100 protein-coding genes, 2 tRNA genes and 1 pseudogene (2 of these 103 running past the window's edge) are annotated in these 113796 nt (G+C 72.3%); 55 read left to right on the top strand and 48 right to left on the bottom strand.

The annotated features are described in order from the left end of the window. The 6 genes from ACLQ26_RS00730 to ACLQ26_RS00755 all read left to right on the top strand — a co-directional run. On the top strand, window positions 1-332 hold the 3' portion of the coding sequence (locus ACLQ26_RS00730) for an alkaline phosphatase family protein (RefSeq protein ID WP_425742607.1). It extends 1090 nt beyond the left edge of the window; only the last 332 of its 1422 coding nucleotides appear in the window; its start codon lies off the left edge, out of view; the stop codon is at window positions 330-332. Further along, the gene (locus ACLQ26_RS00735) at window positions 329-1396 is read left to right on the top strand and encodes a polyprenyl synthetase family protein (protein WP_425742608.1); all 1068 of its coding nucleotides are present in this window, start codon (window positions 329-331) and stop codon (window positions 1394-1396) included. Before ACLQ26_RS00730 ends, ACLQ26_RS00735 begins: the two co-directional genes overlap by 4 nt. A 215-nt stretch (window positions 1397-1611) precedes the next feature. Further along, complete coding sequence (locus ACLQ26_RS00740) at window positions 1612-4467, top strand: PQQ-dependent sugar dehydrogenase (RefSeq protein ID WP_425742609.1); 2856 nt, start codon at window positions 1612-1614, stop codon at window positions 4465-4467. Window positions 4468-4542: 75 nt separating this feature from the next. Continuing rightward, window positions 4543-6648 carry a ThuA domain-containing protein gene (locus ACLQ26_RS00745; protein ID WP_425742610.1) on the top strand — a complete coding sequence of 702 codons (2106 nt, stop codon included), beginning with the start codon at window positions 4543-4545 and terminating at the stop codon, window positions 6646-6648. Between the two features lie 359 nt (window positions 6649-7007). After that, entirely contained in the window at window positions 7008-7511 is a 504-nt protein-coding gene (locus tag ACLQ26_RS00750) for a sensor histidine kinase (protein ID WP_425742611.1), read from the top strand. 213 nt (window positions 7512-7724) lie between these two features. Next, a complete protein-coding gene (locus ACLQ26_RS00755) occupies window positions 7725-8732 on the top strand; it encodes a sugar phosphate isomerase/epimerase family protein (protein ID WP_363683546.1) in 1008 nt (335 codons plus the stop codon). A 64-nt stretch (window positions 8733-8796) separates the two neighbouring features. Here ACLQ26_RS00755 and ACLQ26_RS00760 read toward each other — a convergent pair whose 3' ends face one another. Continuing rightward, window positions 8797-9210 (bottom strand): hypothetical protein, encoded by a 414-nt coding sequence (locus ACLQ26_RS00760; RefSeq protein ID WP_007463781.1) that lies wholly within the window; start codon window positions 9208-9210, stop codon window positions 8797-8799. Window positions 9211-9502: 292 nt separating this feature from the next. On the opposite strand from ACLQ26_RS00760, the gene ACLQ26_RS00765 reads away from it, so the two are divergent. From ACLQ26_RS00765 to ACLQ26_RS00790, 6 genes are all read left to right on the top strand, one after another. Next, a tRNA-Asn gene (locus ACLQ26_RS00765) sits at window positions 9503-9575 on the top strand. 158 nt (window positions 9576-9733) lie between these two features. Next, window positions 9734-11857, top strand: coding sequence for an MMPL family transporter (locus ACLQ26_RS00770; RefSeq protein WP_425742612.1), 2124 nt, complete (start codon window positions 9734-9736; stop codon window positions 11855-11857). Then, window positions 11847-13085 (top strand): FAD-dependent oxidoreductase, encoded by a 1239-nt coding sequence (locus tag ACLQ26_RS00775; protein WP_425742613.1) that lies wholly within the window; start codon window positions 11847-11849, stop codon window positions 13083-13085. Before ACLQ26_RS00770 ends, ACLQ26_RS00775 begins: the two co-directional genes overlap by 11 nt. A 54-nt stretch (window positions 13086-13139) precedes the next feature. Then, on the top strand, window positions 13140-14087 hold the full coding sequence (locus ACLQ26_RS00780) for a hypothetical protein (protein WP_425742614.1): 948 nt from the start codon (window positions 13140-13142) through the stop codon (window positions 14085-14087). Continuing rightward, entirely contained in the window at window positions 14084-15772 is a 1689-nt protein-coding gene (locus ACLQ26_RS00785; RefSeq protein WP_425742615.1) for an insulinase family protein, read from the top strand. The genes ACLQ26_RS00780 and ACLQ26_RS00785 overlap by 4 nt, the downstream gene beginning before the upstream one ends. Before the next feature lie 61 nt (window positions 15773-15833). Continuing rightward, window positions 15834-15910 (top strand) — tRNA-Ile (locus ACLQ26_RS00790). A gap of 142 nt (window positions 15911-16052) precedes the next feature. Here ACLQ26_RS00790 and ACLQ26_RS00795 read toward each other — a convergent pair. Continuing rightward, window positions 16053-17156: a hypothetical protein gene (locus tag ACLQ26_RS00795; protein WP_425742616.1), complete on the bottom strand. Its 1104-nt coding sequence runs from the start codon at window positions 17154-17156 to the stop codon at window positions 16053-16055. Beyond that, on the bottom strand, window positions 17153-17671 hold the full coding sequence (locus tag ACLQ26_RS00800; RefSeq protein WP_425742617.1) for a SigE family RNA polymerase sigma factor: 519 nt from the start codon (window positions 17669-17671) through the stop codon (window positions 17153-17155). The genes ACLQ26_RS00795 and ACLQ26_RS00800 overlap by 4 nt, the downstream gene beginning before the upstream one ends. 546 nt (window positions 17672-18217) lie before the next feature. Here ACLQ26_RS00800 and ACLQ26_RS00805 point away from each other — a divergent pair. Next, window positions 18218-19108, top strand: coding sequence for a DUF1963 domain-containing protein (locus tag ACLQ26_RS00805; RefSeq protein WP_425742618.1), 891 nt, complete (start codon window positions 18218-18220; stop codon window positions 19106-19108). A gap of 1122 nt (window positions 19109-20230) precedes the next feature. Further along, a complete protein-coding gene (locus ACLQ26_RS00810) occupies window positions 20231-20665 on the top strand; it encodes a DUF6228 family protein (RefSeq protein WP_425742619.1) in 435 nt (144 codons plus the stop codon). Between the two features lie 84 nt (window positions 20666-20749). Here ACLQ26_RS00810 and pip read toward each other — a convergent pair whose 3' ends face one another. Both pip and ACLQ26_RS00820 read right to left on the bottom strand, forming a co-directional pair. Beyond that, entirely contained in the window at window positions 20750-21727 is a 978-nt protein-coding gene (pip, locus tag ACLQ26_RS00815) for a prolyl aminopeptidase (protein ID WP_425742620.1), read from the bottom strand. An 87-nt stretch (window positions 21728-21814) separates the two neighbouring features. Further along, complete coding sequence (locus ACLQ26_RS00820; protein ID WP_425742621.1) at window positions 21815-22117, bottom strand: hypothetical protein; 303 nt, start codon at window positions 22115-22117, stop codon at window positions 21815-21817. Window positions 22118-22388: 271 nt separating this feature from the next. Between ACLQ26_RS00820 and ACLQ26_RS00825 the strand changes: the two genes are divergently transcribed. After that, a complete protein-coding gene (locus ACLQ26_RS00825) occupies window positions 22389-23282 on the top strand; it encodes an endonuclease/exonuclease/phosphatase family protein (RefSeq protein WP_425742622.1) in 894 nt (297 codons plus the stop codon). Window positions 23283-23342: 60 nt separating this feature from the next. Here ACLQ26_RS00825 and ACLQ26_RS00830 read toward each other — a convergent pair whose 3' ends face one another. The 7 genes from ACLQ26_RS00830 to ACLQ26_RS00860 all read right to left on the bottom strand — a co-directional run bounded on the left by ACLQ26_RS00830 (window position 23343) and on the right by ACLQ26_RS00860 (window position 26318). Beyond that, window positions 23343-23687 carry a hypothetical protein gene (locus tag ACLQ26_RS00830; RefSeq protein WP_425742623.1) on the bottom strand — a complete coding sequence of 115 codons (345 nt, stop codon included), beginning with the start codon at window positions 23685-23687 and terminating at the stop codon, window positions 23343-23345. A gap of 55 nt (window positions 23688-23742) precedes the next feature. Next, on the bottom strand, window positions 23743-24195 hold the full coding sequence (locus ACLQ26_RS00835; protein WP_425742624.1) for an SUKH-3 domain-containing protein: 453 nt from the start codon (window positions 24193-24195) through the stop codon (window positions 23743-23745). Continuing rightward, window positions 24195-24713, bottom strand: coding sequence for a hypothetical protein (locus ACLQ26_RS00840; RefSeq protein ID WP_425742625.1), 519 nt, complete (start codon window positions 24711-24713; stop codon window positions 24195-24197). Before ACLQ26_RS00840 ends, ACLQ26_RS00835 begins: the two co-directional genes overlap by 1 nt. Next, on the bottom strand, window positions 24706-25200 hold the full coding sequence (locus tag ACLQ26_RS00845; protein ID WP_425742626.1) for a hypothetical protein: 495 nt from the start codon (window positions 25198-25200) through the stop codon (window positions 24706-24708). Before ACLQ26_RS00845 ends, ACLQ26_RS00840 begins: the two co-directional genes overlap by 8 nt. Window positions 25201-25203: 3 nt before the next feature. Continuing rightward, the gene (locus ACLQ26_RS00850) at window positions 25204-25521 is read right to left on the bottom strand and encodes a hypothetical protein (RefSeq protein WP_425742627.1); all 318 of its coding nucleotides are present in this window, start codon (window positions 25519-25521) and stop codon (window positions 25204-25206) included. 7 nt (window positions 25522-25528) lie between these two features. Next, window positions 25529-25948, bottom strand: a complete 420-nt coding sequence (locus tag ACLQ26_RS00855) for a YbaB/EbfC family nucleoid-associated protein (protein ID WP_425742628.1) — start codon at window positions 25946-25948, stop codon at window positions 25529-25531. A gap of 208 nt (window positions 25949-26156) precedes the next feature. Beyond that, window positions 26157-26318, bottom strand: a complete 162-nt coding sequence (locus ACLQ26_RS00860) for a hypothetical protein (RefSeq protein WP_425742629.1) — start codon at window positions 26316-26318, stop codon at window positions 26157-26159. Window positions 26319-26496: 178 nt separating this feature from the next. Between ACLQ26_RS00860 and ACLQ26_RS00865 the strand changes: the two genes are divergently transcribed. Next, window positions 26497-26931 carry a hypothetical protein gene (locus ACLQ26_RS00865; RefSeq protein WP_425742630.1) on the top strand — a complete coding sequence of 145 codons (435 nt, stop codon included), beginning with the start codon at window positions 26497-26499 and terminating at the stop codon, window positions 26929-26931. 166 nt (window positions 26932-27097) lie between these two features. On the opposite strand, the gene ACLQ26_RS00870 is transcribed toward ACLQ26_RS00865, so the two are convergent. From ACLQ26_RS00870 to ACLQ26_RS00880, 3 genes are all read right to left on the bottom strand, one after another. Then, complete coding sequence (locus ACLQ26_RS00870) at window positions 27098-27979, bottom strand: PhzF family phenazine biosynthesis protein (RefSeq protein WP_425742632.1); 882 nt, start codon at window positions 27977-27979, stop codon at window positions 27098-27100. 384 nt (window positions 27980-28363) lie between these two features. Next, a complete protein-coding gene (locus ACLQ26_RS00875; RefSeq protein WP_425742633.1) occupies window positions 28364-29344 on the bottom strand; it encodes an AraC family transcriptional regulator in 981 nt (326 codons plus the stop codon). Between the two features lie 160 nt (window positions 29345-29504). Next, window positions 29505-30488 (bottom strand): AraC family transcriptional regulator, encoded by a 984-nt coding sequence (locus tag ACLQ26_RS00880; protein ID WP_425742634.1) that lies wholly within the window; start codon window positions 30486-30488, stop codon window positions 29505-29507. Window positions 30489-30841: 353 nt separating this feature from the next. Between ACLQ26_RS00880 and ACLQ26_RS00885 the strand changes: the two genes are divergently transcribed. Next, the gene (locus tag ACLQ26_RS00885; protein ID WP_425742635.1) at window positions 30842-31270 is read left to right on the top strand and encodes a lasso peptide biosynthesis protein; all 429 of its coding nucleotides are present in this window, start codon (window positions 30842-30844) and stop codon (window positions 31268-31270) included. 35 nt (window positions 31271-31305) lie between these two features. On the opposite strand, the gene ACLQ26_RS00890 is transcribed toward ACLQ26_RS00885, so the two are convergent. Then, a complete protein-coding gene (locus ACLQ26_RS00890) occupies window positions 31306-31587 on the bottom strand; it encodes a PqqD family protein (RefSeq protein ID WP_425742636.1) in 282 nt (93 codons plus the stop codon). A 645-nt stretch (window positions 31588-32232) separates the two neighbouring features. On the opposite strand from ACLQ26_RS00890, the gene ACLQ26_RS00895 reads away from it, so the two are divergent. Continuing rightward, complete coding sequence (locus ACLQ26_RS00895; protein WP_425742637.1) at window positions 32233-33192, top strand: AraC family transcriptional regulator; 960 nt, start codon at window positions 32233-32235, stop codon at window positions 33190-33192. Window positions 33193-33201: 9 nt separating this feature from the next. Here ACLQ26_RS00895 and ACLQ26_RS00900 read toward each other — a convergent pair whose 3' ends face one another. Beyond that, entirely contained in the window at window positions 33202-36243 is a 3042-nt protein-coding gene (locus ACLQ26_RS00900) for a BTAD domain-containing putative transcriptional regulator (protein WP_425742638.1), read from the bottom strand. A gap of 242 nt (window positions 36244-36485) precedes the next feature. Between ACLQ26_RS00900 and ACLQ26_RS00905 the strand changes: the two genes are divergently transcribed. The 6 genes from ACLQ26_RS00905 to ACLQ26_RS00930 all read left to right on the top strand — a co-directional run bounded on the left by ACLQ26_RS00905 (window position 36486) and on the right by ACLQ26_RS00930 (window position 43881). Beyond that, on the top strand, window positions 36486-37280 hold the full coding sequence (locus ACLQ26_RS00905) for a hypothetical protein (RefSeq protein ID WP_425742639.1): 795 nt from the start codon (window positions 36486-36488) through the stop codon (window positions 37278-37280). 83 nt (window positions 37281-37363) lie between these two features. Beyond that, the gene (locus tag ACLQ26_RS00910) at window positions 37364-40144 is read left to right on the top strand and encodes a BTAD domain-containing putative transcriptional regulator (RefSeq protein ID WP_425743121.1); all 2781 of its coding nucleotides are present in this window, start codon (window positions 37364-37366) and stop codon (window positions 40142-40144) included. Between the two features lie 92 nt (window positions 40145-40236). After that, window positions 40237-40956 carry a hypothetical protein gene (locus ACLQ26_RS00915; RefSeq protein ID WP_425742640.1) on the top strand — a complete coding sequence of 240 codons (720 nt, stop codon included), beginning with the start codon at window positions 40237-40239 and terminating at the stop codon, window positions 40954-40956. 43 nt (window positions 40957-40999) lie between these two features. After that, complete coding sequence (locus tag ACLQ26_RS00920; RefSeq protein WP_425742641.1) at window positions 41000-41884, top strand: hypothetical protein; 885 nt, start codon at window positions 41000-41002, stop codon at window positions 41882-41884. A 186-nt stretch (window positions 41885-42070) separates the two neighbouring features. Continuing rightward, a complete protein-coding gene (pyrE, locus tag ACLQ26_RS00925) occupies window positions 42071-42595 on the top strand; it encodes an orotate phosphoribosyltransferase (protein WP_425742642.1) in 525 nt (174 codons plus the stop codon). A 116-nt stretch (window positions 42596-42711) separates the two neighbouring features. Then, on the top strand, window positions 42712-43881 hold the full coding sequence (locus ACLQ26_RS00930; protein ID WP_425742643.1) for a serine hydrolase domain-containing protein: 1170 nt from the start codon (window positions 42712-42714) through the stop codon (window positions 43879-43881). A gap of 99 nt (window positions 43882-43980) precedes the next feature. Here ACLQ26_RS00930 and ACLQ26_RS00935 read toward each other — a convergent pair whose 3' ends face one another. Next, a complete protein-coding gene (locus ACLQ26_RS00935) occupies window positions 43981-45051 on the bottom strand; it encodes a helix-turn-helix domain-containing protein (RefSeq protein WP_425743122.1) in 1071 nt (356 codons plus the stop codon). Between the two features lie 409 nt (window positions 45052-45460). Here ACLQ26_RS00935 and ACLQ26_RS00940 point away from each other — a divergent pair, with 409 nt between their 5' ends. Both ACLQ26_RS00940 and ACLQ26_RS00945 read left to right on the top strand, forming a co-directional pair. Then, window positions 45461-46309, top strand: a complete 849-nt coding sequence (locus tag ACLQ26_RS00940; protein ID WP_425742645.1) for a helix-turn-helix domain-containing protein — start codon at window positions 45461-45463, stop codon at window positions 46307-46309. Beyond that, the gene (locus ACLQ26_RS00945; protein WP_425742646.1) at window positions 46299-46478 is read left to right on the top strand and encodes a DUF397 domain-containing protein; all 180 of its coding nucleotides are present in this window, start codon (window positions 46299-46301) and stop codon (window positions 46476-46478) included. The genes ACLQ26_RS00940 and ACLQ26_RS00945 overlap by 11 nt, the downstream gene beginning before the upstream one ends. A gap of 92 nt (window positions 46479-46570) precedes the next feature. Here ACLQ26_RS00945 and ACLQ26_RS00950 read toward each other — a convergent pair whose 3' ends face one another. The 7 genes from ACLQ26_RS00950 to ACLQ26_RS00980 form a co-directional block, all read right to left on the bottom strand. Further along, on the bottom strand, window positions 46571-46999 hold the full coding sequence (locus ACLQ26_RS00950; protein ID WP_425742647.1) for a hypothetical protein: 429 nt from the start codon (window positions 46997-46999) through the stop codon (window positions 46571-46573). Next, entirely contained in the window at window positions 46989-47654 is a 666-nt protein-coding gene (locus tag ACLQ26_RS00955; protein WP_425742648.1) for a hypothetical protein, read from the bottom strand. Before ACLQ26_RS00955 ends, ACLQ26_RS00950 begins: the two co-directional genes overlap by 11 nt. Continuing rightward, window positions 47651-47911: a hypothetical protein gene (locus tag ACLQ26_RS00960; RefSeq protein WP_425742649.1), complete on the bottom strand. Its 261-nt coding sequence runs from the start codon at window positions 47909-47911 to the stop codon at window positions 47651-47653. The genes ACLQ26_RS00955 and ACLQ26_RS00960 overlap by 4 nt, the downstream gene beginning before the upstream one ends. 2 nt (window positions 47912-47913) lie before the next feature. After that, window positions 47914-48177 (bottom strand): hypothetical protein, encoded by a 264-nt coding sequence (locus ACLQ26_RS00965; RefSeq protein ID WP_425742650.1) that lies wholly within the window; start codon window positions 48175-48177, stop codon window positions 47914-47916. A gap of 201 nt (window positions 48178-48378) precedes the next feature. Beyond that, entirely contained in the window at window positions 48379-48885 is a 507-nt protein-coding gene (locus ACLQ26_RS00970) for a DivIVA domain-containing protein (protein WP_425742651.1), read from the bottom strand. Between the two features lie 67 nt (window positions 48886-48952). Further along, window positions 48953-50140 carry an NAD(P)/FAD-dependent oxidoreductase gene (locus ACLQ26_RS00975; RefSeq protein ID WP_425742652.1) on the bottom strand — a complete coding sequence of 396 codons (1188 nt, stop codon included), beginning with the start codon at window positions 50138-50140 and terminating at the stop codon, window positions 48953-48955. Window positions 50141-50222: 82 nt separating this feature from the next. Next, window positions 50223-51167: an RNA polymerase sigma-70 factor gene (locus ACLQ26_RS00980; protein WP_425742653.1), complete on the bottom strand. Its 945-nt coding sequence runs from the start codon at window positions 51165-51167 to the stop codon at window positions 50223-50225. Window positions 51168-51276: 109 nt separating this feature from the next. Here ACLQ26_RS00980 and ACLQ26_RS00985 point away from each other — a divergent pair, with 109 nt between their 5' ends. Then, on the top strand, window positions 51277-51831 hold the full coding sequence (locus ACLQ26_RS00985; protein ID WP_425742654.1) for a Uma2 family endonuclease: 555 nt from the start codon (window positions 51277-51279) through the stop codon (window positions 51829-51831). 44 nt (window positions 51832-51875) lie between these two features. Next, complete coding sequence (locus ACLQ26_RS00990) at window positions 51876-52667, top strand: class I SAM-dependent methyltransferase (RefSeq protein WP_425742655.1); 792 nt, start codon at window positions 51876-51878, stop codon at window positions 52665-52667. A gap of 9 nt (window positions 52668-52676) precedes the next feature. On the opposite strand, the gene ACLQ26_RS00995 is transcribed toward ACLQ26_RS00990, so the two are convergent. After that, on the bottom strand, window positions 52677-53342 hold the full coding sequence (locus tag ACLQ26_RS00995; RefSeq protein ID WP_425742656.1) for a LuxR C-terminal-related transcriptional regulator: 666 nt from the start codon (window positions 53340-53342) through the stop codon (window positions 52677-52679). A 213-nt stretch (window positions 53343-53555) separates the two neighbouring features. Here ACLQ26_RS00995 and lysW point away from each other — a divergent pair, with 213 nt between their 5' ends. The 8 genes and pseudogenes from lysW to ACLQ26_RS01035 all read left to right on the top strand — a co-directional run. Beyond that, entirely contained in the window at window positions 53556-53741 is a 186-nt protein-coding gene (gene lysW, locus ACLQ26_RS01000) for a lysine biosynthesis protein LysW (protein WP_425742657.1), read from the top strand. Next, window positions 53734-54591 (top strand): RimK family alpha-L-glutamate ligase, encoded by an 858-nt coding sequence (locus ACLQ26_RS01005; RefSeq protein ID WP_425742658.1) that lies wholly within the window; start codon window positions 53734-53736, stop codon window positions 54589-54591. The genes lysW and ACLQ26_RS01005 overlap by 8 nt, the downstream gene beginning before the upstream one ends. Beyond that, window positions 54588-55634 carry an N-acetyl-gamma-glutamyl-phosphate reductase gene (gene argC / locus ACLQ26_RS01010; RefSeq protein WP_425742659.1) on the top strand — a complete coding sequence of 349 codons (1047 nt, stop codon included), beginning with the start codon at window positions 54588-54590 and terminating at the stop codon, window positions 55632-55634. Before ACLQ26_RS01005 ends, argC begins: the two co-directional genes overlap by 4 nt. Continuing rightward, entirely contained in the window at window positions 55631-56479 is an 849-nt protein-coding gene (locus tag ACLQ26_RS01015) for a [LysW]-aminoadipate kinase (RefSeq protein WP_425742660.1), read from the top strand. The genes argC and ACLQ26_RS01015 overlap by 4 nt, the downstream gene beginning before the upstream one ends. Further along, entirely contained in the window at window positions 56472-57674 is a 1203-nt protein-coding gene (locus tag ACLQ26_RS01020) for a [LysW]-lysine hydrolase (protein ID WP_425742661.1), read from the top strand. The genes ACLQ26_RS01015 and ACLQ26_RS01020 overlap by 8 nt, the downstream gene beginning before the upstream one ends. A gap of 1 nt (window position 57675) precedes the next feature. Then, entirely contained in the window at window positions 57676-58521 is an 846-nt protein-coding gene (locus tag ACLQ26_RS01025; RefSeq protein WP_425742662.1) for a transketolase, read from the top strand. Continuing rightward, complete coding sequence (locus tag ACLQ26_RS01030; protein ID WP_425742663.1) at window positions 58518-59516, top strand: transketolase family protein; 999 nt, start codon at window positions 58518-58520, stop codon at window positions 59514-59516. Before ACLQ26_RS01025 ends, ACLQ26_RS01030 begins: the two co-directional genes overlap by 4 nt. Beyond that, window positions 59513-60694 (top strand): annotated as a pseudogene (locus ACLQ26_RS01035) (MFS transporter); the annotation flags it as partial. The gene ACLQ26_RS01030 and the pseudogene ACLQ26_RS01035, both read left to right, overlap by 4 nt. Before the next feature lie 45 nt (window positions 60695-60739). On the opposite strand, the gene ACLQ26_RS01040 reads toward ACLQ26_RS01035, so the two are convergent. The 4 genes from ACLQ26_RS01040 to ACLQ26_RS01055 are packed head-to-tail and all read right to left on the bottom strand — an operon-like array spanning window position 60740 to window position 64236. Next, complete coding sequence (locus tag ACLQ26_RS01040; protein WP_425742664.1) at window positions 60740-61510, bottom strand: SDR family NAD(P)-dependent oxidoreductase; 771 nt, start codon at window positions 61508-61510, stop codon at window positions 60740-60742. Window positions 61511-61523: 13 nt separating this feature from the next. Then, window positions 61524-62432: a sulfotransferase gene (locus ACLQ26_RS01045; protein ID WP_425742665.1), complete on the bottom strand. Its 909-nt coding sequence runs from the start codon at window positions 62430-62432 to the stop codon at window positions 61524-61526. A gap of 13 nt (window positions 62433-62445) precedes the next feature. Further along, the gene (locus ACLQ26_RS01050) at window positions 62446-63300 is read right to left on the bottom strand and encodes a family 3 encapsulin nanocompartment shell protein (RefSeq protein ID WP_425742666.1); all 855 of its coding nucleotides are present in this window, start codon (window positions 63298-63300) and stop codon (window positions 62446-62448) included. Between the two features lie 48 nt (window positions 63301-63348). Next, window positions 63349-64236: an ATP-grasp domain-containing protein gene (locus tag ACLQ26_RS01055; RefSeq protein WP_425742667.1), complete on the bottom strand. Its 888-nt coding sequence runs from the start codon at window positions 64234-64236 to the stop codon at window positions 63349-63351. A gap of 237 nt (window positions 64237-64473) precedes the next feature. Between ACLQ26_RS01055 and ACLQ26_RS01060 the strand changes: the two genes are divergently transcribed. Together ACLQ26_RS01060 and ACLQ26_RS01065 are read left to right on the top strand one after the other, a co-directional pair. Then, window positions 64474-66123 (top strand): AMP-binding protein, encoded by a 1650-nt coding sequence (locus ACLQ26_RS01060; RefSeq protein WP_425742668.1) that lies wholly within the window; start codon window positions 64474-64476, stop codon window positions 66121-66123. 4 nt (window positions 66124-66127) lie between these two features. Continuing rightward, entirely contained in the window at window positions 66128-67918 is a 1791-nt protein-coding gene (locus ACLQ26_RS01065) for a BTAD domain-containing putative transcriptional regulator (protein ID WP_425742669.1), read from the top strand. Between the two features lie 11 nt (window positions 67919-67929). Here ACLQ26_RS01065 and ACLQ26_RS01070 read toward each other — a convergent pair whose 3' ends face one another. The 6 genes from ACLQ26_RS01070 to ACLQ26_RS01095 form a co-directional block, all read right to left on the bottom strand. Further along, window positions 67930-68871 (bottom strand): GNAT family N-acetyltransferase, encoded by a 942-nt coding sequence (locus tag ACLQ26_RS01070; RefSeq protein ID WP_425742670.1) that lies wholly within the window; start codon window positions 68869-68871, stop codon window positions 67930-67932. A 10-nt stretch (window positions 68872-68881) separates the two neighbouring features. Next, window positions 68882-69451, bottom strand: a complete 570-nt coding sequence (locus tag ACLQ26_RS01075; protein ID WP_425742671.1) for a dihydrofolate reductase family protein — start codon at window positions 69449-69451, stop codon at window positions 68882-68884. Between the two features lie 91 nt (window positions 69452-69542). Continuing rightward, window positions 69543-70244 carry an aspartate/glutamate racemase family protein gene (locus ACLQ26_RS01080; protein WP_425742672.1) on the bottom strand — a complete coding sequence of 234 codons (702 nt, stop codon included), beginning with the start codon at window positions 70242-70244 and terminating at the stop codon, window positions 69543-69545. Continuing rightward, window positions 70226-77536: an amino acid adenylation domain-containing protein gene (locus tag ACLQ26_RS01085; protein ID WP_425742673.1), complete on the bottom strand. Its 7311-nt coding sequence runs from the start codon at window positions 77534-77536 to the stop codon at window positions 70226-70228. Before ACLQ26_RS01085 ends, ACLQ26_RS01080 begins: the two co-directional genes overlap by 19 nt. Window position 77537: 1 nt before the next feature. After that, window positions 77538-77759, bottom strand: coding sequence for an MbtH family protein (locus ACLQ26_RS01090; protein ID WP_425742674.1), 222 nt, complete (start codon window positions 77757-77759; stop codon window positions 77538-77540). Beyond that, on the bottom strand, window positions 77756-79540 hold the full coding sequence (locus ACLQ26_RS01095) for a non-ribosomal peptide synthetase (RefSeq protein ID WP_425742675.1): 1785 nt from the start codon (window positions 79538-79540) through the stop codon (window positions 77756-77758). The genes ACLQ26_RS01090 and ACLQ26_RS01095 overlap by 4 nt, the downstream gene beginning before the upstream one ends. Before the next feature lie 152 nt (window positions 79541-79692). On the opposite strand from ACLQ26_RS01095, the gene ACLQ26_RS01100 reads away from it, so the two are divergent. From ACLQ26_RS01100 to ACLQ26_RS01115, 4 genes are read left to right on the top strand one after another with little or no spacing between them, the layout of a single operon-like run. Beyond that, the gene (locus ACLQ26_RS01100) at window positions 79693-81216 is read left to right on the top strand and encodes an argininosuccinate lyase (RefSeq protein WP_425742676.1); all 1524 of its coding nucleotides are present in this window, start codon (window positions 79693-79695) and stop codon (window positions 81214-81216) included. A gap of 4 nt (window positions 81217-81220) precedes the next feature. Further along, the gene (locus ACLQ26_RS01105) at window positions 81221-82156 is read left to right on the top strand and encodes a kinase (RefSeq protein WP_425742677.1); all 936 of its coding nucleotides are present in this window, start codon (window positions 81221-81223) and stop codon (window positions 82154-82156) included. Beyond that, complete coding sequence (locus tag ACLQ26_RS01110; protein WP_425742678.1) at window positions 82156-84429, top strand: pyridoxal-phosphate dependent enzyme; 2274 nt, start codon at window positions 82156-82158, stop codon at window positions 84427-84429. The genes ACLQ26_RS01105 and ACLQ26_RS01110 overlap by 1 nt, the downstream gene beginning before the upstream one ends. Beyond that, complete coding sequence (locus ACLQ26_RS01115; protein WP_425742679.1) at window positions 84426-85463, top strand: GntG family PLP-dependent aldolase; 1038 nt, start codon at window positions 84426-84428, stop codon at window positions 85461-85463. The genes ACLQ26_RS01110 and ACLQ26_RS01115 overlap by 4 nt, the downstream gene beginning before the upstream one ends. On the opposite strand, the gene ACLQ26_RS01120 is transcribed toward ACLQ26_RS01115, so the two are convergent. Beyond that, window positions 85450-88575, bottom strand: coding sequence for an amino acid adenylation domain-containing protein (locus ACLQ26_RS01120; protein ID WP_425742680.1), 3126 nt, complete (start codon window positions 88573-88575; stop codon window positions 85450-85452). The two genes, ACLQ26_RS01115 and ACLQ26_RS01120, sit on opposite strands and share 14 nt — an antisense overlap. Before the next feature lie 94 nt (window positions 88576-88669). Next, complete coding sequence (locus ACLQ26_RS01125) at window positions 88670-89872, bottom strand: hypothetical protein (RefSeq protein WP_425742681.1); 1203 nt, start codon at window positions 89870-89872, stop codon at window positions 88670-88672. Window positions 89873-90474: 602 nt separating this feature from the next. Between ACLQ26_RS01125 and ACLQ26_RS01130 the strand changes: the two genes are divergently transcribed. From ACLQ26_RS01130 to ACLQ26_RS01140, 3 genes are all read left to right on the top strand, one after another. Beyond that, a complete protein-coding gene (locus tag ACLQ26_RS01130; RefSeq protein ID WP_425742682.1) occupies window positions 90475-90744 on the top strand; it encodes a hypothetical protein in 270 nt (89 codons plus the stop codon). Beyond that, a complete protein-coding gene (locus ACLQ26_RS01135; RefSeq protein ID WP_425742683.1) occupies window positions 90744-91778 on the top strand; it encodes a hypothetical protein in 1035 nt (344 codons plus the stop codon). Before ACLQ26_RS01130 ends, ACLQ26_RS01135 begins: the two co-directional genes overlap by 1 nt. Before the next feature lie 176 nt (window positions 91779-91954). Further along, on the top strand, window positions 91955-92884 hold the full coding sequence (locus ACLQ26_RS01140) for an LLM class F420-dependent oxidoreductase (protein ID WP_425742684.1): 930 nt from the start codon (window positions 91955-91957) through the stop codon (window positions 92882-92884). 21 nt (window positions 92885-92905) lie between these two features. Here the strand turns inward: ACLQ26_RS01140 and ACLQ26_RS01145 are convergent, their stop codons facing one another. After that, on the bottom strand, window positions 92906-93328 hold the full coding sequence (locus ACLQ26_RS01145; protein ID WP_425742685.1) for a hypothetical protein: 423 nt from the start codon (window positions 93326-93328) through the stop codon (window positions 92906-92908). A gap of 101 nt (window positions 93329-93429) precedes the next feature. Between ACLQ26_RS01145 and ACLQ26_RS01150 the strand changes: the two genes are divergently transcribed. Both ACLQ26_RS01150 and ACLQ26_RS01155 read left to right on the top strand, forming a co-directional pair. Beyond that, the gene (locus ACLQ26_RS01150) at window positions 93430-94200 is read left to right on the top strand and encodes a hypothetical protein (protein WP_425742686.1); all 771 of its coding nucleotides are present in this window, start codon (window positions 93430-93432) and stop codon (window positions 94198-94200) included. Then, window positions 94197-95474, top strand: a complete 1278-nt coding sequence (locus ACLQ26_RS01155; RefSeq protein WP_425742688.1) for an FAD-binding protein — start codon at window positions 94197-94199, stop codon at window positions 95472-95474. Before ACLQ26_RS01150 ends, ACLQ26_RS01155 begins: the two co-directional genes overlap by 4 nt. A 114-nt stretch (window positions 95475-95588) precedes the next feature. Here the strand turns inward: ACLQ26_RS01155 and ACLQ26_RS01160 are convergent, their stop codons facing one another. Both ACLQ26_RS01160 and ACLQ26_RS01165 read right to left on the bottom strand, forming a co-directional pair. Further along, on the bottom strand, window positions 95589-96734 hold the full coding sequence (locus ACLQ26_RS01160) for a site-2 protease family protein (RefSeq protein ID WP_425742689.1): 1146 nt from the start codon (window positions 96732-96734) through the stop codon (window positions 95589-95591). 150 nt (window positions 96735-96884) lie between these two features. Next, window positions 96885-97739, bottom strand: coding sequence for an alpha/beta hydrolase (locus tag ACLQ26_RS01165; RefSeq protein WP_425742690.1), 855 nt, complete (start codon window positions 97737-97739; stop codon window positions 96885-96887). Between the two features lie 189 nt (window positions 97740-97928). Between ACLQ26_RS01165 and ACLQ26_RS01170 the strand changes: the two genes are divergently transcribed. From ACLQ26_RS01170 to ACLQ26_RS01185, 4 genes are read left to right on the top strand one after another with little or no spacing between them, the layout of a single operon-like run. Continuing rightward, the gene (locus ACLQ26_RS01170; protein WP_425742691.1) at window positions 97929-98828 is read left to right on the top strand and encodes an ABC transporter ATP-binding protein; all 900 of its coding nucleotides are present in this window, start codon (window positions 97929-97931) and stop codon (window positions 98826-98828) included. 1 nt (window position 98829) lies between these two features. Next, window positions 98830-99645 (top strand): ABC transporter permease, encoded by an 816-nt coding sequence (locus tag ACLQ26_RS01175; RefSeq protein ID WP_425742692.1) that lies wholly within the window; start codon window positions 98830-98832, stop codon window positions 99643-99645. A gap of 26 nt (window positions 99646-99671) precedes the next feature. Further along, window positions 99672-100811: a sensor histidine kinase gene (locus ACLQ26_RS01180; RefSeq protein WP_425742693.1), complete on the top strand. Its 1140-nt coding sequence runs from the start codon at window positions 99672-99674 to the stop codon at window positions 100809-100811. Beyond that, window positions 100808-101440, top strand: coding sequence for a response regulator (locus ACLQ26_RS01185; protein WP_425742694.1), 633 nt, complete (start codon window positions 100808-100810; stop codon window positions 101438-101440). The genes ACLQ26_RS01180 and ACLQ26_RS01185 overlap by 4 nt, the downstream gene beginning before the upstream one ends. Window positions 101441-101450: 10 nt before the next feature. Here the strand turns inward: ACLQ26_RS01185 and ACLQ26_RS01190 are convergent, their stop codons facing one another. Both ACLQ26_RS01190 and ACLQ26_RS01195 read right to left on the bottom strand, forming a co-directional pair. Beyond that, on the bottom strand, window positions 101451-102356 hold the full coding sequence (locus ACLQ26_RS01190) for a L,D-transpeptidase (RefSeq protein ID WP_425742695.1): 906 nt from the start codon (window positions 102354-102356) through the stop codon (window positions 101451-101453). Between the two features lie 66 nt (window positions 102357-102422). After that, entirely contained in the window at window positions 102423-103868 is a 1446-nt protein-coding gene (locus ACLQ26_RS01195) for an alpha-amylase (protein WP_425742696.1), read from the bottom strand. A 283-nt stretch (window positions 103869-104151) separates the two neighbouring features. Between ACLQ26_RS01195 and ACLQ26_RS01200 the strand changes: the two genes are divergently transcribed. The 4 genes from ACLQ26_RS01200 to ACLQ26_RS01215 are packed head-to-tail and all read left to right on the top strand — an operon-like array spanning window position 104152 to window position 108762. Continuing rightward, the gene (locus tag ACLQ26_RS01200; RefSeq protein WP_425742697.1) at window positions 104152-105756 is read left to right on the top strand and encodes a hypothetical protein; all 1605 of its coding nucleotides are present in this window, start codon (window positions 104152-104154) and stop codon (window positions 105754-105756) included. After that, complete coding sequence (locus tag ACLQ26_RS01205; RefSeq protein WP_425742698.1) at window positions 105753-107219, top strand: NADH-ubiquinone oxidoreductase-F iron-sulfur binding region domain-containing protein; 1467 nt, start codon at window positions 105753-105755, stop codon at window positions 107217-107219. The genes ACLQ26_RS01200 and ACLQ26_RS01205 overlap by 4 nt, the downstream gene beginning before the upstream one ends. Window positions 107220-107260: 41 nt before the next feature. After that, window positions 107261-107878 (top strand): TlpA family protein disulfide reductase, encoded by a 618-nt coding sequence (locus ACLQ26_RS01210; protein ID WP_425742699.1) that lies wholly within the window; start codon window positions 107261-107263, stop codon window positions 107876-107878. Continuing rightward, on the top strand, window positions 107875-108762 hold the full coding sequence (locus ACLQ26_RS01215) for a cytochrome c biogenesis CcdA family protein (protein ID WP_425742700.1): 888 nt from the start codon (window positions 107875-107877) through the stop codon (window positions 108760-108762). The genes ACLQ26_RS01210 and ACLQ26_RS01215 overlap by 4 nt, the downstream gene beginning before the upstream one ends. Before the next feature lie 20 nt (window positions 108763-108782). On the opposite strand, the gene serS is transcribed toward ACLQ26_RS01215, so the two are convergent. The 5 genes from serS to ACLQ26_RS01240 all read right to left on the bottom strand — a co-directional run. Then, window positions 108783-110066, bottom strand: coding sequence for a serine--tRNA ligase (gene serS / locus ACLQ26_RS01220; protein WP_425743123.1), 1284 nt, complete (start codon window positions 110064-110066; stop codon window positions 108783-108785). Window positions 110067-110159: 93 nt separating this feature from the next. Continuing rightward, a complete protein-coding gene (locus ACLQ26_RS01225) occupies window positions 110160-111296 on the bottom strand; it encodes a MerR family transcriptional regulator (RefSeq protein WP_425742701.1) in 1137 nt (378 codons plus the stop codon). Window positions 111297-111321: 25 nt separating this feature from the next. After that, window positions 111322-112569, bottom strand: a complete 1248-nt coding sequence (locus ACLQ26_RS01230) for a saccharopine dehydrogenase family protein (protein ID WP_425742702.1) — start codon at window positions 112567-112569, stop codon at window positions 111322-111324. Between the two features lie 49 nt (window positions 112570-112618). Further along, complete coding sequence (locus tag ACLQ26_RS01235) at window positions 112619-113767, bottom strand: zinc-binding dehydrogenase (RefSeq protein WP_425742703.1); 1149 nt, start codon at window positions 113765-113767, stop codon at window positions 112619-112621. Then, on the bottom strand, window positions 113764-113796 hold the end of the coding sequence (locus ACLQ26_RS01240; protein WP_425742704.1) for a hypothetical protein. It continues 411 nt past the right edge of the window; only the last 33 of its 444 coding nucleotides appear in the window; its start codon lies off the right edge, out of view; the stop codon is at window positions 113764-113766. Before ACLQ26_RS01240 ends, ACLQ26_RS01235 begins: the two co-directional genes overlap by 4 nt.

A 113796-nucleotide genomic window follows, 5' to 3' on the forward strand; every position in this document is an offset into this window, starting at 1 on the left:
ACCGCAAGCCGGGGTACGACCCCGCCGAGCTGTTCTTCGATCCGGCCAACCCCGGTGCCGCGAAGGCCCGCGCCGGGGTGGCTCTGGCCCGCAAGAAGCTCGGCATGCGCTACCTGATGAGCGCCGTCGGTCTGGACGCCGGCGCCCAGGCGGTACGCGGCTCGCACGGGCGGCTGCCCAGCGACCCGGCGGACGCCCCGGTGCTGCTCTGCTCCGACCCGTCCGCCGCCCGGGAGAAGGTCGCGGCCACCGAGGTCAAGGCGCTGCTGCTGGAACTCGCCGGGCTGAGCTCCGGTGACGGGAAAGCGGAGCGGCCGGGGGAGGGGGCGTGACGGTCACGGTGACCCCGACCGACACGAGCGGGCTGCGGGCGCGCTTCGACGCCGAGTTGGCAGCCTTCCTCGACCGGCAGGGCCCGGACTGGCCCGACGGTGCGCCGCGCGGCGTGTTCACCGCGCTGCAACGATTCGTGCTTGCCGGCGGCAAGAGGCTGCGCCCGCTGTTCTGCTACTGGGGCTGGCGCGGCGCCGGGGCGGCCGACGGCAGCCCGATAGTGGTGGCCGCGGCGGCGCTGGAACTGTTCCACGCGTTCGCGCTGATCCACGACGACATCCTGGACGGCAGCGACCGTCGGCGGGGCGAGCCGTCGGTGCACCGCCTCTTCGCCGACCTGCACGCCCGCTCGTCGTGGCGTGGCGATCCCGAGGCGTACGGACGCAACACCGCCCTGCTCTGCGGGGACCTCTGCGCGGCCTGGTCGGATCAGATGTTCCACGAGTGCGGGCTGGGCACCGATCAGGTGCACCGGGGCTACGCCGTGTTCGCGCTGATGCGTACCGAGGTGATCGCGGGGGAGTACCTCGACCTGGTCTCCGGCGTGGGGGACGGCTCGGTGGCCAGCGCGCTCACCGTGATCCGGATGAAGGCCGCCCGGTACACGGTCACCCGACCGCTGCAGATCGGCGCGGCCCTGGCCGGAGCGGGTTCGGAGCTGCTCGCCGCCCTCGGCGAGTTCGGTGACCCGTTGGGCGACGCGTTCCAGCTCCGCGACGACGTGCTGGGCGTCTTCGGTGATCCGGCGGTCACCGGCAAGTCGGTCCTGGACGACCTGCGCGAGGGCAAGCCCACGGTGATGATGGCGCTGGCCCGCAGCGCCGCCGACAGGTCACAGACCGCGCGGCTGAAGGAGCTGTTCGGCAATCCCACGCTGGACGCCGAGGGCGCGGCCGACCTGCGCGAGATCATCGAGGCCACCGGCGCCCGGGACCGGATCGAGCAGATGATCCGGGTCCGGACCGAGGCGGCGCTCACCGCTCTGCGCAGCGCGGTGGTGGCCGAGGAGGCGCGATCCGCCCTCGTCGCGTTGGCGGGACAGGCCATCGATCGGCGCGCCTGACCCATCAACTTTCGATCAAATCAACGAAAGTTGATGCTGAATCGCCGGAAGGTGTGGACACATCGACAGGCGCGACTTAGTGTCGGGGCCAACACGACAATGTTTCGTCGAGGTGAACCGGCGGCGCGGTAACCCATCGACCCACCACCGCTACGGCATCCGGCGCGACGGCGCGCGCCCGGCCTGGCCTCACTCGTCAGGAAGGGACAGCACAGATGTCCAACAAGGACGCACCCCCTCGTCGACCTCGGCGATTGTTCTCCGCCGGCTCGGCCCTGCTCCTCGTGGTCGCGGCCGGCACCGTCACACTGAGCGCCAGCTCGACACCGGCGCAGGCGCACACGATCACCGCCAGCGACTTCCAGCAGGTCGAACTCGCCCGTGGCGTGTCCGACATGGGTGAGCCGATGTCGCTCGCCGTGCTGCCGGACCGCTCGGTCCTGCACACCGCCCGCAACGGCACCCTCCGGCGCACCGACGCCAACGGCACCACGTCGGTGATCGGCACCCTGTCGGTCTACAACCACGACGAGGAGGGGCTGCAGGGCGTCGGCGTCGACCCGAACTTCGCCAGCAACCGGCAGATCTTCCTCTACTACGCGCCGCCGCTGTCCACCCCCGGCGGCGACGCGCCCGCGACCGGCACCGACTTCTCGGCCTTCGACGGGGTGAACCGCCTCTCCCGGTTCACCCTGAACTCCGACTTCACGCTCAACCAGTCGAGCAAGGTCGACGTGCTCGACGTCCCGGCGAGCCGCGGTATCTGCTGCCACGTCGGCGGGGACATCGACTTCGACGCCGCCGGCAACCTCTACCTGTCCACGGGCGACGACACCAACCCCTTCGAGTCCGCCGGCTACTCGCCGCTGGACGAGCGGACCAACCGCAACCCGGCGTACGACGCGCAGCGCAGCGCCGGCAACACCAACGACCTGCGGGGCAAGATCCTGCGGATCAAGGTGAACGCCAACGGGACGTACTCCATCCCGTCGGGCAACCTGTTCGCGCCCGGCACCGCCAGGACGCGGCCGGAGATCTACGCGATGGGGTTCCGCAACCCCTTCCGGATCAGCGTGGACAAGGGCACCGGGGTCGTCTACGTCGGTGACTACGGGCCGGACGCCGGCAGCACCAGCGCCACCCGTGGGCCCTCCGGCCAGGTCGAGTTCAACCGGGTCGCCGCGCCGGGCAACTTCGGCTGGCCGTACTGCACCGGCACCAACACCAGCACCGAGACGTACAACGAGTGGGACTTCGCCACAAACGCCAGCGGCGCGAAGTACAACTGCGCCGGCGGGCCGACGAACAACTCGTTCCGCAACACCGGCCTGACCACCCTGCCGCCCGCCCAGCCGGCCTGGATCCGGTACGCGGGCGACGCCGGCACCCCGACCGAGTTCGGCGGCGGCTCCGAGTCGCCGATGGGCGGCCCGGTCTACCGCTACAACGCCTCGTCGACCTCGACCACGAAGTTCCCGCAGTCGTTCGACGGCCAGTTCTTCGCCACCGAGTTCGGCCGGGGCTGGATCAAGCCCATCCACGTCAACTCCGACGGCTCCCGGGGCACCATCGACACCTTCCCGTGGGTCGGCAAGCAGGTGATGGACTCGGCGTTCGGCCCGGACGGCTCGTACTACGTGCTCGACTACGGCACCGGCTACTTCAACGGTGACGCCAACTCGGCGCTCTACCGCTTCGACTACGTCGCAGGCGGCAACCGGGCGCCCAGCGCCACGGCGAGCGCCAACAAGACCTCCGGCGCGGCGCCGCTGACCGTGGTGTTCTCCTCGGCCGGCTCGTCCGACCCCGAGGGCGGTGCGCTCACCTACTCGTGGAACTTCGGCGACGGCACCACCTCCACGACGGCGAACCCGACGAAGACGTACAGCGCCAACGGCACCTACACCGCGACGCTTACCGTACGGGACCCGCAGGGCGCCACCGGCAGCGCCAGCGTGCAGATCAACGTCGGCAACACCGCGCCCACGGTGACCATCAACAACCCCGGCAACGGGCAGTTGTTCAGCTTCGGCGACACCGTTGCCTACAGCATCACGGTGACCGACCCGGAGGACGGCACGATCGACTGCACGAAGGTCAAGATGACCTACGTGCTCGGGCACGACCAGCACGGGCACCAGATCACCTCGAAGACCGGCTGCTCGGGCTCGATCACCATTCCGGTCGACGGTGAGCACGACGACGCGGCGAACATCTTCGCCATCTTCGACGCCGAGTACACCGACGCCGGTGGGCTGACCACGCACACCCAGCACACCCTGCCGCCGCGCCACCGCCAGGCCGAGTTCTTCGGCAGCTCGTCCGGGATCAACGTGTTCAGCAAGACCCCGGCCGAGGGCGGCAAGACCGTCGGCGACATCAACAACGGCGACTGGATCGCGTTCCAGCCGTACCGGCTGGGCAACGTCACCTCGTTCAGCGCCCGGGTCTCCTCGGCGGGCGCCGGTGGCACCCTCCAGATCCGGGCCGGCTCGGCCACCGGCACGGTGCTCGGCTCGGCGACCGTTCCGGTCACCGGCGGCTGGGAAACCTTCACCAACGTGACCGGTGCGATCACCAACCCGCCGACCGGCACCACCACGCTCTACCTGACGTTCGCGGGTACGGGCACCGGCGCGCTCTACGACCTGGACGCGTTCACCTTGACCACCGGCTCGGCCCCCACCGGCGGGACCGGCCCGATCAAGGGTCTGGGTGGCAAGTGCCTGGACGTCCGCAGCGCCGCGACCGCCGACGGCACGCAGATCCAGATCTACACCTGCAACGCCAGCGCGGCGCAGACCTGGGCGATCACGCCGAACTCCACGATCAAGTCGTTGGGTAAGTGCCTGGACGTCTCCGGTGCCGGCACCGCCGACGGCACCAAGATCCAGCTCTACACCTGCAACGGGACCGCCGCGCAGAACTGGGCCGCGCAGGCCGACGGCACGATACGCAACGCCGGGTCCAGCAAGTGCCTCGACGTCACGGGCAGCAGCTCCGCCGACAGCACGGTGGTCCAACTGTGGACCTGCACCGCCGCCGCCAACCAAAAGTGGATCCTGCCCTGAGCTGAGTGGTGGGGCCCCCTGTCACCGCCTACGGTTGGGCAGGGGGCCCTTCCTAACCACAGTTAGGAGAGCGATATGCGCAGACGCCTGCGACCCGTCCTCGGTGCGGCCATGGCGGCACTCGCCGTCATCGCCTGCACCACCCCGGCGAGCCCGGCGAGCGCCGCCGACGCTCCGTACGACGTGCTGGTCTTCTCCAAGACCGCCGGTTTCCGGCACGACGCGATCCCGGTCGGCATCCAGACCATCCGTGACCTGGGCGCGGCGAACAACTTCACCGTGACCGCCACCGAGGACGCCGCCGCGTTCACCACCGCCAACCTCGCCCAGTACGAGGCGGTCGTCTTCCTCAACACCACAGGTGACGTGCTCAACGCCAGCCAGCAGACCGCCTTCGAGTCGTACATCGGCTCCGGTCGTGGTTACGTGGGCGTGCACGCGGCCTCCGACACCGAGTACGACTGGCCGTTCTACGGCAACCTGGTCGGCGCGTGGTTCGCCTCGCACCCGGCGATCCAGCAGGCCAACGTCAAGGTGGAGGACCGGGGGCACGCCGCGACCGGGCACCTGCCGCAGACCTGGACCCGCACCGACGAGTGGTACAACTACCGCACCAACGCCCGGTCGACCGCCCACGTGCTGGCCACGCTTGACGAGTCGTCGTACTCCGGTGGCGGCATGGGCGCCGACCACCCGCTGAGCTGGTGCAAGAGCTACAGCGGCGGCCGATCCTTCTACACCGGGGCCGGGCACACCCAGGCGTCGTACGCCGAGCCGGCCTTCCGGACCCACCTGCTCGGCGGCATCCGGTACGCCTCCGGCCGGAGCAAGGCCGACTGCCGGCCCGAGACCGGCTACACCCCGCTCTACAACGGCTCCACGAGCGGCTGGTCGCAGGCCGGCCCGGGCAACTTCACCAACTCCGACGCCACCCTGACCTCGGTGGGCGGCATGGGGTTGTTCTGGTACAACGCCAAGCAGTTCACCAACTACTCGTTGAAGCTGGACTGGAAGATGGCCGGGGACGACAACTCCGGCATCTTCCTCGGCTTCCCGCCGTCGAGTGACCCGCAGTCGGCGATCAACAACGGCTACGAGGTCCAGATCGACGCCACCGACGCGGTCGACCGCACCACCGGCTCGGTCTACACGTACAAGGCCGCCGACACCGCGGCCCGGGACGCGGCGCTGAACGCGCCCGGGGAGTGGAACACCTACGAACTGCTGGTCGAGGGCGAGCGGCTACAGGTCTTCCTCAACGGGGTGAAGATCAACGACTTCACCAACACCGACCCGGTCCGTTCGCTCGCCGGCCACATCGGCATCCAGAACCACGGCACCGGTGACGACGTCGCGTTCCGCAACATCCGGATCAAGGAGCTGGGCACCACCCCGACGCCCACCGGCACGATCCAGGCCGAGGCGTTCACCTCGGCCAACGGCGTCTCCGCGTTCACCAAGGAGGGCGCCAACGGTGGGCAGACCCTCGGCTACATCGAACCGGGTGACTGGGCCGCGTACAACGGCGTGGACCTGACCGGGATCACCTCGTTCACGGCCCGCGTCGTCTCCGGTGGCGCGGGCGGCACCATCCAGGTGCGCACCGGCTCGGCCACCGGCCCGGTGCTCGGCTCGGTCGTGGTACCGAACACCGGCAGCTGGAGCACGTACGCCAACGTCACCACCGCGCTCGCCAACGTCCCGTCCGGCACCCAGAACCTCTATCTCACCTTCACGGGTAGCGGCACCGGGCTCTTCGACCTGGACGACTTCACCCTGGTCAAGGGCGGCGGCGGCACCCCCGGGGTCGGCCCGATCAAGGGCCTGGCGGGCAAGTGCCTGGACGTGCGCGGCGGCGGCACTGCCGACGGCACGCAGATCCAGCTCTACACCTGCAACGGCGGCACGGCGCAGACCTGGACTGTGTCCGGCTCGACGATCAAGGCGCTGGGCAAGTGTCTGGACATCTCCGGTGGTGGCTCCGCCAACGGCACCAAGATCCAGCTCTGGACCTGCAACGGCACGGGCGCGCAGAACTGGGCGGCCCAGTCCGACGGCAGCCTGCGCGGCACGGCGTCGGGCAAGTGCCTGGACGTCTCCGGCAACAACTCGGCGGACAGCACCGTCGTTCACCTCTGGAGCTGCAACGGCGCGGCCAACCAGAAGTGGACCCTGCCCTGATCCGCCGAACGCACCGGGCCCACCGGGCTCACTGAGCCCGCAGGGGCCGCCGGTCACGGCCGACGGCCCCTGCGGGCCACCCGCTCCTGGCGTCAACCGCGGCGACGCGCTCCGCCTCACCGGGCGCGTCCCTTGCCGAGGCCACTGTCACCGAAGAGGCATATACCTGTGAGTCATAACTATGACTCACAGGTATATGCCTCTCGACCATTCATGGCCGGAGCGGCCCGAGCCGAGGGGGCCGCGGGGCCGGCGAGGGCGACCGGTGCCGACGGGGCGGCCGGAGCGGCCGGAGTCGTGGGGCGCATTGTGTGGACACCGGCTGCCCACTCTCAGGCGCCTGCCGTACCTTGACCGGCATGGGGCGTTTCGCGCGATGGCGCCGAACGGTGCGGACGCAGGGGCACCGGCTGCGCGCAGCGCTGCACCGGGTCGATGAGCCCGATCCGTTGACCGGGCCGGCGCCCAGCCTGAACCGCCTCGACGCGCTGATGGAGGGTTTCGCCGCAGGCCAGCCCGTGCGCTGGAGCCTCGGCGGGGCACCCCGGCCGTTGCCCGGGGCGGTCGACGTGGCGGCGTACCGGATCATCGAGGAGGCGCTGGCCGACGCGCGCCGGCACGCCCCGGGCGCGGCGGTCGCGGTCCGCCTGCGCTACGACGCCCAGGGCGTCACCATCGAGGTACGCGACGACGGCGCCGATGCCGCTACGCCGGGCGGGGAGATCCGGGCCGCCGGGCGCGGGCTGGCCGCGGTGCGGGGTCGCGCCGAGCGGGTTGGCGGCACCTTCTCCGCCGGCCCGAATCCCGGCGGCGGGTTCACCGTCCGGGCGGTCCTTCCCGCGCCCGAAGAAGCGGTCGAGTGACGATCCGGGGCTTCCGCGAGAGGGCCTGGCGGAAATAGGGTGGGGGCGGCGACCGTGACGGTGGCCGGTGACCCGGTGGGAGGCGCAACCCGCCGGGCTCAGGTGCGCTCGGCACCCACCGGTGTTCCGCCTCGGTGCCGCGTACCGGTCTGACCGGTCACCCTCGCCCCGGTCCGCACAACGGAATCCCCATCACATCAGGGGAGAAGGACAATGGCGCGACCCATCACGCTCTTCACCGGCCAGTGGGCCGACCTTCCGTTCGAGGAGGTCTGCCGGCTCGCCTCCGAGTGGGGCTACGACGGTCTGGAGATCGCCTGCTGGGGCGACCACTTCGAGGTCGACAAGGCGCTCGCCGACGACTCGTACGTCGACCGCAAGCGGGAGACGCTCGCGAAGCACAACCTCGAGGTCTTCACGATCTCCAACCACCTCGTCGGTCAGGCGGTCTGCGACCATCCGATCGACGAGCGGCACCAGGACATCCTGCCCGGCCGCATCTGGGGCGACGGGGAGCCCGAGGGGGTGCGCCAGCGGGCCGCCGAGGAGATCAAGGACACCGCGCGGGCGGCGGCGAAGCTCGGGGTCAAGACCGTCGTCGGGTTCACCGGGTCGTCGATCTGGCACACCCTGGCGATGTTCCCGCCGGTGCCGCCGTCGATGATCGAGCGCGGCTACCAGGACTTCGCCGACCGGTGGAACCCGATCCTCGACGTGTTCGACGAGGTCGGGGTGCGATTCGCGCACGAGGTGCACCCCAGTGAGATCGCGTACGACTACTGGACGACGAAGCGGACGCTCGAGGCGATCGGCAACCGGCCCGCGTTCGGGCTGAACTGGGACCCGTCGCACTTCGTCTGGCAGGAGCTGGACCCGGTGAACTTCATCTTCGACTTCGCCGACCGGATCTACCACGTGGACTGCAAGGACGCGAAGGTGCGTACCGGCGACGGCCGACGCGGCCGGCTCGCCTCGCACCTGCCCTGGGCCGACCTGCGCCGCGGCTGGGACTTCGTCTCGACCGGGCACGGCGACGTGCCCTGGGAGGACTGCTTCCGGGCGTTGAACGCGATCGGCTACACCGGTCCGATCTCCGTGGAGTGGGAGGACGCCGGGATGGATCGACTGCTCGGTGCCCCGGAGGCGCTGCAGTTCGTCCGCCGGCTCGCCTTCGATGCTCCGACCGCCGCCTTCGACGCGGCGTTCAGCAGCAAGGACTGACCACAACCCGGACAGACCACGGGCCGGTCGCCTCTCGGCGACCGGCCCGTCGACGTGCGTTGGGTCAGAGCGTGCTGCCGTTGGTGCCCGAGCCGGACGGCTTGGTGCGGGGGGTGGTGGCCGACGGCGACCCGGAGGTCGTGCCGACCGTGCTGCTGCCCGTCGAGCCGGAGCCCGCCTTGGCACCCACCGTGGCGGGCGTGCCGGCGAACGCGTCGTCGGCGGCGGTCAGCTCCTGCTTGCCGGTGCTGCCGTTGCCCAGCTTCTCGCCCAGCTTGGTCTGGCCGAGCTTGTCCTTGCCCTCGCTGTAGAGCTTGTTGGCCTGGGCCTGCGCGACCCCGGCCGCCTCCTGGACGGTCGGGTGGTCGAGCACCTTGCGGCCCCGAACCACGAGCTCTTCGTACTTCTCCCGGCCGGCACGGGCGCCCAGGACGAATCCCGCAGCCAGCCCGCCAAGAAACATGATCTTTCCGCGCATGGCGGCTCCTTCCGTACCTGACGCGCCGTCGCGCCGGCGGGTTGCCCCGTCGGGCGCGACCAATTCGCGCCTGCGTCCTCTGTCCGCAGCTAACTACCCATCCTGCTCCCCGCTCAAGCCTGCTTGTGCCGGGATCGCGATTTGCCCCGATTGCGATCGGGTCGCGGCGGTGACCTGCGAATCTGGATCAAGGCGGATGCGTGTGGAACCCACTGGACCATCACCGGGGGATGTCCTGTACTCTTGTCCCGTCGCAGGGCACCGGCGAGATCCGGTTCCAGGCGGTGCACGATCCCCTGTAGCTCAATTGGCAGAGCAGCCGGCTGTTAACCGGCAGGTTATTGGTTCGAGTCCAATCGGGGGAGCTCCTCCACCCAGCGCCCGTCGGCAGTACGCCGACGGGCGTTTTCGTCTGCGCCCACCCGGTTTCGCCCTCGCTCGACGAGCTCGCCCGGCAGGATGGTCGATGTCGACTTAGACTCCCGCTGCGTCGATTGATGCGTCGATCCTTGGGGTGAGCGCCATGTCCGGACGAGGTGGCTTCGGCCGGGCCACACTGATCGCGGTGGCGGTCGTACTGGCCTGGCTGGTGATCGGCGGTGTGGCCGGCCCGTACGCCGGGCGCCTCAGCGAGGTCGCCACCAACGACAACGCCGCCTTCCTGCCCACCGACGCCGAGGCGACCCGCGCCCAGGACCTCGCCGGTGGCTTCGTCGACAGGCAGACCGTGCCCGCTCTGGTCGTCTACGAGCGGTCGTCGGGGATCACCGACGCCGACCGGCAGCGGGTCGCCGCCGACGCCGCCCGGTTCGCCCAGATACCCGGCGTGGTCACCCCGCTGTCCCCGCCGATCCCCAGCGCGGACGGTCAGGCACTTCAGGTCGTCGTGCCGGTGGACGACGCCGAGGGCGAGGAGATCGGCGCGGTCGTCAAACAAATGCGCGACCTCGCCGGCGGCGACCGGGACGGGCTCACCGTGGACGTCGCCGGCCCGGCCGGCCTGCTCGCCGACCTGATCGAGGTCTTCTCCGCCATCGACGGGCCACTGCTGCTCGTCACCCTCGTGGTGGTGCTCGTCATCCTGCTGATCGTCTACCGCAGCCCGGTCCTGTGGATCTTTCCGCTGCTGGCCGCCGGAATGTCGTACGCGCTGGCCTCGGTCTTCGTCTACCTGCTCGCCGATGCCGACATCATCAAGCTCAACGGCCAGGCACAGGGCATTCTCACCGTGCTGGTCTTCGGCGCCGGCACCGACTACGCGCTGCTGATGATCGCCCGCTACCGGGAGGAGCTGCACCGGCACGACCGCCCGTGGGACGCCATGCGCGCCGCCTGGAGGGGCGCCGCGCCGGCCATCATCGCGTCCGGCGGCACCGTCATCGTCAGCCTGCTCTGCCTGCTGTTGTCCAGCCTCAACTCCAACCGGGCGCTCGGCCCGGTCGCCGCCATCGGCATCGCCGCCACGCTGCTGGTGATGCTCACCTTCCTGCCCGCGCTGCTGGTCCTCGGCGGCAGGTGGGCGTTCTGGCCCCGGCGGCCGCAGGTCGACCAGGCCGACCCACGGGTCGAGCACGGCATCTGGAACCGCGTCGCCGGTTTCGTGGCCCGGCACGCCCGACCGATCTGGCTGAGCACCGCAGTCGTCCTGGCGCTCCTCACGCTCGGCCTGACGCAGCTCGGCGCCACCACCCTCGGCCAGTCCGACCTGTTCACCCAGCGCACCGACTCGGTGGACGGTCAGGACGTGATCGCCCGGCACTACCCGGCCGGCACCGGCAGCCCGGCGACCATCTTCACCACCGAGCAGACCGCGCGGCAGGTGGCACAGGCGGCCCAGGGCGTACGCGGCGTCGCCGACGTCCGTCCGCTCTCCACCGGCCCGCAGACCGGCCCGCCCGAGGAGAGCGCGGCACCGAAGGTCGTCGACGGGCGGGTGCAGTTGGAGGCGACACTCGCCGACCCGCCCGACAGCGACGGCGCCGAGCGGACGATCCGCGAGCTGCGGGTGGCCGTACACCGGGTGCCCGGCGCGGACGCCGTGGTCGGCGGCTTCACCGCGATCAACGTGGACACCTCCGACGCCGCGAAGCGCGACCAGAACGTCATCATCCCGGTGGTGCTTGTGGTCATCGCGGTCATCCTGGCCCTGCTGCTGCGCGCTCTCCTCGCACCAGTGCTGCTCATCGGCACGGTCCTGCTCAGCTTCGCGGCCACCCTCGGTCTGTGCGCGCTGCTGTTCCGCCACGTCTTCGACTTCCCCGGCGTGGACTCGTCGTTCCCGCTGTTCGCGTTCGTCTTCCTGGTCGCCCTCGGCATCGACTACAACATCTTCCTGATGAGCCGGGTCCGGGAGGAGTCGACCAAACGGGGCACCCGCGCCGGCGTGCTCGGCGGCCTCGCCGTCACCGGCGGGGTGATCACCTCCGCCGGCATCGTGCTCGCCGCGACCTTCTCCGCACTTGCCGTCCTGCCGCTTGTGATACTCGTCGAGTTGGGTACGGCCGTCGCGATCGGGGTACTGATCGACACGATCATCGTCCGGTCGTTGCTGGTGCCCGCGCTCGCGTACGACATCGGGCCGAAGGTCTGGTGGCCGGGCCGGTTGTCCCGGGCGAACGGTGAGCGGGAGACGCGCGATGCTGTCTGAGACCGACGTGGTCGTCGTCGGCGGTGGCCTGGCCGGCCTCGCCGCCGCACGCCGGCTGCACCGCGCCGGCGTGCCCTGGCGGCTGCTGGAGGGCAGCGGCCGGCTCGGCGGTCGCGTCGCCACCGACGTCGTGGACGGCTATCTGATCGATCGCGGTTTCCAGGTGCTCAACACGGCGTACCCGCGGCTCGGCACGCTGCTCGACACCGACCGGCTCGACCTCGGCTACTTCACGTCCGGGGTGCTGGTGCGTCGGGGCGACGACCTGCTCCGGCTGGTCAACCCCCTGCGGGAGCCGACCGGCGCCCCCGGTACCGCGCTGGCCGGCGTGGGCTCGCTGCTCGACCGGCTGCGCTTCGCCGCGCTCGCCACCGGCTGCGCCACGCTCCCGGTGTCCCGGCTGCTCTCCGCGCCGGAGACCACCGCCGAGACGGCGCTGCGTCGCGCCGGTCTCTCCGACGCCATCATCGAGGAACTGCTGCGGCCGTTCCTGTCCGGCGTGCTCATCGACCGGGAGCTGGCCACCTCCAGCCACGTGCTCGCCGTGGTGCTGCGCTCGTTCGCCCGTGGCCGGATCGGTCTGCCCGCCGAGGGGATGGCCGCGCTGCCCCGGGCCATCGCCGACCCCCTGCCCGCCGACCTGCTCGACCTGGACACCCCTGTCGCGCAGGTCGCACCCGGTCTGGTCCGCACGCAGGCCGGCGACATCCGCTGCCGGGCCGTCGTGGTCGCCGTCGACCCGCCCGCCGCGGCCGCGCTGCTGCCGGCCCTGGCGACGGTACGCATGCACAGCTACACCACCTACTACCACAGTGCGCCCGAGCCGCCGCTCGCCGAGCCGATCCTGGTCGTCGACGGCGACCGCCGGGAGATCGTGGCGAACACCGTGGTGCTCAGCAACGCCGTCCCGACCTACGCGCCGGCCGGACGGCACCTCGTGGCCACGTCGGTGGTGGGTCCGACGGCCCCGCCCGAGTCGACCATCCGGGCCGAGTTGACCCGGCTGTACGGCCGATCCACAGCCGACTGGACCCACCTCACCACTGTGGCCGTTCCGGACGCGCTGCCCGCCGCGCCGCCGCCGCAGGGCCGGCTGCGCAAGCCCGTCTCCCTGGGGGAGGGGCTGTTCGTGGCCGGTGACCACCGCGACAGTCCATCGATCCAGGGCGCTCTCGCCAGCGGCTGGCGTGCTGCCGGGGCGGTGCTGGAGGAGCTGCGCGCCGGCTGAGCCCGCCTCGAAAGAGGCCCCCGCCGTTGTAATTGATCACCTATGATCGCCGCCATGCCCGCCCCCCTCCCGGCACCCACCTTCGATGTCGCTGCCGCGTACCCCGAGGTCAACGACCTGCGTAAGGCGCTCGACGCCGCCGACTGGCCCGCCGTCCAGGCCGTCTTCGCCGACCGGGACGCGGACGGCCGCACCCTGCTCGTCGGCGCGGCGGGCGACCAGGTCGGGACCGGGCCGTTCCTGCGCCGGGTGTACGACGCCGACCCCACCGACCAGCTCGCCGGGACGCTGCTCGGCAACCAGCTCATCCGCGACGGCTGGCGCATCCGCAGCGCCTACCGGGCGAAGTACGTCAGCCAGGCGCAGTTCGAACAGTTCCACGATCACCTGCGTCGTGCCGAGCAGGTGCTCATCGACGTCACCGCCCGGTACCCCGACGACGCGGCCGCCTGGACCCAACGGATCACCATCGCCCGAGGGCTGCAACTGGGCCAGAACGAGGCACGCCGCCGCTACGACCAGCTCGCCCGCAAGCACCCCCACCACGCGCCCGCGCAGGCGGCCCTGCTCCAGCAGCTCTGCCCGAAGTGGAGCGGCGACTGGGACCGGGCCTTCGCGTTCGCCCGTGAGTGCGCGCAGGCCGCGCCCGCCGGGGCGCCCAACGCCGTGCTGGTCGCCGAGGCGCACCTGGAACGCTGGCTGGACTTTGACACCCAACGGGAGCGCACCACGTACCTGCGCAGCACCCCCGTCGTGGACGAGGTCATGCAGGCCGGGCAGCGATCCGTGCTGCACCCGGACTTCGTCGACCGGCCGGGCTGGGTGTGGGTCCGCTCGACGTTCGCGCTGATGTTCAGCCTCACCGAGCAGTGGCCCGCCGCCGCCAGCCAGTTCACCGCGCTGGGCAACCTGGGCACCGAATACCCCTGGGCCTACGTGGACGACGCCGAGGGCTACACGAAGTACCGCGCCAAGGCGTACGCGAAGGGTGGCCAGTCATGATCCAGCACCTGGACGTGGACGGGGTGCCCACGCTGCTCGCCCCCACCGGCGGGCCGATGCGCGCCGGACTGACCTTCCGGGTCGGCACCGCCGACGAGACGCTCAGCCGCGCCGGCATCACCCACCTCATCGAGCACCTCGCGCTCGCACCGCTCGGTCTGGCCGACTACCACGTCAACGGCGTGACCGCCCCCGCGTTCACCATGTTCCACACCCAGGGCTCCGAGGCGGACATCGCGGCGTTCCTGACCGCCGTCTGCGAGCACCTGTCGGACCTGCCGGTGGCGCGGCTGGACGTCGAGAAGGACATCCTGCGTACCGAGTGGAGCAGCCGGGGCGCCGCCGCTGTCGACGACATCCCGCTGTGGCGACACGGCGCGCGGGACTTCGGCCTGAGCAGCTACCCCGAGTGGGGCCTCAGCGCGCTCACCGCGGACCACCTGCGCGAGTGGGCGGCCCGCTCGTTTACCAGGGAGAACGCGGTGCTCTGGATCGCCGGCGACCGGGTGCCCGCCGGGCTGCGCCTCGCGCTGCCCAGCGGGGTCCGGCAGCCGGTGCCGGCCGTCTCGTCGGCGCTGCCGCAGACCCCGGCGTACTTCGTCAGCGGCGCCCGCGCCGTGGTGCTCGACTCGGTGGTGCGGCGCAGCGCCGCCGCGGCCGTCTTCTCCGGCGTGCTGGAACGGGAGCTGTACCGGTCACTGCGCCAGGAGTCGGGCCTCTCCTACACCACCACGACCGGGTACGAGCCGCGCGGCGACGGGTACGCCACGCTGCGGGCGCTGGCCGACGCGCTCGCCGAGAAGCAGGACGCGGTGCTCGGCGGCTTCGTCGACGTGCTGGCGAAGCTGCGGGTCGGGCGGATCGAGCAGGCCGACCTGGACGCCACAGTCGCCAAGCGGGAGGACGTGCTCGGCACCGCCGAGGTCGACGCCGCGCGACTGCCCGGGTACGCCCTCAACGTGCTGACCGGCGAGCCGAACCTCAGCATCGACGAGCACCGGGCCGAGTTGAAGACGGTCGGCCTCGCCGACCTGCACGAGGTGGCCGGTGAGGTGATGTCGTCCGCGCTGCTCCTGGTGCCGCGCGGGCTCACCGCCGACTGGGCCGGTTTCGTCGCCGCACCCACCCACTCCACCGACACAGTCGAGGGCACCACGTACTCGGCGAAGCAGGGCGCCGGCGCGCTGCGCATCGGCGTGGACGGGGTGACCTACCTGGGCACCGACGGCCCGCTGACCGTCCGGTACGCCGACTGCTCCGCCATGCTCGCCTGGCCCGACGGCGCGCGGCAACTGATCGGCTCGGACGCCATCGTGTTGCACGTCGAGCCGACCATGTTCAACCTGCATCCGGCGGCGCTTCCGGTCATCGACGCCAAGGTGCCGGCCGATCGGCACATCGCCATGCCGGCCCGCACACCGGACGCCATCCCGCAGCCGTCGGTCGCCGACCAGCCGGCCCGTACTCCCGCCGATCGCCCGTGGTGGGAGATCGCGGCGATCGTGATCAGCGGCGTGGCCGTCCTGTTGGTGGGCGCGGTGAGCCTGCTGGTGACGTACGTGATGGTCGCCGCCGGCACCGAGCCGGGCGAGGAATGGCTCTGGGGCGTCGTCGTCGCGGGCTGGCTGCTCACTGTTATCCTCGCGTTGCCCATCGTGCTGCTGTGGCGACGGCGGCGGGGATGAGGCGGGGCCACACCGGCGCTGGCCCGTGATCCGCCGAGCGGGATAAGATCCGCGCGGTGTCGGGGCGGTAGCTCAGCCGGTTAGAGCAGGGGACTCATAATCCCTCGGTCGCGGGTTCGAGTCCCGCCCGCCCCACCAGCAGTTTTCCCTGGTCAGGTCGGCCCTTGGTTCCTCGGTCGTTCTGGTTACAGTCGGTGACATCTGCGTGCCTGCGGCCGCACTCACATGCAGAAATGAGTGCGTTTGGTCGATGGATCTGGGGATTGCGAGCGGGCAGCTGTCATCCGATTTTCATGGTGTAGCCGCTGTGTAGCGGTGTCATCAACAGTTCGACGATTTCCCGGCTGACGTGCGCCTGCCGGGTTCCGTTGTCCAGGCCGCGCCGGGTGCACGAGCTGAACGTGACCCAGAGTCGGCTGGGCGTCCCGTTGGCGCCGTCGGCCCCGCTGAACTGGAGCACCACGTCCGGTGCGACCTCGACGCTGTCCCGGCACCGCGATGCTGGCAGGTCCGGGTTGCGGCCCTCCGGCGCGGCGTTGGCCGCTTCAACAAGCCGCCGAATCTCGGTGTCGCCGAGATTCGCCGACGCCTGCAACCGCTCGTCGGTCCCCCCGGCGTAGTAGCACACCGCGACATAGTCCGGATCCACTGGAATCATGGATGGCGCGGCGCTGCCTGCGCCACTGGCCGGGCGGGTCGTGGCACAGCCGGCATGGTCGACGTCGACAAGGTGTGCGCTGTTCAGGATCTTGCGCCGCTCCGGCTCGTCGGTCGTGCGTACGTCCAGGTAGACCTTTCGGGAGGGTACGGCGAGCTGGCCGGCGTAGCGGCCGTCGGGTAGCCGTCCCTCAGCCAGGGTGGCCGGTACACCACCGATCAGCACCTGGCGGGTGGTCATGCCCTCGTGCGAGTTGTGGGCGGTCGCGCCGATTAGGGCCACATTCTTCGTGGTCGGCTCCGGCGTGTGGCAAGCTGGGGTCACCCCCTGGGCGCGCACGACGCTGGGCCGATCGGTCATGTTGCAGCCGTAGTCATTGACCTCCCAGCCGCCCGGCACCGCGATCTGCAGGCCAAGCGAGCTGTACCAGACCCAGTCGTGCGGCAGGGCGGGCGTCTGTCCGAGCGCCGCCGGCATTTCTCCGGATGCCGTCGGCGAATCCGCGACCGAGCCTGCCCCACCATCCGGCACCCCAAACTCGATGGCGAGGCCGCCGACCATGATCGCGGCCGCAGTGACGAACGCGACTCCTGCCACGCGTACCTGGCGTCGCCGGTTGGCGCGCCGCCTAGCCTGGGGAAGCAGGCCAGGCTGGCCACCCGCCACCACGTGCTCCCGGCTGCGGAACACGTCCCGCAGCACATCCTCGATGTCGCGGTCACTCACGGCAACGTCTCCTTCCGCATCGTTGGCAGCGCCGCCCGCAGCGAGGCGAGCGCTCGTGTGGCCTGTGATCGCACGGTCCCGGTTCGGCAGCCGAGGATGGCGGCGATCTCCGCGTCGGCAAGGTCCTCGTAGTAGCGCAGTACCAGCACCGCCCGCTGTTTTCTGGGCAGGCGCCCCAGCAGCTCCCATGCCGCTTCGCGATTGGCGTACGAATCCTCGCTGCTGGCAACCACGTCGCACGCACGGCTGCCGAGCCGCGCCTCGCCCGGCGTCGCCACCGGGATCTCGCCGCGCCAGAGCCGCCGGCGCCAACGCAGGTGTTCGTTGACGATCATTCTCTTCAGGTACGCGTCCGGCTGCTCCAGGTTCGAGATCCGCAGCCAGCGCGGGTACGCCTTGGCCAACACGGACTGCGTAAGATCCTCGGCCGAATGGCGGTCCCCGCACAGCATCAGCGCGAAGCGCATCAGCGCCTCGCCGCGTGCGGCCACGAATTCCTCGAGTGTCGGCGCCACCACACCTCCTGTCTCTGTCACCTAATAAAGGCCCCGGGAGGCGCGATCCGCTGCACGCCGCGGCCTCCTCGGATTCGAAGCGGGTACGCAGGCCGGTCGAACCGCACGGTAGGGGTGGATCCTCCAGCACGCTCGATGGCGACAACGGCCAGTGACCCGTCGTGGGGAACGACTCTCTGCTCAGGGGCTGGACCTTGGGCGCGATGTCGGGGCTGGGGTGTGCCGGTTGAACGAGGTCGAGGCCCCGCGCTGGGGTGGGGAGTCAGCGCGACCGTGTAGGACGACGATGTCGCGCCGATGGCTCCCGCAATAGCCACTCCGGGTCCGCTGACCGTGCCCTCATCTGCCGCGATCCGATTGCTACGGGGCGGCGGCCCATGGCTGGCGGTTCGGCCATGCCGCGATGCGCGCCCGTGTCGCGGACCGTGAAGGCTTCGCGGCGCCCTCTGAGGATCATGTCGGGCATCAGGTGGGACGTGAGGACAGCGCGTGCGGGCCGTGGGGCACCCGGTCGCCGGGCTCGCCCTCGTGGCACCATGTTGCGCTATGGATCATCAGGGGCAGCTTCGTCGTGCAGCGCTCGCGGTGGGCATCCCGGACGACGAGGTCCGCCGGTTCACCCAGCACCTCCGTTTGTCGATCCGGTTGAGCGAAGGATCCAGCGGTGTTCCGGTGGGGCAGTTCGGTGGGTTGCCCCGGCTGCCGGTGGGCGTGGACTGGCCGTCCGACGGGGTCAGTCCGTTGCCGTTCATCTTCTCGGTCGACTGTGCGCTGCTGCCAAGAGTCGACGGCTTCGGCCTGCCGGCAGACGGCTCGCTGCTGTTCTTCCTGAACCACGAGCAGGCCGCTGCCACGGGGGAGCGAAGGTACGGGCGGGTCGTGTATGTGCCGGCCGGTTCCGATACCGAGGTGGCGGCAGGATCCACCGACGATGCGTTCGTCGAGCCGTACGACGTCGGTGCCACGCTGCGCGCGGAGTTCCCCGATTGGTTCGGGGCGGACGACGAGGATGAGGACGACGACGAGGACGACGACGACCTGTCGCCCTTCCAGCAGCAGTTGGCCCGGGACCTCGAGCGTGACCTGCCGCACCTTGACGAACTCTGTGCTCTGGCCAACGATCTCTGGCCGCCTGACAACGGGTACGCCCGCGCCTATATCGGCGGGTATGCCGACGAGGAGATAGTCAAGAGTTTTGCGGAGCAGACCCTCGCGTGGCGCGAGAAGACCGGCGAGATCGTCATCCCGGTCGCGAAATGGTATTCCCATGTGGAGAAGGAAACGCACCGGCTGACGAGTGAGTGGGTGTCGCTCGCCCACTTTCCCGTAGACAACGAGCTCTATTACCGGAGTGACGGGAGTTTCGTGATCCGTCACGACGACCTGGCCGCTGGTCGGCTGGACGAAGCACTTTCCGTGGCTGAGTTGATCCCGTAGAACACCGGCGGCGCCGGATACGGCCACGATCTGTACCGCAACCGCGTCCCAGGCCCGGACGATCACTGACTGGTCGACAAGCTGGCCGGGGAGTACGAGGCGATGGACCCCTCTGACGAGCGTTTCGCTGGTCTCGCAAACGCGGTCCGGCTGCTGGCGCAGTCCCCCTACGAGCACCCGGACTACCGGCAGGAGTGGCGCCTGTAGCTGGCTTCGCACAGTGCTGTCAGTCGGGCCAACCGCAGGACAAGTGGGAACGCGTCGACCATGAACACTGTTTATCGATGATGGTCCGAGGGCGACGGTGGGCGACGCGGCGAGCAGGTCAGCGACCGCTACCAACGCCGGCCGACAGCGGTCTTGATCTTTGCGCGGTGAGAGACCGGGGCGCGATCTCGTACCCGCCTGCTACGGTGCGCCGCAGTTGGCCGGTCAGAGCAACCCCATGTGGGACAGCGCGGCTACGGGGGGGGCGGGCACTGGTAGGTCCCCGGAGTGATCCCGGGACTGAATATGGGACACCGCGACCCGCCCCCCGCCAGGCAGCACGAGCCCGAGGCAAGCGGTCCGCATCTAGTCCGCAAGAGGTCGACGGACGGCGGGGAGTGGTGTGAGATCGGGGGCATTGTTTCCTGAAGCGGTTGTACGACGAGACCCGGAGTTCCTGACCGGCCATCCGTGGTCCTGAGCAAGGGCGGAAGTCCCTCGGCACCCTCGCCCGTCCACAATGGTCAAGGGTCGGGGCCTTCATGCTGCTCCGGCTGCCCGGTCCCGTGAAAAGTGCGAAAATCTCCCACATGAAGCCAACCAGGAACGCGTGGTGGCAGACAACGATGACGCCGAAGCAGGGTTTCATCAGGGGAGGCGTCTGGCTTCTCCTGGCGGTCGGGTGGGTGGTTGTGGCCGTCGGAGACCCCACACCGTGGCATTGGGCATTTGCCGCACTGTGGGCCGTCGTCAGTGTGGGCTATCTGGTGTCAGCCGTGTTGCTGCGGCGACGGCAGCGCGCAGCTCAGGAGAAGCCAGGACCAGAAGCCGCAGTACGGGCCGATTGAGCCCGGTCGCCGGCAAGGCCAAGATAATCGCTCGGTATGAACGTGCCTGCCGACCATCATGGTGACCGTGGAGCCCTTCGTGCTGCAACCGCTCGGAACGAGCTGCCGTTGGGCGCTACACCCTCCCACCGACCCGTACGGCGATGGCTACGTCTGGGCCGTGCGGTCAGAGATCTCGGACATTGGCATGACGGCGGAGACGAGCGCCATGTTGGCGGGCCGGTGGGCACCTGAGAACGAATCTCTCGGATGGTTCTTTCAGTCTCTGGCGGATGACTGGCGCGGCTGGGAAGGCAGGCGGGAGTGGCGCTCGCTCGAAGGTGAGATGGAGGTCGACGCGCACCACGACGGGCGAGGTCACGTAGCCATCGGCGTGACGTTGCGGCGTACCCGGCAGGCGTATGCCGACGATGCGTGGTCGGCCCGGACGGTCTTTCTGCTCGAGGCGGGCGAGGAGATGACCAGGCTGGCGGCCGACGTTCGTGATGTCCTCAGCCGGTAAGCCTCATCCGGCCGCAGGCACCTGACCAGCTGCGGGTCACTTCCGCTGACCCCCGTGCCGCCGCTTGGGTGCTACGAAAGCCGCTTATTGATCCTGCCGGTCGAGGTAGGAGGCCCCGAAGCGGTCCAAGGCGTCGATGACCACGTCGCCGACGCCGCGTCCGGAGCCGTGGCCAGCCTCGTCGATCAGCTCCAGCCGTGCCTCGGGCCACACCTTGGACAGCTGCCAGGGGATGTCGACCGGGCTCCCGAGGTCGAGCCGGCCGTGTACGAGCACACCAGGAATGCCGGCGAGCCGATGTGCGCCAGCCATCAACTCACCGTCGGCGAACCAACCGTCGTGCGCCCAGTAGTGGGTGACGAGACGCGCGAAGGTCATCCGGAACGCCGGGTCCTCGTATCGAGGGTCAGGTCGACTGTCGGGCAGGTTCGAGACGAGTGCGTCCTCCCAGGCACACCAGTTGCGTGCGGCCCGGTCCCGTACCCCCTCGTCGGGATCGGCCAGCAACCGGGCGTAGGCGGCGGGCAGATTGCCGTCGCGTTCGGCGTCCGGCACCGCGTCCCGGAACCTCTCCCATTGTTCGGGGAAGACCCGTCCGAGGTCGCGGGTGAGCCACCGGTGCTCCGCCGGTGTGCTGGTGACGACGCTGAACAGCACGATCTCGGTGACCCGGTCGGGGTGCCGCTCGGCGTAGCCGAGGCCGAGGGCGCTGCCCCACGATCCGCCGAGCAGCAACCACCGGTCGATGCTCAGGTGCGTGCGCAGCTTCTCGATGTCGGCCAGAAGATGCGGCATGGTGTTTGTCGACAGGTCTGTTCGCACGTCGCCCGCGTCCGGTGTGCTGCGTCCGCATCCCCGCTGATCGAACAGGACCACCCGATAGACGGCCGGGTCGAAGAACCGCCGCCAGAATGCCCCGGCTCCAGAGCCGGGGCCACCGTGCAACACCAGGGCTGGTTTTCCGAGTGGGTTGCCGCAGCTCTCCCAGTAGACGAGGTGGCCGTCACCGACGTCGAGCATGCCGTGTGCGAAGGGTTCGATCTCGGGATACAGGCGGGTCACGCCAGCGATCCAACCATCGAGCTCGTTTCCGCGCACTCGTGTTCTGGCGGTGGTGGAGGTCCGTCCGAACGGTGTGGTTGTTGGTGGTTACGCGCGGTCGCCATCCCCACCGTCACGGGGCCGGTACCTGACGAGACCGAGTGCGAGAAACCCGAGCGCCAGGACCACTAGCGTCAACGCTGTCGCGGGTCCGAACGCGCCGATGAGCCGTCCGAGGTACCCCACTGCAAGTAACAGGAAGAAGAGCCCGCCGCAGAGGAACCACATCCCCGCATCGACTGGCCGCCTCCACCTTCGCCGGGCAAAGGGCGGCATGCGGCCAGTCAGCAGGAGACGAACACCGTAGCCGGCAAAGACCACACCGACGACGCCCAACAGGATCTGGAACACGTCTCGGGGGTCCATACAGCTGCCTCTACCCCGGGGGTCTGGTCGGCAACCAGGTGGATCACTGCCTAGCCGGGGCTTCTTCGCCTTCGAGCAGTCGAGCCAGGCCGGTCAGGCCGGTCAGGCCGGGGCCGGTCGAACGCGTTGCGCAACTCCCTACAACTGTTGCAGCACGGGTTGTGCGCGCCATCGCCGGTGTCGATGCCACATCGGCGGCTGCGGCGTGGTCACCGCTCCGGTTGCCGGCACGTGCCATCGGTCACAGGATGGCGAGATGTCCGAGAAGCGCGCGAACCTGCGGGTGGTCACCCTGAACACTCTTGCGCCGTTCTTCGCCGACTGGCCACGCCGTAGGGCGGTGCTCGTCGACGGGCTGCGCGAGCTGCGGCCGGACGTGGTGGCCCTGCAGGAGGTGGCTGGCGGCGGGGATCTGGACGAGGCCGGTGGCCTACTCGGGCCGGACTATCACCTGACACCGCATCCGGGGCGCTCGGCCGACGGGGTCGGAGCCGTGCTGGGCAGCCGCTGGCCTGTGCGTACCGTCGGGGTTGTCGATCTGCATGTCACCCCGCGCACGGCGGCGCTGCCGTGGAGCGCCGCAGTTGTCGTGGAGATCGCGGTGCCGCCGCCGCTGGGGCCGGTACTCGTCGCACACCACAAGCCGACCTGGCAGTACGACGCCGAGTACGAGCGGGAACTGCAGGCGGTACGGACGGCCCGGTACATCGAGGAACTGGTCGCCGAGCAGCGGTCCGAGCCGCTCGACCCGGATGGTCCGGACACCGAGCCGCACGTGGTGCTGCTGGGCGACTTCGACGCGGCACCCGATGCGTCGAGCGTCAGGTTCTGGACCGGGCGGCAGTCGCTGGCGGACATCAGCGTCTGCTACCAGGACTGCTGGACGGCGGTTCGGGCTGAGGCGCAGGGACATACCTTCACGCCGGGCAACCCACTGGTCCGGGACGGGCTGATGCCGCTGGACCGGGGGCGGCGGATCGACTACGTCCTGGTCCGGTGCGGTCCGCACGGGCCGACCCTCGACGTGGTTGACTGCCGACGGGTGTTCGCCGAACCGGTTGGTGGGGTGTGGGCGAGCGACCACTTCGGGGTGCTCGCCGATCTGCGCCTTCCGCCGCATCCGCCAGGCACCTGGATGGGGGACCGCTAGCGGTCCGAGTGGCGAACGGCGGTTGCTTCTCGGGTCGATTCAGTACGGAGCCGCGTGGGGTCAGGACCAGTCGAACATCCGCACCGGCAGGAGTACAAGAACGACGGTCGCGGCGACGGCGAGCAGAACACGCACGGGGCGAAGACCTCGCCACCACGGGATGATCCAGAGCAGCAACCACATGGCGCCCGAGATCGCCACGTGCACGCCGATCACCCCGAGGGTCGTCTCCTCGCACATGTTGTCGGCCACGGCCTTCTCACACACCGCTGGCGGGCCGTTGTGGTCGCCGAGGTTTCCCAACAATCCGACGATGCCGGTCAACACAGGAGCCGCCACGAGGGTGAACAGTGGCGTCACCAACCATCCGGCGAGGTCACGGCGCCGGTCCGTCAGCCGTTCCACAGGCGGAACGGTACAGCCGGGCATCGACACTTCCAACCTGGGCGGTGTCGGCTCGTCACTGCCCGGCCGGGGCCTCTTCGCCTTCGAGTAGTCGGGCCAGGCCGGTGAGGCCGGGGCCGATCCTCTTGATCTGATCGTTGAAGAGCAGATGGATCGTGCCGTCGGCGTCCATGGCCACGCTGGCGTGCCCGTCGTGCTCCTCGCCGAGCGGGTAGAGCTGACCGGCCGTCGGCCCGGAGAGGCTGTCGAACCACACCTTCTGGCCGAGGCACAGCAGTGGATCGAGCCGGACGCCGAGCCGGGCGGAGTCGCGGCCGGGACCGCTCACCGGCACCACCAGGCCACCGAACTCGGTCAGGAAGGCACGGGCGGGGGCGTGCATGGCAAAGCCCTCGGGGGCGAGCGCCGACTCCCACTCGTCGACGTCCACCCTGCGGCGTGGCGTCCAACCTGCCATCTTGAGTGCCTGTGCCGCACGGTCCGGCAGTGCGCGGTCGTCTGCCCGCATCACAGCACCTCCCTCAGGTCGAACTCGTTGCGCAACGCCTTACAACTGTTGCAGCACGGATTGTGTGCGCCGTGGCCGGGGTTACCCGGAGCGCGAATCCGCGCGGCGCCGATCGCGCCGCCGCGCGGGTCGACGCCGCGGTCCAGCAGCTTCGACAACGACTGCGGGAGCGCACAGTTGCCGTGCCACGGTGCACGAAGATTCTGCGGCACTCGGTCGAGCGCACCTGCCACCTCGCGGTGGTGCGGATAGATCTTGTCAGGGCCGTCGCTCACCGACACGGCGGTGTGCCGCCCGTCCGCAGTGGTCACGGCCTCGGCGGTGCCATTGACCCGGCCGTTGCGCTGCTGGCGGTCGGCCTCTTGGCGGGCCCGATAGGACGCCTGGCGTGCCGGAGAGGCGTTGCGGGTAGGCCGCGCGCCCGGGTCCCCGCGGCGCCGACGCTTGACCTTCCTGAGGTCCCTGACCCATTCCCTGGCGAACCTCGCGGCCATCTTTCCGGTGCGGTTCTTACCCATCGGCCAACCGCCAGAGGGCCTCCTGCATCAGGTTGCCGACGATGGTGCGTGTCAGCGTCTGAAACACCGGAATCTCCAGCAGCGACGCTCCGAACGTCGGACCGGCGGTAGCGATCGCCTGTGCGATCTGGATCGCCAGCAGGGTCAGTTGAACGATGACCGCGATCTTCAGGGCCAGCACGATCGCGGCGCAGATCATGAGCCCGGCGCCGCCGACCACTGCTCCGGTCCCGTTGCTCTGCAGGCTGTCGATCGGGCTCTCCTGTTGGCCCCACCAGGCGCGGAACGCGTCGATGTCGGCACTCTCGTTGCCGGTCAGTGCGTTTCGGGCGGCCGTCTCCGCCTGCTGGACGAACGCGGCTACCTCATTGCTGAAATCGCACCACGCCTGGCCGAGCTCGAAGAGCTTCTGTTCGTCCGAAGCGGGCCAGGTGTAGCCCAGGATGTCGAGGAGGCTGCGCAGCTCGCCCGGAATCTGCAGACCCACGCGTCAGCCATCCATCCGTCTGAGGAGTACGCGAAAGAGATCGCCGTTGTCGGCCTCGTTCGCCTCGTGGGAACGCGCCATGGCCGTGAGGTCGTCGCCAGCGAAACCGAGTTCCTCGAGCGCCTCGACCAGTGACTCGAAGACGAACGACGCTGCTTCGTCGTACGCCACACCGAGCAGTGACCCGGTCTCGTCGTCGCCGAACGCGGGACCTATCGACGCCAGTCGGGCCTGGAAGGCAGTCAGCCGGTCGGCAAAGCCGTCCGCCATCGACCGCATGGTGGTGCCGGCGGCCGCGAGGTTCTCCGGGTCGATCTGCACGACGTCGTCACCCGCCTCGACGGCCCAGCCGGTCCTGCGCGTCGGCGAGCCCGTCGAGAAACGTGGTGAACTGCCGGGCGGCATCCTGCTGGATCTCGGTCAACTGCCGCCCAAGGTCACTCAGGTCGACCGGTCCCGCGGCGGATGCCGTTGCCTGCTGCAGATCTGCCAGGGCGTCGTTGACCGCGCTCATGATGTGCTCGGTCAGGGTCGTGAGGTCGCGCCGCAGGAGGCGTGGGTCAACCTCCAGGGCGGTCAGCCGGCCCGGCGGTGCGGCGGAAACCCGGACCATCCCGTCCGCAGCCTCGCCGCGCCCCACGGGCTGGGGCGCATCCGCGTCCTGCGCTCCGCCCGACTGCTGTGCGGACAGTGCACGCATCGTGTCGCTGAGCACCTTGTCGATCCCGTACGGGTCCGTCGACGCCACCTCAACCCCCGGATCTCCGCTTAGCCCTGCATCACCGAGATCTTAGGAGACTGGGACCACTGTGTGTCGTCCGCGGAGGAGCCCGATGCGATGCGCACCGCGCGGACAATCCTGATGATGGGCCTGGGTATGGGCCTGTGCGTCTCCATCGTGACAATCGTCGTGTTGGTTGATGTTTCGCACGGCATCACCGGCGCTGGCTCCGGTGTCACCAACGCGGGTGCTGCAACTGCTCGTCGCCGTCGCCGTCGCCGTCGCCGTCGCCGTCGCCGTCGCCGTCGGCGTCGGTGTCGTCTTCTTCGTGCTGCTCGAATCGCGGAACTTCCCGGACGCCGCAGAGAGCAGCACGGCGGTGGAACGCGTCAGCCATGGCGCTCCTTCTGGATCCGCTCCATGGTCGGCTACCAACTCTCGCGCCGCGGGTCCTGCCGTGCCGGCTTGGCGTCAACGGAGACGATGTCGTACGTCCGTCCGCAGCCCCGCGGGTCTGTATAGAGCGCACGGTGCCGCTTCTGGGCCGAAGTAACAGTCGTGGGCCAGTCCGGTGGGTGTCGATCGCGTACCTTGCAGGCATGCCACACCGTCGCCTCACAACGATTGCCTTTGTGCTGGCCCTTGTCGCGGCAGGTTTGGTGGGCGGCTTCGGGGCGGCCAAGCTTGCCGACGATCCGCACAGCGCCAGGCCGGAGCTGCTCGTCGGGGTGGTTACCTGGTCGAACGAGCAGAGCAGGTCCATCGTGTTCGAGGAAGACGGGACCACTCGCCGCCCTCTCGACGGCGACACGACCTACTCGGTGATCGCCGAAGGCTGGCAGGACGTCGGCGGGGCACTGCACCACGACGGTACGTACCCAAGCTGCCTGGCCGGCGAGAAGGACGATCCCGTTTCCACGGACCGGCACCGGGTGGGGCTTGAGGTCTTGCGTCGCGACACGGGCGGTCAGCCACAGCACATCGTCGTCCATGTCCGTTGCCTCGACTGATGGCATGAAACACCCGGGATGGAGAAGCAGCCCGCCGAGCCGAGGCGCCTATCCGAGGTGCAGCAACAAGGCCTAATCATGCAGTAGCGCACCAGTGTCAGCCCGGCCAGCGATTGCGGACGATGCAGCCTCCGTCGTACGGCTCACCGTCGGCTCGCCGGGCAGGCTACTGGGCGGGGGTGACACCAGTGCCGGCCTCCGGGTGGTGCACCAGGCCGCCGATCCTGGCCACGATGCCGTCCGGCGTGTGTCTCGCGGTGGCGAAGACGGAGGACGGGCGGCCGAGCGCGTCGCCCTGGTGCACCTCGATCTGACTCGTGTGGGACGTGTCGAGGAGGTGGGCGGCGAGGCAGCCGGCGCTGTTGGCGTTGACGATGTCCTCGTCGACGCCGATCGCGGGGGCGAACATGCGGGCGGTGGCTGGTCCTGCGGATGGTGAGAGCACGTAGGCGAAGCAGCCGAGATAGCCGAGCCGGCGGCACTCGGCTGCCAGCCGGGCGAAGTCCGGCCGCATCGCCGACAGCGTCCGGCGATCCTGGACACGGACGAGAAGCCGGGGCGTGCCGGGCGAGGCGACTCGCAGGTTGTCGGCGACGATGTCGCCGGGCGCCAGACCGAGGGCCGCGATGATGGCGCCGCGGGCTGGTTCGGCGTGGTCCCGCAGCGCGATGACGCCCTGCTCGAACCAGACTTCGATGGTGTCGTGTCGGCGGGTGGCGGTCACGGCGAGGGTTCGGTTACCGGTGCGCTGGTGGCCGTGGTGCTGGGTGCGGCCGGAGCGGTGCAGCAGGACGGCCTGCGCGGCGATGGTGCCGTGACCGCAGTTGCGGAGTTCGCCCTCGGCGGTGAAGAACCGTACGCGGGGCGGGGCCGCGCTGCTGCTGTCGACGAATGCGGTGTGGGAGGTGCCGACCGTCGCGGCGACAGCGCGCCGCTCGTCGTCGGTGCGGGTGGCATCGTCGATCACGACCGCGGTGGGGCTGCCACCTCGCCCATCGCGGGTGCAGGCATCCACCACGACCAGGTGCCGAGCGACGACCCGTGCCACGTCGAGCACCTTGCCACACCGTCGCCACGACCTGCGCGCCCACTTCGCGCACCGCCTCCGGCCTACCGGCTCTGCCGCAGCGCCGGTGCGGCGACCGCTGGCTTGTCGCCGTCCTGGAGATCTCCGCTGGCGTAGCGTCGAATCCGGGGTGAGCCGTTCGTAGTACAGGCAGGAGGCGGTCGGTGGAGGCCGCCCGGGACGAAGGAGTCTGGGAATGCCGTGATGCCCGACCCCGAGACGGACGCGCTGGTCCGTGAGGCCACCGGTCGCGGATGACGGCCCGGGTCTCCGCACAGGCCTGGAGCAGGGCGCGAGGCGGTGACCCCGGGATCGTGCTGACCGAAGCCCGGCCCTCGGGCGGTCCTGCGGCTGGGGAGGCGCGGGTCAGGAGTGCAGGGTGTCGCTGGGGGACCTGCCGTGCGCCGCCCGGTAGTCAGCGGCGAACCGGCCCGCGTGCAGGTAGCCCCAGCGGCGGGCGGTGGCGGCCACGGTGTCGCCTCGGGTGGGGTCGGCGGCGAGGAGGTCCTGGTGGGCCCGGTCGATCCGGGTTCGTCGTAGGTACGCCGTCGGCGTGGTGTTCAGGTGGCGGCGGAACGCCGCCTGGAGGGCGCGGGGTGTGATGCGGGCGGCGTCGGCGATCTGGGTGGTGGTGATCGCTTCGGCGGCGTGCGTCTCGATGAACGACACGGCGCGACGGACCGGGCCGGCGGGCACTGGGCCGGCGCCGGGCCGGTGGGACATCGTCATCGCGGAGTTCGGGAAGGCCGCGAGCGCGGCCGACGCGGCCAGGTCGATGGCGGCTCGGACCACCAGCGGGCTTCGTAGTGGCTCCGGCGGGCCGGTGAAGAGGCGGTAGAGGTGCGTGGCGGTGTTGTACCAGTACCGCCCGAGTTCCTTCGTGACCGGCGTCATCGCCTCGAATCGGAAGTCGGCCGGGTCGATCCCAGTCCGCTCGGTCGCCGCCTCGGTCACGATGCGCGGGTCCAGGTTGATGCTGTAGAGATCGAACTGCTGGCAGATGTTGATGATCGGGCGGTTGGGCCGCTGCAGGATCACCTCGCCGGGACCTGTCCACGCTGCCTCCCGGCCATCGCGTGTCTCGACCTGACCGTTCACCAGCGCGATGAGCATCAGGTCGCTCAGGGGTTCGAGATGGATTTCGACGTCCGCGCCGTACTGCATCCTGTTCAGCAGGATCGGCCCGAAGCCGACCGACTCCTCCCGGTAGGTGAACCGCCCGGCCACGCCCCGCATGCGTAGCTGAAGCCCCGCGCACGCCTGACGTATCCCATCGTTGGCCTGCGAGATCTCGGAGGTCGTGTACCTGTGCAGGATGGCCAGATCTGCCGTCCCGACGTCCTGCATCCTGCCTCCTTCGTCACCAAGCGGGGCAGCGTCCGCGGTCGCTCGTGGCGGGCCAGGCGGACGAAACGTGAGAACGCTGCCCTGTTCTCAACGAAGCCGAGCCTCGGCCGATGCGGTCTCCGGCATCCGCGTCGCCTGCCGGCACCTCGCGGCGGCCGGATCAGGAGTGCAGGGTGTCGCTCGGGGAGCGGCCGTACGTGGCCCGGTAGTCGGCCGCGAACCGGTCCACGTGCAGGTAGCCCCAGCGATGGGCGGTGGCGGCCACGGTGTCGCCTCGGGTGGGGTCGGCGGCCAGGAGGTCCTGGTGGGCCCGGTCGATCCGGGTTCGTCGTAGGTACGCCGTCGGCGTGGTGTTCAGGTGGCGGCGGAACGCCGCCAGGAGGGCGCGGGGTGTGATGCGGGCGGCGTCGGCGATCTGGGTGGTGGTGATCGCTTCGGCGGCGTGCGTTTCGATGAACGACACGGCGCGGCGGACCGGGCCGACGGGTACCGGGCTGGCGTCGAGGTGGTGGGAGAACGTCATCGCGGAGTTCGGGAAGCAGGCGAGCGCGGCCGACGCGGCCAGGTCGATGGCGGAACGGATCACCAGCGGGCTTCGTAGCGGCTCCGGCGGGCCGCTCAGGAGACCATAGAGATGAGTCGCCGTGTCGTACCAGAACCGGCCCATCTCGCTCGTCATCGGCGTCATCGCCTCGAATCGGAAGTCGGCCGGGTCGATGCCCGTCCGTTCGACCGCCGCCTCGGTCACCGTGCGCGGGTCCAGACTGATGCTGTAGAGGTCGAGATGCCAGCCGAAGTTGACGAGAGGGCGGCCGGTCCGCTGCAGAACCACCCCGCCGGGACCTGTCCGCGCCTCCTCCCGGCCATCCCGCACTTCCGCCCGCCCACGCACCATCGCGACGAGCATCAGGTCACGAAGTGGCTCGAGATGCATCTCGAATTCCATGCTGCACTGCACCCGGGTTGCCAGGATCCGTCCGACGTCGATCAGGTCTTCCCGATACGTGAATGGCGCGTCGAGGCGCCGCGGCCGAAGCTCGAGTCCCGCGCATCTCCGACCGATCACGTCGTTCGCCTGCGTGACCTCGCGGGTCGTGAACTGGTGCCGAGTGGTGGGATCCGCTGCCTCGGCGTTCTGTTCCATCGGTCCTCCCTCGTCGCGAGCGGGCGGCGACCGTCAGCCGCGTCCGCTCGACGATGTGCGACGCGCCGAGTGGACGAGACATGAGAGCAGCGCCGTGTTTTCAACGAAGGTGGGGCTCTGCCGACGCGGCCGCAGATGCCGCATGGTCGGCAGGTGGTCGCGGCGGGCCGGGGGCCTCGGCCGGGCAGGCGGTGACGACGGCGATGGACGCGCTCTGTCCACAAGCCGCAGCCGGCGGGTCAGATTGCGCCGGCCGGGGTCAGCGAAGAGCCATCGCGCAGAGGATGCGTGGTAGTTCGAAGAGACGCGTTCACGCGCCCACCGTGCCCCGCCGCCCCGGAAAGGTAGGTCCGATGCCACGCTCGTCCCGGCAAGGGGGCGTGCTGACCGCCCGTCCGGGTGCCATGGCCCGGCTGATCCGTGGGTACGGGCTGCGGGGTCTGGCCCTGGTGGCGTGGACGATGCTTGCCTGTCGGCGAGTGCGTCGCCAACTCGCCAGGGGTGGACTGGGCGCGGTGCGCCTCGCCGCGCCCCCGGCCGGCGGCACCGACACGCTGGTCCGCGGAGCACTGCGCCGCAGCGGCGGCAACTGTCTGGAGAGCGCGCTCGTGCGGCAACGCTGGTTCGCCGAGCGAGGGGTGGCTCGGACCGTGGTCATCGGGGTCAGCGACCCGGCTGCCGGCTTCCACGCCCACGCCTGGCTCGACGGCGACCCGGACCCGCACCGGCATGGTTTGGCCGAGATCCTGCGGCGCCCGGCCCCGCAGGCCTGGCTGCGCTGATCAGGCCGGCGGGACCGGCACGCCCCCGCGGCGCGTCACAGGCGTTCGATGAGCTCGATGGCCTCCAGCTCGGCGAGGAACGCGTGCACGTCGGCGACGGCCCGCTCCAGCTCGACCGGCCCCTGTTCGGCAAGCACCTTGGCCAACTCGGTTGCGGTGGCTCCGGCCATCAGGTGCGGCCACAGCATCGCGGCCGAACGGTCCAGAGCCAGGTAGACGGACTGCTGGATGTCGAGCAGCACGGTCTCGTCGCCGGCCGCACGCCAGGCGACCCGGTTACCCCGGACCCGGTACACGGTCGCCGTGTCGGCGTTCACTTCAAACCCTCCACATTGGGTCGTTGCTGCGGCGTCCCGGCGGTGACCGTGGACACCGCCGCCTCGAAGCGCCCCATGGGTTTTCCTCCCCGAGCATGGTCGACGGGTTGCTCGCGCCCGTCGTTCCGGCGGGCGCAAGACCGGCCGACCGGGGTCGCATCGTCGCGTAACCCCGATCGGCCGGCCGACTGGGCCGGGCCAGCATGAGTGGCTCGGTCAGGCAGAGGCTAGGTGCGGTGGACGGACTTCACCGCGTCTGCTGAATAGTCGTGAACCCGACAGTTTCGGGGACAGAAACGCGTAACCGCAATGTCACAAAGACCCTGCTCACGCCCCTGGACGGCCTCGGCGCTGCCGAGGGAGGCAACTGGACGACTTTGATTGTTACCTGGCAGAAAACCGTTCCGCGAGCCGTCATTCGCGAATCGGCCAGCCCGGTACGGGAACCGGCTCGGGTGGCCGACTCGGCGTGTCGTACCAGCGGTGGATGCCGCCGCCGACGTCCCGGAAGTCGTCGCCAGGCCGTTGCGAACCACTGTGTGACACGTTCAACCAGATCGGGCCGGACTGACCGCCCGACGGAGGTGACGGCCCATGCCGTGGACGGGGGACCCTGACGGGCAGGAGCCTGTTACCCGAGACATTGTGGAGACCGATGACCCAGAACGTGCACATCACCTGATCGCACAGCGTTTCGGAGAACACCGCGTCCGGATCTCCGGTCCACCCGCCCGGTTCCACTACCGGCGGGTCACACTGCGCGCCGACGACCTGGAGATCGGTGAGACCCGGTACACCATGCGCAACCGCACCGAGTCGTTGCCCTATCCCGACTTCGCCACGGTGAGCGTGACGCACGGCCGGTACGCCGTCCGCACCGACGGCGAGGAACTGCGCCTCGGGCCCGGCACGACAGGCCGATACCCGGAGGTGGACGCCGTCCATCTCGTCGACGACCTGGCGTCGGTCGTCGTCCGGCTGCCGATGCAACGGGTCGCGGCGGCCGCCTCCCTCCGAACCGGCCTGCCCGCCGCGAACTTCCAGTTCACGACGATGGCGCCGCTGTCCCCGGCGATGGCCCTGCTCTGGCAGTCGGTGACGGCGTTCGCCCGGCGACAACTCGCCGTCAGCGCGGTGGTGGCCAGTCCGCTGGCCCGGGCCGGCCTCGTGGAGATGGTGGCGACAACAGCCGTCGCGGTGTTCCCGAACACCACCATGACCATCAACTATCTGCCCGGCCAGGCAGGCGTCGGCCGGGCGATCGTGCGTCGGGCCGCCGAGTTCATCGAGGCACACGCGGCGGCACCGTTGACCGTGGGCCGGATCGCCGAAGCCTGTGAGGTCAGCCAACGCGCGTTGCAGGCCGCGTTCCAGCGCTACCACGGGCAGACGCCGATGGCGTTCCTGCGCGCCGTCCGACTACGCCAGGCGCACTGGGACCTGCAACACGCCAAACCCGGCCAGACGGTGGCGGAGACGGCCCGTCGCTGGGGGTGGACCCATCCCGGGCGGTTCGCGCAGGCGTATCGCGAGGCGTACGGCTGCCACCCCTACGACACCCTGCGCGGAACGGGAGTGACGGCGCCGAGCGAGCAGGGCCGGTGACGAGCGACGTCACACACGCTCGGCGTCGCACAACGCGCCCCGCGCCCGGGGCGGTACGCCGATGGCGGCCATCGCCTCCACGTAGCGTCGATACCCCTGCGCGGCCTCGCCGTGCCGGCCGGCAGCCGTCAGCGTCCGGATGAACTCGGCGTGCACGCCCTCGTCGTACGGCTCCAGCTCCAGGGCGCGACCGAGGTGCCGGACGGTCTCGTCGGTCTGCTGGGCGTCGCGTGCCAGCGAGGCCAGCGTGCGTACCACCCGCAGGTAGACGCGGCGTGCCTCCTCGCGGGTCGGTCGGGACCAGTCGTCGTACGGCTCGTCCTCCAGGAAGTCGCCCCGGTAGCGCTGTTCGGCTAGCAGAAGCGTGGCGCGCGCGTCCTCGGTGGCACCGCGCTCAGCCAAGCCGAGGCCGTGTGCCGACTCGGCGAGGAACTCCTCGACGTCCAGCTCGACGTGACCGACGTCGAGCGCCAGACTGGGGTGCGCGGCGATGATGAAGTGGTCCGTCGTCGTACGGCGCTCCGGATCCAGGACGCCGCGCAGGGTGGACAGGGCCACGGACAACCGGTGGCTGACCCGACCCGGGTCCTGGGCGGGCCAGAGCATCTCGCCGAGCTGCTCGCGGGGCACCGCGCGACCACGCCGGGCGGCGAGGATCCGGAGCAGATCCCGCGCCTTGCGGGATTGCCAGGCCGCGGCCGACACCTGCGAGCCGTCCACGAAGACCTCGAAGCGGCCGAGGGTGCGGACGGTTACCTGTGTGACGCGGCGCGGGCCCCGCCCGGCGAGCGTCGGCGGCGGCACACCGGCGGCGGTCAGTCGCTCGACGGCAAGCCGGGCGTCGACGCGCTCCTGAGGATCCGCCCCGGGCAGCAGGCTGAGCAGCACCGCGAGTCGGTCCGCCGCGACCGCCGACCGAATGTCGCGCAGGGTCGCCGCCGCCTCCCGCCAGACCTGCCGGGTCTCGTCCGAGTCGGTGGCGGCGGCACCGCGCAGTTCCAACGCCTCGGCGAGCGCCGCGCGGTCACGGTGCAGGCGGGCCACGGTGGACGCCAGCAGCGCCACCTCGGCGGCCCGCCGACGGTCGCCGATCTCCAGCGCGACCCAGCCGAGCGCGAGGCGGGCCATCGCCGAGTCCGGGCCACGTTCCAACTCGACGGCGCGTTGTGCCAGGGCGAACGCCGCGGGACCGTCCTCGGCGGCGAGCACGCGGGCCAGTCCGGCGAGCGCCGGCACCTGGATCTGGTGGTCGTTCACGGGTTCGCTGGCGCGCAGCGCCTCCTCGTACGCCGCGCGGGCCAGGTTGGTGCGGCCCCGCAGCGCGTGGACATCGCCGATCCCCACCAGGGGGTACGCCACCTTGCGGGAGCCCATGCGCTGCAGCAGCGGCACGGCACGCTCGTAACAGGCGGTGGCCTCGGCGAGCTGACCGAGATGGAAGTGGGCCGCGCCCTCGTTGCAGAGCGCCAGCGCCAGCATCGCGGCGTGCCCGTTGGCCTCGGCCAGCTCCAGCGCGGGGCGCACCTCGGCCAGGGCGTCGGAATATCGACCCTCGCCGACCAGGGCCGACGCGCGGTTGGCGCGGATGCGGACCACCTGGACGGTGTCCCGTGCCGCCTCGGCGGCCCGCAACGCTCTCTCGTGGTGCTCGTCGGCCGCCGGGCGATCGCCGCGCAGCTTGGCGTCCAGGGCGAGCGCGGTGTGCGCGGCCGCGAGCGCCGCGTCACCGCCGACGGCCGTCGCCGCCGCGAGGGCGTGTTCGGCGTTCCGCCGGCACGCCTCGGCGTTCCCGGTCGTCCACAGCGCCGCGGCGGTCCAGGCGAGCAGTCGGACGTTGTCGGTGGACGGGTGCGGGTCGAGCCCCCCGCGTTCAAGGACCTCCAGGGCGGCCTGCGGCTCGCCGCGCAGGTAGTGCACGAGGCCGTACCGCCAGGCGAGCCCGGCGTCGAGGGGTTCCTGACGATCAGCCAGCGCGGCGTACACGGCGAGCGCGGCGTCGAAGTCGCCGCGCATCTGCAACGCCTCCCCGTAGAGCAGCCGCTGGCCGTCGGTCCGGGCGGGCTCGGGCAGGGACCCGAAGGCGTCGACGACGGCCTCGGCGTGACCCGAGGCGAGCAACTCCGTGCCGTGGTCGGTGAGGATCCGTGCCGACGCCGCGGGAACACCTGATTTCCCGTACGACCGAAGGGCCGGAACGAGGAGCCGGCGCTCGACGTACCACCCTGCCGCCTTCGCGTGCAGGCGTCGCTGCGCGGCCGGGACCAACGGGAGACGGCGGCGGGCGACGTCGGCGACGACCGGGACCATCCGGTACGCGAGCCCGTCCGCAGCAGTGGCGACGAGGATGCCGGCGCGGGCCAGGTGCTCCAGCCAGTGGCCGGCGTGCCGGTGCCCGAGGAAGCCGCACAGCTCGGCGTGGATCGGGTCGAGGTGCGCCGCGTCGCGCAGCAGCCGGTGGACCTCGGGTGGCAGCTCCGCGAACACCTCCCGCGCCAGATAGGACTCCAGTGGCGTCTCCGGCCCGGTCGGGTCGTCCGAGTCGGTGCCGGCGGCGGCCATCCGCCCGGCCACTGTGACAAGCGCCGGCCAGCCACCTGTCGCGGCGTGGATCCGGCTGGCGAGCGCCGGGTCGGTCAGGCCGTGGCCGGCGGCGAGGACGGACGCCACCTGATCGGGCGAGAGTCGGAGATCCGCTGGGCCGTGCTCGGCGAGCAGCGCCGCCTGCCGCCGGGAGAGCGTGGGCGGGTGGCGGGTCACCAGCACGATCCTGAGCTGCGGAGGAAGCCCCTGCAGGGTGTCGAGCAGTGCCGCCAGTCGGCGGCGGGAGAGGCGCGGCACGTCGTCGAGGACGAGCCAGCCCGGTTCGCCGGCGGGCAGGTCCCGCGCGGATCGGGTGCCCAGGGCGACCAGCCACTCCGGACCGGCCGTTGCCAGCGCGGCCACGTCCGGGCCGTCGCACCAGCGCGCCGGGCGGTCGCCCAGCCAACCGCGTACGGCGGAGGTCTTGCCGTATCCCGCCGCGGCGACCACCAGGGTGCACCGCTGGCTCACCCCCTGATCCGCCGTCGCGTTCATCGGCTGCCCGCACGTCGAAGCTGGTCCATTCCTCAATTGATGGCGTGCCGGCGGCTGCGCGTACGGGAACGTCGCCGTTACGACACCGAAATCCCGGCGCATTTGACGCCACCTTGACGCCGCTCTGAACCCCGCCTCGAAGGATGTCCCCCGAAAGGCACGCAGAGGTGCGGACCGTCCGGGTCGGCATCTCGTGATCGATCGGATGAGGAGTGGTGATGGCAAGAGTGCTGTCGGGACGGGCGCTGCTCGCGGTGCTGGTCGTCCTGCCGACGTTGACCGCGTGGAGCGCCGCGCCGGCCAGCGCCGCCGGCCAGTCGAGCCCGGGGGTGTACGACGACGAGCCCGTGGACCGCGCCATCGAGGTGGCGCGGCTGGGCTACCAGAACGGCGTGCGGGTGGTGTTCTCCCGCGACGAGGAGTCCGGTGACTGGGGTCTGCGCCAGGACGGGGAGATGGGCCGCAACGCGCCCCTGGCGTACGACGAGAAGCAGAGCATGTTGGCGGCGTACCTGACCCTCACGCCCCGGTCCGTGCCGGTCCCGCGGGCTTTGCTGTCGGAGCCGCCGGCCGGCACGCCGACCCCGCCGGAGCTGGCGTACCGGACCATCGCCGCCACGGTGGTCGTCGCCGACAACCTCGCCGTGCCGGCGTCGAGCGCGATGTCGGCCACCGCCACGATGACCTGCTGGGACCTGTACTGGAACTCGTACAACTGGGCCGAGCTGCCCGGATATCCGAATCCGGCGTCGGTGTGGCACCCGACGAAGACGTACTACTCGTCGGACTTCGGTGGGATGAAGATGTACTCCTACAGCTACCTCGCCAACTGCGGCGGGTACGCCCGGCACCGGATCTACTACAAGTCGGGCGGAAACTACCACAAGCACCACGACTACGAGGTGGCGTACGCCCACTGGCAGGCGGTCAAGAAGGGTTCGGTGCACCGCTACCGCAAGGTGCTCTACGACGGCGCGGAGGGCGACACCCGCAACGGCAAGTACACCGGCTGACGACAGCGGACAGGTCCGGCGTCGTGTCCATTGCGCGACGAACAGGTCGAGCCCGCGAGCTGCGGAACTAGCCTGATTCGGTGATGTCGATGGCTGACGCGGGTGTACGCGTCCGGCTGCTCGGCCCGGTGGAGGTGGTCGCCGCCGACGGCCCGCAGGCGGTGAACGGGCTGCGTCGCAAGGCGGTACTGGCGACGTTGGCGCTGCACGCGGGTCGGGTCGTGAGCGTCGACCGGCTCATCGACGTGGTCTGGGGCGAGCGCCTGCCGGCCACCGCGGAGAACACGCTCCAGCGCCACGTCTCCTACCTGCGCGGGGTGCTCGGCGAGCCCGGATCGATCGTGGCGCGTCGGCCCGGTTATCTGCTCAACACCGGGCCGGAGTCCACGGACGTCCAGGTCGCCGAGCACCTCCTGGAACTGGCCCGCCGCGCCACGGATCGGACGGAGCAGGTGACCCATCTGACCGAGGCGCTGGCGCTGTGGCGCGGACCGCCGCTTGCCGACGTGGCCGGGTCGGCCTGGCTTGAGGAGCAGGCGGAGCACCTGGCACGCCTGCGGTTGGAGGCCGAACGGGCGCTCGCCGAGGCCCGGCTGTCGGTAGGCGAGCACGCGCGGCTCGTCCCCGGGTTGGAGCGTCTCGTCCGGCAGCACCCCTTCGACGAGCACCTGCACGCGCAGCTGATGCTCGCCCTGTACCGGGACGGCCGACAGGGCGAGGCGGTCACCACGTACCGGCGGTTGCGCGACGCCCTGCGCGACAACCTCGGCATCGAGCCCAGTCCGCGGCTGCGGGATCTGGAGCGCGCCATCCTGCGCCAGGACACCGCCATCGCCGCGCCCGCCCCGGTGGCGACGGCACGGGTGGTGGCGGTGGCGGCGCAGTTGCCTCCCCCCGTACCGACGTTCACCGGGCGCGACGCGGAACTCGCCGCCCTGGACGCGCTCATCGACCGGGGCGGCGCCGTCGTGGTGTCCGGCACCGCGGGCGTCGGCAAGACCGCCCTCGCCGTGCACTGGGCGCACCGCGCGGCCGGACGCTTCGCCGACGGCCAGCTCTACGTCAACCTGCGCGGCTTCGACCCGGCGGCCACACCCACCGACCCGACGCGAGCGCTGCGCGGATTCCTCGAGGCGCTCGGCGTTCCGGCGGCGCGGATGCCCAGCGAACCGGACCTGATGGTCAGCCTGTACCGCACGGCGGTGGCCGGCAAGCGCCTGCTTGTGGTGTTGGACAACGCCCGCGACGCCGAGCAGGTCCGACCGCTGCTGCCCGGCTCACCCGACTGCCTCGCGATCGTCACCAGCCGGGACCAGCTCACCCCGCTTGTCGTCACCGAGAGCGCCCATCCGGTGATCCTCGACCTGCTGAGCCCCGACGAAGCCCGCGACATGCTGGTCCGCCGGCTCGGGGCGCACCAGGTCGCCGCCGAACCCGCAGCGGCCGACGACATCGCCGACCGCTGCGCACGGCTGCCCCTCGCGCTGGCCATCGTCGCGGCCCGAGCCGCCACCAACAGGCGCCTCTCGTTGGCAGCGGTCGCCGGTGAGCTCGGTGACCTGAACGCCTTCCACGGAGGCGACGAGGCCACCGACGTCCGAGCGGTGTTCTCCTGGTCGTGCCGCACGCTCAGCCCGCCCGCGCTCCGGCTGTTCCGGCTGCTGAGCCTGCATCCCGGCCCGGACGCCGCCACCCCGGCCGTGGCCAGCCTCGCCGGCGTCACCCCGGCGGCGATCGGCCCCCTGCTCACCGAGCTGACCCGGGCGAACCTCCTCACCGAGCACACCTACGGGCGGTACGCGTTCCACGACCTGCTGCGCGCGTACGCCGCCGGCCTGGCCGACGAGGCGGAGTTCCCGGCCGACCGGCAGGACGCCGTACACCGGTTCCTCGACCACTGCCTGCGCGCCGCACACGCCGCGGACCTCGCACTGCACCCGCACTTCAGCGACATCAGCCTTCCGCCGCCCCGGGCCGACGTGACACCGGAAAACCCCAGGAACAAGTCGGCTGCCACGGCGTGGTTCACCGCCGAGGTTCCCGTTCTGCTCGCCGCCGTGCCGCTCGCGGCGCGGTCCGGGTTCGAGGGACACGCCTGGCGGCTCGCCTGGGCCATGGCCGGTTTCCTGCACCGGCAGGGGCACTGGCAGGACTGGCTCGGCACGCAGCGGATCGCTCTCGCCGCCGCGTCGCGCATCGGCGATCAGGCCGGGCAGGGCCACGCCCACCGCAGCCTCGGTCTCGTCTGCTCCCGGCTCCGGCGGTACGACGAGGCGAACGACCACCTGCGACGTGCGCTGGACCTGTTCGCCGACGTCGGCGACGACGCCGGGCGGGCACACACCTGCCTCAACCTCGGTCAGCTCGCCGAGCGGCAGGGGCAGCACCACCAGGCGCTCGGCCACTCCCGGCGGGCGCTGACGCTTTTCCGGCAGGCCGGGAACTGGGCCGGGCAGGGGTACACCCTCAACGCGGTCGGTTGGCAGGAGGGGCTGCTCGGCAACCACCACCGTGCCCTTCAGGCGTGTGGTGAGGCCCTGCGGATGTTGCAGGAGGTGGACGACGTGCAGGGACAGGCCGACACGTGGGACAGCCTCGGTCACGCCCATCACCAGCTCGGCGACGACCGGCGGGCGATCACCTGCTACGAGCACGCCCTCGAACTCTTCGCGCAGGTCCACGACCGGTACGCGGTGGCGAGCACGTACGTCAATCTGGGCGGCAGCCACCGAGCCCTCGCCGACCTGGGCGCCGCCCGTACCGCGTGGCACCGCGCCCTGAGCATCCTCGACGACCTCGGCGACGCCGACGCCGACTCGCTCCGCGCCGACCTCGAACAGCTCGACGTCACCCGGCTGTCCTGACGCTCCGCGCTTTCCGCACGCTTTCCGGGCCGTTTCAGCGCGGGCCGGCACTCTTCGGGCACCAGTTTCCTCAGCTAGGAACGGAGTGTTCGATGAGTCGCTTGGCACGTAACCTCGCGGTGGTCGGGGCGGTCGGCGGGTTGGTGCTCGCCACCTCCTCCGCGGCCGTGGCCCGGACCGACAAGCCGCCGACCAGGGGCACCGACTGTGTGGTGCAGTACGTCGACGAGCGCGGCGGGATCGTCCGCACCGAGACCGAACCCGAGGGTCGGGAGCACGGCCGGTTCCGCTGCGTCGCCGGGCAGTGGACGTACGCCTGGGACCCGTTCGGGGCGGACGACAAAATCGTGGCCGACGAGATCTGGATCGACCCGTCCGGCGCGGTCTCGGTCCGGCGGTTCACCGGTCCCGCGCTCGGCAACGAGCTCACGATGGGCGAGATCGCCGCCATCGCCCAGGCCGTCACCGGCAGCGGCGACGTGCTGATCGACCGCGCGATCGTGGCGGTCGACGACGGCAAGGAACGGACCCCGGAGCAGGTCGAGGCGCTGCTGGCCGGAAAGGACACCACAGGCGTACGCGTGCTGAAGACCATCGAGAGGCCGGATGCCGCCCTGTCGGCGAAGGACATCATCGACGAGGCCGGCGGCCTGCCGGAGACGACTGTCGTCTACTTCAGCCTCTGGGGCGCGATCAAGTCGGTGTTCGCCTGGATCGTGGACACGATCACCGACATCGGTGAGTGGATCGACGACCGCTGCGACTGGGGGTCGCCGAACGATGTGGGCGACGTGATCACGTGTCGCTGGTAGCCCGTCCGACCCCGCCGACACCGATTGCCGAGATGAGGACAACATGACAGCTCTGCGGGACATCACCAGGCGCGTCACCATCGTCACCGCGGCACTGATCGTCGGGCTGACTGCTTCGTACGCGCCGGCCCAGGCCGCCGAGGATGAGGCCCGGACGACGGTCACCGACCAGCCCGGCGCCCCGGGGATCATGCTCCAACAGTTCGAGGACCTGACCGGCCGGCCCGTCGGCGAGCTGGACACGGTGCTGGCCGTCGACACCGGAGGGCGGAACCTCACAGTCGACCAGCTCGACGCGCTCGTCGCCGGCAAAGAGGTCGACGGCGTCAGGGTCCTGGGCGCGATGTCCGGCGGCCGGGACATCCTCGACACGACCATGGCCGACCTCGCCGACGGCGTGTACGACGGCAGGGGTGACAGTGGGACCGCGACGTCCTCCCTGCTCTTCGCCTCGTCCACGCCGGAAGGCAGGGAGTGGTGCCTGACCATGTGCATGGCCTCGGGCAAGTCCTTCTGGGAATGCGTCCTGTCGCGTCGCGGCGACCAGATCCTCACCCTCGAACTCGCCGGCGACACCACACTAGGCGGGATGAAGGCGGCCTTCGCGGAGGCCAACGGCGTCGCCGTCGAAGGGCCGTACGCGGTGGAGACGTTGGCCGGCGACGCCGAGCCCTCGGCGGAGGAGATCGAGATGCTCCTCGACGGCAAGGAGGTCGACTCGCTGCGTCGGATGGCGACAGTGGAGGGACCGGACCCTGGGTGGGCACTGAACGACATCGCCGAGAAGTCGGGCGTTCCCTACGTGAAAAAGTGGACGCACATCGTCAGCTTCGAGGTCCCCATCCTCGGGAAGGTCGTCGTGTTCTGCGTCTCGTACAACAACGGGAAGACCTGGAGATGTAAGTCCTACCAGTGGGGCGGGTTCTAGCTGGTAGGCCGACGATCCCGCTCAGCGTCGGCGGCACCTGCCGACGCGGAGCGGGATTCCACGTTTCCTCGCGCCGAGGCTCGCCTTCCCGGGAGCGACTGTGGACGACCGCCCGAGCCCGAGTCGCCCTTCTTCGCCGACGGGGTCAGGTACTGATCGCGTCGGTAGGGATGCGAGGCTGAGGGCGTGCCGTCCTCGCTTGCGCGTCGTGTGTACGAAGCCTGCCACCTGACCGGGTCGTTCCGACTGCGCTCCGGTCAGGTGAGCCCCGAGTACTTCGACAAGTACCTGTTCGAGGGGCAGCCCGGTCTGTTGCGTGACGTGGCCGAGGCGATGGTCGCCCTGCTGCCGGAGTGCGACGTGCTGGCGGGCATGGAGATGGGCGGCATACCGATCGCCACAGTCATGTCGCAGCTGACCGGGCTGCCCACGGTCTTCGTGCGCAAGCAGGCCAAGGAGTACGGCACCGGCAAGGCTGCCGAGGGTGGCCCGGTGGACGGCCGGCGCGTCGTGGTGATCGAGGACGTGGTCACGACCGGAGGTGCGCTGCTGGCGTCGTGCCGGCTCCTGCGCGCCGGCGGGGCGGTGCTCGAAACGGTGGTGTGCGCGATCGACCGTGAGCAGGGCGGGCGGGAGAACCTGGCCGCCGAGGGGCTGCTGTTGCGGGCCGCCCTCAACCGTCGCGAGCTGGAAGCGTCCGCACGGACCTGATGACTGCGGCGGGGTAGCGCAGGCTGTACCCGAGGAGGGCAGCAGGAGGGATCGTCCCGGTATCGGAATTCTTGAACCATTGATGGCATCAAGCGTTCCGCTACCGAGGAGTCGTCATGACCCTGCAAGCCCCTCCCTCCACCCGCCGTCGTCGGACCATGCGGGTCGCCGCCGGGGCGTTGGCCGCCGTCGCCGTCCTGACCGGCCCTCCGGCGTTCGCCGCCGCCGAGTCCAGTCGGCCCGCCGGCACACGGGACACCGTGCAGCGGCACCTGGGCCGGCTGGTCAGCGAGGACGGCTTCCCCGGCGTGCTCGCCTCCGTGCGGGGCGCCGACGGGCGGGTCCGCGACTACACCGCAGGCCCGGTCCCCCGCGACGGCCAGGTCCGCATCGGCAGCAACACCAAGACCTTCACCGCAGTGGTCGTCCTGCAGTTGGTGGGGGAGGGGCGCATCGACCTGGACGCCACGGTCGAGCACTACCTGCCCGGCGTCGTGCGGGGCAACGGCAACGACGGTGGCAAAATCACCGTACGTCAGTTGTTGCAGCAGACGAGCGGCCTCTCCGACTACGACGACGTGCTGTTCACCAAGCCGCAGGACATCGTCGACAAGAGCCACTCGTACTACCAGCCGCGCCGGCTGGTGGACGCCGCGCTCACGAACGCCCCGCACTTCACGCCCGGTGCGAAGTGGGAGTACAGCAACACCAACTACGTCCTCGCCGGGCTCATCGTCGAGCAGGTCACCGAACGACCCATCGGCGAGGAGATCACCAACCGCGTCATCAGGCCGCTCGGTCTGCGCGACACGTACTGGCCGGGCGTCGGCGAGCAGCGCCTCCGGGGCACGCACCCGCGCGGCTACGTCGCGGTGGCCCCGGGCGCGGAGTGGGTGGACGTCACCGACATGGACCCGTCCCTGGGCTGGGCCGCCGGCCAACTGGTGTCGACCCCGGACGAGCTGCGGACCTTCTTCGAGGCGCTCGTCGGTGGCAGGCTGCTCAAGCCCGCGCAGCAGGCGGCCATGATGACGACAGTGCCCGCGCCCGGCTTCGAGCCGACCGGCGAGTACGCGTACGGGCTGGGCATCGCCCGGCACGAGCTGCCCTGCGGCGGCGACGCCTGGGGCCACGGCGGCGACATCCAGGGCTTCGAGACCCGCAACCTCGTCACCAGGGACGGCCGCAGCGCCGTCGTCGCGGTGACCGCCCTGCCGACCGGTGAGCAGATGCTCGCCGACGTGAACGAAAGCGTCGAAACGGCGCTGTGCGCCACCGACCACTGAGGGGGCACAGGCTGCTCCTCCCGCGCCCCATGGACCGGATCTCACCGGTCTGCGGGGCGCGGCGCGCTGCCCGGAGCAGGTCGCCGAGCAGATCCGGCCTCATCGGGTGAGCCCGACGAACGTGGCCAGTCGCGCCACGTCGGTGGCTGCGGAGCCGCTGTGAGCCATCTCGGCGATGAGGGTACGGGCGGCAGGGCGGCAGCGGACCTCGGCGGGCGCGATGGTGTCGGCGTCGGCGAGGGAGTGTCCGGCGGCAGAGAGGTCGCCGAGATCGAGGTAGGCGCGGGCAGCGTCAATGAGGTGGGCGGCTCGATGTTCCGCGGGCAGTCGAGGCCAGTCGGCGCGGCGGACGGCCTGCTCGTGCTGGTGCACGGCGTGGTCGGTGTCGCCGAGGTGCAGGGCGGTGAGAAAGCGGGCGACCAGCACGGCGCTCGGCCCGAACGCGGTGTGGTGGGGGTCGTCGTCCCCGGTGCTGCGGTCAGCCAGGGCGGTGGCGTGGTCGAGCAGGTCCTCGACGCGGCGGCGCTCGGCACAGGCGGCCGCAGCCATGGCGGCCTGGAGGAGCAGTGTTCCGCGTACCCCAGGGTGGGCCGCGGTGCCGGTGGCAGCGAGCGCCGCGGTGAGGGCGAGTCGGTCGCGGCCGAGTGCGCGTAGCGCCTGGGCGACGCTGATGGTGGCGGCACCGACGCGGACGGGGTCGCCGGCGGCGGCGGTGACGGCCCGGTCGGCGGCCAGCCAGGCGAGGTCGGGCTCGCCGAGTTTGACGAGTATGCAGGCGGTGATCCGGTACGTGGGCAACAGCAGGGTTGGTGTGGTGTGAGCGGCGTCGAGCAGTGCGGGTAGCGCCCTGAGAAGTGGGGCGTAGTGGGCGTGTTGGTAGCTGAGCCAGGCGTGCGCGACGTGGCGTTGGACCTCGCCGGCAGGCAGGGTGCGGGTGGGCCGGTGGTGGTAGTGCGCCAGGGCGGCGCGGACCGCGTCGACGCCGTCCAGGCCGATGGTGGCCGTCGGTGGCGGCGTGCGGGAGGCGAGGAGGACGGCCGGGTCGACGCGTAGCACCTCGGCGATTTCCTGCACGACGGAGTAGCGGTCCAGGCCGCGTACGCCGCGTTCGACCTTGTCGACCCAGCTCTTCGACTTGCCGAGTCGGTCGGCGAGCATCTGCTGGGTCATCCGACGTCGCGCCCGCCACCGGGCCACCCGCCTTCCGACGGGCTCGTCGCGCTCCAACGCTGGCCCGGTCACCTGTCGCGTCCCTCGGGTAGCGGCTGGGTGTGCTGGCCGCAGTGGGGGCACCACCTCGCCTTCACCCGAAACGCCAGCAGCCCGAGCAGAAACCCCGGCACCAGCCCTCCGAACACCATCGCCGCCACTCCGGAAATCACGCATCACCTCGCCTCCTGGCGTGGGTCACGCAACGTGTGACCCTTCACCGACCACGCACCCTGTGGAACCTGTTCATTGCGTGCAGTAGTCAGAGTTGCGCATCAAGTGATGCAAAGCAAGCTTCTCGATGTGATCAACATTGACACGCATCGGGTTGAGGGAAGACAACCGGGTGATGGTGGTGCACGATATGCGCATGCCTCGATTCACTCCTGCAACACCACGCTCCCGCAGGCTCGGCCGGGAGCTGCGCAAGCTACGTGAAGCAAAGGGACTGACCGGTGACGGCGCGGCGGGAGTCGTCCGCTGCTCGCCGTCGCGGATCAGTCGGATCGAGTCCGGCGAGATCAAGCCTCGCGTCGGCGACGTCATGGAGTTGCTGGTCGCCTACGGCGTCAAGATTGACGAGGAGCCCGGCACGTCGGTCCTGGAGCAGGCGCGTGGCCTGCGCGAAGAGGGCTGGTGGCAGCGCCTCGGCGGCAAGTACGCCACCTACATCGCTTACGAGACCGAGGCCGTCGAGCTGAAGAACTTCGAGCCGATGCTGGTGCCGGGTCTACTCCAGACCGAGGCGTACGCCCGCGAGGTCAACCTCATCGGCCGGGAGACCGACCCCGAAGGCGTCAAGGAGCGGGTCGCCGCTCGGATGACGCGGCAGGAGGTGCTGCACCGCAAGCCGACACCGCTGCGGATGCACGCCATCCTCTCCGAGGCGTCGGTGCGGACCGAGGTCGGCGGTCCGGCGGTGCTGCGTGAGCAGCTCGACCACCTGGTCACGCTGAGCCGGCTGCCGAACGTCACGATCCAGGTGCTGCGCTTCGAGGCCGGCGCCCATCTGGCGATCAGCAGCGGCTTCGTCCTGCTCGACTTCGAGCCGGACGATCCGCCGCTGGGCTACATCGAGACTCTGGCCGGCGAGCTGTTCCTGGAGTCGAGCCGCGACCTGGCGCGGCTGTCGGCGGCGTACGACAATCTGAGGACACTGGCGCGGTCACCGGCCGAGTCGATCAGGTTCATCAAGGAGTTGAGCGAGGATGTCACGTAACGCCTGGCGCAAATCGAGCCGGTCCGGCAACAACGGTCAGTGCGTCGAGGTGCGGGATCGCGGCGCTCAGGTGGACGTGCGCGACTCCAAGGCCCCCGACGCCGGCATGCTGAGCTTCGAGCCGGCGGCCTGGGGCATGTTCATCGGCAGCATCAAGGCGTCTCACTGACGTGCTGAGGCTTGCGGGGCGGGGCAGTGGTTGAACCACTGCCCCGCACATTCTTGCGGAAGCCGGTGCTCAGCGTTAGCGATGCCAACTGCCTACAGATACTCGGCTGCGACTTGTTCCGCGTCGTCCACGAAGTCATCAAGCTCGGCCGGCGACATCTTCGCCTCAAGGAGTAGCTGTCCGAGAACGAAAACTTCAGCCGCGATGATGGTCTCGGCGGGAATGTTGTCGGCCAGTTCCTCCTCGCCGAGGGCGGCGCGGATGAGGCCTTCCATCTCGAGGGCTGGCAGGGTGTCTCCTTCCTCGTACTGCGCACGGGTCGCCGAGACCCAGGCAGCCACCTCGGTCGGCGTAGCGTCTGCGTCGAAGCGCCGGTGGACGGCGAGGGCGAACGCAGCCCCAATGACCTGAAGGCCGCCGACCCAGCCGCTCCCGCCGATCTCGCCTACCAAGGCATCGGCGGTATCCCAGTCAGCACGGGCCAACGCCCGAATCAGGTTGCTGAGTGCACTAACGTCCACGTCTCCAAAACCTCGCAATCAATTTGCCGGTCGTCGTTGCCAACCGGCTTGCCGCCACACCTGCCAGCAAGCCAACTACCACGAGATTTCCTGCGGCCTCGGCACCATCGATCCTCGCCCGAGGTGCCGATGCCGGGACCGTGGGGGTGCCAGTGCCCGTTGATTGTGTCCCCGAAGGACCATTGGGGTTGGTGAAAACTTTGATCAACTTTTGAGTCTTGTCGGTGGCGTTGGCCGCGTGCTCCTGGAGATCATCGGCCTTCCGCAGAGAGCGGTTGACCCAACCCCGCGCCTTGGCGCGAGCGATATCACGACGGTCGCTGTCCGCCAGGAGGTCCTCGCCGGACGGTGGCCCGGAGGCGGCTGCCGCCGATTGCGGTGCCGAACCGGGGGCGATGACGTTCAGAAAGTCGGCGACGTTACGGGCGGCGTCGCTGCTCAACCGGGCAATCCGGAGGGCCTTGTCCGCGCCGGTGCGGCTCTGGCTCACCGCCGCCCGTAACTTCGGATGGTCGGTGCCCCTGCCGACACCGGCGTACCGGGCGTTGCCCTCGGCGACATCCGTCGCGGCACGGTTCGCCTGGACCGCGAGTGCGTCCAGTCGGTCGATCGTGGATCTGAGCTGGGCCACCACCTGGGCAAGCAGGCTGCTCACCCCAGCGCCTTCTCGAACTCGTTCCCACTCTCCTGTGCGGCGGTGATGGCGCGGAGGGCCAGTTTCACCTCGCGTACCGCCTCGGCGATGGCCTTGCGGGCCTTCTCGGCCTCGTCCCGTCGACTGTCATGCAGCGTGGCGAGCATGAAGCCAGCAGCCTCGTTCAAGGAGTCGCCGATACCTTCGACAGTTGTTCTGCCCTGGTCGAGCAGTTGGCTCGCTTCCCTGAGCGCTGCCTTGACCTCACCGATGCTCACGGTCAGCCAAGGATGCTGATGTACTGCCGGGCTGCCGCGGTGCTGCCCTGGAGAGTGGTGGCTGCTTCGATCAGGCGTTGTTTGCTCTGCTCTGCTCGGGCGATGGCCTCGGAGAGAGCAGGGTGCCCGGTGCCGGCGGCGACCGCGCGCAGGCGGGCAAGTACCTGCTCGGTGCTCTCGATGGTGGCCCGGATCTGGCTCGTCGTCGTGTTGCTCTGCTCGGCTGCCTGGGCGAGGGCGGCTTTGACTTGCTCGATGCTGGCCATGTCGTCCTTCCGGTCGACTGCGCGGCGAGGGATGCCGGCGTGCTGCACGTGCAGTAGCGACGCAGACACTACCCAACATGAATCCCTCTCCGTAGCCCGTCTTCTGGACGTGTGCGGCCCGCGCAGCCCTGGCCTCGGGTGTCACTTGAGCGCTGATTCGTAGTCGTCGCTCGATGAAGCCTTTGAACGCATCCGCTTCCGTCAGGCGTGACGGCTCGGATCGTCGTCCGCCGCCGACACTCGGGTGGGCGGTATCGGATTGGGTTCCCAGCGGGTGCCGGTGATCCCGGCAGCCTGTTCGTGCGCCCGGTTCAGGATTGTCTCCGCCTCCCGTCGCGCGGCGGTCACGATGCCCTCCGCCTCGCTGCGCGCGTTGGCGCGGTGGTCGTCGGCCTGCTGCTCGGCGAGGTCGAGGATCTGCTCCACCCGGGTGCCGAGACCGCTGAGAGTCGTCGACTCCCGGTTGCGTCGTCGTCGTTGCGGGCCGGCCGTGTCGCCGGGGGTCGTCGCGTCGTCAGCCACCTCGTCGCGGTCGACCAGGCCGTCCTCGACGAGACGGGACTCCGTGCCGCCGACCAGGAAGAGCGCGACGCCGAGCGCGGCGACTGCCACGCCGGACCAGACGGCGGCCGGCCCGAGGGACGGGCCGACCGCGACGCCGACACCGAGCCCGACGAGGGCGGCGGCGGTCCTGGCTGGCTTGCGCACGAGTCCTCCTACGGCGGTACGGGCGAGGGCTTCGGCTTCCAGCATGACGATCGAGTCAACACTCCGATCACGAGATCGTCGCGGCGGTCTCCGATCGCGCCGTGGTGACGCGGCGGCGGCGCACCGGGTAGAAGATCGGGTGGGAGACGCTCCAGGCCGCGCCCTTGCAGACGACCTCCTTGTAGCGGGCCGCCAACCTTCCCGCGAGCAGGGCCGGCTTGGCGCGGTCGTCGGCGGTCACGTACTGGATGATGCCGTCGCGGCGGCCGAGGCTGATGCACTGGTTGAAGTAGCGCAGCGGGGCCTTCGGGATCCTCGTCCGACCGGTCAGGCGTGCGGCGATGGCGTCGGCGGCCTGCCAGGCCATCGGGGTTCCCGAGGCGCAGGACATCCGCAGCGGCCTGCCGCCCGGCCCGGCGGCGAGTCCGGCGTCGCCGACGGCGTACACGTCGGGGTGCGAGACGGAGCGCATCGTGTCGTCGACGACGATCTGCCCGGTGGCCGCGACCGTCAGGGTCGTGGCGGCGGCGATGGGGTGGACGGCGAAGCCCGCCGTCCACACTGTCACCTGGGCCGGAATGGTCCGACCGTCGCCGGTGAGCGCCCCGCTCGCCTCCACCCGGGCGATGTCGGTGTGCTCGTGGACGATGATGCCGAGCCGGTCGCAGACGCCCCGCAGGTGCTGTCGCGCCTTCTCGTTGAGCCAGTCGCCGAGGCCGCCGCGGGCGGCGATCGCGACGTCGAGGTCGGGGCGGGCCTCGGCGATCTCGGTGGCCGCTTCGAGACCGGTGAGGCCCCCGCCGACGACGAGCACGGTCCCGCCGGCCGCGAGCTGGGCGAGGCGGTCGCGCAACCGCAGCGCCGACGGCCGGCCTGAGACGTCGTACGCGTGCTCGACGACACCGGGCACGCCGTGGTCTGCGGCGGCGCTGCCGAGGGCGTAGACGAGAGTGTCGTACGCGAGCTCGTCGGCGCCACGCTCGTCGGTCACCGCGACGGTCCGGTGCTCGACGTCGACGGCGGTGACCCGGGCGAGGCGGACCCGCACGCCGGTGCCCGCGTACACCTCGCTCAGCTCGTGGCGTGTGAGGTCCTGCCCGGTGGCGAGCTGGTGCATGCGGACCCGCTCGACGAAGTCGGCGGCGGCGTTGACGACTGTGATGTCGACGTCGTCGGCGTGCAGTCGCCTGGCGAGACGTCCGGCGGCGATCGCTCCGGCGTAGCCGGCCCCGAGGACGACGATGCGATGCTTCATGGTGGCGCTCCTGTCTCGGTGGTTGTCGCTTCCTGAACCGGACAGCGACGCGATTGCTGACAGGAGTCGGCTATGACCTGGGTCACCAGGCGTGCAGGAGCGGTTCAGAGTGTTCGACGGTGGGCCACTGGCGGGTGGCGCGTTCGAGCTTGTCCGGGTTGACCTGGGTGTGGATGGCCGCGACACCCTCGGGTGTCACCTCCAGGGACATGACGCCGACGACCCGGCCGTCCATGACCACCACCACCGCGGGGCCGCCGTTGACGACCTCCGCGTAGAGCGCGGGGCTGCCGCCCACCAGGTTCCGCTTGACGTCGCTCGGCCGGAACAGGCCACGCAGGAACTTCGCCACCGCCAGTGCGCCGGAGACCGGTGTGGTCCGGGCCGGGATCTTGCCGCCGCCGTCGCCGACGCTCGTCGCGTCGTCGGTCAACAACTGCACCAACCGCTGGATCTCGCCGCTGTTGGCGGCCGTGAGGAACTCCGTCACGATCTTCCGCGCGGCGGCGCCGTCGACCTCGGCGCGGACCCGGTCGGCGCCGACGTGCTGCTTGGCGCGCCGGTAGAGCTGCTGGCAGTTCGCCTCGGTGACACCGAGGATCTCGGCGATCTCACCGTGCGCGTAGCCGAACGCCTCGCGCAGCACGTACACCGCGCGTTCGTTCGGCGACAGCCTCTCCATGAGGGTGAGCACCGCCATCGAGACCGATTCGCGCTGCTCGACGGAGTCGACGGGGCCGAGCATCCGGTCCCCGGCGAGGACCGGCTCGGGCAGCCAGGTGCCCACGTAGGTCTCGCGCCGGGCACGTGCAGAGGTGAGCTGGTTGAGGCAAAGGTTGGTGAGCACCCGGGTCAGCCACGCCTCGGGCGTCTCGACGTGTTCCCGGTCGGCGGCCTGCCAGCGCAGGAACGTGTCCTGGACCGCGTCCTCGGCGTCGCTGGCCGAGCCGAGCAGCCGGTAGGCGATCGCCTCCAGGCGGGCCCGGGAGCGCTCGAACACCTCGACCTCGTCCGGACGCAGCGGCATGGCTCGACAGTAGCCACCTCCGTCGCGCGGCGATGCCGGGGTTTCCTTCCCCGAGCGTCAGGAGGTGACCTACCCGAGCTGCCAGCGCTTGTCGCCTAGGATGAGGCGTATGAGCGCTGAGGCTGTTGGCATGCACATGCCCGCCGTCGTGACGCTCGACGACGTGGCGGCGATGAATGCCGCCGATCCGAACGGCCACCGCTACGAGACCAGCCCCGAGGGGGTCCTGTCGGTCATGCCGCCGCCCGATTCGGAACATGCCATGATCGCCAGTCGGCTCTTCGCCTGGCTGATCATGGCTGGTTGGCCCGCCGAGCAGGTGCTCCAGGTCGCTGGTGTGCGGATTCCCGGGCCGGATGGTGACGGCGGCCGGATTCCCGATCTCAGTGTGTGGCGCAAGCCGCCGAGCCGCAGCGTCTGGGCCGCGGTGACGGAGATCGTGCTCGTGGTGGAGATCGTCTCGCCCGGCTCGGAGGCGATGGACTCGGTCACCAAGGTCCGCGAGTACGCGTTGGCGGGCATCCCGCAGTACTGGGTGGTGGACCGCGACGGCGCGCAGACGGTCACCCTGCACCGGCTGGGTGGCGACGGGTCGTACGAGGAGTGCGCGCGGATGCCGCTGGCGTGGCTGCTCCAGACGGCTCCCGGGGACCATCTCGACTGAGCGTCTGCGCCGTGGGGCGGCCCCGCCCGTCGTATGGTGCCGGAATGGCGCACCCGGTGTGGGCGGACGGTGACGCGTACGAGGCGTACGTGGGTCGGTGGAGCCGCCTGGTCGCGGCCGACTTCGTGCGCGGGCTCGCCGTGCCACCCGGCCGGCACTGGCTGGATGTGGGCTGCGGCACCGGTGCGTTGACCTCGACCGTCCTCGTCGAGGCGGATCCCGCCCGGATCACCGGCATCGACCCCTCGGCGGGCTTCGTCGCCCAGGCGCGTGCCCGCGTCGAGGACGCCCGCGCGAGCTTCCACGTCGGTGACGCCCGCGCGCTGCCGATACCCGACCGCGCCGTCGACGTGGTGGTCAGCGGGCTGACGCTCAACTTCGTGCCCGAGCCGGCGCGGGCGGTGGCCGAGTTCGCCCGGGTCGTCCGGCCGGCGGGGGAGGTGGCCGCGTACGTGTGGGACTACGCGGAGGGCATGGCGATGATGCGGCACTTCTGGGCCGCCACCACGCAGCTCGACCCGGCCTCGGCGGCGCGGGACGAGGCGAATCGTGGCACGGTGGCCGGGCCCGACGCCCTGCGGGCGCTCTGGGTGGACGCCGGCCTGACGGAGGTGTCGGTCCGGCCGGTGGACGTGCCCACGATCTTCGCCGACTTCGCCGACTACTGGCGACCGTTCCTCGGCGGGCAGGGCAGCGCACCGTCGTACGTCACCTCCCTGGGCGAACCGGAGCGGGAGGCGTTGCGGGACCTGCTGGCCACCCGGCTGCCGATCGAGCCGGACGGCTCGATCCGGCTCACCGCGCGGGCCTGGGCCGTGCGGGGCACGGCAGCCTGACGGCAGGGGTCAGGCCGGCTGCATGAGGCCGGCGCGATAGGCGAAGGACACCAACTGGGCCCGGTCCTTGACGTTGAGTTTGCACCGTAGCCGGTAGACGTGGGTGCGGACGGTGGTCAGGCCGATGGACAACTCGGTGGCGACCTCCTCGGTGGACTTTCCGTCCGCCATCAGCAGCAGCACCTGCCGTTCCCGTGGGGTCAGGGTGGACACGGCCGGCTGGAAGACCTCCTCCGGGTACGGCTGTCGACGCCGGAACCAGTCGACCAGCCGGTCGGCGATCCGGGGGGCCAGAGTGGTCTGGCCGGCGGCGGCGGCGCGCACCGCGGCGGCGACCTCCTCCCAGGTCGCGTCGGGCATCAGGATCCCGTTGACGCCCGCCTGGAACACGCTGCTGACCAGGTCGTCGCTGTCGTCGGTGGCGAACACCACGAAACGGGGTCGGGGAGTCAATTTCTCGGCGTTGATTTTGTGAATGAGATTGACGGCAGAAATGCCGCGCAATTTCAGGCCGGTGACGATGACGTCGACACGGTGCGTGCGGGCCAGCATTATCGCGTGGTTGCCGCTGTCCGACGTGTCCACCACGGAGACATCGGGCTCGCTGCCCAGCAGCGTACGGAGGCCATCTCGGACAATCGGCAATTCGTCGCAGACAAGAACCCGGATTGACATTCCCCCGCCTTACGTACTGCCGCCGGTGAATTCAACACATCGATGATCGCGATGTTACTCGGTCGAACGCGGCTGCGACAGTCGTGTCACGCGGACGGCCCGGGGTCATCGTGGCGTTGACTCGGTGTCGACGGCGCGCGGACGCGGTACCGGGGGTGGGATTCCTATGGTCGGAGCGGTCCCCGGCCCCCACGAAGGAACGGAAGCCCTCCCGTGACTGTCCAGGAACAGACCAGCGCCCGCTGCCCCGAGTGCGCCGCCGACGTGAGCTTCGCCGAGGCGCCCCGGCTCAGCGAACTGGTCGAGTGCGGCGAGTGCCAGATCGAGCTGGAGGTCGTCACGGTGCAGCCGGTGACGCTCGCGCCGGCCCCCGAGGTCGAAGAGGACTGGGGTGAGTGAACCGGCCTCGGTGGCGGTGCTCACGTCCCGGCTGCGGGTCGACGACAAGCGGATCCTGGAGGCGTTGGAACGCCGCAACGTCGCGGTGGCCCACGTCGACACCCGGACCGCGTGGTGGCCGCTGGACGGTGCCGCACCCGAGTGGCGGCTCGTGCTCAACCGGGAGATCGGCCAGATCCGCGCCGGCTACGCCGCCCGCGCCCTGGAACGGCTGGGCGTGATCGGCGTCAACTCCGCGGCCGCCATCGAGACCTGCGCCGACAAGTGGCACACCTCCCTCGCGCTGCGCGCTGCCGGCCTGCCCACCCCGCGTACCGCACTGGCCGCCACCCCGGAGGCCGCGCTGTCCGCGCTGGCCGCGATCGGCTACCCGGCCGTCGTCAAACCACTTGTCGGGTCGTGGGGGCGGCTGGTCACGACCGTGCCGGACCCGGACCTGGCGCGCACCGTGCTGGAGTACGTGGCCGCGCTGCCCGGCCCGCAGGCGCACATCGTGTACGTGCAGGAGTACGTCCGCAAACCCGGCCGCGACATCCGGGTGGTGGTCGTCGGCGGCGCGGTGCTCGGCGCGGTGTACCGGTACAGCGCGGACTGGCGTACCAACGTTGCCCGGGGCGCCCGCACCGAGCGGTGCCCGCTCACCGACCGGATCGTCGAGCTGGCCACCACGGCCGCCGCCGCGGTGGGCGCGGACCTCGCGGGCGTCGACCTGGTGGAGGACGACACCGGCCGGCTGCACGTCCTGGAGGTCAACTCCGGGGTCGAGTTCACAGGCTTCGAGCAGGCGTACGACGGAACCGTCGACGTCGCCGCCCGGATCGTCGACCACGTCCTGGCGAGGCTGGCGTGACCGGCCGGACCGGGCCGGTCCGCGCGGCGATCGTCGGCGGCGCGGGCTACATCGGCGGCGAGCTGGTCCGCCTGCTGCTCGGGCACCCGAGGATGGAGCTGGCAACTGTCACGTCGCGCCGGCTCGCCGGACGGCGGGTCAGCACCACCCACCCCAACCTGCGCGGCCTCACCGACCTGACGTTCACCGCCCCGGAGGATCTGGGCCGGCACGACGTCCTGCTGCTGGCCACCGAGCACGGGCTGGCGATGGGCGCGATGCGCGGCCTGCTCGACCTGGCCGACACGGTTGTCGACCTGTCGGCGGACTTCCGGCTGCGCGATCCGGCCGTCTTCGCGGCGTACTACGGTGGCCCACACGCCGCGCCCGACCTGCTCGCCGAGTTCGTCACCGGTCTGCCCGAACTGCACCGCAAGCACCTGCGCGACGCCGACCGGATCAGTGTGCCCGGTTGCATGGCCACCGCCGCGATCCTCGCCCTGCACCCGCTCGTCGACGCGGGCCTGCTGGGCGCGGGGGAGGTGACGGTCGACGGGCGGACCGGCTCCAGCGGCTCCGGCAGCACCCCGTCGGCGGCGAACGTGCACGCCGAGCGCAGCGGCGCGCTGCGGGTCTTCGCCCCGACCGCCCACCGGCACCAGGCGGAGATCACCCAGGCGGTGGGCGTACCGGCGCGGATGACAGCGACAGGCGTGGAGGCGGTCCGGGGCGTGCAGGTGCTGTGCCGGGTGCCGCTTGCCGACGGCGTCGACGAGGTCGCCACCCGGGCCGTCTACCGCCGCTACTACCGCGACGAGCCGTTCGTACGGGTGGTCGCGGCGCGACGCGGCACGTACCGGCTGCCGGAGCCGAAGATCCTGGCCGGCTCCAACTTCTGCGACGTCGGGTTCGCCGTCGACCCGGACGGCGGCTGGGCGCTTCTCGTCGCGGCACTGGACAACCTCGTCAAGGGCGGCGCCGGCAACGCGGTGCAGTGCCTCAACGTCCGCTACGGCTGGCCCGAGCGGCTGGGGCTGGAGTTCCCCGGCCTGCACCCGGCGTGAACGCCCCACCGGCCCCGCCGGGCGAGCTGACAGTGGTGAAGTGCGGCGGCACTGCCGGGGTGGACGCGGTGGCGGTCTGCGCCGACGTCGCCGAGCTGGTGCACGCCGGCCAGCGGGTGGTGCTGGTGCACGGCGGTTCCGCAGACATCGGCGCGCTCGGGGACCGGCTGGGCGTGCCGCACCGGCGGATGGTCAACGACGACGGGGTGGACACCCGCTACACCGACCCGGCCACCCTCGAGGTCGTCGTGCTCGCCCTCGCCGGCGCGGTCAAGCCCCGGCTGGTCGCCGCGCTGGCCCGAGCCGGGGTCGACGCGGTCGGGCTGACCGGGCTGGACGCCGGCCTGCTGCGGGCCCGGCGCACGCCCGTACACCGGGCGGCCGTCGACGGCCGCCGGATGGTGCTGCGCGACAACCATGGCGGGCGACTTGTCGGCGTACGCCCCGACCTGCTCCGGGTGCTGCTGGCGGCCGGCACGGTGCCGGTGGTGTCGCCGCCGGCGCTGGGCGAGGACTGCCGGCCGGTGAACGTGGACGCCGACCGCGCCGCCGCAGCCCTCGCCGCCGCGCTGGGCGCGCGCACCCTGGTCCTGCTCACCGGGGCCCCCGGGGTGCTGACCGACCCCAGCAACGAACTGTCGGTGCTGGCCCGCTGCGCGGTGCCGACGACAGGCGTGCCGCCCGGCGTGGGCGGCGGGATGGCGCTGAAGCTGATCGCCTCCCGCGAGGCGCTGCTCGGCGGGGTGGGCCGGGTGCTGGTCGCCGACGGCCGACGCGGCGACCCCGTCCGGTCGGCGCTGGCCGGCGCCGCCACCGAGATCACCATGAGGAGCGCGAATGCCTGAGGACGCCACCGAAGCCGATCCGCCGCCACTGAGGCCGGAACGCGGCTCACCGCGCCTGCGGCCCGAACGCGGCTCGCCGCAGGTGCGGCCGGGAGTCGTCACGGACACCTTCGCGGCCGGACTGCTGCGCCGCATGGTCGAGACGCCGTCGCCGTCGTACCACGAGGCGGCGCTGGCCCGGTCGCTTGTGGACGCGATGGGGCAGCTGGGCTTCGACGCGTACGTCGATCCGGTCGGAAACGTCGTCGGCGAGATCGGCCGCGGCGACGGGCCGGTGGTGCTGCTGATCGGCCACCTGGACACGGTGCCGGGCGGTCCGGCGGTCCGCGCCGAGGACGGCCGGCTCTACGGTCGGGGCGCGGTGGACGCCAAGGGACCGCTCGCGGCAATGGTGTGCGCCGCCGCGTCGGCGGACATTGGCGGACGGATCGTGGTGGTCGGCGCGGTCGAGGAGGAGATCGCGTCGCGCGGGTCGCGGGAGATCCGACGGCGGCTGCCCCGGCCGGACGCGGTGGTGGTGGGCGAACCGAGCGGCTGGTCGACGATCACGCTCGGGTACAAGGGCAAACTCGACCTGTCCTACCGGGTGTCGGTGCCGGCCACCCATCCCAGCAACCCGGTGGCGAAGGCGTCCGAGTTGGCGGTGCGTTGCTGGACGACGCTGCTGGAGCTGCTCGGCCCGGAAAGCGGCAACGGCTCCTTCGACAGGCCCGGCGCGACCCTCCTCTCGCTGCGCGCCGACCAGGTGCGGGCCGAGGCCGAGCTGAGCGTGCGCACACCGCCCGGGTACGACGTGGACGGGTTGCTGCGGGAGCTGGCGCAGCGTACGCCCGATGGTGATCTGACAGTTGTCAACCGCGTCGCCGCCTGCCGCGCCGATCACCGCAACCCGGTGGTCCGGGCGCTCTCGGCGGGCATCCGCGCGCAGCGGGCCCGACCCGCGCTGAAGGTGAAGACCGGCACCTCGGACATGAACGTGCTCGCCGAGCAGTGGGACGTCCCGATGGCCACGTACGGCCCCGGGGACAGCAGCCTGGACCACTCCGACGACGAGCACATCGTGCTGGCCGACTACCTGCGCGGGATCGCGGTGCTGCGGCACGCGCTGCGCGAGCTGGACGCACGCGTGTCGACCGCGCCACCGTCGCCCGCCCCCCAGGTCAACGGCTTCCGCCTCACCCCGAGCGGGGCCTGACGTGCCGCCCCGGGAACCGCTGGCGATCGCCGAGCCGGCCGCCGTCGACCTGGCGGCGGTCGCGGTACGCGTGCGGGAGCTGATCGTGGCGATGTGCGCCAGCGCCGACGGCGGGCACCTGGGCGGCTCGATGTCGCTCGTGGAGATCCTGGTGACCCTGTACCACGAGGTGTTGCGGGTCGACCCGACGCGACCGCAGGCGCCCGACCGCGACGTGCTGCTGCTCAGCAAGGGCCACGGGGCGATCGCCCTGTACGCGGTGCTCGCCACCCGGGGCTACTTCCCGGTGGAGTGGCTCGACGGGTACGCGGCACCGGGCGGGCCGTTCCTGGCCCACCCGAACCGTGCGGTCCCCGGCGTGGAGATGCCCACCGGCTCGCTCGGGCACGGGTTGGCGCTCGGCGTCGGGCACGCGCTCGCCGCCCGGCTCGACGGCAGCGACAGGCGCTGCGTCGTCGTACTCGGCGACGGGGAGTTGCAGGAGGGCTCGGTCTGGGAGGCGGCGATGGCCGCCGGCAGCCTCGGGCTCGACCGGCTGACCGCGGTGATCGACCGCAACGGCCTGCAACTCGGCGACGGCACCGAGGACGTGATCACGCTGGAACCGCTGGCCGACAGGTGGCGGGCGTTCGGCTGGACGGTCCGCGAGGTGGACGGGCACGACCGGGGCGCGCTGCGTGCGGCGTTGACGGAGCCGGGCGCGGGCCGACCGGTGGCCGTCATCGCCCGGACCGTCAAGGGTCGGGGGCTGCCCTACGTGGAGGGTCAGGTGCGCAGCCACTTCGCCCGGCTCGGCGAGACCCAACGAGGGCGGGCGCTGCGGGCCGTACGCCGGGGGATCCGATGAGCACGGCGGGCCCGGCAGCCACGGCGGTCCCGACGGGTGCGCCGCGCGCCGGGCGGGACGTCTACCGGGACCTGCTCGTCGAGCTGATGGCCGCGGACACCCGACTGGTCTGCCTGGACAGCGACACCGGCCTGTTCGGCGGCGTCGACTTCGGGCCGGCCGGCGACCGCTACGTCAACCTCGGCATCGCCGAGCAGAACCTGATGGGCGTCGCCGCCGGACTGGCCCGCAGCGGACGGATCCCGATGGTCAACACCATGGCCACCTTCGCCAGCACCCGCGCGCTGGAGGCGGTGAAGGTGGACATCGCCTTCAACAATCTGCCGGTACGGATCGTGGCCACCCACGGCGGGCTGGCCGCCGGCCACCTCGGGCCCACCCACCACGCCCTCGAAGACCTGGCGATCATGCGTACGCTGCCGAACATGACAGTGGTGGCGCCGGCCGACGCCGACGCCTGTGCCCGGTTGTTCCGGCAGTCGCTGGAGCTACCCGGCCCGGTCTACCTGCGGCTCGGTCGCGCCGCGACGCCGGATCTGGCGGCCACCCTCGCCACGGCCGGCGTCCCGGACGCGCCGGCGGTCCGGCTGGGTCGGGTGCAGCCGCTGCGCTCCGGCGGCGACGTGGTGCTGGCCGCCTGCGGGCCGTACCCGGTGCTCGCCGCGCTGGACGCCGCCGAGGAGCTGGCCCGCCGGGGGATAGGTGCCACGGTGCTCAACGTGCACACCGTCCGCCCGCTCGACGTGGAGACGCTCGACGCGGCGGTCCGGGCGACAGGCCGCCCGGTGGTGGTGACAGTGGAGGAGCACTGGCCCAGCGGCGGGCTGGGCTCCGCCGTCGCGGAGGCGCTCGCCGAACGCCGGCCCACCCGCGTGCTGCGGGTGGCGGTGCCGGACGGGTTCGTTGATGTGGCGGGCGACCAGCGGTACCTGCTGGAACGGGCCGGGGTGACCGCCGGCGCGGTGGTGGACCGGGCGGTGGCGGCGCTGCGATGAGCCGCGCGGGCGAACGCCGGAGCCTGGTGGCGCTGCTGAGCGCGCACTACCTGTCGTCCTTCGGCAACGCGATCACAGTGGTCACCGTGCCGCTGTACGTGCTGGCGCGCACCGACAGCGCGGCGGCGACCGGCCTCGCCGGCTTCGCCGGGACCCTCCCGTTGATCTTCGCGGGCGCGGTCGGCGGGGTGTGGATCGACAGGCTCGGTGGCCGCCGCGTGAGCGTGCTCTCCGACGCGCTCGCCGGCCTGCTCACCTGCCTGGTCCCGGTGCTGGACGCCACCGTCGGGCTGCCGATGCCCGCCCTGCTGGCGCTGCTGTTCGCCCGCAGCCTCGTCGCCACGCCGGCCAACGCGGCCCGGGTGAGCCTGATCCGACCGGTCGCCGCGGCGGCCGGCGTACGACTGGAGACCGCCAACTCGTGGTACCAGGCGGCGCCCCGGCTCGGCCTGGTGGTCGGCGCGCCACTGGCCGCGCTGCTGGTCGCCGCCCTCGGCGCGGCAGTCGGCCTGTACGTCGACGCGGCCGGCCTGCTGCTCGCCGCGCTGCTGGTCACCGTCGGGGTGCCCGCCCTGGCCGCCGCGCCGACGACCGGCCGCGCCGGCTTCGCGCGGCAACTTCTCGAGGGCGCGACGCTGGTACGACGGATGCCGGTGATCGCCGCGATGACCGCATTCGTGTTCGTCACCAACCTGCTGGACGCGGCGTTCACCCCCGTGCTGCTACCCGTCTACGCGCACGACGTGCTGCACGACGGTCGGTACCTGGGCTGGCTGATCGCCGCGTCCGGCTGCGGAGCGGTGCTCGGCACCTTCCTGTACGCCCCGGCCAGCCGCCGCCTGCTGGCCAGCCGGCGGCGCACCATGCTGGGCTGCTTCGTGGTCATCGGCGTGCTGCGGCTGTCCATCGCGGCCACCCCGCCACCGGCCGTGCTGATCGGCATCTGCCTGCTGCTCGGCCTGGCCGCCGGACCGCTCAACCCGCTGCTCACCACGGTCACCCTCGAACACGTGCCGGAGGAGGCCAGGGGTCGGGTCTTCGGGCTGGGCAGCGCTGTCGCGCTCAGCGGCGCCCCGCTGTCGGTGCTGCTGGCCGGCTGGTCCGTCGGGGCCGTCGGGCTCGTCCCCACGCTTGCCGCCTTCGGTGGCGCGTACCTGCTGCTCGTCGCCGTGGCGCTGCGTGGCCGGTCGTTGCACGCCATGGACGCGTACGCCCCGGGCGGCTCAGCCGAGGCCGCGGGTTCGTCCACCGTCGACAAGCAGGCAGGTACCGGTGATGAACGAGGCGGCCTCGCTGGCCAGGAAGGCGGCCACCGCGCCGAAGTCCCCGGCACGACCCACCCGGCCCAGCGGGATGCCCGCGCCGATCTCCGCGAGCCGGGCGTCGGCCGCTGAGCCGTAGTCGGCGCGTACGCCCTCGGTGTCGTGGTAGCCGGGGGCCAGCACGTTGACAGTGATGTCGCCCGGCCCGAGCGCCTGCACGAGGGCGCGGGTGAAGCCCAGCAGGCCCGGCCGGGCGGCGGCGGAGAGCCCGTACTCAGGAATCGGCTGGCGGACCGTCTCCGAGGCGACGATGAGGACCCGGCCCCAGCCGGCCGCGCGCAGGTGCGGCAGGGCCGCCAGGGTCAGGCCGACGTGCGGCAGGAAGGCGGCGTCCAGCGCCTGCCGGTACGCGTCCAGCCCGAAGCTGTCGACCGGGCCCCCGGGCACCTCGCCGCCGTTGGCGACCACGATGTGCAGCGCGCCGAAGTGCGCCACGGTGTCGGCGACCCAGCCGGCCACCCCCTGCTCGTCGGTGATGTCCACCGGTCGGGCCAGCACGTCCGGGGCGCCCGCCGCGCGCAGCTCCTCGGCGGCCTCGGCGAGCCGTTCCGGGTTGCGTGCCCCCACCGACAGGGCGCAGCCCTCGGCCGCGAGCGCGTGGGCCGTGGCCCGGCCGAGGCCGCTGCTGGCGCCGGCGACAAGCGCCACCCGTCCCGCGATACCGAGATCCATACCAACCACTCCCTCAGGGTCGTAAAGGGTAGCCGTACCGGCGCAGCACCGGGGCGGCGAGTGTGGTGGCGACCACCGCGGCGCGGGCCGGCAACGCGTCGCGCCACGCCAGGTCGGGCCGGATCGTCGTCGGCCCCCGCCGCAGCCGGTCCGGGTTGCCGGTCACCGTGTGGTTGACGCCCAGCACGGCCTTCCCGTCCGGCCCGACGGGCGGCTCGCCGGGCAGATCGGCCCACCGCAGCACCCGAGCCAGCACGTCGCGCGGGGCGGACGCGAAATCCTCGTAGCGCAGCCGCAGGTAGCGTTCCGGGGCCGCCCGCCCGATCCGGTCCGACGCCACGTTTATCGCTGTCCACATCCCGGTGCTGCGGGCCGCGCTCATCCGCGGCAGGTACTGCTTGGGACGGGCGAACGAGTGCGCCACCGCGCGCGGGTCGCGGACCAGGTGCAGCACCCGCAGGTCCAGTCCGGCGTCGCCGAGCAGCACGGCGGCCTCGGCCGGGTACTTCGAGCCGTCGACGATCACCTCGGCGCCGGTCTCCTCGGCCACCGCCCGGTACGTCCCGATCATCCGGCGGGCCACCTCGGTCACCCCGGCCGGCCGTGGCCGACGCCCCGCGACCTCGGCCAGCCGCACGCCGGTGTGCCGGACCCGCACGTGGCGTCGCTGCTCGGCCACGATCCGGCGGGCCGCCCGCGCCGGATCGGACCCGCCGACCCGGTCGACGACACGACTCCACAACGGACAGTCGGTGAGCGCCTCGCCGCAGCCGCAGGACGTGTTGGTGCCGACGCGCAGGACACCGTTGCGCCACAGGTAGTACAGCTCACCGACGTGCACCACCCGAGGCAGCTCACCGAGCAGGTTGCCCAGCACCGTCGAGCCGCTGCGGTTCCAGCCGGTCAGGTAGACCACCTTCATCGCAGGTCCAGCGTCATCGCAGGTCGAGCAGCAGGAAGTGCTGCGGCAGGTGCACGGCCAGGCCCAGCCGCAGACCTGCCGTGATCACGTCGGACCCGTCCGGGCCCGCACCCCGGCACAGGCTCACCTGCGAGGTGCCCGACTCCAGCAGCGTGACCGCCGCCCGGAAGTCACCAAGCAGCACCTGGTCCGGCGCGATCATCCGAGTGCGGCTGACCCGGATACCGACCTCGCCGAGTCGGGCCAGCATCCCGCTGCCCAGCAGGTCCCAGTAGCGGTTGGGGTGGGCCACTATCGCGTCGCAGGACCCGCCCATCTCCTCGACCTCGCCGGCGGCGGTGATCACCTCGGCGGTCAGTTCGCCGGGCGCGGCCCGCCGCCGGGCGCCGGGCAGGCCGATCAGGCCGGGGATCACCGAGTCGGCGCTGCCGTGCAGCAGCACCTCGTTCTCGATGGTGCCCAGCCGCACCAGCACCCGGTAGTCCACGAAGCCGGCCAGCAGCGTCGGGTCCCGCAACAGGTCCGGCGGCACTGCCACCCCGGCGGTCACCTCGGTCAACTTCGTCTGCACCAGCCGGGGCACGAAGGTCGCCTCGGGGCTGGCCTCGTAACTGGTGCCGGCGATCTCCGGGGTGCCCGGGGTCGGCGCCTCGCTGACGTAGGTGACCGGCTCCTCGGTCACCGTCGCGCTCTTGAGCAGGTGCCGCACCGTGTAGCGGGGTCGGTGCTTCGCGAGCGGAAACAGGGTCGGCAGGGACGCGGCGATCGGCACGTCGACGTCGCCGCCGTCGGAGGCGAGCACCGCGCGGGCGAACTGCTCACCGGGGCCGTGCTCGGTCAGGTCGTAGTCGGCCAGGGCATGCTGCATCGACACTCCGTCCGTAGCGGGGGCAGGTAGGGGGACCGGATCGCCGGGTCAGCAGGGGGTGCGGGCCTCCACCCACTCGTACATCGCCTCGAAGGCGAGCCGCTGGGACTCCTTGCCGAGGATGTTGAGGTTGCCGGGGATCGCGTTGCACTCCAGGATCACGTAACCGTCCTCGGTCGGCAGGATGTCCAGCCCGGACAGGGTGATCCCCATCGCCCGGGTGGCCCGGATCGAGATGTCCGCCAGCTCCGGCGGGATGTCCACCCGCTCGAAGCTCGCCCCCAGCAGGGTCCTGGTCTTCCACTGCCCGACGGCCGGATACTTCACCATGTTCATCGGCATCGTGTCGCCGGACACGGTCAGCCGGTACTCGCCGTACTGGGTGGGGTAGTAGGGCTGGCACACCAGGACCCCGTAGCGGGCCAGCAGCGTCTCGATCAGCGGCAGCTCGTCGGCGACGTTGGTGATCCGCTCCACGTCGATGCCGGCGCGCCCGTACGACGGTTTCACCACGACGGTGCCCCACTCCCGGCTCGCCGCCTCGACGTCGGCGGGCGTCCGGCAGGCCCGCGTGGGTGGCACGGGCAGGCCGGCGTCGGCGAGCACCTGCATCATCCGGAACTTGCTGTAGGCGGCCTGCCACACCTCGACCGGGTCGAACATCGTCACCCCGGGGATGTTGCTGGCGAGCATCAGCCGCTCCACCCGGTCACGCCAGTCGCCGTGCAGTTGCGCCCGGGAGATGACGGCGTCGAAGGAGCGCCCCAGCTCGCCGTTGAACATGACCTCCGAGCCACCGCCCGCTGCCGCCGCGACGTCGATCTCCTCGACGGTGAACAGGGAGGTGTCGTGACCGCGCTCGCGGCCCAGCTCGGCGATGACCGGCGAGTCGTCGTCCTCCTCGCCGTGATCCCATGCCAGAACACCGATCCGCATGACACCTCCACGCTTCCGCGCACCCCGACAGGCATCTATGACTCTGGTGAGAGTCGTCCATGTCTGATCATTTGTCAAGGTCACTGAATGGGGTCCGTCTTCGGCGGCGCTAGCTGCGGGTTTGCTGTGCGTAACAACGATTTTCGTGGACGCGACAGCGGTCGTCGGGGGTGGTAGCTTGCCCGGCAGGCACATCTCATGTGGACGTGACGGGGCAGGGCCGGGAGGCGACCGAACATGTGGGATTCATTGACACCTGTCGACAAGCGACAGGCCGAGGAGTACGTCGCGGCGGGCTGGTGGCGGTCGGAGACGTTCCTCGACGACCTCGCCGCGGCGGCGCGCGACCGCCCGGACCACCCGGCGATCATCACGTACGAGGGTGGCGAGCACGCGCGCACGCTGACGTACGCCGAGTTGGCCACCATGGTCGCCCGGTTCGCCGGGGCGCTGCGGTCGCTCGGCGTCGGCCGCGGTGACGTGGTGATGATCTACCTGCCGAACCGGTGGGTGCTCACGCCGCTCTACCTGGCCTGCAACCAGATCGGGGCGGTCAGCTCGCCGGGTTTCCCGATGCTGAGCACCCGGGAGCTGCGGCAGGTCCTGGAGTCGACGGGAGCGAAGGTCTGCATCACCCTGGACACCTTCGCCGGCACCGACTACGCCACCCGGCTCGCCGAGCTGGACGTGCCGACGCTTGAGCACCGGGTGGTGATCGGCGACGCCGCCCGGGTCGGCGCCGTCGACTTCCAGCAGGTGTTCGTCGACACCCCGTGGGAGCAGCGCGCCCCGGACGACGGGGCGGACGCCCTCGGCCCCGACGAGCCGGCCCTGGTGTTGCACACCTCGGGCACCACAGGCCCGATGAAGGGCGTCGTGCACAGCCAGAACACGATGTACGCGTGCGTCCGCGCGTCGGCGGAGCCGCTCGGGCTCGCCCCGGACGAGGTGGTCCTGCTGCCCAGCGTGCTCACCCACATGGCCGGGGTCACGCACGCCGTCTACCTCCCCGTCCACCTGGGCTGCACGGCGGTGGTGATGGACTCCGGCGACGACATGGCGCTGCTGGTGGCGCTTATCGCCCGGCACGGCGGCACGTTCGTGTACGCGGCGCCCGGCTTCGTCATCGGCATGCTCGCCGCCCAGCGTCGCGCGCCGGTGCAGACCCCGACCCTGCGCCAGATCGTCTCCGGCTCGGCGCCGATCGCGCCGCAGCTCATCGCGGACGTAGGGGAGGCGTTCGGGGTGCCGATGCGGGCGCTGTGGGGGATGACCGAGAACGGCGCGGTCACCGTCACCCGGCTGGACGACCCGGACGACTGGGCGGCGCACAGCGACGGCCGGCCGGTGGCGTGGATGCAGGTGCGGATCGACACCGACCCCGGCGAGGACGCGGGCCGGCTGTACGCCCGGGGCGCCTCCCAGTGCCTGGGCTACCTCAACCAGCGCGAGCTGTACGAGTCGCTGCTCGACGACGACGGCTGGTTCGACACCGGGGACCTGGCCCGCGACGACGGGCGCGGCGGTATCCGGATCACCGGCCGGCGGGTGGACCTGATCACCCGGGCGAACAGCCTGCGAGTGTCCACGTTGGACATTGAGGCCGTGTTGCAGCGGCACCCGCACGTGGTGGAGGCCGTCCTGGTCGGCTACCCGGACCCGGCCGTGCCCGGAGCGGACCTGGTCTGCGCCGTGGTGATCCCCGGCGGGGGCGACACCCCGACGCTGGAGGGCCTGCACGACTACCTGGAGGCCGAGGGCGTGGCCCGGGTGCTCTGGCCGGACCGGCTCCAGTTCGTCCGGATCCTGCCCAAGAACGCGCTCGGCAAACCGCTGCGGCATCCGCTGCGTCAGCGCCTGGAGATCGCGGCGTCGGCGCGGAGCTGACCCCGTGCGCTTCCGGATCCTCGGACCCCTCGAGATCTCCGGCGCCGGGCACACGCTGACGGTCACCGCGGCACGCCAGCGGGTGGTCCTCAGCACCCTGCTGCTCGACGCGAACTGCGTGGTGTCCACCGCGCAGCTCGCCGACGCGCTGTGGGACGACGCCCCGCCGACCACCGCCCGCGGTCAGGTGCAGATCTGCGTGTCGGCGCTGCGCAAGACGCTCACCCGGCTCGGCCTGCCGGACCGCATCGTCACCCGCCCACCCGGCTACCTGATCGAGGTGGCCGACGGCGACCTCGACCTGCACTATTTCGACCGGCTGGTCCTGGCCGGGCAGCAGGCCCTCGCCGAGTCGCGGCTCGACGACGCGGCGGAAGCACTGAGCGCTGCCCTCGCCCTGTGGCGGGGGACCGCCCTGGCCGGGGTGGAGAGCCCGGCGCTGCGGGCCGCCGCGACCCGCCTCGACGAGCGCCGGCTCGCCGTCACCGAGGACTGGCTCGACGTCGAGCTGCACCGCGGCCGGCACCAGCACGTCGTCGGTGAGCTGCGCGAGCTGGTCGCCACCCATCCGCTGCGGGAACGGCTGCACGCGCAGCACATGCGGGCCCTCTCCGGCGCGGGACGCCCGGCCGAGGCGCTGGCCGCGTACCGGTCGGCCCGTCGCGTCTTCCTCGACGAGCTGGGGTTGGAGCCGGGTGGTGAGCTGCGCCGCCTGGAGCGCGCCATCCTCACCAACGCGCGGACCGACGAGCCGGCCGACGACGTACAGGTGTCGCCGCCGGTGCCCCGGCTGCTCCCCGCCGACCCGGCCGAGCTCTCCGGGCGGGATCGGCCGCTTGCCATGCTGCGGGAGGCGCTGACCATCGGCGACGGCGCGGTGCCGCTGGTGGCGATCTCCGGCCCGGTGGGCGTGGGCAAGTCGACACTCGCGGTCCGTGCCGCGCACGCGCTCGCGCCGGCGTACCCGGACGGTCAGCTGTACCTGAACCTCCTCGACCCCGACGGCCGGCCGGTGGCGCCGGGAGCGGCCCTGGAGCGGTTCCTTCGCGCGCTCGGCCTGTCCGGCGACGCCGTCCCGGCCGGCCTCGACGAGCGCGCCGAGCTGTACCGGGACCGGATCGCCGGCCGGCGTGTGCTCGTCGTGCTCGACGACGTGACACACGAGCGGCAGGTGCTGCCGTTGCTGCCCGGCGCCACGGGCGCCGGTGTGCTCGTCACCAGCCGGCGGCGGCTCACCGGCCTCACCGGCGCCCGAGGGGTGCACCTCGGCCCACTCGACGTCGCGGACTCGGTGCGGCTGCTCGCCACCGCGCTGGGCCCGCCCCGGCTGGCTGCCGACCCGACCGGGGCGACGGCGCTGGCCCGGCTCTGCGACGGGCTCCCGCTGGCGCTGCGGATCGCTGCCGCCCGGCTCGCCGCTCGGCCACACTGGACTGTCGCGCACCTCGCCGACCGGCTGCGCGACGAGGCCCGTCGCCTCGACGAGCTGACCTTCGGCGGGCTCGACGTGCGGGCCCGGCTCGCCACCAGCTACGCGGCGCTCTCCCCGGCAGCGCGGCTGCTGTTCCGGTCGTTGGGCGCGCTGCCGGAGGCGGACCTGCCGCTCCCGCTCGCCGGCCTGCTACCGGGCGTCCGCGACGAGATCGTCGAGGACGCCCTGGAGGAGCTTGTCGACGCGCAACTCGTCGACGTCGGCGTCGACCCGACCCGGTACCGGTTGTCCGGCCTGATCCGGCTCTACGCGGCGGAGCGGCTCGCCGGCGACGAGCCGACCATCCACGCCGAATCGGCCTGACGACGCCCGTCTCAGGAGACCGGCGCCGAGTAGAGCAGCCGGATCTGCGCGGTCCGGTAACCCGCCCGCGCGAACGCCGCGGCCATCGGCGCGTTCGTCGTGTCGGTGGTGGCCGTGATCAGCTCGGCGCCCTGCTCCGCGTGTATCCGGGTGATCTCGGCGAGCACGTCGTGGATGTGGCCACGCCCCCGCAGCTCGGGCACGACGCCCAGGTAACCGACGTTGCGGTTGTACGGCGTCGCCGAGGGGATCGCCAGCCCGGCGAGCGTCCCGTCGGTCGTGTACGCCAGTCGCCACCACGACCGCTCGCCGGGGCAGTCCAGGTAGAAGTCCATCTCCTCACGGGCGGTCACCTCCGGACCCTTGATCGCCAGGGTGCGGCGGGTCTCCAGGTCCAGGCTGCCCACCGCGATCCGGCGGAAGACGTCGAGGAACTCCTCGTCGGATCCCTCGGAGAAGACGAGCCGGCCGCTCGCGGCGGGCACGCCGATCTCCGGCGTCCACTCCAGCCGCAACCGTTCCACCTCGTCGGTCAGCCCGGCCGCCCGAGCCGCGTCCCGCCGCCAGGCCACCGCCGCCGCGACCGACTCGTCGTCGCGCCAGCCGTTGGGCAGCGTCAGGTTGTACAGCGGAGGCTTCGGCGCACCCTGCTGCGTGAAGGCCCGCAGCCCGGCGCTGAGCAGGCCGGCCGCGACATCCGCCCGGTCGGCGACCGTCGCGTCGACGTGCAGGCAGTCGAGGGCGACGGGATGCGTGCTGGACGCCTGCCCCCACCACAGGGCGCGGCCCACCACCCGCTGGTCGTGCTCGGCGATCCAGGTCCACTCCGGCCGGTACATGCCCTGGCGCAGCTCGTCGAGGTAGCGGTCGGCGTCGATTGTGCTGACCGGGTCGTCGACCGGGAAGCCGGTGACCCGGTCGAGGTCGGCGTCGGTGGTGGCGCGGAACAGCATGGGTCCTCTTTCAGCGCTTGGCATAGGTGGAGATGGTCGCGCCGGTACTGAACGCCCGGGTGTCGCGCAGCGCGAAACCGGTCACGGCGAAGGGCGACCGGAACAGCGGAATGCCGGTGCCGAGGACGACCGGGTAGCGCTTGACTACTAACTCGTCGATCTCGCCGATCAGGTGGCCGGCGAGCGTCGCGCCGCCGCAGAGCCAGATGCCCAACCCGTCCTGGCGCTTGAGGTCCCGGACGAACTCCGCCGGATCGCCGGTCACGATCTCGACAGCCGGGTCGCGCTGTTCGAGCGTCCGGGAGAAGACGTACTGCCGCAGGTGGGCGTACGGGCTGGTGACGCCGAGGGCCAGAGCCGGCTCGTACGTGGCGCGGCCCATCAGGACCGTGTCGAACGTGCCGTTCGGCGCCGAGGCGATCCCCAGCGGCTCGCGCGCGTGGGTCGGCAGGGTCTCCGGATACTCGGCCAGGATGGCAGCCGCCAGGTCCCCCTCGAACGCGAAGAAGTCGAACTCGCCGTCCGGTCCGGCGATGAAACCGTCCACGCTGGTGGCGATGTAGTACGTCAGCTTTCGCACGGCACACTGCCTTCCGAGGTGATGTTGACCGCTGGGACGCTAGTCGACCGGACGCGGCAGGCATCGGCGGCACCCACCCCGTGCGCTCCGGTCAGCGCCGCGCCGGCAGCGGGCGGCGGGCCAGCACCGCGTCGGCGAGCACCTCTGTCACGTCGACAAGCGGCAGCGGCCCCACGTCGCCGCGCGGGGCGATCACCGGCAGCTCCGTGCACGCCAGCACCACGCAGTCGGCCCCGATCGGCCACGGCCCGGCCGCGATCAGCTCGGCCAGGCCGGCGCGCAGCGTCTCGACCGGCTCACCCCGTTTCACGCCGTCGATGAGCGCGTCCACCCGGCGCTGCGCCGCCGCGCTCGGGTACAGCGGCCGGGTCCCGGCTCGCAGGTGCGGCTCGTACAGCCGCAGCCGGGCGGTCGGGGCGGTGGCCAGGAAGACCGGGCGGCGAAAGCCCCGCCCGGCCAGCACCGCGCCCACCTCGGCCAGCAGATCCAGCACCGGTACGCCCACCGCCCGGGCCACGTCGTCGCGGAAGGCGTGCGTGGTCGCCGACGGGATGACAAGCGCGTCCACACCGGCGGCCTCCAGGTGCTTGGCCGCCCGCAGCAGCGCCGGCACCGGACTGGGCCCGACCCCCCGCAGGTACGCGATGCGGCTGGGCACCCGCTCGGCGACGAGCACCACCTCCAGGTGCTCGTCGTCCTCCACAGCCGGGGTGAGCTGGATGAGGCGCTGGTAGAAGTGGGCGACGGCCAGCGGACCCACCCCACCCACGACGCCTAGTCGGCGGATGTCCAACCCCGCTCCCGCAACGCGTCGGAGATCCGGGCCGCCAGCACTGTCGCGTGCGGCGCGTACACCAGGTCGTGGTGGTTGCCCGGCACCGGCACCACGTACACCGGGCCTCGGGTGCGGGCCCGCCAGCTCGCCGGGTTCACCGGCGGGTTGGTGAGCGTGGGATGCCGCTCGGTGGCCCTGAACAGGTGGATCGGGGCGCGGATCGGCGCGCGTGGCGCGTACCTGTCGGCGGCCCGGCCGTTCGCGGTGAACACCGCCACCATCCGGCGCAGCGTCGCGGTGTCCGCGCCGCGCGGCACCCGGCCCCGCCGCTGCGCGTCGCGGAGCAGGATGGCAAGCGCCTCCTGCTCCTCGGCGGCGGCCAGCTCGGCGACCTGCGCCGGGGCCAGCTCGGCGATCAGCCCGTAGCGTTCCAGCTCGCTGCGCCCGGTGAACCAGGGCTCCAGCTCTTCCCGGCCGAACGCGCGCGCGTCGAGGACGCCGAGGAAGTCGACGGTCTCGCCGGCCGCCTCCAACCGGGCCGCCATCTCGAAGGCCACGTTGCCGCCGAAGGACCAGCCGGCCAGCCGGTACGGCCCGCCCGGTGCCGCCGCGCGGATCTCGTCGACGTACCGCTGGGCCATCTCCTCGATGGCCGTCAGCGGCGGGTCGTCGGTGTTGTAGCCGACCGCCTCGACGCCCCGCACCGGGCAGACCCCGGCCAGCTCCCGGGCGAGCTGCGCGTAGCAGGCCACGTCGCCGCCCTGCGGGTGGACGAGGAACAGCGGCGGCCGCGCGGCGGGCCCGTCGGCCAGCGGCACGAGCAACCGGTCGGTGGCGGCCGCTCCGGTGCCCAGCACGGCGGCGAGCCGTTCCACTGTGGGGTGGGTGAAGACCACGCTGAGCGGCACCGCGACGTCCAGCTCGCCGCGGATCGCCTCGACGAGGTCCACCGCCCGCAGCGAGTGACCGCCGACGGCGAAGAAGTCGTCGCGTACGCCGATCGGGCCGTGGCCGAGGACCCGTTCCCAGATCCGCACCAGGGCCAGCTCCAGGATGTCGCGCGGGGGCAGCGCGTCGACGCGGAGCGCCGGGGAGGGGACCGGCAGCCGGGCCCGGTCCAGCTTGCCGTGCGGGGTCAGCGGCAGCGCGTCAAGCGCCTGGAGCCGCGCCGGCACCGACTGCTCGGGCAGCGTGTCGGCGAGCCGGTCGCGCAGCCCGCCCAGGTCGACGGCACCGTCGACGACCACGTAGCCGGCCAGCTCGCCGTCGTGCACCGCCGCAGCGGCGGCGCGGACCCCCGGGCAGGCGGCCAGGGCGGCCTCCACCTCACCCAGCTCCACCCGGACGCCGCGGATCTTCACCTGCTGGTCCCTGCGGCCGTGGAAGATCAGCCGCCCGTCCGCGCGCCACCGGACCAGGTCGCCGGTGCGGAACAGCCGGGCGCCGGGCGGCCCGAACGGGTCCGGCACGAACCGCTGCGCGGTCAGCCCGGGCGCCCGCTGGTAACCCCGGGCCAACCCCGGCGAACCGAGGTACAGCTCGCCCAGGGCGCCCGGCGGCAGCAGCTCGCCGCGCGGGCCGAGGACGTGGCAGCGTACGTGCGGGATGGGCCGCCCGATCGGCACCGCGCCCACCTCGGCACCCACCTCGTGGTACGTCGAGGTCATCGTGGCCTCGGTCGGCCCGTACTGGTTGACGAGCGCGATGGTGGGGGAGAGCTGCCGGGCGGCACGGACGTGCTGCGCGCCCAGCGCCTCGCCGCTGACCAGGCCGAGTCGCACCGACCCGGCCGCCTCCGGTCGAGCGCCGGCTGCGGTGGCCAGCGCGGTAAGCATCGGCGGCACAAGCGTCAGCAACGCCGTCACCCGGTGCCGCTCGATCGTGGCGAGCAGGGCGTACGGATCGCGCGTCGCACCATCGGGCGGCAGCACCACCCGTCCGCCGACCACCAGCGGGCCGAAGATGTCCCGGATGGACGCGTCGAAGGAGATCGCCGCCAGTTGCAGCACCACGTCCCGGTCGGTCAACCCGATCGGCCCGCTCAGGTACGCCAGGAAGTTGGCGATGCCCCGGTGCGGCGTCGGTACGCCCTTCGGCGCTCCGGTCGACCCGGAGGTGTAGTAGATCGCGGCCCGGTCGTCGGGGTGCGGCACGTGCCCGGGGTCGGTGGACGGCTCGGCGAGCACGGCCGGCCACTCCTCTTCCAGGCAGTACGTCGGCACGCCCTCGGTGGCGGCGGCCGGCCCGCGCCGGGCGAGCGCGTGGCGACAGGTCAGGATCAGCAGGGGAGCGCTGTCCGCGACGAGGTGGGTGAGCCGGCCGGGCGGCGCGGCCGGGTCCATCGCGACGTACGCCCCGCCCGAGCGCAGCACCGCGAGCAGCGCCACCACGAGGTCCGTCGATCGGGGCAGCGCCACGCCGACCACGGTGTCCCGGCCGACGCCGCGCCGACGCAGCCAGCGGGCCAGCCGGTTGGCCCGCCCGTCCAGCTCGGCGTAGGTCAGTGCGGTCGGCGCGGTCGGCGCGGTCGGCGCGGTCGTGGTCCGCTCGTGCGGGCCGGCGCTCGGTGCCGGTGGGTCGTCGACGGGCGTGGCGAGGCACACCGCCACCGCGTCCGGTGTGCGGGCCGCCTGCCGGGCCACCAACTCCGGCAGCGACTGCTGCTCCGGCATCGGCCCGGCGTCGCCGCCCCACTGCGCCAGCAGCCGCCGCTCGGCGGCCGTCGGGCCCAGCTCGGACAGCCGCCGCCGCGGCGCGGCCACCACCGCCTGGACCGTTCGCACGTACGCGGCGGCGAACGCCTCGACGGTCGCCGCGTCGTACAGGTCGGTGGCGTACTCCACGCTGCCGCGCAGCCCGTCCGGGAGCTCCACGACCGACACGTTCAGGTCATACTTGGCCCCACCCGGGCCGAGGTCCACCGCGTCCACGCCGACGCCGGGCAGCCGCAGCGCCGCGCTGTCGCTCTCCTCCGGGCGGAAGCCCACCTGGAACAGCGGGTTACGCGACGGGTCCCGGGCGACCCGCAGCTCCTCGACCAGCCGCTCGAACGGCACGTCCCGGTGCGAGAAGTCGACGGCGGCAGCCCGCCGCACCCGATCCAGCAGCCCGGCGAAGGTCGGGTCGCCGCCGACGTCGCCGCGCAGCACAAGCGTGTTGACGAAACAGCCGACCACCGGCTCCAGCTCGGCGTCGTCCCGGCCGGCCACCGGCGTGCCCACCACCACGTCGTCCTGGCCGGTGAAGCGGGCGAGCACCACCTGGAAGGCGGCGAGCAGGGCCATGAAGGTCGTCGCGCCGGAGTGCCGGGCCAGCTCCCGTACCGCCCGCGCGGTCTCGGCGGGCACCGTGAAGTCCACCCGGTCACCCCGCCCCGACCAGGTCGCCGGCCGGGGCCGGTCGGTGGGCGGCGAGCAGTGCGGCAGGTCGGCGAGCCGGGCCCGCCAGTGGTCGAGCTGGTCGGCGAACGCCGCCGGGCCGCGCCGCTGCTGCCAGTAGGCGTAGTCGGCGTACGTCAGCGGCAGCGCCGGCAGCTCCGGCACCCGGCCGGCGGCGAGTGCCGCGTACGCGGTGCCGACCTCCCGCCACAGCACCCGCAGCGACCAGCCGTCCACGGCCGCGTGATGCAGCACGAGCACCACCGTGTGGTCGTCGTCGGCGACCCGGACGACCCGGGCCCGGGCCTGCGGGCCGCTCGCCAGGTCGAACGGTCGAGCCGCGTCCGTGGCGGCGAGCCGGAGCACCGCGGCGTCCTCGGCGTCGGGCAGGTCGGTGCGCACCACCTCGCACGGCGGGCCGGGGATCTGCCGGTCGGCGACGCCGTCGGCGACGAACCGAGCGCCAAGCGCGTCGTGCCGGGCCAGCACCGTGCGCAGCGCCCCGGCCAGCGCCGACGTCGACAGCGGCCCGCGCAGGCGCAGCACACTGGGAACCAGGTAGCTGCCGTCGTCCGGGTGGAGGCGGTCGAGGAACCACAGCCGGCGCTGCGCGTACGACAGCGGAGCGGCCGCCCCGACCGGCCGGGCGGTCAGCGGCGGACGGCCGGCGGCGGCCCTGTCGACGTGGCCGGCGGCCCCCCGGCCGGTGTCGTCGGCGGCCCCTTCCGACCGGGCGGTGCTGGTGGCGGTGTCGGCTGGTCGGACGCTGAGCGTGGCGGCCAGCTCGGCCGGCGTGGGGTGGGTGAACAGGGTCCGCAGGGACACGTCCACGCCGGTCGCCGCGCGCAGCCGGCCAGCCACCTGCAACGCGCGCAGCGAGTGCCCGCCCAGCTGGAAGAAGTCGTCCCGCACGCCGATCCGGTCGCGGCCGAGCACCGCCGTCCAGGTGTCCACCACCAGGCGTTCCAGGTCGGTCCGCGGCGCGACGTGCCCGAGCCCGGCCGGGCGTACGTCAGGTGGGGGCAGCGCGGACCGGTCCACCTTGCGGTTGGGGCTGAGCGGCAGCTCCGGCAGCTCGACCACGATGCCGGGCACGAACGCGTCGGGCAGGGTGCCGCGCAGGTGCGCCCGCAGCGTCGCCACGTCCAGGGGCGCGTCGCGCCACACCACGTACCCGACGAGCTGCCGGTCGGCGTCCTCGCCCCACGTGGTCACCGCCGCGCCGGCCACCGCCGGGTGCGCGGCCAGAGCCGCCTCCACCTCGCCCAGCTCGATCCGGTTGCCGCGCACCTTCACCTGCGTGTCCGCCCGGCCGACGAACTCGATGGTCCCGTCCGGGCGCAGCCGGGCCAGGTCGCCGCTGCGGTAGAGCCGGCCGCCGGAGCCGAACGGGTCCGGCAGGTAACGCTCGGCGGTCAACCGGGGCTGCCCGGCGTACCCGCGACCGACCCCCACCCCGCCGACGTACACCTCGCCGAGCACCCCGACCGGGACCGGCCGCAGCGCCGGATCCAGCACGTACACCGTGTTGTTGGGCAGTGGTCGGCCGATAGGCATCGGCCGGTCCGGTTGGACGGCGTGCACCTCGTACGCCGTGCACCAGACAGTCGTCTCGGTCGGCCCGTACAGGCACCAGAACCGGGGCACCCGGCCGAGCAGCGCGGCGGCCAGCGTGCTCGGCACCGTCTCGCCGGACGCGCCGGCCCGTAGGTCCCCGCCGGTCCACCCGGCGTCGACGAGCATCCGCCACATCGTCGGCGTGGTCTGCATGACTGTGACGCCGCCACCCGCCAGCAGCGCGGCGAGCGCCACGCCGTCGGTGGCCGTCCGGCGCGACGCCAGCAGCACCGTCGCGCCGACGGTGAGCGGGCTGAGCAGCTCCGGCAGGGACAGGTCGAAGGCGTGCGAGGCGACGGCGGCCACCACGTCGGTGTCGGTGACCTCGAAGAGCCGCACGAACGCCGCAGTCAGGTTGACGATCGCCCGGTGCGGCACCATCACGCCCTTGGGCCGGCCGGTGGAGCCGGACGTGTAGATCAGGTAGGCCAGGTCGTCCGGCCCGGTGGCGGTCGTCGGCGGGGTGTCCGGCAGCCCGGCGAGCCGGTCGTCCGCCAGGTCGAGGCGCAGCAACCGCGGGCCGGGCGGGGCGCCGAGCCGGTCCCACACCGCACCGGTGGTCAGCAGCAGCCGCGCCGCGCTGTCGGCGAGGACGTGCCGGACCCGGTCGGCGGGGTGGTCCGGGTCGACAGGCACGTACGCGCCGCCGGCCTTGAGGACGGCGACAAGCGCGACCACCAGCTCCGGCGTGCGATCCAGGCAGACGCCCACCGTGACGTCGGGACCGACGCCGTTGTCGACGAGCAGGTGCGCCAGCCGATTGGCGCGTCGCTCCAGCTCACCGTAGGTCAGGTCGACACCGTCGCAGCGGACGGCGACTCCGGCCGGGAAGCGCCGGGCCCGGTCGCCGATCAGGTCGGCGAGCAGCCGGTCGTGCGGGTACGCGGCGCGGGTGTCGTTCCACTCCTCGGTGATCCGGGCGTGCTCGGCGGGTGGCAGCACCGCCAGCGCGGCGACCGGGCTGCCGGGGTGGGCCACCGCGTCGGCGAGCAGGCACAGGTAGCTGTCGACCAGACGTGCCACGGTGGTCGGCTCGAACAGATCGGTGGCGTACTCGACGAAGCCGGTCAGCCGGCCCTCGCGGCGGGTCAGCACCAGTTCGATGTCGAACTTCACCGTGCCGGTGCCGACCGGCACCGGCTCGACCACGCAGCCGGGCAGCTCGAACGGGGTGGTCTCCTCGTCCTGCACTGTGAACATGGCTTGGAACAGCGGATTGCGGGACATGTCCCGGGTCGGGCGCAGCTCCTCGACGAGCCGTTCGAACGGCACGTCGCGGTGCTCGTGGGCGTCGACGACGGCGTCGCGTACGTCGTTGAGCAGCGCCGCGAACGGCCGCTGGGGACGCACCTGCGACCGGATCACCACAGTGGTGCCGAAGAACCCGACCACCGACTCCAGCTCGGGGTGTTCGCGGTCGGCGAAGAGGGTGCCGACGGCGACGTCGGTACGGCCACCGAAGCGGTGCAGCACGGCCGTGTACCCGGCCAGCAGCGCGTGGAACAGCGTCACCCCGTGCCGGGTGGCCAGCTCCCGCACCCCGTCGGCGAGCGCGTCGGGCACCGCGAAGTCGTACCTGTCGCCCCGGCCGCTGAACACCGGCGGCCGAGGATGGTCGGTCGGCAGCTCCAACGGCGACAACCCGGCCAGCCGCTGCCGCCAGTAGTCGAGCTGCCTGGTCAGCCGCTCGCCGCGCAGCTGCTCGCGCTGCTGGTACGCGTGGTCCACGTACCGCACGGGCAGCTCCGGCAGGGCCGGCACGGCGCCCGCCAGCAGGGCCCGGTACGCCGCGGCCAGCTCGGCCCAGAGCAGCGCCATCGACCAGCCGTCCACCGCGATGTGGTGGACCACGAGCACCACGTACCACTCGGCGTCGCCGGCGGTCAGCAGCTCGACGCGCAGCGGCAGCCCCGCGGCCAGGTCGAAGGGTTGCCGGACCAGCTCCCGGGCGCGGGCCAACGGGTCCGTGACGGTGGCGACGGCGACCGGAATCACGCCCAGCTCACGCGGCACCGGCCGGGGTCGACCGTCCACCTCGGGGTAGCTGGTGCGCAGCACCTCGTGGCGCTCCAGCACGATGCCGAACGCGAGCCGCAGCGCGGCGGCGTCGAGGGGACCGCGGACCCGCAGCACCTCGGCGACGTTGTAGTCGGGTGCGCCGTCGAGGATCCGGTCGGCCAACCACACCGACTCCTGTCCCGGTGAGGTGACGAGCGCGTCGTCGGGGCAGCGGGGCAGGGTAGGCGACGGCGCGGCCCGGCTCGCCTCGCGTGCCGCGCGTAGCCGTTGGGCCAGCAGCTCCGCCGTGCTCGACACGTCAGGCCACGTCGTCCGGCTCGCCGTCCAGGTGCCGCCGCAGGCTCACCGGCCGCATGTCCACCCAGACCCGCTCGACGTGGTCGAGGCACTCCTCGCGGCTGCCGGTGGTGCCCTCGGCCCGCCAGCCCGCCGGCACCGGCCGCTCGGCCGGCCAGATCGAGTACTGCTCCTCGTGGTTGACCACGACGCTGTACGACAGCTCGTCGGTTTCGTCAGTCACCGCGCTGCTCCCTCCAGGTCCGCAAGCACGAGCCGTTCCAGCTCCGCCGCGGACGCCGCGATCGTCGGATGGTCGAAGATCAGCCGCAGCGGGATGTCCAGGCCGAACGCCTGCCGCAACCGGCTGAGGACGCGCACGGCGAGCAGCGAGTGCCCGCCGGCGGCGAAGAAGTCCTGGTCGACGCCGACCCGGTCGACGCCGAGCACCGCGCACCAGATCTCCGCGACGGTCTCCTCGGTGACCGTCCGGGGCGCCAACAGCGCGCCGTCGTCCCCGGGCGTCGGCAGGGCGGCCAGCGCGGCCCTATCGACCTTGCCGTTGGGGTGCAGCGGCAGCCGGTCCAGCACGGTCAGGTGGGTCGGCACGGCGTAGCTGGTCAGCACCGTACGCAGGTGGGCGCGCACGTCGTCGACCGAGCAGCGGCCGGCCTGCCGGGGGACCAGGTAGGCGGCGAGGTGTTTCGTGCCGGTGCCGAGCGCGAGCACCACCGCGTCGGCGACCTGCGGGTGGCCACGCAGCGCGGTCTCCACCTCGCCCAGCTCGATCCGTACACCGCGGATCTTGACCTGGTGGTCGACCCGGTCGACGAAGGCCAGCGTCCCGTCGGGACGCTGCGCGCCGCGGTCGCCGGTGCGGTACATCCGGGCGCCGAAGCCGTCCGGGTCGGGCACGAACGCCGCCGCGGTGCGTCGCGGGTCGCCCCGGTAGCCGCGGGCCAGCCCGACGCCGCCGATGCACAGCTCGCCGACGTCGCCGCCGCGGACCGGGTGGTGCCGGGCGTCGCGCACGGTGACCCGGTTGCCGGTCATCGGCTGACCGATGGGCACGCTCGCGCCGTCGGCGAGGCCGTCGGCGGGCCTGCAGATGTGGTACGTCGAGTCGATCGACACCTCGGTGGCGCCCCAGGTGTTGTCCAGCGAGACCCCGTCGGTAAACCGCGCGAAGAACCGCCGCACCAGCTCCGGGCGCAGCGCCTCGCCGCTGCACAGCACACTGCGCAGGCCGGTCAGCCCGGCCACGTCGGCGTCGGTGAGGGTCTCCAGGAACAGGTCGAACATGCTCGGGACGAACTGCAGGTGCACGACCTCGTGCCGGATCGCCGCGTCGATGATGGCGCGCGGGTCGCGGTGCGCCCCGGGGGCCAGCATGGCCACCCGCCCGCCGACCAGCAGCGGCCACAGCAGCTCGACCGCCGCGTCGTCGAAGGTCAGCGTGGTCTTCTGCAGGACCGTCTCGCCGGGCTGGAGGTGGTGCCGCTCCTGCATCCAGCGCATCCGGTTGGCCCAGCCGCCGTGCGTGCAGGCGACGCCCTTGGGTCGGCCGGTCGAGCCGGAGGTGTAGTAGATCGCGCAGAGCTGGTCCGGGTGCGGCGGCGTCGGAGCGAGCGGAGTGCCGCCGGTGGGCGTGGCGTCGGGGAGCACGGCGACCCGGCCGGCGGCGCGCACCTCCCCGGCCAGGGACGGCCCCACCACGCAGACCGTCGCGGCGGCGTCGGTCAGGATCGCCTCCCGCCGGGCCGCGGGTGTCTCCGGCTCGATCGGCACGTACGCGCCGCCGGCCCGCAGCACCGCCAGCACGGCGGTCACCATGTGCGCCGACCGGTCGAGGATGAGCCCGACGGGCTGGTCGGCCCGTACGCCCGCCTCGCGCAGCGCGGCGGACAGATCGCCCACCCGCCGGTCCAGCGTCGCGTAGTCAAGCGTCCCGCCGTCGTCCACCACGGCCGGCGCCGACGGTGTCCGGTGGGCCTGTCGCGCGAACATCTCGTCCAGTGACGTCACGGCACCTCCTCGCCGGCAGCCACGGTGCCAGAGCCCGCTATCGATGCGCTTTCGCCGCGGTATGTCGCCCGGCCGGCGAATATCGACAGGGGTTGTCACGTCGCCGCGGGCGTGGGTATGTTTCTGCCGCCGGCGCAACGGGGAGGCCGATCGTGAACAGCAGCGCGCCGTCCGGCCTGACCGGGCGGATCGACGAGCCACCCGGCCGGCTCCTCCACGACGAGGTGCTGGCGCCGCAGTTCCGCTTCGAGGTCGAGCACCTGCTCCCGTCGTACGTGGCGGTGGAGAAGGTGCTGGCCCTGGAATACCAGCGGATGGGGCTGCTCACCGCCGACCAGGCGGCGGCCGTGGCGGTCGGCCTGGACAGCGCCCGCCCGGCCGCGCTCACCGCCGATCCGGCGGCCAACCTGTCGGATCTCGCGTTCGCCCTGGAGCGGCACGTCGAGGCGGCGCTTGCCGAGCCGCTGCCGCTGTGGCACGTCGACCGCAGCCGCAACGACCTCCAGGCCACCGCCCAACTGCTGTTCGCCCGCCAGCAGGTGGTCGGGGTGGCGCAGGCGCTGCTCGGGTTGGGGGCCAGCCTGCACCGGCGGGCTGGTGAGCACACCACAAGCCCGATGCCCGGCTACACCCACTTCCAGGCCGCCCAGGTGATCACGCCGGGCTTCCACCTGGCCGCGTTCTCCGGGCACGTGCTGCACACCCTGCGCCGGCTGCTGAGCACGTACGACGCGATCGACGCCTGCCCGCTCGGCGCGGGCGCGATGGCCGGTCAGGACCTCCCGTGGGATCGGGACCGGATGGCGCGACTACTCGGCTTCCGGGCGGCCCAGCCGCACGCGCTGACCGCCGTGGCGTCCCGACGCTGGGTGCTGGAGGTCACCGCCGAGCTGTCCCTGTTCGGCGCGGAGACCAGCCGGTTCGTCACCGACCTGATCACCTGGGGTGGCAGCGACCTCGGTTTCCTCGATCTGCCCGACGAGCTGAGCGGCATCTCCTCGGCGATGCCGCAGAAGAAGAACTTCCCGATCCTGGAACGGATCCGGGGCCGCTCGGCGCACCTGGGCGCGTTCCACACCGACGCGCTGCTCGGCCAGCGCAACACCCCGTACGCCAACCTCGTCGAGGTGTCCAAGGAGGCCGGCGCCCACCTGCACACCGCGATCGACGCCACCCGTTCGCTGCTGCGGCTGCTCACCGCCGTGGTGGACGGTCTGCGCTTCCGGACCGAGCGGATGCTCGCCGCCTGTGAGCGGGAGTTCCTGGGCGGGTTCGCGCTCGCCAACCTGCTGACCCTGCGCGAGGGCGTGCCGTGGCGGCGGGCACAGGTGCTCGCCGGCCGGTACGTGGTGGCCGCGGCGGCGACCGGTCGGGCGCCCCGCGACACCGACCCGGAGCTGCTGGCGGCCACCACCGCCGCCGAGGGTTACCGGCTGGCCGATCCGGCGACGCTGCTGCGCGAGGCGTTCGACGTGCACGCCGGGCTGGCCGCGCGGCGGACCGCTGGCTCGACCCGACCCTCCGCGGTGACCGAGCTGCTGGCGACGCAGACGCTCGACTACGACGAGTTGCGCGCGCAGTGGGCGCGGCGGGCCGCGACCGACCGGGCGGCGATCGAGGAGACCGATCGCCTGCTGGGGCTGGTCCCGGCGGGCGCGGGCCACGGGATCGGCTGACGCGATGGGGGAGGGGGCGTGCACCGCCGACCGGGACGCGCTGCTGGCTGCCACCGGCCGGCTCGGCGTCGGCACCGCGTTCGGCACCTTCGGGGAGCTGTTGCAGGGCGTCCTGCCCGACGCGGACCGGGACTTCCTGGTGACGTTCCCGATGGCGCAGTGGGCCACCGCCACGTTCTGGCCGACGAACGAGCTGGACCACATCCGCGTCTTCCCGCAGCACAAGCGCAAGTCGGCCCGGCTGGCCGCCACCATCATGGAGCTGTTCGGCCTGTCCGGCGGCGGCGTGCTGGAGCTGGGTGGCGAGCTGGCCGAGGGGAAGGGCTTCGCCAGCTCGTCGGCGGACCTGGTGGCCACCGCGAGGGCGGTCGGGGACGCGTTCGGCATGCCGCTGAGCGAACGCACCATCGAGTCGCTGCTGCGCCAGATCGAGCCCTCCGACGGCGTCATGTACGACGGGGTCGTCGCCTTCTACCACCGGGAGGTGCGGCTGCGCGAACGCATCGGCGTGCTGCCCCCGCTCACCGTGGTGGCCCACGACGAGGGCGGCGCGGTGGACACGATCCGCTTCAACCGCATTCCGAAGCCGTTCGACGACGCCGACAAGCAGGAGTACGCCCGGCTGCTCGCCGCGCTCACCGCGGCCGTCCGCGCCGGTGACCTGCCCGCCGTCGGCCGGGTCACCACCCGCAGCGCGGTGCTGAACGGCAAGCTGCGTCCCCGCCGGCACTTCGACGTGCTGCACCGGCTCTGCCGCGAGGTGGACGGCTACGGCCTGGTCATCGCGCACAGCGGCACCGCCCTCGGCGTCCTGCTCGGCGAGGACGACCCGGAGCGCGCCGCGAAGATCGACCATGTGCGCGTCGCCTGCGCCGCGCTGCCCGGCCAGGTGACCGTGCACCGGTCGCTCGGCGCCGACGAGCTCTCCGGGGGCGGCTGATGCGCTTCGACCACGTCCGCGACGCCATCGGCCACACCCCGCTGGTCCGGCTGCGGATGCCCGCCGCGCCGGCCGTCGAGGTGTACGCGAAGCTGGAGTCGCAGAACCTGTACGGGATGAAGGACCGGGTCGCCCGCGCCATGATCCTGGAGGCTCGCCGGTTGGGTGTGCTCGCCGACGGCGACCCGGTGGTGGAGAGTTCGTCGGGGACGATGGCACTCGGCGTGGCCCTGGTCGGCCGGTCGCTCGGGCACCCGGTGCACATCGTCACCGACCCCCGGATCGACCGGGTGACGCTGGCGAAGCTGCGCGCGCTCGGCTGCGAGGTGCACGTCGTGTCGGCGATGACGTCGCACGGCTGGCAGAGCGCCCGCATCGAGCGGCTGCAGGAGCTGCTGACCGGGTTGCCCGGGGCGTTCTGGCCGCAGCAGTACAGCAATCCGGACAACCCCGGTGCGTACCGGTGGCTGGCCGACGAGCTGTTCGCCGACCTCGGCCCGTTCGACGTGCTGGTCGGCTCGGTGGGCAGCGGCGGGTCGCTCTGCGGCAGCTCCCGGGCGCTGCGCCGCAGCCTGCCCGACCTGCGGGTGGTCGGCGTGGACTGCGTGGGCAGCATGCTGTTCGGCCAGCCGGATCAGCCGGGGCGTCTGCAGAGCGGCCTGGGCAACAGCCTCCTGCCGAAGAACCTGGACCGCCGGCTGGTCGACGAGGTGCACTGGCTCAACGACCACGAGGCGTTCGCGGCCACCCGGGACCTGGCCCGTGAGCAGCAGATCTTCGCCGGCAACACGTCCGGCTCGGTCTACCGGGTGCTGCACGACGTGGCCCGCCGTACGCCGCCCGGCGGCCGGGTGGTCGGCATCTTCCCCGACCGCGGTGACAGGTACGCCGACACCGTCTACGACGACGACTACTGGGCCGCCACCGGGCTGACCGCGCTGCCGCTTGCCGCCGAGCCGGCGGTGGTCGAGCCGGACACAGTTGTCACGTCGTGGTCGCGGGCCGCCCTCGCCCCGCCGACCGGCCGGCGGCGCCTGCTCTTCGTCGAGTCCAACACCACAGGCACCGGGATGCTCGCCCTGCGCCGCGCCGCCGACCTGGGCTTCGACCCGGTGCTGCTGACGGCCGACCCGACCCGCTACGCCGGATTGGCCGATACGGCCGCCGAGGTGGCGGTCTGCGACACCGGGTCGGTCCCCGCGCTGCGCGCGTTCGTGCAGGCCCGCTGTCGCCGGGACGAGGTGGCCGGGGTGACAAGCACCAGCGACTTCTTCGTTCCGGCGGTGGCCGAGCTGGCCGGCTGGCTCGGTCTACCCGGCAACCCCGTCGACGCGGTGCTGACCTGCCGGGACAAGGGCCGGCTGCGGGCGGCGCTGGACGCCGCCGGGGTGCGCCAACCCCGACACGTGCTGGTCGAGGAGGCCCCGGACGACACGCTCGCCGCCCGGATCGCCGCAGCGGTCGACCACGTCGGTATGCCCTGCGTGGTGAAGCCTGTCGACGACTCCGGGTCCAACGGCGTCCGGCTCTGCGCCACGACGGCCGAGGCGCTGGCCCAGGCCGAGCGCGTCCTCGCCGTACGCCACAACGTGCGTGGCCTGCCCACGGCCCGGCGGGTGCTGGTGGAGGAGTACCTGGACGGGCCGGAGGTGAGCGTGGAGCTGTTCGGCACGGGTGACGCCCAGCACTGCCTGGGCATCACCGACAAGCAGGTCGATCCGCCGCCGCACTTCGTGGAGCGGCAGCACATGTTCCCGGCGGGGCTGTCCCCGACGGTCGCCACGGAGGTGGCCGACCTGGTCCGCCACGCGCTGGGCGTGGTCGGCATGCGCGTCGGCGCCACCCACACCGAGGTGCGGCTCACCCCGGCCGGGCCCGCCCTGATCGAGATCAACCCGCGGCCGGCCGGCGGCATGATCCCCGAACTGATTCGGGTCGCGACAGGTGTGGAGCTGCTCGACCAGCAACTGCGCGCGGCCACCGGCCTGCCGGTGACGCTCACCCCGACCAGCAAGGGGTACGCGGGCATCCGCTTCCTGACCGTCGATTGCCCCGGCACCCTGGCCGGTGTGGACGGGGTGGACCGGGCCGGCCGCTGCCCGGGGGTGCTGCGGGTGACAGTCACCGCCCGCGCGGGCACGCCGGTGCGACCGCCGGAGAACGCGTACGACCGGGTGGGGCACGTTATCGCCGTCGGAGACGACGCCGGGCAGGTGATCGCCGCCCTGGCCGAGGCCACCGACAGGCTCACGGTCCGGGTGGACGTGCCGTGATCGAGCTGCGCAGCGACACCTTCACCCTGCCCACCCCGGCGATGCGCGACGCGATGGCCCGAGCGCCGCTCGGCGACGACGTGTACGCCGAGGACCCGACCGTCCGTGAGCTGGAGGAACTGGCCGCGTCCACGTTGGGCAAGCAGGCCGCCTGCCTGACCCCGAGCGGCACCATGGCCAACCTGGCGACGATCATGGCGCACGCGCCGCGCGGCGCGGCCATGCTGGTGGGCGCGGAGAGCGACATCTACATCTACGAGGCCGGCGGCGCGGCGGTCTGCGGTGGGGTGACGTACCTGCCGGTGCCGAACCAGCCCGACGGCCGGCTGCTGCTGACCGACCTGGCCGCCGGGTTCCCCGAGGACCCGGACGATCCGCAGTTCGCCGTGCCCGCGCTGATCTGCCTGGAGAACACGCAGAACCGCTGCGGCGGGGCCATCCTGCCGCTGCCCTACCTGGCCGAGGTCCGCCGGTTCGCCGACGAGCGTGGGGTGCCGGTGCACCTCGACGGCGCGCGGATCTTCAACGCGGCCGTCGGGTCGGGCGTCGACGTCGCCGAGATCGCCCGGCACGCCGACTCGGTGCAGTTCTGCCTCTCCAAGGGGCTCGGCGCGCCGATCGGCTCGGTGGTGGTCGGCGACGCCTACCTCATCGAACGGGTGCGTCGGGTGCGCAAGATGCTCGGCGGCGGAATGCGCCAGGCCGGCATCATCGCGGCGGCCGGCATCATCGCCATCCGCGAGCACGGCCGGCTCGCCGAGGACCACGCGAACGCCCGCCGGCTCGCCGAGGGACTCGCCACCATCGACGGGGTCGAGGTCGACCCGGCGTCCGTGCAGACGAACATCGTCATGTTCCGGGTGCCGGAGCATCGGCTGACCCGGGCGCGGTTCCTCGCCGAGGCGCACGCCGCCGGGGTGGCGCTTGCCGAGTTGGGGCACGGTCGCGTCCGCGCGGTCACCCACTCGGGAGTGGCCGGCGCGGACGTCGACCGCGCGCTCACGGTGATCGACGCGGTGCTCAACGGCTCCTGAGCGCGGCCCGCACCTCGCCGGTCGTCGCGTCCGGGTCGGCCGCCACGATCTCCAACACGCGGCGCAGGTCGGCAAGCAACAGCCCGCCCTGCGCCGGGCTCAGCGCGTCGCCCTCGATCAGCAGGCGCAGCACCAACTCCGGGGTCGGCTCCACCACGAGGGTGAGCGGGTAACCCGTGCTCTCCACCACGTCCACGGGTAACAGCGCCGCCGGCAGCGGCGGGTGGTTCTGGAAGACCACGATGCTGTGGAACAGCGGTGTCCCCGGTGGCACCTCGCCGGCCCGGGTGATGTCGGTGAGCGACTGGTGCTCGTACTCCCGGGTGGTGACCTGCTGGGCCTGCACGGCCCGGACCGTCTCGGCGAAGGTCGCGCCGGGGTCGAACCGCACCCGCAGCGGCACCGTGTTGATCAGCAGGCCGACGATGGCGTCCGCGCCGGGGAGGTCGTCGGGCCGGCCGGCGACAGTCACGCCGACCACCACGTCGTCGCGGTCGGCGTGGCCGGCCAGGACCAGCGCCCACGCGCCGAGCGTCACCGCGTACGGCGTCACACCGGTGGCCGCGGCCCGGGTGGCCAGCGCGGTCCGCAGGTGGCCGGTGAGGGTCAGCCGTGCGACACGGGTGCCCGGCAACCCCACCTGCGGTGCGGCGTCGACCGGCGGATCCGCGGTGGCCGGGTCGTCCGGCGCGGGCACCGGCGGCCGGGGTAGCGGGGTGGGCTCCGGAAAGCCGGCGAGCAACCGTTTCCAGTAGTCGGTCGACCGGTCCGCGGCGGCCAGCCAGCGCAGGTGCCGCCGCAACGGCGCCACCGGCTCGCGTCGCCCGTCCAGCACCTCGGCGAGCAGGACGGCCAGGCTCCACCCGTCGAGCAGCAGATGGTGGAAGGTGAGCACCAGGTCGACGTGGTCCGCCGCCCGGACGACTGTGAGCCGTACCGGCGGCGCGGCAGTCAGGTCGAGCCCGGCGCGGCGCTCGTCGGCCAGCAGCCGCTGCGTGTCGACGGGCCCGTCGAGCACCCGCACGTCCGGCGGGTGGCCCTCGTGCACGAGCTGCACCGGCTCGGGGACGTCGTCCCACCGGACTGTCGTCCGCAGCGCCGGGTGCCGGCGTACCGCCTCCCGCCACGCGTCGGCAAGCGCGGTCACGTCCACCGGTCGGGCCAGCCGGTAGACGTGCTGCTGGAGGTAGTCCGCCTCGCCGGGCGAGAGCAGGGTGTGAAACAGCATGCCCTCCTGCATCGGGGTCAGCGGGTACGCGTCGACGAGCCGCGCCGGGCCGGCCGGCGGCCCCGCCACCAGCGTCGGGTCGACCGGGCACAGCGCGAACGGCGGGCCGTCCCACCGCGCCGGGTCGAGCACCGCCGCCGGACCGGCCACCGTCACGTGCGGCGCGAGCTCGGCCACCGTCGGGTACGCGAACAGATGTCGAGTGGTCACCTCGAGCCCGGCCCGGCGGGCCAGCGCCACCACCCGCATGGCCAGCACCGAGTCACCGCCGAGGGCGAAGAAGTCGTCGTCGGGGTCCACCCGGCCCCGCTCCAGCGCCTGTGCCCAGAGCGCGGCCAGCTGGGCGGGCACCCCGTCTGCCGGCGGGTCGGCCGGCGGCGATTCGTCGGCCGGTGGCGCGGGCAACGCCCGACGGTCGGTCTTGCCGCTCGGCGTGACCGGAAGGTGGTCCAGGCGCACGAACAGCGCGGGCACCATGTAGTCCGGCAGGCGGCGGGCCAACCAGGCGCGCAGCTCGGCCACCGGGCAACCGGGCGGGGCCACGTACGCGACCAACCGTGGATGCCCGGACGCGAGGTGCCCGACGGTCACCGCGGCCTCGCGCACCCCCTCGTGCTCCAGCAGCGTCTGCTCGATCTCGCCCAGCTCGACGCGGTTGCCGCGGATCTTCACCTGCCCGTCGCGGCGGCCCACGAAGTCGAACTCGCCGTTCGGCAGCCGACGGGCCAGGTCGCCGGTGCGGTAGAGCCGGCCGGAGCCGCCGGGATCGGGCACGAACGCCTCGGCCGTCAAGGCCGGCCGGCGGTGATAGCCGCGGGCCAGGCCGATCCCACCGATGTACAGCTCGCCGACGACACCGGTGGGCGTCGGGGCCAGGTCGTCGTCAAGCACGTGCAGGCTGACGTTGGCGATCGGTGCGCCGATCGGCACGCTCGCCCCGTCGAGCGGTGGGCGGACCCGGTGGGCGGAGACGTCCACCGACGCCTCCGTCGGGCCGTACAGGTTGTGCAGGTCCCCGGGGAGCCGCCGGGTCGCCTCCCGGGCCAGGGCCACAGGAAGGGCCTCGCCGCTGCACATCACCCGGCGCAGCGTCGGCAGGGCGGGCAGGTCGGGCTCGGCCAGGAACTGCGCCAGCATCGTCGGAACGAAGTGCAGCGTGGTCACACCCCGCTCGACGATCGTCGCCGCCAGGTAGGCGGGGTCGCGGTGCCCTCCCGGTCGGGCGAGCGCCAGCCGGGCACCGGCGGCCAGCGGCCAGAAGAACTCCCACACCGACACGTCGAAGCCGTACGGGGTCTTCTGCAACACCACGTCGTCGGCGCGCAGCCGATAGGTGTCCTGCATCCAGCGGATCCGGTTGACGATGCCCCGGTGCGGCACGCACACGCCCTTCGGCCGACCTGTCGAGCCGGACGTGTAGATGAGGTAGGCGAGGCTGTCCGGGCTGGCCCGGGGCGGTGGCGGGGTGGCCGGCCACCGCTGCGCCGAGTCGTCGTCGATGACGCACCACCGTGTCGCGGCCACGCCGGGGATCCGGTCGAGGAGGTGCCGCTGGGCCAGCACCACCGGCGGGTCGGCGTCGTCGAGCTGGTAGCCCAGCCGTTCGGCGGGCAGATCGGGATCGAGCGGCACGTACGCGCCGCCGGCCACCAGCACCCCGAGCAGCGCGACGACCAGGTCCACACCGCGCTCGGCGACCACCCCGACGGGAGTGTCCACATCGACCCCGTGCTCCCGCAGGCGATGGGCCAGCCGGTTGGCGCGGCCCACCAGTTCGGCGTAGCGAAGCATCCCGTCGTCGGCCAGCACGGCCACCGCGTCGGGCGTCCGGGCTGCCTGCTCGGTCACCAGATCGTGCAGGCACCTGTCGTCGGCTCGCGGCACGCCGGTAGTCCAGCACAGCGCGCTGTCGGCGAGCTTTCGATCGGCTATCCCCGCCACCTGTGGCCGGGGCCCGGCATCCGCGCCGGGTGGCCTCTCACTGGTCGACGACCGCCGTCAGGGCGGCGCGCTGCGGCCACGTCTCGTCGGTCATGCAGTCCGTGAGGCAGGACAGGCTGAACGCCAGCGGCCACGAGGCACTGTGCCGGTTCTCGGCCGGCAACAGCGCCAGTGGGGCTTCCGGGTCCCACTCGGCTGTGGGTGGGACGTGCACGGCCAGCACCTCACCCACGTACGGCCGCTCGTTCCAGCGGACGGCCCGGCGCAGCACCTGCTCGGCGGTGACCTTGAGCAGGGTGACTGTGCAGAACTCGGGCATGCCACCGCGGCTCATCCAGCGCCCGAAGCCGAGGACCGCGCTCTCGGCGATCTCGTGTGGTTCGAGGTGGCACTCCTCGCGCAGCTCCCGCAGCGCACCGGCGACGATGACCTCCTGGAGGCTGGGCGCGGCGACCGTCGCCGCCGCGTCCTGCGGCTCCAGCGAACCGGACCCGGAGGGGGCGATGAGCCCCGGGCTGCCCACGTTGTCACGGGTCTGCGCGACGAGCAGGAGCCGCCCGTCGATGGTGAAGGCCACCGTGGAGATTCCCACGACGTTCGCCAGCCGGCTGTCGGCGAACCCCCGCAGCCGCTTGCGATGGTCGAGGAGCAGGTCCCGCCCGCGCATGGCGAGCGTGTCCCGGCCCGCCTCGTAGACGTCGTAGGGGGCGAGGAGGTTGCTGCAGAAGAAGTCGAAGTACTGCGCCGGTCGCAGCGTGACCACCGGATCGTCGGCGCCGGTGGGCAGGTCGTCGGCGAGGCCCAGCGCCGACCCGTTGTACATGCTGGCCGTGCGGGCGTGCCGGGCCAGGAAGTCGAACGACCAGCGCCGCAGGTCCCGTCCGAGGACGTAGCTCGTCGGCGACACGACGCAGCGGATTCGCTGGCCGCGTAGGCGAGCACTCTCGGCGGTGGGGACGACGCCGGTGCTGTGGACGCTTGTCAGGATCCGCTTCGGGCCGGAGACCTGCTCGGCGACGTCCCGGTAGTCGTCGCCTTCGCGGGGGTGGAAGCGGAACTGTCGGGTCCGCCGACGGTTGGCGAGGATCTCCAGCGTCGAGACCAGGACACCGGCCGTGGCCGCCGCGACGCTGAGCGCCAGCGGTGGGCTCTGTACGGCGGTCGCCGCGCTCAGGACCGCAAGGCCGACGCCGGCGGTGGTCAGGCGATACCGCCAGAGGCCCTGCCGCCAGATGCTCATCGTCGTGCTGACTCTTCTCGCCGTCCTGAGCACTCGGCACCTTTTCGGGTCGCGCCTGACGGAGACGACCGCATGGTATCCACTGCGGAAACCGTCACAATCCCGCCGAGTTGCGGTCCAAGTTTACGAATGTGTCAGCGCCTTCGTGGTACGCCGCGCCGTACCGTCCGACGGTCGCGCAGGTCACCGGCCGGGTCCGCCGCCGGGGCGGCGGCGCGCAGTGTCGCCAACCTGACAAGACGGCAAAGCCCCTGGTAGAGCACTGTTAGAGCAGGTGGGAAGGGTACAGATAGCGAGCCACGCATCCGAATCCCACGGCCCGGCGCGGACAGCATCGTCCGCACGACGAGGCCACCACCCAGCCCGGCCCCGCCGACGCGGCCGACACGGCCTAGCCCGCCAGCCGACGTCTACGGCCCGGCCACGGCTGCCGCCGACACCGCTACGGGCGCCCGCAGCAGTGCCACCGCCCATCGGGACCTAAGGCGTCGCCTCGGGCCACGCCATCGTCCCGCCTTCCTCTTGCACATCCGTGCACCATCGCCGGGCCCGGTGTCGCTCAACCGCGCCCCGCTCCGGCGACCAATCAGAGAGGGTCTGACATGGCCACTCCCACCGTGACCGCAGCGCTTAACGGATCGGTCTTCACACCGGGACAACAGATGCTGCTGACCATCACCTACTCCGATGCCGACACCCAACCGCTGACCGTCACCATCGTGATCACCGACGCGAAGGGCAACAGCAGCGCGCCGGTCAAGGCCGCCGTGGTCATCGACCCGCTCACCCTGACCGTCACCGATGACTCCGGGCGCGCCTGGGCCCGGGTCTCCGACAACGGCGCCGTCGCCGTGTACCGGTCGGTGGCGTGATGGCCCGCGTCACCGTCTCGGTGCGCGACGCTGGCGGTCACACCGCCACCGCAACCGCGGACTATACGATCCGCCGACCGGTGCTCGGCGGCTACTACCTGTCCGGCGGCGCCGACCCGACCGCCGACATGGCAGGCGGCAACTTCCGCTCGCTGACCCAGTACCGCAGCTTCGCCGACGCGTACATCTTCCCCGGCTACAACCGGCCCTGGCTGATCACCCTCGGCCAGTCCGGGGTGATGATGAACATGGTCCTGGAGCTGAAGCACTACGGCGCCCCGGACGGGCCGCAGACCTTCACCGTGGACGGCACCACCTACACCGTGCCGGCGCCGTCGATGACCATCCTGCAGCGTCCCGGCACGACCTGGCCGAAGGCGTACGGGTACGGCCAGGTCGTCAGCGGCCAGTGCGACGGGCTGTTCGCGCGTGCCCTGTCCCAGTACCGCACGCTCGGCTTCGGGGTGAACATCCAGCTCGCCTCGGAGTTCGACACCGACCACGAGTTCGGCACCACCGAGGCCGGTGTGGCGTACACCTGGGCGCAGTCCGATGCCCGCGCCGTGCAGGCCGTCAACTACATCCTCACCTGGTTCAAGGCGCGCACACTGCCCGGGGGGACGACCTTCTCGGTGGGAATCGCCGGCTTCAACCGGGACTGCTTCCGGCGCATCCACCCGGAGGAGCTGATGGCCCGGCTGGACTTCCTGCAGTGGAACGCCTACGCCACCAACGCCAGCCACACCGCGCTGGCCCGTTTCCGCAGGACGAAGGACTGGGCGGTGGCCGACCTCGGCCCGGTGGCCCTGTCCCGTCCGGTGCTGATCGCCGAATGGGGGGTACGGGTGGCCGAGATCCCCAACCAGGCCGCCTGGATCGCGACCGTGCCGGCAGCCATCGTCCAGCTCAACGCCGAGGGCGCGCCGTGGATCGCGCGAACCAACTACTTCAACTCGGGCTGGGGCACCCTGACCCCGAAGGAGACCGGGCTGGCCGCACTGCGAGCGGCGTATGCCACCCCGCCGTACGTCTGATCGGTCCGACGACGTCCGATCGCCACCGCGGGCCCCGCCGGCGCAGGCCGGCGGGGGCCGCTCAGCCCTCGCCGAACCGCTCGGCGTACGTGTCGCGCAGCTCGGCCCAGCCGAAGTTCTTGGCCTCGGCACCCACTTCGCGAGCTGCGCCGGGTGAGGCTACCTATGCTCGGACCATGGAACTGCGGATCTTCACCGAGCCCCAGCAGGGTGCCACCTACGACCAGTTGCTCGCGGTGGCCCGCCGCGCCGAGGACGCCGGCTTCGGCGCGTTCTTCCGGTCGGACCACTACCTCAGGATGGGCGGGGGAAGCGGCGACCCCGGCCCCACCGACGCATGGACCACGCTGGCCGGCCTGGCCCGCGACACCAGCCGAATCCGGCTCGGCACGCTGATGACCGCCGCCACGTTCCGGCTGCCCGGCCCGCTGGCGATCACCGTGGCGCAGGTCGACCAGATGAGCGGCGGCCGGGTGGAGCTGGGCATCGGCACCGGCTGGTACGCCGACGAGCACACCGCGTACGGCATCCCGTTCCCGGCGCTGGGCGAGCGGTTCGACCGGCTGGAGGAGCAGCTCGCGGTCATCACCGGGCTGTGGTCGACGCCGGCGGGGGAGCGGTTCGACCACGCCGGCCGGTACTACCCGGTCAGCGACTCCCCGGCCCTGCCCAAGCCGGTGCAGCAGCCCCGCCCGCCGATCCTGCTCGGCGGAATGGGCCCGAAGCGTACGCCCCGGCTGGCCGCCCGCTACGCCGACGAGTTCAACCTGCCGTTCGCCTCGGTGTCGGACTCGGCGGCGCAGTTCGAGCGGGTCCGCGCGGCGTGCGCCGAGATCGGCCGGGATCCGGGCGACCTCGTCTGGTCCAACGCCCTGGTCCTCTGCTGCGGACGCGACGACGCCGAGGTGGCCCGCCGGGCCGCGGCCATCGGCCGCGAGCCGGACGAGCTGCGGGCCAACGGCCTCGCCGGAACGCCCGACGAGGTCCTGGAGACCATCGGCCGGTACGCGAAGATCGGCAGTCAGCGGCTCTATCTCCAGGTGCTGGACCTGACCGACCTGGACCACCTCGACCTGGTCGCCAGCGAGGTCATGGCCAACCTCTGAGCCCCGGTCCTGGTCGTCGCGTCAGGCGCGGTGGTGGGCCCGGCGGCCCGGGTCGCGCAGCACGGTGTCCAGCCGGCCGTCACGGTCGCTGTCCACATAGGTGATGTCCGGTACGCCGTCGCCGTCCACGTCGATCTGGACGACGTCGGCGACGCCGTCCCCGTCGAGGTCGGTGACCACCTCGACCGAGCCGTCCAGGTGGCGCGTCACGATCGACAGCGACTCGGCGGCGGGTTCGCGCGGCGGCGGACCGGGCGCCGGTACGGGCGTCGGCGCGGGCGCGGGGGCCGGCGTCGGACGGGGGCCCGGTGTGGGCGACGGGTGGCTCGACAACCGGGCGCCCGGCGGGGCGCTGGCCGGCTCGACCGCGCTGCCGGTCGGGTCCAGCTCCTCCTCCGACGGGAACACGTCGCCCCGCGGGGCCGGATCACGGTAGCTGCTCATGCGCGTAGGGTTCCCCGACGATGACGAGAACAACCGTGCCCGATCGTCCGGTGTCCGTAGCGCCCGGTCTGTCAGAGGATGCGGGGACCGACGCCACGGTCATGAACGGGGGTCCGAGCGTGGAGCTGCGCCGGAGCCGGGGGGCCCGGATGCTCGCCCTGGCGTGCGTACTCGGTGGGGTGCTCTTGTTGGCCTTTCCCAGCGACGGCGCCCTGTTACGGACGATCATCGCCGTGGGCGCGATCGCGCTCGGCGCGGTGGCGCTGGTCAGCGCGCTGCGGCCGTTCCGTTTCGGGATCACCCCGGACGGGCTCAGCATCCGGCGGCCCGGCCTGCGCCGGGAGATCCCGTGGGCCGAGGTCGACGCGCTGGTCCTCGACGAGCCGCCCCGCCGCGACGGCTACTCGACACCGCCGCGCCTGCTGCTGGTGCCCGCCCCGGGGGTGACGTTCGAGCCGGTCACCGCCCGCCACCCGATCGACGGCCGGCCGGCCATCGAGCTGCTCGTCTTCGACCAGGTCCGGGAGCAGCCCGAACAGGTGGCCGCAGCGCTCACCCGCTGCGCCGGGGACCGTTTCGTCGACCTGCTCGCGCTGCGCCGCGCCGCCTTCACGGCCCCGGACCTGCCTGTCGGCCTGCGCGGCTATCAGATGGACCGGGTCGACCGGTTGATCCGACGCGGCCAGGAAGCCCTGATGTCCGGGGACGCAGCGACCCGGCAGGCGGCCCGGGGTGAGATCGAACGCGTCGTGGCCGCCGGTCTGCCGATCGCCCAACGTGGTTACAGCACGCTCCAGACGGATACGGTTCTGGGCGCCCTCGTCGCCGCGTTGGCCGACCACCAGTCCACCGATCGGGAGAGCACCGCATGACCGCGCAGGAACAGCACCTGACGTCGAGCACCGACGTGCCCCGCCGGAACTGGGCCGGCAACGTGCGCTACGCAGCCCGGCAGTTCCACCGCCCCACCACGGTCGACGAGGTGCGCCGGCTGGTCGCGGGCAGCTCCCGGATCCGCGCGGTGGGCACCGGACACTCCTTCAACCGCCTCGGCGACACCACCGGAGACCTGGTCTCGCTCGCCGGCCTGCCCCCGACCATCGAGGTCGACGCCGAGCACGGGCGGGTCACCGTCGCCGGGGCGCTGCGCTACGGCGACGTCGCCAGGCACCTGCACACGCAGGGGTACGCGCTTGCCAACCTCGCCTCGCTGCCGCACATCTCGGTCGCCGGCGCGGTGGCCACCGCCACCCACGGCTCCGGCCCCACCCACGGCAACCTGGCCACCTCGGTCGCCGCCCTGGATCTGGTCACCGCCGACGGGGACCTGACGCGCGTGGACCGCGACACCGACGGCGACACGTTCGCCGGCATGGTGGTCGGGCTCGGCGCGCTCGGCCTGGTCACCCGGGTCACCCTGGACCTGGTGCCGGCGTTCGAGCTGCGCCAGTACGTACGCCTCGATCTTGCTGCGGAGGCGCTGGACGACGCGTTCGACTCGGCGTACAGCGTGAGCGTGTTCACCGACTGGCGTACGCCGCGCCTGCGCGAGGTGTGGCGCAAGCAGCTCGCGGACCAGCCGCCGCCGGACGTGGACTGGCTCGGCACCACGGCCGCCGACCAGCCGCGACACCCGGTGCTCGGCATGCCGGCGGAGAACTGCACCCCGCAGCTCGGCGTGCCGGGCCCGTGGCACGAACGGTTGCCGCACTTCAAGCTCGGCTTCACCCCGAGCAGCGGTGACGAACTTCAGTCCGAATACCACCTGCCGCGTACGGCGGCGGCCGAGGCGCTCGCCGCGCTGGCCGAGGTGGCGCACCTGATCGCCCCGCTGTTGCAGGTGTGCGAGCTGCGGACGGTGGCCGCCGACGAGCTGTGGCTCAGCCCCAACCACAGGCGGGACAGCTTCGTGGTCCACTTCACCTGGGTCGACGACGCCGACGCGGTGCTGCCGGTGCTCGCCGAGGTGGAGGAGCGTCTGGCGCCGTTCGCGCCCCGACCGCACTGGGGCAAGGTCTTCGTCACCGACCCGACCGAGCTGGCGGCCCGTTACCCCCGGCACGCCGACTTCGCCGCGCTGCTGACCCGCCTGGACCCGACCGGCAAGTTCCGCACCGACCTGCTGGACCGCCACTTCCCCCGCTGACCCCCTCTCCCCCCGGACCCCTCCCCCCGGACCCCTCCGCCCGGACCCCTCCGTCCCGGTTGATCATGAAGTTATTGCCACCCTCCTCGGCGTGTCGGGGCAATAACTTCATGATCAACGGGATGGGGTTGGGGTGGCGGTGCGCAGGCTGCCGCGTTGGACGGCACGGCTGATGTCGCTGGGGGAGACGATCCCGGTCAGACGGCCGTCGTCGCTCACCACCAGGGCGCGGCCGTCGGCGCACTCGCTGAGCCGGGGCAGCAGGTCGTTGAGCTGTTCCCCCGGCTGCGCGAGGACCAGCTGGTCCGCCCGGCAGGCCACCTCGGCCAGCGTGGTCGACGTCCGCCGGTCGGCCGGCACGCCCCGCACCCGGTCCAGGGTGACGAGGCCTGTCGGCCGGCCCTGATCGGTAAGCGGCAGCGCCGAGTGCCGGTACGCGAACAGGTAGTGGTCGACGAAGTCGGCGACAGTCATGTCCGCCGAGGCGGTCTGCGGCTGCGGCGTCATGACGTCGGCGACCCGGATTCCGCGCAGCGCGCTCCCGGCGCGGGCCTGCCGCTCCTCCGTCCCGGCGGCGCCGATCAGGAACCAGCCGATCAGCGCCAGCCAGAGCCCACCGAAGCCGACCCCGGACAGGAACTGCCACAGTCCGAGGCCGATGAGCAGGGCGCCGAGCACCCAGCCGGCCCGCGCGGCGACCACTGACGCCCGGTTCCGGTCACCGGTGGCCTTCCACACCGCGGCCCGCAGCAGCCGGCCGCCGTCCAGGGGCGCGGCCGGGAGCACGTTGAAGACCGCCAGCAACACGTTGATGCCGGCCAGCCACGCGATCGCGCCGAAGAGCAGCCCATCCTGCCCGGCCAGCGCGAGCAGCAACGCGATGGCACCGAAGAACGCCCCGAGCAGCAGGCTGACCAGCGGACCGACGCCCGCAATCCGCAGCTCCGCGCCGGGGTCGCGCGGCTCGCCCCGCAGCTCGGCCACCCCGCCGAACAGCCAGAGCGTGATGCCGTCGACGCTCAGCCCGTTGCGCTGGGCCACCACGGCGTGCGACACCTCGTGGGCGAGCAGGCCGACGAAGAAGACCACCGCCGCGGCCAGGCCGGCGACTGTGTACGCCACCGGCGAGCGGTCGGGGTACGAGCGGGGGAACTGGTTCGCGGCCAGCCCCCACGCGATGAGCGCGAAGATGACCAGAACGCTCCAGTTGACGCCGACCGGCACACCCGCGATCCGGCCAAGCCGGAAACTGGCCCTCATCCCACCGAGATACCCAGCTCAGCCCCGCACATGCCGAGCAATGAGCACGTCGCTGTGATCAACTCCGGTTGCATGAAGTCGGCGTGTCCTGGCGTCAGGAATACCCCGACTTCATGGAAGACGAGATCGTGCTGACGTGGGGTCGCCGGGTCAGCGGCGGGGGGCCTCGCTGGCGATGGTCGCCTCCCGGGGCAGCGCCGCCGCGCGCAGCGCCCAGTCCAGCGCGTAGTCGGCAATCTGCTCCCAGCCGTCCTGCCCGACCGTGAAGTGCGACCGGCCGGGGAACTCCTCGTACGCGGTGAGCGCCCGGGACTTCTGGTAGAGGCCCGCGTTGGCGCGGACCACCGATGCCGGCACCACGTGGTCCTCTCCGCCGGCCATCAGCAGCAGCGGCGCGCGGTCGTCGCGCCCGACGTCGACGCGGGCGGGTGAGCGCGGGTCGAGGTTGGCGAACGCGCCCTCGAAGAACACCCGACCGGCGCCGGGGACGGCGTAGCGCTGCCAGGCCCGGTCGGAGTCCGCGCGGCTCATCGTGTTGCCGAAGGCGTAGGCGAAGTCGTCCGCGGTGAACGGGACGGCCCTGCTCCGGTTGGCGGGGCTGCGCAGGATCGGGAAGCCGGAGCGCAACTGGCTCAACGGCACCTTGAGCACCCCCTTCGCGGCGGCGGGATGCACCCCGACCACGGCCGCGCCCAAGCCCCGGTCGGCCAGGACCTGCGCGAACAGGCCCCCGAACGAGTGACCCATGATGATCGGCGGTCGGGGCAGCGCCCGGATGATCCGGTCGTAGTGGGCGATTATCGTGGCCATGCTCTGCTCGGCTATCGGGCTGGGGTCGTCGCGCAACTGCTCCACCGACCGGTCCATTCCGGGCCACGCGGGAGCGATGACGTGCATGCCGCGCGCGGTGAACCGCTCGATCCACCCCTGCCAACTCCGCGGGGTCATCCAGAGTCCGTGGATCAGCACGACCGTGTCGACCCGACCCTGCGGTGTGGCACCCATCGCGTCCTCCCGGTGTCGCGGTGTCCGGCCGCGCGCTTACCCGCTGCCGCGCCCGGAATTCCTCCCCTCGCGGCCCGGCCGGAGGGCGCGGGCACCGCGGCGGCCGCGCATTGCCCCTGACAAATGTCACGGCCGGAACGTGACGGCTGCTCCGGGAGCCCTGGCCCCCGACGCCGGAGCATCTATGCCATGACCAGTACGCATCCGGCCGTCGAGCTGAACGGCCTCACCAAGACCTTCGGTACGGTCACCGCGGTCGACGGACTGAGCCTGCGGGTGCAGCCCGGCGAGGTGGTGGCGTTCCTCGGCCCCAACGGGGCGGGCAAGACCACCACCATCGACATGCTGCTCGGCCTGGCCCGCCCGGACGCGGGCACGGTCCGCGTCCTCGGCGGTACCGCGGACGAGGCGGTGGCCCGGGGTCGGGTCGCCGCCGTACTCCAGACCGGAGGGCTGCTCAAGGACCTCACGGTGGGCGAGACCGTGCGGATGACAGCCCACTTCTACCGGCACACCCGCCCGGCCGCCGAGGTGCTGGAGCGCGCCGGCATCGCCGGCATCGCCGACCGGATCGTGGGGCGGTGCTCAGGCGGCCAGCAGCAGCGGCTGCGGTTCGCGCTGGCCCTGCTGCCGGACCCGGACCTGATGGTGCTCGACGAGCCGACCACGGGCATGGACGTCGAGGGCCGCCGGGACTTCTGGCAGGCCCTGCGCCGCGACGCCCGCGACGGCCGGACTGTCATCTTCGCCACGCACTACCTGGACGAGGCGGACGCGTACGCCGACCGGATCGTGCTGGTCCGGCAGGGACGGATCGTCGCCGACGGCACCACCGCGGAGATCAAGAACCTGGCCGCCGGCCGCACGGTGCGGGCCACCCTGCCCGGCGCCGACCAGGCCGCGCTGGCCGCGCTGCCCGGCGTGGACGCCGTGGAGGTACGCGGCGACAGCGTGCTGGTGCGGACCGGCGACTCGGACGCTGTCGCCCGCCACCTGCTCACCCGGACCGCCGCCCGGGACGTGGAGATCACCTCCCGCAACCTCGAGGACGCCTTCCTCGCCCTGACCACCGAGCGCATCGGAGCCTGAGATGTCCACCCTGCCGGCCACCCCCGCCGCCACCCGCACCGACCGACCCGCCCAGCCCGACCGCCGGCTGCCCGCCCTGGGTGGCTTCGCCCCGGCAGTCCTCGGCATCGAGCTGCGCCGGGTGCTGCGCAACCGCCGTACCCTCGCCTTCACGCTGATCATGCCGGCGGTCTTCTTCCTCATCTTCGGCCTGCCGCAGCGGGGGCAGACGCTTGACAACGGCCGGCCCGTGACGGCGTACGTCATGATCAGCCTCGCCGTGTACGCGGCGATGGTGGCGACCACCAGCGCGGGCGGCGCGGTGGCCACCGAGCGGGCATTGGGCTGGAGCCGGCAGCTGCGGCTCACCCCGCTGCGTCCGCCCGCCTACGTGGCCACGAAGGTGGCCACCGCGATGACCCTCGGCCTGCTCGCGGTCGTCATCGAGTTCGTGGTGGGCGCCGCGGCCGGTGTCCGCCTCCCGCTGGACGTCTGGCTGCTGTCCGGGCTCGCCGCGTGGATCGGTTCGCTGGTCTTCGCCGCGTTCGGTCTGTTCATCGGCTACCTGGTGCCGGCCGAGAACGTCATGCAGTTCATCGGGCCGATCCTGGCGGTGCTGGCCATGTTCGGCGGGCTGTTCGTGCCTGTCGAGGTGCTGCCGCACGTGCTCCAGCAGGCCGCGAAGTTCACCCCGGTGTACGGCATGGGTGAGCTGGCCCGCGCCCCGCTGACCGGCGACGGGGTCAGCATGGCCGGGGTGGCCAACCTGGTCTTCTGGACCCTGGCCTTCGGTATCGGCGCGGCCCGGCTGTTCCGCCGGGACACCGCTCGGGTCTGACCGCCGCGACCGCTAGCGTGGACCCGATGGATCTCCCGACGGGGCAACCCCAGCCGATGACCCGCCACTGGCGGTACATCGGCTGGCTGCTGGCCGCCGTGTGGCTGTTCTTCCTCAACGTGCCGATCTCCACCGCGCTGCACCAGCCCGAGCCGTGGCGGCGGGTCGTCGGGACGACCGCCCTGATCGTCTTCGGCCTGGGCTACGTGCTGCTGTTCCAGTGGGCCCGCCGACTGCGCCAGCTGCTGCTGCCGATCCCGGCGGGGCGGGCCCGGGTGGGTCTGCTGGTGCTGATCGCGGTGGGGTTGGTCAGCATCCCGGGCACCGGCGGCGACTGGCTGGCGACCCTGGTCTACGTGGCCGCGGCCGGGGTGTTCCTGCTGCCGCTGTGGGAGGCGCTGGCAATCGTGGCGCTCTGCGCCGTGACCCCGGCGCTGGCGTCCCGGCTGGTGCCGGGGTGGGAGGCGGAGAAGGGCATCGTCTTCGCGGTGCTGCTCGCCTCGTTCGCCATGTTCGGCGTGGCCGGGCTGGCCCAGCGCAACAGCGAACTCCGGGCCGCGCAGCAGGAGATCGGCCGGCTCGCGGTTGCCGAGGAGCGGGCCCGCGCCGCCCGCGACCTGCACGACATCCTCGGGCACTCGCTGACCGTGGTGGCGATCAAGGCCGAGCTGGCCGGGCGGCTGATCGAGGTCGACACCGCCCGGGCGGCCGCCGAGATCGCCGAGGTGGAGAGGTTGGCGCGGGCGGCGCTGGCCGACGTGCGGCAGACCGTCGGGGCGTACCGGGAGGTCACGCTCGCCGGGGAACTGGCCGGCGCGCGCTCCGCCCTCGCCGCGGCGGGCATCGCGGCGGAGTTGCCGGCCGAGGTGCCGGAGCTGCCCCGGGAGTGGGACCGGCTGTTCGGCTGGACGGTACGCGAAGGTGTGACGAACGTGGTCCGGCACAGTGGCGCGCGGTGTTGCACGATCCGGGTGGACCCGGACGGGGTCGAGGTGAGCGACGACGGTCGGGGGCCGTCCACGCCGGACGCCGAGGCTGCCGGGTACGGGCTGGTCGGTCTGCGGGAACGGGCCCGGCGGCTGGACGCGGTGGTGACCGTGGGCCGCCGGCGGGACGGCGGCAGCGGCTTCCTGCTGCGGGTGCACGCGCCGGCGGAGGCCCGGTGAGCGCGGCGTCCCCGCCGATCCGGCTGCTGCTCGCCGACGACCAGGCGCTGGTGCGGGGCGCGCTTGCCGCGCTGCTCTCGCTGGAGCCGGACCTGAGTGTGGTGGCCGAGGTGGGCCGGGGCGACGAGGTGGTGCCCGAGGCGCTGCGCAGTGCCCCCGACGTGGCCCTGCTGGACGTGGAGATGCCCGGCCTGGACGGGATCGCTGCCACCGCCGCGCTGCGGGCGGCGCTGCCGGCCTGCCGGGTGCTTGTGGTGACCACGTTCGGTCGGCCCGGTTATCTGCGCCGCGCCATGGAGGCCGGCGCGAACGGTTTCGTGGTCAAGGACACCCCGGCCCGGCAGCTCGCCGACGCGGTCCGCCGGGTGCACGCCGGCCTGCGGGTGGTCGACCCGACGCTGGCCGCGGAGACCCTGGCCACCGGGGCGAGCCCGCTTACCGAGCGGGAGACCGAGGTGTTGCGGGCGGCCCGGGGCGGCGGCGCGGTAGCCGAGCTGGCGAAGGCGCTGCACCTGTCCGAGGGGACGGTGCGCAACCACCTCTCGGCGGCGATCGGCAAGACCGGCGCTCGCAACCGGGCTGCGGCCGTCCGCATCGCCGAGCAGAACGGCTGGCTGCTCGGCGACTGAGCGGCGCCGCTCAGGCGGTCGGCGGCGGGGTGGGGAGCTGGTCGACCACCACCAGGCTGCTGCCGGGCCGGACCTCGGCGAGCAGTTCGCGCTGGCCGCTGCGGGTGACCCGGATGCAGCCGTTTGTGGTGTTCTCGCCCAGGTCGTCGTCGTTGTACCAGGTGTGCAGGCCGATGTGCGCGCCGCGTAGCCCGGTGGGCACCGCCTCCGGGTCGTCGGGCACCGAGCCGAGGGCGTAGATGTCCACCCCGCCGTAGACCTCCTCCGGCGGTGGGGTGCGGCCCAGGACGAACGTCCGCCCGAGCGGCGTCTCCTGCCCGGACTGGCCGAGGCTCGTCTCCCAGGAGCGCACCGCCTTGCCGGCCCGGTACCAGGTGAGCCGGTGCGCCCTGCGCTCCACCACGATCTGGTCGCGCAGCGCCACGGTGTCGAACCCGCCGGGCGCGAGCCAGGCGAGACGCCTGTTGGCCGAGGGCAGCAGGACCGCCGTCCAGCCGACCCGTCGCTGCGCTATCGGCACGGTCAGCTCGACACCGGCGAGCGTCGGTTCGAGGAAGGCCAGCGGCCGTCCGCCCGGCGCGTCGTACGCGGCGATCCGCCGGGTCGGGTGCACGCCCTCGGTCAGCGGCGCGATGTCCATGGTGGCCGGGTCGGCGGGGAACCCCTTGGGCGCGGGGTCGTAGTCGAGCACCGGCAGCCCGGCCGGGGCGGGCGCGGCCGGCGGGACGGACTCCTCCGGGCTCTGCTCGATGCTGCTCGGCGTCGGGTCGGCCGCCGCCTGTCGGTCGGGGTTCGTCGAGCGCGGGGTGAGGGCCTGGCCGACCAGCAGCGCGGTGATCAGCAGGGCGGCCACGGCGACGGCGGTGACCACCCAGGCACCCCGGCGACGGTACGGGGACATTCGGTCAAACGGCACCAAACCACTTTATGTCGATGGGTGCTTCGGGGCCCCCGGTTCGCCGATACCCGAGGACCCCGACGCTCAGACCCGCGCGCCGACGTGGATGGCCACCGCGTCGTGCGCCGGCACGTTCGCGGCGAACCAGCCGTTACCGTCCACGGTGATCACCGGCCCGCTGCACGTGCCGCCCGCGTACGTGCCGTGGACGACGTCGCAGTACCGGCCGGCGGGCAGCCCGGTGTAGTACGAGCGGCCGTTCACTGCGGAGTCCTCGTCGTTGAGCGTGACGAAGCCCTTGCCGCTGCGGCTGAACGCGATGTGGTTGTTGCCGTTGTCGTACCAGTTGGCCACGGCGGCGCCGTCGGTCGCGTTGCGGAAGCCGACCATGTTGGCGATCACCGGCCAGCGGTGTTCGCACTCCCAGCCGGAGTAGCAGGTGGTGTTCAGCGTCTTGTTCGCGCCGTCCGAGGGCGGGCCGGCGTCGCGGTCGCCGAAGGTGTAGCTGGACATGACCGTCGGCGAGCCGTACGGCCAGGCCAGCATGAAGGCGTTCGCCAGGGCGTAGATGCCCCGATCGCGGTAGGTCAGCACGCCGCTGCTGTCGCGCTGGGTGTCGTGGTTGTCCACGAACACGGCTGCCGAGCCGGTGGGAAGATGCCCCCAGCCCTCGCCGAAGTTGCGCAGGTACGCCAGCTTCTCCGAGCGGAACACCCGGGCCAGGTCCTTGCCGTAGCGGAACTCGTGCACGTCGCCGTTGCCCGTGTACTCGGTCGGCCCGACCGGCTCGCCGCCACCGTAGATGACCTCCTGCACGAGGTACGCCGAGCGCGACAACTTGCTCTTGATCGCGGCGATGTCGGCGGCCGGCATGTGCTTGCTGGCATCCAGCCGGAAGCCGTCCACGCCGAGGGAGAGCAGGTCGTTGAGGTACGACGCGATCTTCGTGCGGACGTAGTCCGACTCGGTCTTCAGGTCCGACAGGTTGACCAGTTCACAGTTCTGCACCTCGTACCTGTCGTTGTAGTTGGCGATGTCGTCACCGCCGTTGCGACCGCAGTGGTGGAAGTCCTGGGTCTGGTAGATGCCCGGGTAGTCGTAGTGCGCGTACGACGAGCCGGCCCAGCCGGTGCCGCCGTTGTCCTGCCCGGACATGTGGTTGATGACGGCGTCGACGAGCACCTTGACGCCTGCGGCGTGGCAGGTGTTCACCATTGACTGGAACTGGGCCCGGGTGCCCTTGCGGGACTCGATCCGGTAGCTGACCGGCTGGTACGCCAGCCACCACTGGTTGCCCCGCACGTGCTCCTGCGGGGGCGAGACCTGGACGTAGCCGTACCCCTTCGGGCCGAGCGTGCTCTGGCACTCGCTGGCCACCGACGGCCAGTTCCACTCGAAGAGCTGGACGATGACCTTCTTGGCGCCGGACGGGCTGGCGGCGGCCGGGGGTGCCGTCGCGGTGAGGGGGACGAGCAGGCTGGCGACCAGGCCGAGGGCGAGGATCGCCGAGCCGCGTCGACGTCGGTGCATCGGGACTCCTGACGGGAGCGGGGGTGGCGGTGCGGGGTGGTGGTGCGGTGGGGAGCACAGCAGCTGCTGGAATCTTGCAACCCATGCTGAAATTTGCCGAAAGGTTACAAGCGTGTTGCAACGACTGTCAATGCATTGGCATTCGTCGCTGCCTCTCCGGCGTGCCGGAAGGGGCACAACGCACACCAACGCCAGTTGGTTCGATCCGGCCCAGAAATTTTCCGCCCCGGGTGATCCGCTCGCCCCGCCGGCCCGTACTGGATGGGGGAGCAGGGGTCGGCCGGTGGTACGCCGCCGCGAGACGATCGAGGAGCAGATGGTCCGGGCAAAGAAGAACGAGAAGGCCACCGAGGTCCGGACCAGCACCAGCAGTCGGGGGGTGCGAACCCGGTCGCGCTCGGCGACGACGTTGCTGATCGCGTCCGCCCTCGCCGCGCTCTGGGCGGCGACCATGCTTACCGGCGCCGGTCAGATGGCGTACGCGTACGGCTTCTTCTTCACCGAGTTCTTCGCCGGGGTGATCGCCCTGGTGTCGTTGAGCCTCACCGTGATGTTGGGCCTGCTCGCCACCGACCGGCTGGTGCTGAGCATCTCGCACCGGGTGCTGATGCAGTCGGCGCACCGCGCCACAGGCGTCCTGGGCGCGGCCGGGCTGCTCTTCCACGTCCTCACCAAGATCGCCACCGGTCGGGCGGCGGCCACGGACTCGCTGGTGCCGTTCGTCGGCGGCCGGGGACTCTACGTCGGCCTCGGCACGGTGGCGGCCCTGCTCATGGTCAGCGTGATCTGGACCGGCATCATCCGGGCCCGCTTCGCCGGCGTCGGTCCGAAGTGGCTGTGGCGGTCGCTGCACTCCACCGCGTACCTCGCGTGGCCGTTCGCTGTGCTGCACGGCCTCAACGCCGGTCGGGCCGCGAAGTCCTGGGTGGTGCTCAGCTACCTCGCCTGCATCCTGTTCGTCGTGTTGGCGCTGCTGGTCCGACTCTCGGTCACCATCGGCCGGCGCAGCCGGGAGCAGCACCAGGCCGCCGTGCGCAACGCGGTGCTGGCCGGGCGGGCCACCGAGGAGGGCCGCGGCCGGTCGCTGCTGGCGGGCCTGAGCCGCCGCCGCGACACAAGCGAGGACAAGCGCCCGGCCTGGGCCGAGGCCACCACCGCCACCTGGACTGCGCCGGCCGGCCCACGGCGGCGCGACCCCGAGCGGTTCACCGTTCCGGTGGTGCCCGAGCCCGGTTCGCTCGCCGAGCCGGTCCGGCCCAGCCGCCGGCGGCGCGACGAGGCGGAGACCACCACCCGCCGGTCGAGCCGGCGCACCATCGAGGAGGAGGTGGCGCCGGCGACCGCGCGCCGCGCCTCGCGCACCCGCGACCGGGACGAGGGGACCGCGCCGACCCGACGGCGTCGCGCCGACGAGCCGGCCGCCGAGCGGAGCAGCCGCCGGTCCCGCTCCGAGGACGAGGGCACCCGGTACTCGGCGCCGCCCCGACGGGCCGTCGCTGAGCCCGAGGAGCCGTGGGACAGCCCGCGTCGCTGGCAGGCCGCCGAGCCAATCTCCGCCGGCCCGGTCTCCGCCGAGCCGATCTCCGCCGGTCCGATCTCGGGGAGCCCCATCTCGGTCGGTCCGATCTCGGCGGCGCCGCGCAGCGGCAGCGGCCGGCACAGCGCCGAGGACGACCTGCCGGAGGAGCCGGACTACTGGCGTCCGCCGGCGCGGTACGTCCCCGAGGAGGTGCCGCCGCCCGTCGACGACACCCCCACCCTCGTCGACCTGGCGTCGCGGCGAGCCCGACGGGCCGCCGGCGAGGGCCGGTCCGCCAAGCGCCGCAAGGCCAGCGCGGACGCCGTGGACGGGGCGTACTGGGCCGGGCTGCGGGGTGAGGCGAAATGATGCGGACGACAGTGCCTCCGGTGGCCTGCGTCGGTGAGCCCCGGCTGACCGCCGGCTTCGCCGAGTTCGGCCGCCTCGACCTGGCCGCGCACGAGGAGGTGCACGGGCCGATCGGCCCGATGGAGCCCGCGCAGTTGCTCCGACTCGTCGAGGGCATGCAGCTCAAGGGCAAGGGCGGGGCGGGCTTCCCGTTCGCCCGCAAGCTGCGCGCGGTGTTGGAGTCCTGCGAGCGGCAGGACCTCGCCGCCGTGGTGGTCGTCAACGCCAGCGAGGGGGAGCCGGCCAGCTGGAAGGACAAGGTGCTGCTCACCCGCGCCCCGCACCTGATCCTCGACGGCGCGGCGCTCACCGCGTACGCGCTGGACGCCGAGGAGATCGTGATCGGCGTGGCCGACGACGGTGTCGGCAGCGACTCGCTGATGGAGGCCCTCGCGGAGCGCCGGATGCCGGTGCCGACCACAATCGTCACCGTGCCGCACCGGTTCATCTCCGGCGAGGGCGGCGCGCTCGTCAACGGCATCAACGGACTGCCGCACATCCCTCCGGGCACCAAGAAGCGCTCCAGCGACTCCGGCGTCAGCGGCCTGCCCACCCTGCTGTCCAACGCCGAGACGTACGCCCAGCTCGCCGTCGGCGCGCGGCTCGGCCCGTACGAGTACGCGGCGCTCGGCACCGACGACGAGCCGGGCACCGTGCTGCTCACCGTGACCGGCGCGGCGGCCCGGCCGGCGGTGGTGGAGTGCACGGCCGGCATGCCGTTGCGCGACGTTCTCGACCTGTGCGAGGTCCCGGACGTCCAGGGCATCCTGATGGGCGGCTACCACGGCAAGTGGATCACCCCGGAGGCGGCGGAGAAGGCCGAGGTCTCCCGCAGGGGCCTGGCCGCGGTCGGCGGCACCCTCGGCGCGGGCATCATCATCCCGATCGGCGTCGACACCTGCCCCCTCGGTGAGGCGGCCCAGGTGGTGCGCTACCTGGCCGGGGAGTCCGCCGGCCAGTGCGGCCCGTGCAAGATGGGTCTGCCGGACCTGGCCCGCGCGGTCGACCTGGCCGTGGCCGGCAGCCAACCGGCCGACGTGGTGCGGGCCGCCGCCGGCGAGGTCAAGGGCCGGGGCGCGTGCAGCCACCCGGACGGCACGGCCCGGTTCGCCCTCTCCGCGATCGAGGTCTTCGCCGACGACCTGCGGCTGCACAGCACCGGGGACGGCTGCGGCCGGCGGGTCAAGGGCGTCATGGGGCTGCCCGGCGCGCCCGACCCCAACCCGCAGAAGCTCACCCTGGACTGGTCCCGCTGCGACGGGCACGGCCTCTGCGCGCACGTGGTCCCGGACTTCATCCGGCTCGACGGCAACGGCTACCCGGCGTTCCCGGCCACACCCGTGCCGACCTGGCTGCGCGAGGGCGCCCTGAAGGCCGTAAAGGTCTGCCCGGAACTCGCCCTGCGCCTCGCCAAGGCCGAGTAGGGAAAGGCACTGACCACCACACCTGTCGAACGGAGCTGCGGATGCGCAAGCCGATCGGGCGGACAGCGGCGGCCCACGCGCCCCGGGCCGCCATCGTGGGGGCGCTCGTCGCCGCCCTGCTCGCCACGGCGTCGTGCACAGGCACGGTGCCGCCCGACGCCACCGCCGCCGGGACCGCGCCGGCCCCGGCCAGCTCCCCGGCCACCCCGGCTGCCCCCGCGACCGGCTCGCCGTCGGCCGCGCCCGCCCCGGTCCCGGACATCCTGCGCTTCACCGGGACCACCCTCACCGGCAGCGCGTTCGACGCCACGCGACTGGCCGGCCGGCCGGTGGTGCTCTGGTTCTGGGCGCCGTGGTGCGCCACCTGCGCCAGCCAGGCGTGGACGGTGGCCGAGATCGCGCCCCGCTACCGGGACACCGTGCCGATCGTCGGCGTCGCCGGGCTCGGCGAGCAGCGGGACATGAAGAACTTCGTCAGCGAGTTCGACCTCGGTGACATGCCGCAGATCGACGACCGCAAGGGCGCGCTCTGGAAGCGGTTCACGGTGACCGAGCAGAGCATCTTCGTGATCATCGATCGGGACGGCACGATCGTCCACCAGGGCTTCCTGGACGGTGAGTCGCTCACCGCCCGCGTCGCCGCCCTGGCCGGGGCGTGACCGCCCCGCTGCTGCTCGCGCTGACCGCCGGCATGCTCGGCGCGGTCAACCCGTGCGGCTTCGCGTTGCTGCCCGCGTACCTCTCGCTGTTGGTCGCCGGAGCGTCGGACACCCGCGGCGCGGTCGGCCGCGCGCTCACCGCGGCGGCCGGGCTGACAGTGGGGTACGTGGTGGTCTTCGGCGCCTTCGGCCTGGCGCTCGCGCCGTTGGCCGGCTGGCTGCGCCCCCGGCTGCCGTGGCTGACCGTGGCGCTCGGTCTGCTGCTGCTGGTGGCCGGCTGCTGGCTGCTCGCCGGTCGGCGGCTGCCCGCTCCCGGCTGGTCGGCCCGCGCGCCCCGGCTGACGAGGTCCTGGCCGTCGATGGCGCTGTTCGGCGCGGCGTACGCGCTCGCCTCGCTCGGCTGCGCCATCGCACCCTTTCTGGCCATCGTGGTGACCAGCCTCCAGGCCGGCTCGACCGGCCGCGGGCTGGTCCTGTTCGGCGCGTACGCACTCGGGATGGGTCTGGTGGTCGCGGTCGCCGCGCTCGGTGTGGCGCTGCTGCGCGACGGGCTGGTGGCCCGGCTGCGCGTCGCCGGCGCGTTGGTGCCCCGGCTCAGCGGCCTGGTGCTGCTGCTCGCGGGCGGCTACGTCGCCTGGTACGGCTGGTACGAGCTGCGGTTGGCGGCCGGCAACCGCGACGCCCGACACGACCCGGTGATCCAAGCGGCAACGAAGGTCCAGCAAACCCTGGCCAACACCGTAGACACCCTAGGCCCCACGCTGCTCCTGGCCATCCTGGCAGCCCTGCTGCTGGCAGCCCGACTCCCACGGCGCCGCCCTCACCGCCCCAACCCCGTCGATCATGAAGTTATTGCCGCGACACGCCGAGGTGAGGGGCAATAACTTCATGATCAACGGCCGGATCAGCGCGGGGTCAGACGGTCGGTGCCCAGGCGGTCCTGGAGGACCTTGGGGATCAGGACGCTGCCGTCGGCCTGCTGGTACTGCTCCAGGATGGCCGGGAAGAGCCGGCTCGTGGCCAGCGCCGAACCGTTGAGCGTGTGCACGAAGCGGCTCTGCTTGGCGCCCGGCTCGCGGTAGCGGATGGCCGCCCGGCGGGCCTGGTAGTCACCGGCCCAGGAGACCGACGACACCTCCTTGTACTTGCCGGTGCTCGGCATCCACACCTCGATGTCGAGGGTCTTCTTCATCGACGCGCTGGCGTCACCGGCCGACAGCAGCGTCCGCTGGTAGTGCAGGCCCAGCCCCTCGACCAGGCTCTCGGCGTGGGCGAGCATCTCCTCCAGCGCCGCGTCCGCCTGCTCCGGCAGCGTGAACTGGAAGATCTCCACCTTGTTGAACTGGTGGCCACGCACCGTGCCGCGCTCGTCCGAGTGCGACCCGGCCGACTCCCGCCGGTAGCAGGGCGTGTACGCGAATGCCTTCAGCGGCAGCTTCGTGGTCTCCAGGATCTCGTCCTGGTACGCGCCCAGGATCGCCGTCTCCGACGTGGGCAGCAGGAACTGCCCGCGCGGCGCGGAGTCGACGTCCAGGTGGTAGACGTCGTCGTAGAACTTGGGGAACTGACCGGCGGCGAAACCGGCCGAGTCGAGCAGCAGGTGCGGCGGGAGCAGGAACTCGTACCCGGCCTTGATGTGCTGGTCGACGAAGTAGTTGAGCAGCGCCCACTCCAGCCGCGCGCCGATCCCCGTGTAGATCCAGAAGCCGGAGCCGCCGAGCTTGACCCCGCGCTCGTAGTCGACCAGACCCAGCGCGCGGGACAGCTCCACGTGGTCGCGGACCTTCTCGATCACCGGCGGCTCGCCGAAGGTCTTGACGACCCGGTTCGCCTCCTTGCCACCGGGCAGGACGTCGTCGCTGGGCAGGTTCGGCAGCTCGCTCATCGCGTCGCGCAGCCGGGCCTGCACCTCGTCCAACTGGGACTCCAGGTCGGCGAGCTGCTTACGCTCCGCCTCCGGGGCGGCGACCTGCGGCTCGGTGCCGGCGCGCTTGGCCTGCGCGTACGCACGGGCCTCGGCCTTGCGGCGCTGCCGGTCGGCATCGATCTCCGTGATCAGTGCGCGTCGTTCCTGGTCGAGTCGCTGGATCTCGTCCAGGGCCCGATCGACCTCGGCGGGATCCAGACGCTTCGCCAGCGCGGTCGCCACCGCCTCGCGATCCTTCCGGATCAACTCCATGTCGAGCATGCTGCTCCGTACGCCTCCGTCCGGGGTTCGCTGAACCATCAGATGTTACCGTCGCGCACGTTTCCACCCGACTACGGGGAGCGCGACCGGTTTCTACAGCCGGATCGGCATCAGCACGGAGAAAGTGTCCTCGTCGTCGAGGCGCCGCACGGCCAGCGGGGCGATGGGGCCGTCCACCTCCAGCACCAGTTGCGGGCCGCCGGCCGCGTCCAGCGCGTCGAGCAGGTACCCGCCGTTCACCCCGAACCGCAGCCCGCTTATCGGCTCCGCGCCCGGATCGGCCGTGGACAGCTCCCCATCCGGATCGGCCGTGGACAGCTCGGCGGGGTGCAGCAGGCGCAGGCCGCCGGAGTCGTCGAGACCGAGGACGGACACCGCCAGCGGCGTGCCGGCGTACTCGCGGGCCAGCGTGGGGGCCGCCGGGTCGCGCAGCGCCGCGCGCAGCGCGACCACGTCCACCGGGATGCGGTACGCGGCCGGCCGCTCGCCGACCGCCTCGCGCAGCAGCCGACGGTAGTCGGGGAAGTCGTACGGCAGGGCGGTGCCGGTAAGCGTCCGACCGGCCACCTCCGCCCGCAGGTCGACGCCGGCCACGGTGAGCCGTACCGGCCGGGCGTCGGCGGTGTCGAGCAGCACGCGCAGCCTGTCGACGAGGTCCACCGGCACGAGCACCCGCGCGGGCGGCCCGTCGACGACCGCGCCGGCCCGGGCCAGCGCGAGCCGGTGCCGGTCGGTGGCTACCAGCCGCACACCGTCCGGCTCGACGTCGAGCAGCACCCCGGACAGCGCCGGCAGCTCCGGGTCGACGCCGACGGCGAAGCGCACCGCGTCGAGCGCGGCGGCCAGCTCGGCGGGGGAGAGCAGCAGCGTGGTCACCGTCGTGGGCGTGGGGTCGACAAGCGCCCGGAGCCGGACGATCTCGCGGCGGGCGTCGGCCAGCCCGTCGACCAGCCGGCGCAGGTGCGCGTCGAGCAGTAGGTGCACCTCGGCAGGCTCGGCGCGGACGGCGGCGGCGATCTCGGGCACCGGCATGCCGACCCGACGCAGCCCCGCGACCAGCCGGGCCGGGCCGATCTGCTCGTCGGTGTACCAGCGGTAACCGGTCACCGGGTCGACCAGGGCCGGCGTCAGCACCCCCGCCGAGTCGTAGAAGCGCAGCGCGCTGACGGTCAGGCCGCTGGCCCGGGCCAACTCACCGATGCTGTGCAGGTCGCTCACCACGCCGGGCATCCTGCCCCCTCGACCTGGTCGAGGGTCAAGCCGCCGGCTCCGCGTCCCGCGCCGCCGCGTCCGGTCTGGCCGTCGCCGGCGGCGTCGGGGCGTTCTCGTCCCGCTTCAGCACCCGGAACGTGAGCCCGGCCCGGACCAGCCGGTCCAGCAGCGCGTCACCCATCGCGGTGACAGGCGTGAGCTGGCCGGCGGTCGGCGGCAGGTCGTCGAGCGCCAGGCACAGCGCCGACTCGGCGAGCATCTTCGCCGTCTCGTCGTAGCCCGGATCGCCGCCCGCGACCTCGGTGACCACGCGACGCCCGCCGCCGGTGCCGACGAACCGGACCCGGAACCAGGACGACGCCCGCCGCTGCGGGGTCGGACCCTGCCCGGAGGCGAGCCGCCCGAGCAGCCACCGCCGGGTGGGCGGCACCTTCACCAAACCGACAAGCGCGCCGAGCCCCACCGCGCTGACAAGCACGGTCGGCAGCCGCTTCACCGCGGCGAAGTGCCGGTAGCGGAAGTCCGGGCCGTACTCCGGGCGGGCCGCAGCCGAACGCCTGATCACCTGCGGGTCGATGGTCGGTAGCGGCACGGTCCAGATGCCCAGCTCCGCCGAGCGGGCCAGCTTGCCGGGCACCGCCCGGACCCGACGGTCGGTGGGGCGCGGCTCGACCGCCCGACGGGCCCGGGAGGCCCGGCTGGCCTCCCCGGTCCGGGCGAACGCGGTGAGCGCGGAATGGTACGTCCCGGCGGAGAACCGGCCACCGGCGCGTACGTAGCCGTCGATGGTGATCGGGACGTCGGCGGGCAGGTGCTTGACGGTGAACCAGACGCCCAGGTCGTGGGGGATGGAGTCGAACCCGCAGGCGTGCACCAGCCGAGCGCCGGTGGCGGTCGCCTCGGCGTGGTGGCGGACGTACATCAGGTCGACGAACTCCGACTCCCCGGTGATGTCCAGGTAGTCCGTGCCGGCCCGAGCGCAGGCCGCGACGAGGGGTTCCCCGTGGTGGACGTACGGGCCGACGGTGCTGGCGACCACCCGGGCGCTCTCCGCGACGGCGCGCAGCGACCCGGCGTCGGTCACGTCGGCGGTGAGCAGCGGCAGGTCGCCGAGCGTGGGATCGATCGCGGCGAGCCGGTCACGCACGGCGGCGAGGCGTTCCGGGTTGCGGCCGGCCAGCGCCCAGCGCAACCCGGGCGGCGCGTGCCGGGCCAGATACTCGGCCGTCAGCCCGCCGGTGAAGCCGGTCGCCCCGAACAGCACCACGTCGTACGCCCGCTCGCCAGCCATCCCCCGAGTCTGCCACCCGCCATCGTCAAGCGCCGATCGGGAACGCCTGTCATGGCGTGAACACGGCCCGTACGCAGCCGTCGGCTCGGTCGCGGAACAGCGCGTACCCGCGGGGGCCGTCCTCCAGCGGCAGCCGGTGGGTGGCCAGGTGCTCGGTCCGCAGCTCGTCGCGGGCCATCCGGTGCAGCAGCATCGGCACGTCCCGCAGGTCCGGCCGGCGCGACCCCCGCACCGTGAGCCGCTTGTCGGTCACCGCGCCCAGCGGAAACGTGTCCACGTGCCCCTCCGCGCCGCCGAGCACCACCACCACGCCGTCCTTGCGGCAGGCGTGCACCGCCTCGCGTACCGCGTCCGGCCGGTCGACGTCCCGGCCGGGCAGCCGATCGACGACCGAGCGCGTCGCCGGTACGCCCACCGCGACCACGCACACGTCCGGGCCGCGCCCACCGCTGCGCTCCCGCAGCTCCGCCGCGACGTCGGTGCGGCGGTAGTCCAGCGGCTCCGCCCCGGTGTGCCGCTCGGCCATCCGCAGCCGGTCGGGATGCCTGTCGACGACGAGCACCCGGGCGGCGCCGCGCAGCGTCGCGGCGCGAGCGGTCACCTGACCCACCGCCCCGGCGCCCCAGACCGCCACCACGTCGCCGGGCCGCACCTCGCCCAGCTCGGCCGCCAGCCAGCCGGTCGGCGCCACGTCGGCGGCGAACAGCGCCCGGTCGTCGCCTACCGCGTCCGGCACCCGGAACGCGCCCACGTCGGCGTACGGCACCCGGACGTACTCGGCGTGCCCGCCCGCGAAGCCACCCGCCGCCCGGGGCCGACCGAAGCAGCCCGCGTCCGAACGCCCCCGATCCGGATCGACGCTTGCCACGTCGACGCCGCCGTTGTCGCAGCAGGAGTGCCGTCCCCGGCGGCAGTACCAGCAGCCACCGCACGCCACGCTCGCGCCGACGACCACCCGGTCGCCGATCCGGTGTCGCCGGACGGCGGGACCGGTCTCGACCACCTCGCCCAGGAACTCCGCCCCCAACACGTCACCGGAGCGCAGCAGCGGATCCCGACCGGCCAGCAGCGGCAGGTCGCCCCCGCTGGTGGCGCTCTGGCGGACGCGGATGATGACGTCCCGCTCGTTACGCAACTCCGGGTCGGGCACCTCGCGTACCGCCAGCTCGTCGGCGGCCACCCAGCACAGCGCCCTCACCCGCGGACCGTCCGGCGGTCCAGCGCCGA

The organism is Micromonospora sp. DT43 (genome assembly GCF_049841645.1).
In the GTDB taxonomy this organism is placed as follows: Bacteria; Actinomycetota; Actinomycetes; order Mycobacteriales; family Micromonosporaceae; genus Micromonospora.

Bases quoted from the DNA above. Each gene is read 5' to 3' on its own strand.
- ACLQ26_RS00740 (WP_425742609.1), top strand. From the start codon at position 1,612: ATGTCCAACAAGGACGCACCCCCTCGTCGACCTCGGCGATTGTTCTCC.
- ACLQ26_RS00745 (WP_425742610.1), top strand. From the start codon at position 4,543: ATGCGCAGACGCCTGCGACCCGTCCTCGGTGCGGCCATGGCGGCACTC.
- ACLQ26_RS00750 (WP_425742611.1), top strand. From the start codon at position 7,008: ATGGGGCGTTTCGCGCGATGGCGCCGAACGGTGCGGACGCAGGGGCAC.
- ACLQ26_RS00755 (WP_363683546.1), top strand. From the start codon at position 7,725: ATGGCGCGACCCATCACGCTCTTCACCGGCCAGTGGGCCGACCTTCCG.
- ACLQ26_RS00760 (WP_007463781.1), bottom strand. From the start codon at position 9,210: ATGCGCGGAAAGATCATGTTTCTTGGCGGGCTGGCTGCGGGATTCGTC.
- ACLQ26_RS00770 (WP_425742612.1), top strand. From the start codon at position 9,734: ATGTCCGGACGAGGTGGCTTCGGCCGGGCCACACTGATCGCGGTGGCG.
- ACLQ26_RS00775 (WP_425742613.1), top strand. From the start codon at position 11,847: ATGCTGTCTGAGACCGACGTGGTCGTCGTCGGCGGTGGCCTGGCCGGC.
- ACLQ26_RS00780 (WP_425742614.1), top strand. From the start codon at position 13,140: ATGCCCGCCCCCCTCCCGGCACCCACCTTCGATGTCGCTGCCGCGTAC.
- ACLQ26_RS00785 (WP_425742615.1), top strand. From the start codon at position 14,084: ATGATCCAGCACCTGGACGTGGACGGGGTGCCCACGCTGCTCGCCCCC.
- ACLQ26_RS00805 (WP_425742618.1), top strand. From the start codon at position 18,218: ATGGATCATCAGGGGCAGCTTCGTCGTGCAGCGCTCGCGGTGGGCATC.
- ACLQ26_RS00825 (WP_425742622.1), top strand. From the start codon at position 22,389: ATGTCCGAGAAGCGCGCGAACCTGCGGGTGGTCACCCTGAACACTCTT.
- ACLQ26_RS00835 (WP_425742624.1), bottom strand. From the start codon at position 24,195: ATGCGGGCAGACGACCGCGCACTGCCGGACCGTGCGGCACAGGCACTC.
- ACLQ26_RS00840 (WP_425742625.1), bottom strand. From the start codon at position 24,713: ATGGGTAAGAACCGCACCGGAAAGATGGCCGCGAGGTTCGCCAGGGAA.
- ACLQ26_RS00860 (WP_425742629.1), bottom strand. From the start codon at position 26,318: ATGGCTGACGCGTTCCACCGCCGTGCTGCTCTCTGCGGCGTCCGGGAA.
- ACLQ26_RS00875 (WP_425742633.1), bottom strand. From the start codon at position 29,344: ATGCAGGACGTCGGGACGGCAGATCTGGCCATCCTGCACAGGTACACG.
- ACLQ26_RS00880 (WP_425742634.1), bottom strand. From the start codon at position 30,488: ATGGAACAGAACGCCGAGGCAGCGGATCCCACCACTCGGCACCAGTTC.
- ACLQ26_RS00885 (WP_425742635.1), top strand. From the start codon at position 30,842: ATGCCACGCTCGTCCCGGCAAGGGGGCGTGCTGACCGCCCGTCCGGGT.
- ACLQ26_RS00905 (WP_425742639.1), top strand. From the start codon at position 36,486: ATGGCAAGAGTGCTGTCGGGACGGGCGCTGCTCGCGGTGCTGGTCGTC.
- ACLQ26_RS00910 (WP_425743121.1), top strand. From the start codon at position 37,364: ATGTCGATGGCTGACGCGGGTGTACGCGTCCGGCTGCTCGGCCCGGTG.
- ACLQ26_RS00915 (WP_425742640.1), top strand. From the start codon at position 40,237: ATGAGTCGCTTGGCACGTAACCTCGCGGTGGTCGGGGCGGTCGGCGGG.
- ACLQ26_RS00920 (WP_425742641.1), top strand. From the start codon at position 41,000: ATGACAGCTCTGCGGGACATCACCAGGCGCGTCACCATCGTCACCGCG.
- ACLQ26_RS00930 (WP_425742643.1), top strand. From the start codon at position 42,712: ATGACCCTGCAAGCCCCTCCCTCCACCCGCCGTCGTCGGACCATGCGG.
- ACLQ26_RS00935 (WP_425743122.1), bottom strand. From the start codon at position 45,051: ATGACCCAGCAGATGCTCGCCGACCGACTCGGCAAGTCGAAGAGCTGG.
- ACLQ26_RS00940 (WP_425742645.1), top strand. From the start codon at position 45,461: ATGCCTCGATTCACTCCTGCAACACCACGCTCCCGCAGGCTCGGCCGG.
- ACLQ26_RS00945 (WP_425742646.1), top strand. From the start codon at position 46,299: ATGTCACGTAACGCCTGGCGCAAATCGAGCCGGTCCGGCAACAACGGT.
- ACLQ26_RS00965 (WP_425742650.1), bottom strand. From the start codon at position 48,177: ATGGCCAGCATCGAGCAAGTCAAAGCCGCCCTCGCCCAGGCAGCCGAG.
- ACLQ26_RS00975 (WP_425742652.1), bottom strand. From the start codon at position 50,140: ATGAAGCATCGCATCGTCGTCCTCGGGGCCGGCTACGCCGGAGCGATC.
- ACLQ26_RS00980 (WP_425742653.1), bottom strand. From the start codon at position 51,167: ATGCCGCTGCGTCCGGACGAGGTCGAGGTGTTCGAGCGCTCCCGGGCC.
- ACLQ26_RS00985 (WP_425742654.1), top strand. From the start codon at position 51,277: ATGAGCGCTGAGGCTGTTGGCATGCACATGCCCGCCGTCGTGACGCTC.
- ACLQ26_RS00990 (WP_425742655.1), top strand. From the start codon at position 51,876: ATGGCGCACCCGGTGTGGGCGGACGGTGACGCGTACGAGGCGTACGTG.
- ACLQ26_RS00995 (WP_425742656.1), bottom strand. From the start codon at position 53,342: ATGTCAATCCGGGTTCTTGTCTGCGACGAATTGCCGATTGTCCGAGAT.
- ACLQ26_RS01020 (WP_425742661.1), top strand. From the start codon at position 56,472: ATGCCTGAGGACGCCACCGAAGCCGATCCGCCGCCACTGAGGCCGGAA.
- ACLQ26_RS01030 (WP_425742663.1), top strand. From the start codon at position 58,518: ATGAGCACGGCGGGCCCGGCAGCCACGGCGGTCCCGACGGGTGCGCCG.
- ACLQ26_RS01040 (WP_425742664.1), bottom strand. From the start codon at position 61,510: ATGGATCTCGGTATCGCGGGACGGGTGGCGCTTGTCGCCGGCGCCAGC.
- ACLQ26_RS01045 (WP_425742665.1), bottom strand. From the start codon at position 62,432: ATGAAGGTGGTCTACCTGACCGGCTGGAACCGCAGCGGCTCGACGGTG.
- ACLQ26_RS01050 (WP_425742666.1), bottom strand. From the start codon at position 63,300: ATGCAGCATGCCCTGGCCGACTACGACCTGACCGAGCACGGCCCCGGT.
- ACLQ26_RS01055 (WP_425742667.1), bottom strand. From the start codon at position 64,236: ATGCGGATCGGTGTTCTGGCATGGGATCACGGCGAGGAGGACGACGAC.
- ACLQ26_RS01060 (WP_425742668.1), top strand. From the start codon at position 64,474: ATGTGGGATTCATTGACACCTGTCGACAAGCGACAGGCCGAGGAGTAC.
- ACLQ26_RS01070 (WP_425742670.1), bottom strand. From the start codon at position 68,871: ATGCTGTTCCGCGCCACCACCGACGCCGACCTCGACCGGGTCACCGGC.
- ACLQ26_RS01105 (WP_425742677.1), top strand. From the start codon at position 81,221: ATGGGGGAGGGGGCGTGCACCGCCGACCGGGACGCGCTGCTGGCTGCC.
- ACLQ26_RS01110 (WP_425742678.1), top strand. From the start codon at position 82,156: ATGCGCTTCGACCACGTCCGCGACGCCATCGGCCACACCCCGCTGGTC.
- ACLQ26_RS01125 (WP_425742681.1), bottom strand. From the start codon at position 89,872: ATGAGCATCTGGCGGCAGGGCCTCTGGCGGTATCGCCTGACCACCGCC.
- ACLQ26_RS01130 (WP_425742682.1), top strand. From the start codon at position 90,475: ATGGCCACTCCCACCGTGACCGCAGCGCTTAACGGATCGGTCTTCACA.
- ACLQ26_RS01135 (WP_425742683.1), top strand. From the start codon at position 90,744: ATGGCCCGCGTCACCGTCTCGGTGCGCGACGCTGGCGGTCACACCGCC.
- ACLQ26_RS01140 (WP_425742684.1), top strand. From the start codon at position 91,955: ATGGAACTGCGGATCTTCACCGAGCCCCAGCAGGGTGCCACCTACGAC.
- ACLQ26_RS01145 (WP_425742685.1), bottom strand. From the start codon at position 93,328: ATGAGCAGCTACCGTGATCCGGCCCCGCGGGGCGACGTGTTCCCGTCG.
- ACLQ26_RS01150 (WP_425742686.1), top strand. From the start codon at position 93,430: ATGAACGGGGGTCCGAGCGTGGAGCTGCGCCGGAGCCGGGGGGCCCGG.
- ACLQ26_RS01155 (WP_425742688.1), top strand. From the start codon at position 94,197: ATGACCGCGCAGGAACAGCACCTGACGTCGAGCACCGACGTGCCCCGC.
- ACLQ26_RS01160 (WP_425742689.1), bottom strand. From the start codon at position 96,734: ATGAGGGCCAGTTTCCGGCTTGGCCGGATCGCGGGTGTGCCGGTCGGC.
- ACLQ26_RS01165 (WP_425742690.1), bottom strand. From the start codon at position 97,739: ATGGGTGCCACACCGCAGGGTCGGGTCGACACGGTCGTGCTGATCCAC.
- ACLQ26_RS01170 (WP_425742691.1), top strand. From the start codon at position 97,929: ATGACCAGTACGCATCCGGCCGTCGAGCTGAACGGCCTCACCAAGACC.
- ACLQ26_RS01175 (WP_425742692.1), top strand. From the start codon at position 98,830: ATGTCCACCCTGCCGGCCACCCCCGCCGCCACCCGCACCGACCGACCC.
- ACLQ26_RS01180 (WP_425742693.1), top strand. From the start codon at position 99,672: ATGGATCTCCCGACGGGGCAACCCCAGCCGATGACCCGCCACTGGCGG.
- ACLQ26_RS01195 (WP_425742696.1), bottom strand. From the start codon at position 103,868: ATGCACCGACGTCGACGCGGCTCGGCGATCCTCGCCCTCGGCCTGGTC.
- ACLQ26_RS01205 (WP_425742698.1), top strand. From the start codon at position 105,753: ATGATGCGGACGACAGTGCCTCCGGTGGCCTGCGTCGGTGAGCCCCGG.
- ACLQ26_RS01210 (WP_425742699.1), top strand. From the start codon at position 107,261: ATGCGCAAGCCGATCGGGCGGACAGCGGCGGCCCACGCGCCCCGGGCC.
- serS (WP_425743123.1), bottom strand. From the start codon at position 110,066: ATGCTCGACATGGAGTTGATCCGGAAGGATCGCGAGGCGGTGGCGACC.
- ACLQ26_RS01225 (WP_425742701.1), bottom strand. From the start codon at position 111,296: ATGCCCGGCGTGGTGAGCGACCTGCACAGCATCGGTGAGTTGGCCCGG.
- ACLQ26_RS01230 (WP_425742702.1), bottom strand. From the start codon at position 112,569: ATGGCTGGCGAGCGGGCGTACGACGTGGTGCTGTTCGGGGCGACCGGC.